Consider the following 115,343-nt stretch of genomic DNA (forward strand, 5'->3'; position numbering starts at 1 on the left):
AACGCGTTCAACATGAACTGCATCGGGCACATCAACCATGGTCTGTGGACACATCCACGGGACACTTCAACCCAATACAAGACGATCGAATACTGGACCGAACTGGCGCAACTGCTGGAGCGTGGACTGTTCGATGGCCTGTTCATCGCTGACATCGTCGGCGTGTACGACGTCTACCAAAACTCGGTGGACGTACCGCTCAAAGAGTCGATCCAACTTCCGGTCAATGACCCGCTGCTGCTGGTCTCGGCCATGGCCGCGGTCACCAAAAACCTTGGCTTCGGTCTCACTGCCAACCTGACTTACGAACCGCCGTATCTGTTCGCCCGACGCCTGTCCACGCTCGATCACCTGAGCCGTGGCCGGGTCGGCTGGAACATCGTCACCGGCTACCTCGACAGCGCCGCCAAAGCCATGGGTTTGAGCGAACAGGTGGAACACGACCGTCGTTACGACCAGGCCGACGAATACCTGCAAGTGCTCTACAAACTCTGGGAAGGCAGTTGGGAAAACGGCGCGGTGCTTAACGATCCGCAGCAGCGGATCTACGCGCAACCGGAGAAGGTGCACAAGGTCGAGCACAAGGGCGAGTTCTATCAGGTCGAGGGTTATCACCTCTGCGAGCCGTCGCCGCAGCGCACACCCGTGCTGTTCCAGGCCGGCAGTTCTGATCGCGGTTTGCTGTTCGCCGGGCGACATGCCGAGTGCGTGTTCATCAGCGGCCAGAACAAACCGTCGACCAAGGTTCAAGTGGACAAGGTGCGCGCCAGTGCCGTCGAGGCCGGGCGCAATCCTGAGGACATCAAGGTGTTCATGGGGCTGAACGTGATTGTCGGCGCCACCGAAGCGCTGGCCTGGGCCAAGCACGCCGAGTACTTGAGCTACGCCAGTGCCGAGGCCGGCGTGGCGCACTTCTCGGCGTCCACCGGGATCGATTTCTCCGAATACGAAATCGACGAACCGATCCAGTACGTGAAGAGCAACGCGATCCAGTCCGCTACCAAAAACCTGCAAAACAACGACTGGACCCGCCGCAAATTACTCGAGCAACACGCGCTGGGTGGCCGCTACATCACCGTGGTGGGTTCGCCTGAGCAAGTCGCCGATGAGCTGGAGTCTTGGATCGCCGAGACCGGGCTGGATGGCTTCAACCTGACGCGAATTGTCACGCCGGAAAGCTATGTGGATTTCATCGACTTGGTGATTCCGGAGTTGCAACGGCGCGGGTCGTACAAGACCGCTTACGACAGCGGCAGCCTGCGAGAAAAACTGTTTCACGGCGAGGCGCATTTGCCTGAGCAACACACTGGCGCGGCCTACCGGCGCTAAAAGCTTCGCGAGCAGGCTCGCACCCACAGGGATTGTGCGACCACTAAAGATCCACTGTGGGAGCGAGCCTGCTCGCGAAGAGGCCCGACCAAACACCACACATTTAATGCACTGACTGGAATAACCATCATGACCAAGAAACTCTTAACTCACCCAGTCAAAGCACTGGCCCTGGCCCTCGGCCTTTTCAGCTCCATCACCTTCGCCGCCGACGCGCCGCTGAAGGTCGGCACCACCGCCGCTTTCGCCATTCCCTTGGAAGCCGCCGTCGAAGAAGCCAAGAAACAAGGCCTGCAAGTCGACCTGGTGGAGTTCAGCGACTGGATCGCGCCCAACGTCAGCCTCGCCGCCGGCGACATTGACGTGAACTACTTCCAGCACGTTCCGTTCCTGGAAAACGCCAAGGCCGCCGCCGGTTTTGACCTGGTGCCGTTCGCGCCGGGAATTATCAACAACGTCGGTCTCTACTCTAAGAAATACAAAAGCTTCGACGAGCTGCCGGAAGGCGCCAGCGTGGCGATCGCCAATGACCCGATCAACAGCGGTCGTGGTTTGCAACTGCTGGCCAAGGCTGGCCTGATCACCCTCAAACCGGGCGTCGGCTACAAAGCCACCGAAGAAGACATCGTCGCCAACCCGAAAAAAATCAAAATCCTGCAGGTCGAAGCCGTGCAACTGGTACGCGCCTATGACGACGCCGATCTAGTTCAGGGTTACCCAGCCTACATTCGCTTGTCGAAGACCTTCGATGCCGGCTCCGCCCTGCTGTTCGACGGCCTCGATCACAAGGAATACGTGATCCAGTTCGTGATCCAGCCGAAAAGCAAAACCGATCCACGCCTGATCAAATTCGTCGACATCTACCAGCATTCGCCGGCCGTTCGTGCCGCGCTGGATAAAGCCCACGGCAAGCTCTACCAAGCCGGTTGGGAAAGCTGAATATGACGGCAGCCACCCAACTGCGACTGGAGATTCCAGAGCCCCACAAAGTCGAACAGACCGAACTGCATCCAACGCTCAACCGCGCTCACGTACGCTTCATCGGTCTGGGCAAAACCTACAACGGCCAGCAAGGTCCGGTTGCCGCGCTGCACGGCATCGACCTGGCGATCCAGCGCGGTGAAGTGTTCGGCATCATCGGCCGCAGCGGCGCCGGCAAGTCGTCGCTGATTCGCACCATCAACCGCCTGGAACAACCGAGCACGGGCCGCGTGCTGATCGATCAGGTCGACATCGGCGAGTTCGATGAAGACCGCCTGGTGGCGCTGCGGCGGCGCATCGGCATGATCTTCCAGCACTTCAACCTGATGTCGGCCAAAACGGTTTGGCAGAACGTCGAGTTGCCGCTGAAAGTCGCCGGTGTGCCAAAGGAAAAACGCGAGCAGAAAGTCCGCGAACTGCTGGAACTGGTGGGCCTGCAAGAGAAACACAAGGCCTACCCGGCACAGCTTTCCGGCGGGCAGAAACAGCGCGTCGGCATCGCTCGGGCACTGGTGCATGACCCGGCGATTCTGCTGTGCGACGAAGCCACTTCGGCGCTGGACCCGGAAACCACGCAATCGATCCTCGGCCTGCTGCGCGAGATCAATCAGCGCCTGGGCCTGACCATCGTGCTGATCACTCACGAGATGGCGGTGATTCGCGATATCTGTGATCGAGTCGTCGTGCTGGAACACGGACGAATCGTCGAGCAAGGCCCGGTCTGGGAAGTCTTTGGCAATCCGCAGCACGAGGTCAGCAAAACCTTGCTGGCGCCGTTGCAACATGGTTTGCCGGAGGAACTGCAAAGCCGCTTGCAGGCACATCCACAGTCCTCGGACGCCGCTGTTGTGCTGCGTTTGCAGTTCACCGGCAGCGCCAGCGACGAGCCAGACTTGGCCGCGTTGTTCAGTGCCCTCGGCGGTCGCGTGCGCTTGCTGCAAGGTGGCGTGGAACGGATTCAGGGCCACGCCCTCGGGCAATTGCTGCTGGCGGTGACCGGTTCGTCCCTCGGCGCAGAGGAATTGCGTCAACGCGCCGGCAACTGGGCGCAACAGGTGGAGGTGCTGGGTTATGTGGTTTGATCGCTTGCTGCAAGGCTTCATCGACACCTTCCTGATGGTCGGCGTGTCGTCATTGATCGCGCTGCTGGCGGGCATTCCGCTGGCGGTGATTCTGGTCACCAGCTCCAAAGGCGGGATCTATGAAGCACCGGCGCTGAACCGCGCGTTGGGCGCATTCGTGAACCTGTTCCGCTCGATTCCGTTTCTGATTTTGATGGTGGCGCTGATTCCGTTTACCCGGCTGATCGTCGGCACCACGTACGGCGTTTGGGCGGCCGTGGTGCCGCTGACCATTGCCGCCACGCCGTTCTTTGCGCGCATCGCCGAAGTCAGTTTGCGGGAGGTCGATCACGGGCTGATCGAAGCGGCGCAGGCGATGGGTTGCCGGCGCTGGCATATCGTTTGGCATGTGTTGTTGCCTGAGGCGTTGCCGGGGATTGTCGGCGGTTTCACCATCACCCTGGTGACCATGATCAACTCATCGGCCATGGCGGGGGCGATTGGTGCCGGCGGGTTGGGAGATATCGCTTATCGGTACGGGTATCAGCGGTTTGATAGCCAGATCATGTTGACGGTGATTGTGTTGCTGGTGGTGTTGGTGGCGGTGATTCAGTTGGGCGGGGATCGGTTGGCCCGGGGTCTCAATAAGCGTTGAGCCTGGCTGAAGTTATTGGTTGTCAGTGATACCGCTTTCGTCGGAACGCCGCCCGGAGCCGGCTCGCTCCCACATTGATCGCGTCGTACACAAATCTTGTGTTCACTGCCGGTCCAGTGTGGGAGCGAGCCTGCTCGCGATGGCTGCGAAGCAGCCTTCTGTCCCATGGCGTATATTCGGCAAATCCCAATTGCCTGCGCAGCCGACCATGAAACAGACTCCCACCGACCTTGAGCAGATCACCTCCACCACCCTGGGGCATTACAACTCGGTGGCTGAAAGTTTTCGCGAAGGGACTCGCGATCATGATGTCAGCCAGAACATTGCTGCGCTGCTGCGGCATGTTCAGGGGGAGGCACCGTTCGACATTCTCGATTTTGGCTGCGGGCCGGGTCGTGATTTGCAAACCTTCACGCGCATGGGCCACACCGCTGTCGGGCTTGATGGCTCGGAGAAGTTTGCGCAGATGGCGCGCGAAGACAGTGGTTGCGAGGTCTGGCAGCAAGATTTTCTGAAGCTGGATTTGCCGGCTGAGCGCTTTGACGGGATCTTCGCCAATGCGGTGTTGTTTCATATTCCGCGTCAGGAATTGCCTCGGGTGTTGAAGGAGTTGCGCGGGGCCCTGAAGCCGGGTGGTGTGTTGTTCAGTTCCAATCCGCGTGGCGAGAATCAGGAGGGGTGGAATGGGCCGCGTTATGGGGCATACCACGATCTTGAGTCGTGGCAGCAATTGCTGACGGCGGCGGGGTTTGTGGAGTTGGAGCATTACTACCGGCCGGCGGGGCTGCCGCGAGAGCAGCAGCCTTGGTTGGCGAGTGTTTGGCGCAAGCTTGCATAGTCTGACAGGACGCCTTCGCGAGCAGGCTCGCTCCCACAGGGAACCGCGTCCGCCTAGACAACTCGGTCAACTGTGGGAGCGAGCTTGCTCCGGGCGGCGTTCCGACGATGAGCGCGCAGCGCTCGCTATTGCGCCTCTTTCTTCGGTTCGCGGATTTTGTACCAGGCCACATAAAGCGCCGGCAAAAACAGCAATGTCAGCAACGTCGCAATAATAATCCCGCCAATCATCGCGTAGGCCATCGGCCCCCAGAACACTTCCCGGGCGATCGGGATCATCCCCAGGCTCGCTGCCGCTGCCGTCAACAGAATCGGCCGGCGACGATGCTCCGTGGCTTGCACCACGGCATCCCACGGCGCATGACCGTCCTTCTCCAGGGCGTCGATCTGCGTCACCAGAATCACCGAGTTGCGGATGATGATGCCGATCAGCGCCAGAATCCCCAGAATCGCCACAAAGCCCATGGGCGTGCCCGTCGGGATCAGCGCTATCACCACGCCAATCAGCCCGAGCGGCGCGACGCTGGCCACCAGGAACAGCTTCTGCACGCTGTGCAACTGGATCATCAGGAAGGTCGCCATCAAAAACAGCATCAACGGCACAACCTTGGCAATTGGCCCCTGGGCCTTGCCGCTTTCCTCCACTGTGCCGCCGGTGGCGACCTTGTAGCCCACCGGCAAACTGGCGGCGAATTTATCGATGTCGGGTTGAAGTTGTTTCACCAGGTCGGTCGGCTGAATCTCATCGCGCACCGCCGCCTTGATGGTGATGGTCGGTTTGCGGTCGCGGCGCCAGACCAGCGGTTGCTCAAGTTCATAACGCACGGAAGCGAACGCCAGCAGCGGAATCGACGTGCCGCCCGGCGTGACGATCTGCAAATTCTGCAGGGTTTCCGGGGTGCCGCGTTCGGCGTCTTCCGCACGCCCCACCACGTCGATCAGGTAGATGTCGTCATCGACCTGAGTCACTGGCACACCGACCACGATGCTGTTCATCAGGTTGGCCACGTCTTCCGACGACAGCCCCAATTGCCGCGCCTTGTCCTGTGCGATGTCGATGCGCAGGACTTTGCCCGGTTCGTTCCAGTCGTAAATGATCTCACCGATGTGCGAGTTTTTATCCAGTTCGGTGGCCAGGGCAATGGCGTGCTTGCGCACCTGATCGATGTCCTTGCCGCTGACCCGGTACTGAATCGGCCGACCCACCGGCGGGCCCATTTCCAGCGCCTGGACGTAGCTGCCGATACCGACAAAATCTTTGCGTAGCCGCTCGCGCAAGCGCTGGCTAAGCGCGTTACGCGATTCCAGCCCTTTACTGACGATGACCAATTGCGCGTAGTACGGGTTCTGCAATTGCTGGTCGAGCGGCAGGTAGAAACGGATCGCACCTTCGCCGATGTAAGTGCTCCAACGCACGATGTCCGGGTCGCCCTTGAGCGTCGCCTCGAGCTTGTCTACCGCCTTGCGGGTTTCGGCGATCGAGGCGTTTTGCGGCAGGTTCAGGTCGACGAGGATTTCCGGGCGGTCCGAGGACGGGAAGAACTGGTTCTGCACGAACTGCATGGAAAACACCGACGCCACAAACAGCGCAACGGTGATGCCGATCGCCCACCAGCGATTGCGCATGGCCCAAAGCAAGCCGTAATTGAACGTCCGACCGATGCGCCCCGGTTCTGCGTCGTGAGGTTTCACGTTGGCGCTGAGGATGTGCACGCCGATCACCGGGGCGAACAGCACTGCGACAATCCACGACACGATCATGGCCACCGCGATCACCGCGAACAGCGTGAAGGTGTACTCGCCGGCCGAGCTCGCGTTCAGGCCGATGGGCACGAAACCGGCCACCGTCACCAACGTACCGGTGAGCATCGGGAACGCGGTCGATGTGTAGGCGAACGTGGCCGCTTGCTCCTTGGTCTCGCCCATTTCCAGGCGCGTGACCATCATCTCGACGGTGATCATCGCGTCGTCCACCAGCAGCCCGAGCGCAATGATCAACGCACCGAGGGAAATCCGCTGCATGGTGATGCCACTGTATTCCATGAAGACGAAGACCATCGCCAGCACCAGCGGGATCGAGCACGCCACCACCAGCCCGGCGCGCACGCCGAGGCTGATGAAGCTAACGATCAGCACGATTACCACCGCTTCAAACAACGCGCTGGTGAAGCCGCCGACGGCTTTTTCCACCACTTCGGCCTGGTCGGAAACGTTGTGCACACCGACGCCCACCGGCAGGTCGGCGGTCAGGTCATTCATGCGCTGGTGCAGCGCCTTGCCGAACGCCTGAATGTTGCCGCCCTTCTTCATCGCAATGGCGAGGCCGATGGCTGGATGGCCGTTAAAGCGGAATTCCGGCGTCGCCGGGTCAACGTAGCCACGGCTGATTTCGGCGACGTCGGCCAAGCGGTAGAAGCGATCGTTGAGTCGCAGGTTGACGTTTTCCAGGTCTTTCTCCGAGGCAAACTGCCCCGTCGTGCGCACGGAAATCCGCTCGGGACCGGCCTCGATTACACCGGCCGGGGTCACCGCGTTTTGCGATTGCAGGCTCTGCACCACCTGACGCTGATCGATGCCCAGCGCCGCCAGTTTGCGAGTGGAGAAGTTCAGGTAGAGGACTTCATCCTGCTCGCCGACCATCTCGACCTTGCCCAGCCCCGGCACTTCGCGGATCTCGGCGCGGACCTGCTCGACGTAATCGCGCAATTGGCGCATCGACAAACCGTCGGCGGTAAAGGCGTACACCGAACCAAACACATCACCGAATTCATCGTTGAACCCCGGCCCTTGCAGGCCTTGTGGGAAGTCGCCGCGAATGTCGTTGATCTTCTTGCGCACCTGATACCAGATTTCCGGGATGTCCTTGGCGCTGGTGGTATCACGCAAGTTAACGAAAACCGTCGACTCGCCGGGGCGGGTGTAGCTTTTCACATAGTCGAGCGAGTCGAGCTCTTCGAGTTTTTTCTCGATCCGGTCAGTGACCTGCTTAAGGGTTTCTTCCTGGGTCGCGCCCGGCCAGCGGGTCTGGATCACCATGGTTTTGATGGTGAACGACGGGTCTTCCTCGCGGCCGAGGTTCATGTACGAGAACACGCCCATCAGCAGCGCGACGAACATCAAATACCAGACAAACGACTGATGTTTGAGGGCCCATTCGGATAAGTTGAAACTCCCTTTCATTGCGGGCTGTCCTCATCGATTTTTACTTTTTGCCCCGGTTTCAGGCTATTCACGCCGGCACTGACCACTCGCTCGCCGGACTTCACACCGTTGGCCAGGACCATCGTTGAATCAGTGCGGCTGATCAGGCTGACGTCTCGCGGGGAAACGGTTTGGGTCTGCGGGTCGATGACCCAGATCCGCGGTTTTCCATCGACCTCCTGGAGCGCGGTCAGGGGCAGTTCGATACGCGGTTTGATCGCAGAGCTGAGGGTCACGCTGATCGCCGTGCCCAGGCGAAACCCCGGTGGCGTGTCGGTCAGTGTCAGGCGGGCGCGACGGGTACGGGTCGCGCTTTGCGCCTGAGGTTCGATTTCGCGAACGATGGCAGTGGTGGTGATGCTTGGGTCGAGCTGGACGGCAACCTGAAACACCACGTCTTCCGGTAACTGGTCGACCAGGGTGTCCGGTAGATCGATCACGGCTTCCTTGATGTCCGGCTGCGCCAGGGTCACCACTTGCTGGCCGGCAGAGACGACTTGCCCGGCTTCGGCGCTCCACGCGGTGACGATGGCTTTGTGGTCGGCGCGCAGTTCGACGTAGTTGAGCTGGTCCTTGGCCTGATCGACCGCAGCCTTCGCTTGATCGAGGGAGGCCTGGGTGGTTTTGAGGTCGGTCTGTGCGATGTCGAGTTGCGCCTGGGCGCCCACGCCGCGATCGAATAACTCTTGCTGACGCCGGGCGTTGGCCTGGGCGTTGATGAGTTGCGCCTGGACGCTGGCCAGATTGCCCTGAGCAGAACGCAACTGGTTCTGCTGATCGGTGGGGTCGAGCGTGGCGAGCAGCGCGCCCTTATCGACTTCGGCACCGACATCGACGTTACGGCTGGCGATACGCCCCGGCACCCGGAACCCGACATTGCTTTCGTAACGGGCCTGGATGCTGCCGGCGAAGCGGCCCAGGCTTTCTTCGTCCAGCGCCTGGACCTTGATCGATAGCACCGGACGCACCGGCTCCGGCGGCGGTTCTTTTTTCGAGCAGGCCACCAGCATCACACCGGCGCACACCAGTAACAGACGCTTCATGGCTGGGCTCCCTCGGCTAAATCCTTATAGGTGTTTTCGGCGATCTCCACCTTCACGCCAGGGTGCAGCAACTGGCCGCCGGCGATGACGACTTTTTCGCCACCCTTCAGGCCTGCGCTGATGATCACTTTGCCAGTCAGGTAGCGGCCGACCGTGACGGTGTGTAGCTGCGCCTTGCCCTCGCCGTCCACCAGCCACACGGCCGGGTCGCTGAGATTTTTGGTCAGTGCCGACCAGGGCAGTTCGACCGCTGATTTGCCCGGCGTCTTCGCCGTGGCACTCACCACCGAGCCGAGCTGCATGCCTTCCGGTAGTCCGTTGAGAGTGACTTTGACCTGCACCGTGCCGGTCTGCGCGGAGACGGCCGGGGTGATTTCCCGAACACTGCCGGTGGTTTTGATCGCGGGGTTGTCGAGCAGGCTTACGACCACCGTTTTGCCTTCTGGCGGCTCTGTCAGCAGCGATTCGTAGACGTTGAACACCGCGTCGCGCTCGCCGTCCCGGGCCAGGCTGAAAATCGGCACGGTGGCCTGCACCACCTGGCCAACCTCGGCCTGACGCGCGGTAATCACCCCCGGCGCGTCGGCGACCAACGCGGTGTAGCTCAGTTGTTCACGGGCGTTGGCCAGTTGCGCCTGGGCCGCCGTCAGGGCGCTTTGGCTGCTGCGCAAGGCGGCTTGGGCGGAATCGAACTCGCTCTGGCTGGTGTAGCCCTTGGGCAGGAGTTTTTGCTGGCGAACGAAAGCGGCGGCGGTCTGTTTGACTCGGGCCTGTTCGGCAACAACCTGCGCCTGAGCCGAGTCGACGCTGGTTTGCAGGTCCTTGGGATCGAGTTTTGCCAGAACCTGTTTGGCCGAAACCCGATCACCGACATCGACTGCACGCTGAATGATCTTGCCGGCAACGCGGAACGACAGGTCGGTCTGGACCCGTGCCTGAACATCACCGGTCAGGGTCACCGTCGCCGCGTAATCCGCCGATTTGACCTCTTGCACGAACACCCGAGGGCGGTCCTTCTCGACCGGTTTTTTATCGCCACAGGCGCTCAGCAGGACAAGGAGGCTCAGGCCAACCACTGTTTTCAATCCGGGACCTACCATGCAGACTCCTTTGCGTTGTACGTTCGTGCCAATGGCGATACGACTGTGAGCTTAGAACAGGGTTCCAAGGGTGCGCCTCACGGTTTGAAATAAAGCCTGGCGCACGATGACGTCGACAATAAGGCAGAATCGCGCACCACGCAGCAGGAAGCTTCCCATGCTCAAAACCCTCGCGGTGGCCAATTACCGCTCGATCAATAAATTGGTGATTCCACTGGGCAGGTTGAACCTGATCACCGGCCCCAACGGCAGCGGCAAATCCAACCTCTACCGCGCGCTGCGCCTGCTGGCGGAAACCGCTCAGGGCGGCGTGGTCAATGCGTTGGCCCGCGAGGGTGGGCTGGATTCGACCTTCTGGGCCGGGCCGGAAAACATCAGCCGACGCATGCGTAATGGCGAAGTCCCGATCGAGGCGACCGTTCGACACGGCGCAGTACGCCTGCGTCTGGGGTTTGCCGGGGAAGATTTCAGCTATTCGATTGCCTTGGGCCTGCCGGCACCGACGCGCTCGTACTTTGCCCTGGACCCGGAAATCAAAAAAGAATGCATCTGGTCCGGGCCGTTCTACCGCTCTGCCAGCCTGCTGGTGGACCGCGAAGGCCCGATGATCCGCGCTCGCGAAGGTCGCAGCTGGGAAGTACTGACCCAGCACACGCCGAATTTCGACAGCCTGTTCGATCAGGTCGGCAGCTTGCGTACCTCACCGGAAGTCCTGCAACTGCGCGAGTTCATCCGCCGTTGGCGCTTCTACGATCACTTTCGCAGCGACGCCGATGCGCCGGTTCGCCAACCTCAATTGGGCACCCGTACGCCGGTATTGCATCACGACGGCCGCGACCTCGCCGCTGCGTTGCAAACCATCCGCGAAATCGGCGATCCGGAGGCTTTGCAGACCGCGATCAGCGACGCGTTCCCCGGGGCGCGCTTGAATATCGAGCAGTTGCAGGGCGGACGGTTTGCCATCGAGTTTTATCAGGAAGGGTTGTTGCGGCCGTTATCAGCGGCCGAGCTGTCGGACGGGACGTTGCGGTATTTGTTGCTGGTGGCGGCGCTGTTGACGCCTCGGTCACCGACGTTGATGGTGCTGAACGAGCCGGAAACCAGTTTGCACCCGGACCTGTTGCCCGCGTTGGCGCGGTTGATTATCCGGGCGTCAGAGCAGTGTCAGGTGTGGGTGGTTTCTCATGCGCGGCGGTTGATCTCGGCGTTGCAGGAGGATCCGGAGTGCAATTGCATTGTGCTGGAGAAGACATTGGGCCAGACCGGGATTGTCGGGCAGCGGATGCTGGATGAGCCGGCGTGGTATTGGCCGGATTGAGCGGCGCCTGATAGGCCACTTTCGCGAGCAAGCCCGCTCCCACAGTTGACCGAGTTGTCTCGGCGGACACGATCTAATGTGGGAGCGGGCTTGCTCGCGAAGGCGATCGAAAGATCACAACATCGGTCAGGTCATCACCCCTGCCACTTCCCACCCTCGACAATCACGCTCTCAGGCTTGGTGTCATCGCTCAGCTCTTTACGCACATATTGGTCATACAGTTTGAGCAAAAACTTCTCTTCACCCAGCTTCGCCAACTCGGCATTCACCCAATCACGCAGCTCGATATTGCCCTTCTTCACCGCCGACGCAATCGGCGCTTCAGCGCCCAACGTCTGGGTCAGCACGCGATAGCCAGGGTTCTGCTTCGCCCAGCTGAACAGCACCAGATTGTCCTGCGCATACGCATCGCCGCGCCCATTGGCCAACGCTTGCAGAGATTCAGAGTTTTTCTCGAACTTGAGCAGTTTCCAGTCCGGATGATTCTTGGTCAGCCAGATATCGGCCGTAGTGCCGGTGGTGACGATGGTGGTGCGAGTCGCCAGGTCATCAAGGTTTTTCACCGAACTGGCCTGCGGCACCAACGCCTGCACCGCCACCTTAAGATTCGGATTGGTGAATTCCACCGCTTCCTTGCGCTCGGGGGTAACGGTCATGTTGGCCAGGATCAAATCGACCTTGTCACTTTGCAGGAACGGAATCCGGCTCGCCGGTTCTACCGCGACGAACTCGACCTTGTTCTCATCGCCCAGCAGATCTTTGGCGAATTGACGGCCGATGTCGGTATCGAATCCGACGTAACGCCCGGCTTCATTGACGAAACCAAACGGCGGTTTATCGGTGAAGACACCGACGATCAACTTGTCCCGGGCTTTGATTTTTTCCAGATAGCTGTCACTGGTGGCCGCCGGTTTGGCGGGTTCTTCGGTTTTGTTGCAACCGGCCAGCAACGCGAGGCCGAGCAGCGGGAGTAGCAGCAGAGAAGACTTGGCAGTTTTCATAGCAGTTCCAGTTCCTTTGTTTGAGTCGTTTTGGGTAGTGCGGCGACGTAGGAGAACTTCTCCAGGAACTGCTGCGCTCGTGCGGTTTGCGGGTTCGTAAAGAAAATCTCGGGAGGGTTTTGCTCAAGGATTCGCCCGGCATCCATGAACACAATGCGGTCAGCCACGGCACGGGCGAAGGCCATTTCATGGGTGACGATCAATAGGGTCATGCCCTCGCGGGCCAGGCCCTGGATGACTTCCAGCACTTCCTTGACCATTTCCGGGTCGAGGGCGGCGGTGACTTCATCGAACAACATGACGTTCGGGTTCATGCACAGCGAACGGACGATGGCGATGCGTTGCTGCTGGCCACCGGAGAGCTGACGCGGGAAGGCATCGCGCTTGTCCGAAAGGCCCACGCGCTCAAGCAACGCTTCAGCCTGGGCACGGGCCTCGCGACGGTCGCGCTTTTGCACTTTGACCGGGCCGAGCAGCAGGTTGTCGAGCACGCTCATGTGCGGGAACAGGTGATAACTCTGGAACACCATGCCGATCTGCTGCCGTACTTCGCGCCAGTCTGTGGCCTTGTCCAGCAACTCACGACCGGCAAAATTCAAGCTACCGCTGTGGGCGATTTCAAGACCGTTCAGGCAACGCAGCAAGGTGCTTTTACCGCAGCCGCTGGGGCCGAGGATGACGATCACTTCGCCTGACTTCACTTGCAGGTCGATCTCTTTGAGCACCTGCTGCTCACCGAAAAACTTGTTGAAACCCTTGAACTCGATCAATGCGCTCATGCTTGCGTCCAGCGCCGCTCCAGCACGCGCGAGGCGGCCGAGAGCGGGTAGCAGATGAAAAAGAAAAACAGGAACAGTGCGCCGTAGATCAGCACCGATTCGTAGGTGCGTTCGATGATCTGCTGGCCGACCTTGATCACGTCGACCACGCCAATCAGCACCGCCAACGAGCTGGTCTTGATGATCCGCGTGTAGACGTTGATGGTCGGCGGCGTCATGCGTTTCAGCGCCTGGGGCAACAGCACGTAGCCGTAGAGTTGCGGGCCGTTCAGGCCGATCGACAACCCTGCCTCACGCTGACCACGCGGCAACGAGTGCAACGCACCGCGCACCACTTCGCCGACTTCGCTGGCGCCCCACAACGACAACACCAGCACTGCGCACCAGAAACTCGGAATGCTCAGGCCGAAGAAAATCGGCAGACCGAAGAACAGCAAATACAGCCAGACCAACACTGGGATGGCCCGGAACAGTTCCAGATAAACGCGCAGGATTGCGTTCAGCCATTTCGAATTCAGCGTGCGCAAAACGCCATAGAGCACGCCGCCAACGGTGCTGATGGCGATGCTCAGGAAAGAGATCGACAAGGTTTGCGCAGCGCCCTTGCCCAGTGGCGGCAACGACACCCACAGCAATTCAAGACCCGAACTGGCCATGCTGGAGCCTCCTTTCCAGGCGGCTGAGCAATAGCGACAGCGGTAGAAACAACAGCACGCAAATCAGCGTCAGCACGGCGAGCATTTCGTAGGTTTTGTAGTAGAGCGCGATGTAGCTTTTGGTGGTGTAGAGAATCTCCGGCACCGCCACCGCCGAGACCACGGTGGTTTCCTTGAGCAGGAAAATGAAATTGGCGAACAGCGACGGCAGGCTGAGGATGCCGGCTTGCGGCAGGATCACGTAGCGCAGCAATTGCCCGTGGGACAGGCCAATGGAGCGGCCGGACTCGAGCTGCGCCTGTGGCACCGCGTCGACGCCGGCACGCAGCACTTCGGTGAGGTAGGCGCCGCCGAGGAAGGTCATGGTGATGATCGCCGCCGCAAAGCCCGAGACCTTGATACCTAAAGCCGGCAAGGCGAAGTAGACGAAGAACAGTTGAATCAACAGCGGGGTGTTGCGCGCCAGTTCCACATACAGCCCGACCAGGCGCTGCAAGTAAGCCGTGCGGAACACCAGAATCGTCGCGTTGATCAGCGCCACCAGCAACGACGTGCCAATGGCGATAAAGCCGACCTGCAGCGTCACGCCCACGGCGTTAAGAAACGCCGGCAAGGTGCTGAGGATAAATGCGTAATCGAAGTTCATTGAACATCCTGGACGCCGCAGGGTGAGCGACGGTGGTGCAGTCCATGGGCGGTGGATAACTACCCGGCAGGCACCGACTTTAAAGGTATAAAAAGAAGAATTTAAATACCGTTAAAGCATATTGATATCACGCAAAAAACTATCCTCCGCATTTGCTGTGGCGGCGGAAGACGACTATTTTTCTTTGCGCTGTAGGAAGGATCTTTTTTTCAGAATCCCCCTCCAAGGATGCACAGCTTTTGGCCAGACTCCCCGGCCGAACCATCACAAGGAAGAGAAAAATGGCTGACGCAAAAGTGCCACAGCGGCTGGATCCGCAGGACATCGTGAAGTTGTTGATGGCGTTGCGCAGGGCGTTGAAGGCCGGGGTGGCCTGAACCTTTAAGCTTGGCGCAATAAAAAAACGCCGACGCTATACCAGCCGTCGGCGTTTGAAACCTTGAAGGGGTTTACCTCGCGAATCAGAACGCCGGCAATACCGCGCCGCTGTACTTCTTCTCGATGAATGCTTTCACTTCAGGACTGGTCAAGGCCTTGGCCAGTTTCTGGATGGCAACGCTGTCCTTGTTGTCCGGACGAGCCACCAGGAAGTTCACGTAAGGCGAATCTGCACCTTCGATCACCAGCGCGTCTTTAGCCGGGTTCAGACCTGCTTCCAGCGCGTAGTTGGTGTTGATCATGTCCAGGTCGACCTGGTCCAGAACACGCGGCAGCATGGCCGATTCCAATTCCTTGAACTTGAAGTTGTGCGGGTTCTTGGCGATGTCTTTAGGGGTGGCCAGAGCGTTTTTCGGGTCCTTCAACTCGATCAGGCCAGCCTTCTGCAGCAGGATCAGGGCGCGGCCGCTGTTGCTGCCTTCGTTGGGGATAGCGATGGTTGCGCCGTCTTTCAGCTCAGCCAGGGTTTTGACTTTCTTCGAGTAGCCGCCGAAGGGTTCGACGTGCACGCCGATCACGGTCACCAGGTGGGTGCCTTTGCCTTCGTTGAAGCTCTTCAGGTACGGCAGGGTCTGGAAGTAGTTGGCGTCCAGACGCTTCTGATCGACCTGTACGTTCGGCTGAACGTAGTCGGTGAAGACTTTGATTTCCAGGTCCACGCCTTCTTTGGCGAGGGTGGGTTTGATCAGTTCCAGAATCTCGGCGTGTGGAACCGGGGTCGCCGCAACTACCAGTTTCTCGCCAGCCTGGGCCAGGCCCGCGGTCAGGGCAGCCGCCAATGCGGTGAACAACAGAACCTTTTTCATGCAGTGTCCTTATCGAAAATCGCGGTCGTGATCGACGACGGCTTGTTTAGTACGAGTGCCAGTGAAGTGCTATCGCTGGCGTGACGCGGACAATACCGGGATTTTTTATTCCCGAACAATATCTTTTATTCACTTTCATATTCCATTTTGTTCATACAGATCGCTACAGCGTCTGCGTCAGGCTTTCGAGCAAATGCTTGAGTGCAGATCGCTCGGCAGCCGTGCCGTTTTTAATCAGCTGAGCAGCTTGTTTCTCGATCTGCACCAATGACGGCGGCGCCTCGGGCAGATTCAAATGCTCGGGCAAAATCTCATCGCCGGTGCTGACCAGCAACGCAAAGTGAATGACGTTCTCCAGCTCTCGGGTATTGCCCGGCCAACTGTGTTGCTCTAACAAATGCTGCGCGGCTTCGCTGATCAGCGGCACCGGCAGGTCCAGACGCTGGCTATAGATGCCGAGGAAATATTCGGACAGCGACAGAATATCGCCCACCCGTTCACGCAAGGCCGGCAGTTCAAGCTGGCCCTCGCTGAGGTAGTGGTAAAGCCGCTCATGGAATTTTCCGGCGGCCACCGCTTGGGCCAGGTCGATGCTGGTCGCGGCAACCAAACGCACGTCCACAGGGCTCGGTTGTTGAGCGCCGACCCGTGTGACTTCGTGGTTTTCCAGCGCCGCGAGCAATTTGATCTGAATCGGTAGCGGCAGGTCGCCGATCTCATCCAGGTAGAGCGTCCCGCCGTTGGCAGAACCGAACCAACCCGCACGACTGCTGGCCGAACCGCTGTAACTACCAGCGGCATAACCGAACAATTCAGCATCAGCGTAGGTCGGACTGATCGCGCCGCAATTGACCGAGACGAACAACCCACCGCGATCACTCGCACGATGGATGTGCCGCGCGAGCAACTCCTTGCCGCTGCCGGTTTCGCCACGGATCAACACCGAGATCGAGCGCGGTGCCAATAGCTCCAGCTCCTGGCGTAACTGACGTGAACGCGGATCGACAAACACCAGCGCCTTGGCGCGAATGCTCAGGGGACTTTTTTCTGCATCGGGGAAGGTCAGCAGCGGCTGACCGAAGGCTTCAAAACTCATGGCAGACTCCCGCCCTAAACCGCCGGGAGACGGGGGGCGTGTTTTAAAAAACAAAAGCAAAAAAGAAAAGGTTAAGCACGTCGCAGAGCGTGGTGTTCCATTCGGTTTTGCAGCCGATAGAGATACGCAAACCCCTGCTCCCAGCGTTGGTGACCGGACTTCACGTTGATGTGCCCGGCACCCGACAAAATCCCCGCCTCGGCGCCCCAGTGACGTGCCAGTTCCAATGCACGCGGTGTGCTGACGGCGCTGTCGTTGTCGGAGCTGACAACCTGACTCGGGAACGGCAGCAGGTTTGTCGGAATCGGTGCGAAATTGCGCAGGGCCGGTGCGCAGGCCGGACGCTCGACGTCCGCGGGGGCGACCAGCAAGGCGCCGCGAACCTGACGCAAAAACTGCACGGGCGCCGTGGCCGCCCAATGCGCGACAGTGATGCAACCCAGGCTATGGGCGATCAGGATCACCGGCGTGCTGTCAGCGGCAATCGCCTCAGCCAGTGCCGCGACCCAGTCTTCACGACGCGGCGTCAGCCAGTCGGCCTGCTCCACCCGCGCGCTGTTCGGCAGGCTGTTCTGCCAATGGCTTTGCCAATGATCTTCTGGCGATCCTTGCCAGCCCGGCACAATCAGGTAGCGAATTGATTCGTTGCGCATGGGGGGAGCTCTCCTGCTGCGTGTCTTTTCCAGAGCAAGTATAGGGAGGAGAGTTATATTCGTTAAGGAATAAGAAGCTATTTATTAAGATCTATAAAGCATATACGGCAGTTTTGAATAGACAAAAAAAGGGGCCGCACCCTGCCAAGGAGACGGCCCCGGAAACTCAAAATCTGTTAGCGCGATCAACATCACTGGATGCGATGATTGGCTGAAATGGTTATCTAATAAAGGAATATTTAATTAATTTGTTAGATTAAAAAAACATATGCCAATCACACCACAGTGACCGCTGAGCACCACTGCTCGCGTCATAACGTAGCGACCTTTTGGGTCAGATTGATGACGAGCGCCTTTGCCGTTTTGAGTTTCCGGGCACATCGATCAAGCCTGAGCGGCACGAACCTCCTGCGCCTCTGCTGTTTCCGTGCGCACAAACCGGTTCGCCCGCCCAAACGTCCCGAAATCATTGAACCGCACGCCCATCTCGCGCATCACTTTATGCGCCACCGGCACGGTCATCTGACGGATGTAAAACGGTTCCTTCACCACAAAATGATGAATCCCGTGAGTGCTACCGAAGTTGAAGCAGAACGCCTGCAACGGCCACATCCACCAAGGGTTCAGCACCTGGGTCTGCTGGATCACATTGCCCGGCTCCACGTCACCGTAGTAATGCATGTTCGAGCTGACGAAATGCAGGCAAAAGGTACGCAACACGTTCGGGCCGATGATCACCACGGCAGCGATGTCGATGACTTGCATCGCCGACAGCGTGGTCGCGGACCATTCAATCGACGTTCCCATCAGATAGGCGATGCCATTGGCCGCGTGGAAGCCCAGGAACATGTACCAGGCGCCCCAATGCACCAGCGCCAGCGGCGCGTAAACCTTCAGCGCGCGCTTGATGATGCTGATCTTGTGAGCCCAGGTCTTGGCCCGCAGCATACGAATGAACGCTGACATCACGTTGTCGCCGACCATCAACAGTCGCGCAAATCCCCAGGGTTCGCCGTTGGTGATGGCGCGCTCTTCCATGTCGGATTCTGTGCCGGAGACCTTGTGGTGATTGAGGTGCAGATGCCGACGAATCCACGGATTGATCGTGCTCGGCCGGGCCAGCCACACCAGTCCCATCATCAGGTTGTGCGGTACGCGCTGTTTGCGAAAGTACATGCTATGAATCAGGTCGTGTTCCAGCTCGTGAGTCAGCGAGGCAAAAAATGCGTCGAGCAACAGGCATGCCCACCACGCCATGTGCCCGGTCATGTAGAGCGTCGCCGAGCCAATCATGCCGACCAGCGCGAAGGCCAGAATGCTCGCGCCCAGGGCGTCCTGATGGTTGAGAATCGGGTAGCGCTGACGCAGTTCGACCCCCTTGGCCAGCACCACTTGGCGAATATGTGCTGATCGCTGAGTTGCATTCAGTCGCTGGGGACTTGCAGAAGTACCGTGCATGCTTCCATCCTCTGGTTATTGATGTTCGCATCCTGCCTTGTGAACCCTCGCAACGCGGTAGCCGTGAACGCCAACCTGTTGACCGGAAGCGCCAATCAGCATGACTGAACCGACCTCCCTCGCCAGCTGGACCCGCGCCCTGCGCAAGCAACTCGATGCCCTGGGCCTCGACAGCACCGCCCTGTGCCAACAGGCGGGGCTCGACCCGCAACTGATGGACGACCCGAACGCCCGTTACCCGTTGTCCGGCACCACGCGCCTGTGGGAAATCGCGGTGCAAGTCAGCGGCGATCCTGCGATTGGTTTGCGGGTATCGCGCTTCGTCAGCCCCACCACGTTTCACGCGCTCGGTTATGCGCTGGTGGCCAGCGGCAGTCTGCGAGAAGTGTTCGAGCGCATCGTGCGTTATCACCAGGTGGTCAGTGATGCCCTGGACCTGGAACTGACCCGCACCGAGGACCGCTACCGCTTCCGCCTGAAGATCCCGCCAGGCAATCCGGCCCCGGCCTTCGAAGCCATCGACGCCTTCACAGCGATTTACGTACGCACCTGCCGCAATCGCCTGGGCCGCGATTACGCCCCGCTGGCGGTTTACCTGCGCCGCCCGGAGCCGGCGGACCCGCATCAATGGCACAAAGTCTTCCGCTCACCGGTGTACTTCGCCGCCGATGAAGACCGACTGGAATTCGCCGTCGTGGACTTCGACAGCCACCTGGACGACGCCAACCCGGAACTGGCCGAACACAACGAAGCCGTGCTCAAACGCACCCTCGCACAACTCAAGCCCCTGACCTGGGAACGCAAGGTTCGCGACGCCATTGAGGAGCAATTGCCGGAAGGTGAGCCCAGCGCCGAACACATCGCCCAGGCCCTGCACCTGAGTTTGCGCAGCCTGCAACGGCATCTGGCGGACGAGGGTTGCCGGTTCGATACGCTGCTCAACGAGAGTCGCGAGAACCTGGCGCTGCTGCATTTACGCGATCCGCAATGCTCATTGAGCGAGATCAGCTACCTGCTGGGATTTGCGGATACGAGCAGCTTCAGCCGCGCATTCAAGCGCTGGACCGGGATGACACCAGGGCAATTTCGAGATGGGTTGCGGTAATCAGCTTTTGACCAAGCTGCGTACTACACCTGATTCCCACTGCTCGATCATCGCTTCGCCAACCATGGCAAAGTCGCCATTTTCCCTGATGTAATCAACCATTTCCGCCTTCGCGACATCCATTCCATGAGCGACTTGCTGCAGCAGTTCATTGCACCGTCCCTCCGTCAGGTTGCAAGCCGACCGACCAAAACGCATCAGCATTTTGTATTTGGGCCACGCCTTTGATCCGCCTAACAGCAACGCCATGCTGTCTGCCTTGATGTAGACCGAAGTCGTGACGATGTCATAGGCCGGAGCCAGTCTGATTTGCGCATCAGCCCCGCAATGTTCGTACAGCACACCGAAGTTCTTGAGGTGAGCATCGCCATTCTTCAGAGCGGATGACAACGCCACGATTTTGAAAAAAGACTCAAGGGCTTCGTTGAGCAATGGCGGGGAGACAAACTCCTTGATCTGCCTCGCGGCACCTTCGTACGAACCATCGTATTTGGCCTTCGAAGGCCAGGCATTGAGCACGCAGAAATCCTCAAAGCCCAGATAACCTCTTTCATTCAGATCGAAACGTTCGACGACCAGAAATTTACCGTGATCGCTCAGTTCGAAAACCGGCACTTCAAGACCCGAATGCAGCGCAGCCCTCATGCAGAAGTATTCGTTGGCAGCGAGTTCCGGGTATTCCTCTGGCCGAAACGATTTGACCAGGTGCGTTGCCCCTCGATGGGTCAATCGGTCGACAGTTGTCGCGCTGTCACGGATAAGCACCTTCGGCTGCACACCGGAAACGCCCGAATATTGGCCATAGGTGTGCAGCAGATCTTCGAACAAACCTTGCGCACCGTCATGAACCAACAGTTCTGCGAGACTGGTTTCAGGTAGCCGGTCACTCGCCTCTTGCGCGTTTGCAATCCCCACTCGCCCAAGCTGGTGCGGGCCGACGATCGCCAGCATCGCGAAGTCGTCAAACCCTCGAATCGCTTTGCTGAAGCGACGAGTCAATTCATCGCGCAGAGCGCCTTCCGGCAGATTCATTTCAAAAACTGGCGGTACACCTAGCTCCCACGTGTAGCTCTCGAGACGAGCGGGCATGGTCAACGAGATGGCGTTTTCTTCCAGCGCGTCTTCGGCGTAGGCAAACACTGAATCAATGCGAGACTGACCGCGGCCGAGGGTTCCGACCGTCGTGCCGGAAACATTGATGTGCAGCCGGTCCTTTTCCTGCTGCTCACCCATGGAAGTTCACCTTTTTGAGGGTGTCCAGTGTTGGACGCGTCGACCGCCGCGGCACGGCCGTCAGTTCGTACCCGAAGCCATTGAGGATCGCTTCAACCTTGCGCAGGCCAATTTCGGAAATGGTGTTGTTCTCGATACCCGAAATCGTGGAACGGCTCATGCCGTACTGCTTTGCCAGGTCTTGTTGAGACATCTTTCGCTCTTTGCGCAGCAACCTGATCAGTTCGCCGAGGTTTTCCATCCCACCCACCTGCATCATATACAGTGCATATTTACTGAAGTAATCGATTTGCATTGTATTTAATGCATAACAAAGTCGAAGTCTAGCTCATTGATTGATCGGACCCGGTCTCAGCGCCCACGATCCCGTCGCAACAACTTGCGCACCCGCTTCACCAGTTCACTCACGGCAAACGGCTTGAGCAGGTAATCATCCTCATGCAACTCCAGATCGCGCAGTCGATCCTCGATGCCGTCCTTGGTGGTCAGGAACAGCACCGGCGTATCACCGAGCTTGCGGATCTGCTGCAGCAACTGCCAGCCATTGAGCCCAGGAAGCATTACGTCGAGGATGATCAGCTCGTATTCGCCAGACTCGATGAAACGACGGCCGTCCATACCGTTGACCGCCACATCGACTGAGTAACTTGCCTCGTTCAGACCTTTAGCCAGGAGTTTGGCGGTCTCAGGTTCGTCTTCCACTAACAGCACACGCATGGCACACCTCGATTGTCGTCATCACAGGCTAGGCGCCTTCGCGTCCAAAGCCCACCACTAACGCCGGGTTTTAGATAATCGCCAACATCCGCAATCGTTGCGCATCCAGAATCTCGATCTCGCCGTACTTGAGATTCACAATCCCCTGCCCCTGCAAGTCCTTGAGAATCTGGTTGGTGGTCTGGCGTGACAGCGAAAGCATCGACGCCAATTGTTCCTGTGGCAGCTGCAATACACTGCGTGGCGGGTCGATTTCGCCGTAACCCTCGGCGATCATCAGCAGACGATGAGCCAGTCGAGCGGCGGCAGGCATGAGGCTCAGCTGTTCGAGATTGATGAAGGTCAGGCGCAGTTTCTGGCTCATCAGCAACGCCAGTTGCCGCCAGTACGCCGGTTGTTCATCAAGCAACGTCAGCAGCACAACTTGCGGAATGTGCAACAGGGTGCAATGACCCAGACCGAATGCATCATGGGTGCGCGGCTGGCCATCGAACAGGCAGATTTCGCCGAACCAGTGCGGCGACTCCACCAGGCTCAACAGCGCCTCCTTGCCTTGCTCGCTCACCGCGCCGATGCGCACCGAACCTTCGAGCACCGCGTACAACCCGCACGGTGGATCGCCGCGCTTGAACAGCCGCTGACCCGGCGACAACCGCCGCACCTTGGCGGCGGCCAGCAGACTATCCTGTAATGAAACAGGTAAATGGCTGAACCACTGCCCTTTATCCAGCCGCGAACGCCAAACCTGCATGTCCATGAAAACTCCTGGAGATTGTCGCCTGCCTGACAGAGCGAAATGTGGACCCGGGGCATGATCCATCCCCCAACAGGAGGAACAACAATGAAAAGCCTCGTCGACCATCTCAGTCAATACGCCGCCTACCACCGTGACCCGCGCAATATTGCCAGCCACTTTATCGGTATTCCGCTGATCGTTGTCGCCGTTGCGGTGCTGCTGTCACGGCCCGAGTGGTCGCTGGCCGGGGTTGGGGTGTCACCGGTCGTGCTATTGGCGCTGGCTTCGGCGTGGTTTTATCTGCGATTGGAGTTACGGCTGGGCGTGCTGATGACGGTGTTGTTGGGGCTATGTGTTTGGCTGGGTCATGTGCTCGCGCAGCAAAGCACGCTGGTCTGGCTGGCGAGCGGCATCGGGATGTTTGTGGTGGGTTGGGCGATTCAATTTGTCGGTCATCACTACGAAGGACGCAAACCGGCGTTTGTCGATGATGTGACGGGGTTGATTGTCGGGCCGTTGTTTGTGGTGGTTGAGTTGGCGTTTTTGTTGGGGTTGCGGCATGACCTGAAAGAGCAGATCGAGGCGCGGGTGGGAGGCGTGCGGGTCAATCCGAAAAAAGCGGCGGCTTAGGCCGCTTTAAAAGATCGCAGCCTCGTTTCACTCGACAGCTCCTACATTGCAATGCGATCCCCTGTAGGAGCTGTCGAGTGAAACGAGGCTGCGATCTTTTGATCTTAGATGTTGGCGAGCTTCTGCCAGACCTTCGGCTTGAAGAACAGCGTCTCGCCCTTCGCCAACCCGATCAGGCTGTCGTGATCCTTCACCACTTCAGCTTCGATCAATTCGCTCTGGCCTTCGACCTTCAGCGTCACCCGTGTCGTCGCGCCCAACGGACGAATATCCCGCACCTCGGCCGCGTGGTGATCTTCCAGTTCATGGCGCGACAGCGATACTTCGTGCGGACGGAACAGCACATGGTTGTCTTCACCCAGATGCAGCCGGTTCGAGTCACCCAGGAAGTGATAAACGAAATCGCTGGCCGGGTTTTCGTAGACGTCGCCCGGTGAGCCGATCTGCTCGATCACGCCCTTGTTCATCACCACGATGCGGTCGGCGACTTCCATCGCTTCTTCCTGGTCGTGAGTCACGAACACCGAGGTCAGGTTAATGTCTTCGTGCAGCCGCGCCAACCAGCGACGCAGTTCTTTACGGACCTTGGCGTCGAGGGCGCCGAAGGGTTCGTCGAGCAGCAGGACTTTCGGTTCAACCGCCAAGGCACGAGCCAAGGCAATACGTTGACGCTGACCGCCGGAGAGTTGTTCCGGGTAGCGATCCGACAGCCAATCCAGTTGCACCATGTTCAGCAACTCGTGGACTTTCACCGCGATCTGGCTTTCGCTCGGGCGCTGGTTTTTCGGCTTCATGCGCAGGCCGAATGCGACGTTGTCGAACACGGTCATGTGCCGGAACAGCGCGTAGTGCTGGAACACGAAACCGACGTTGCGATCACGCACATCGTGACCGGAGACGTCTTCACCGTGGAACACGATGTTGCCCTTATCCGGGGTTTCCAGACCGGCGATGATCCGCAGCAGGGTGGTCTTGCCGCAGCCAGACGGGCCGAGCAGCGCCACGAGTTCGCCGCTTTGAATGTCCAGGCTGATGTTGTCCAGCGCCTTGAACGCGTGAAAATTCTTGCTGACGTTACGCACTTCGATCGACATGACTTATTCCTCCGCGGCGCTGGCGCGCAGGCGGTTAATACGGTTTTCGCTCCACTGCTTGAGCAGCAGGATGAAGAGCGCCAGGATCAGCAACAGGCTCGCCACGGCGAACGCGGCCACGTGGTTGTATTCGTTGTAGAGGATCTCGACGTGCAGCGGCAGAGTGTTGGTCACCCCGCGAATGTGCCCGGAAACCACCGACACCGCACCGAACTCACCCATGGCCCGCGCCGTACACAGCACCACGCCGTAGATCAGGCCCCATTTGATGTTGGGAACGGTGACGTGCCAGAACATCTGCCAGCCATTGGCCCCGAGCAGACGCGCGGCCTCTTCTTCCTGTGTGCCTTGTTCCTGCATCAACGGGATCAGCTCGCGCGCCACGAACGGCACGGTGACGAAAATCGTCGCCAGCACGATGCCCGGCAAGGCGAAGACGATCTGGATGTCGTGGTCCTGCAACCACGGCCCGAACAGACCCTGGGCGCCGAACATCAGCACGTAGACCAGACCGGCGATCACTGGCGACACCGAAAACGGCAAGTCGATCAGGGTCACCAGCATGCTCTTGCCGCGGAACGAGTATTTACTCACGCACCACGCGGCGCTGACGCCGAACACCAGGTTCAGCGGCACCGAAATCAGCACGGCGATCACCGTGAGTTTCAGGGCCGACAAAGCGTCGGGTTCGAAGATCGCGGTGAAGAACGCGCCGAGGCCATTTTTCAGCCCCTGGGACACTACGATGAACAGGGGCAGCAACAGAAACAGCGCAAAAACCAACCAGCCAAGGCTGATCAGGATTCGTCGCGAAGTGGCACTGCCACGGCGGGCGGCGTTGGCCGAGGAAGCGGCGCTAATAGACGATTGGGACATTTTCGCGCCTCCTTATGGGGTTTCGATGCGCCGCTGCAGCAAGTTGATCAGCAGCAACAGGACGAAGGAAACCACCAGCATCAGTACACCAATGGACGTGGCGCCGGTGTAATCGTATTGGTCGAGTTTGACCATGATCAGCAGCGGCAGGATCTCGGTTTTCATCGGCATGTTGCCGGCTATGAAAATCACCGAACCGTACTCGCCGACCCCGCGGGCAAAGGCCAACGCGAAACCGGTCAACCACGCCGGCAACAACGCAGGCACCAGAATGTAGCGGAAAACCTGTAGCGGTTTCGCACCCAGGCACGCCGCCGCTTCTTCCACTTCACGCGGGATATCAGCCAATACTGGCTGTACGGTACGTACTACGAATGGAAGTGTCACAAAAGTGAGGGCAAGGGTGATGCCGAGGGGGGTATACGCGATCTTGAAACCCAGGTCCGCTGCAAACTGACCCACCAAACCGGTGGGGGTGTACAACGCAGTCAGTGCGATACCGGCCACCGCAGTGGGCAACGCGAAGGGCAAGTCGATCATCGCGTCGATGACTTTGCGTCCCGGGAAGGTATAGCGCACCAGCACCCAGGCCAGCAGCGTGCCGATGATGCCGTTGATGATCGCGGCATAGAGCGCGGTGCCGAAGCTGAGCTTCAACGCCGCCAGCACCCGTGGCGCCGAGATAATCGCCCAGAACTGGTCCCAGGTGAGTTGAGCGGCATGCACGAACATCGCCGCCAGTGGAATGAGCACAATCAGGCTGAGGTACACCAAGGTGTAGCCCAGCGTCAGCCCGAAGCCGGGTATGACGGGGGAGATACGACGCGACATAAAAGTCCTTGGTTGAGAACGCGCAAAGCCCCGAACGTAAATCCGGGGCTCGTTTATGGCTTATTTCAGGTTATTGCGCCTGATAAATCTGGTCGAACACGCCACCGTCGTTGAAGAATTTCGGTTGAGCGGTTTTCCAGCCGCCGAAGTCCTTGTCGATGGTCACCAGGTCCAGTGTCGGGAACTGTTTGGCGTACTTGGCGGCAACATCCTTGTCACGTGGACGATAGAAGTTCTTTGCCGCGATTTCCTGGCCGGCCGGGCTGTACAGGTGCTTGAGGTACGCGTCGGCGATCTCGGTGTTGCCCTTTTTCTCGGCGTTCTTGTCGACCACGGCTACCGGCGGTTCGGCGAGGATCGACAGCGAAGGCACGACAATGTCGAACTTGTCAGCGCCGCCGTCTTCTTTCAGGGCCAGGAAGGCTTCGTTTTCCCAGGCCAGCAACACGTCGCCCTGACCGTTGTTGACGAAGGTAATGGTCGAACCGCGAGCGCCGGTGTCCAGCACAGGAACGTGCTTGAACAGGGTTTGCACGTATTCCTTGGCTTTCGCTTCGTTACCGCCATTGGCTTTCAGGCCATAGGCCCACGCCGCGAGGAAGTTCCAGCGAGCGCCGCCGGAGGTTTTCGGGTTCGGGGTGATGACTTCCACGCCGTTCTTGGTCAGGTCGCCCCAGTCCTTGATCCCTTTAGGGTTGCCCTTGCGCACCAGGAACACGATGGTCGAAGTGTAAGGCGTGCTCGCATCCGGCAGACGCTTCTGCCAATCCGCCGGCAGGGTCTTGCCGAGTTTGGCGATTTCGTCGATGTCACCGGCCAGGGCCAAGGTCACCACGTCGGCACGCAGACCGTCGATCACCGCCCGCCCCTGCTTGCCTGAACCACCGTGGGACTGCTGGATTTTCACGCTGTCGCCGGCGTGGTCTTTCTGCCAGAACTTGACGAATTCAGCGTTGTAGTCCTGATACAGCTCGCGAGTCGGGTCGTACGACACGTTGAGCAGTTCGTAATCCTTGGCAACCGCGGAACCAGCAAAAAGGGCACTGGCCAGGGCGGCCAAAGCGAAATGACGAATCGACGACATGGTGAAAGCTCCTGGAATTCTGATTGTGTTGGCTTTTTCTTATGGTGTGCTGGTATCGGGTTGCCGGTTTTTAACTCGGTTTGTTGCTTGGGTTCTGCAACCGGAATTTCTCTTTGCGTTCGATCTGGACCACCTGGGCGTTGTGCACGGTGATTTCCACTGCGCCAAAACGCAGATCGCGCAAGGCGCTCTGGATCTCACGCAAAATGGTTGCTTCGTCCTGGCCGTCAACGCTACGTAGGGATGCGCTCATGGTGCTGCTCCTTCAACTAGAGGTTGCCTGGCAGTGGCGAGACTGCTTGCGGCGTGAGACCAATAGTAGATAAGCGCGGATATTCTTAAAAAGACTATTTAAGAATTTTAATATAACCAAAAGATCGATCAGCGCTGGAGAATCTGTGGAGTCCGGTCCCAATCCACCTGCCCGGCCGGCACCGGTCGTCCAAACCAGTAGCCCTGCCCCAGATCGCAGCCGTGTTCGAGCAGGAAACCCGCCTGCTCGACCTGCTCGATCCCCTCGGCATGAACCTGCATTCCCATGCTCTGGGCCAGCGCAATGATCACCCGCACAATCGCCGCGTCATCCTCATCCCACGGCAACCCCGCAACGAAGCCCTGATCGATCTTGAGTTTCTGTACCGGCATCCGCTTGAGGCGCAGCAACGACGAATAGCCTGTACCAAAGTCATCGATGGCCAGCCGAACTCCTAATTCACGCAATCTGTGCATCTGCTCCAGCGCGACTTCCGGGTCATCCATCACTGCGCTCTCGGTGACTTCCAGCTCCAGACAGGCAGGATCCAGCCCGGTTTCGTGCAGCACCTTCGCCACCTGCCCAAACAGCTCACGGCGGGCGAACAGTCGAGAAGAAACATTCACCGCGACAAACGACAACACCACCCCGGCCTGCTGCCACTGGCACATCTGCTCACACGCCTGGCGCATCACCCAGGCATCAATTTCGGCGATCAGACCGGTGCGTTCGGCAATGGGAATGAATTCTGCCGGCGACACCAACCCTCGCTGCGGATGCTCCCAGCGCACCAATGCCTCGACGCCGATCAAGCGGCTGGTCTTGAGGTCGTGAACCGGCTGGTAATAAACCCGCAACTCCTGCTGCTCCAGCGCACGGCGCAATTCGAATGCAGTCTCGACCCGTTGCTGGGCATGGGCAGTCAATTCTTCGGTATAGAGGGCGTAGCCGTTGCGGCCGGCCCCCTTGGCCTTGAACAGCGCCGAGTCGGAGTTGCGCAACAACTGCTCGGCGCTCAAGGCGTCGCCGGGGAACAGGCTGATGCCGACGCTGATATTGATGAACAACTGATGCCCGTCGATCTGGAACGGCTCTTTGAGGCCATCGATGATCCGCTGAGCCAGCGCCGCCGCATGCACCATTTGCGGACAGCTTTCAGCCAGCACGGCGAACTCGTCACCGCCAAGGCGCGCCAGGGTGAATCCCGGGCCGACCATCGCTTTCAAACGCTCGGCCACGCCCTTGAGCAACTGGTCCCCAATGCTATGCCCGAGGCTGTCGTTGATCATCTTGAAGTGATCAAGATCGATCATCAGTAATGCGCAGCCGCGCTTGTGGATCTGCGCCGAAGTCAGGGCCTGCTCGGTGCGGTCGGTGAACAACAAGCGGTTGGGCAGATCGGTCAGCGGATCGTAGTGAGCCAGGTGCGTCAGTTCATGTTCGGAGTTCTTGATTGCGCTTATGTCGGAAAACACTGCCACGTAATGGCTGCGCCGCCCCCTCTCGTCATCAATGACGCGGATGGTCTGCCATTGTGGGTAGATCTCACCGCTTTTGCGGCGGTTCCAGATTTCCCCGCTCCACTCGCCGGTGCTGTTGAGTGCCGCGAACATCGCCTGGTAGAACGCCGGCGGGTGATGGCCGGACTTGAACAGACTGGGGCGCTGGCCGAGCACCTCCTCGCTCTGATAGCCGGTAATTGCCATGAAGGCCCGGTTTACATGGACGATCAACCCTTTGTTGTCGGTGACCAGCACCCCTTCACGCGTGCAATCGAACACCGCGGCCGCCTGACGCAAACGCTCGTGGTCTTCAGTGCGCTCACGCAATTTGGCGCCGATCCCCAGGCAACGGAACAATCGTGCCCGGGCGAGAAAAATCAAACCGGCGCTTAACACCACCCAGGCATAACCGTTGATCAGTTGCCATCGCATTAGCTCAGCGGAGCTATCGAAGAAACTGTTCAATAAATAGCCGCTGAACAGCAGCCAACTTACAGAAACCAGAAGGTAAAGCAGCGCTGCACGCAAAGCATCGCGATAGGTGGCAGACATTCGGCTGTCCATGTCCCTTCAAAAAGGATGGAATTATAGTTTAAAGAAACATCCAGCCACTCTTATCTGAAAGGGCGACTGGTTTTATCTGTGGGCTAAGTGATAATGCAACGGCTGTTTTTTTCTTTATCGAGGGCCCTATAGCCTATGTGGTACGAAGGTTTTCTCGGCTTGTCGCCCTGGTCACTGGTGGCAGTCACCCTGCTGATGACCCACGTGACGATCATCGGCGTCACGGTCTATCTGCATCGTTATTCAGCCCATCGCTCGCTTGAGCTCAATGCAGGCCTGAAACATTTCTTCCGCTTCTGGCTGTGGCTGACCACAGCACAGAACACCCGTGAGTGGACCGCTATCCACCGCAAGCACCACGCCAAATGCGAAACCGTCGATGATCCGCACAGCCCGGTCATCAAGGGCTTGTCCACGGTTCTGCGCAAAGGCGCCGAGCTGTACCGTGCCGAGGCGGAAAACCCCGAGACCCTGCGCATCTACGGCAAGAACTGCCCCGAAGACTGGATCGAACGCAACCTGTACAGCCGTTTCCCGCTGCTGGGCGTGGCGATCATGGGCGTTATCGACCTGCTGTTGTTCGGCACCATCGGCATCACCATCTGGGCGATCCAGATGATGTGGATCCCGGTCTGGGCCGCCGGCGTGGTCAATGGCCTGGGCCATGCCATCGGCTACCGCAACTTCGAATGCCGCGATGCGGCCACCAATCTGGTGCCCTGGGGCATCCTGATCGGCGGCGAAGAACTGCATAACAACCATCACACCTACCCTAATTCGGCAAAACTGTCGGTGAAGAAGTGGGAATTCGATCTCGGCTGGGCCTGGATCCAGGTCTTCAGCTTCCTGCGTCTGGCCAAGGTTCAGCGGGTCGCGCCCATCGCCCATCGGGTCGAAGGCAAAGGCAACCTGGACATGGACACCGCCATGGCGATCCTCAACAACCGCTTCCAGATCATGGCCCAGTACCGCAAATTGGTGATCGCGCCGCTGGTCAAACAAGAGCTGGAAAAGGTCGATCACTCGGTCCGTCACCAGTTCCACCGCGCCAAGCGCCTGCTCTCGCGGGAAACCAGCCTGCTGGATGACAAACACCACATTCGCATCCAGACCATGCTCGAGCACAGTCAGGCGCTGAAGGTAATTTACGAGAAACGCCTGGCCTTGCAGCAGATCTGGGTCAAGACCAGCTCAAATGGTCACGACATGCTGGCCGCCATCAAGGATTGGGTACACGAAGCCGAAGCCAGCGGAATTCAATCCCTGCGCGACTTCGCCGACCAGTTGAAAACCTACTCCCTGCGCCCCGCCGCTGTCTGACACCGTTGATCGGTGCGCCCCGTTCGTGGGCGCACCCTTCGGAACTAAGCTCCAAATCCCCTATCTCAAAGACACTTCGCCATCCAGGCGGGCTCTGGTATTGGCCGCTTTCGAACCTCGAGCGGCACACGCCCTTTGAGATTTTGTGTCGATGGTCAATAAAAGCCTACAAGACTCATCCCTCCCGCAGTGGCCCGAGGCCGCGCAAACCCTGCTGGCGCTGATGCATGCACAAGGCGAAGTGGCGCGCCTGAGCGAACGCGAACAACTGTTCAGCGCTCTGCTGGTGAGCGTCAACGCGGTGCTTTGGGCCTTCGACTGGGAATCCCGTCGGGTGCTCTATGTCAGCCCCGCGTATGAACGGATTTTCGGCCGCTCCGCAGGCTTGTTGCTGTCCGACTACAACCAATGGCGCGACAGTATTTACCCCGATGATCTGGACTACGCCGAACGCAGCCTGGCCGAAGTACTGGTCAAAGGCGCCGATGAAGACCGCGAATACCGAATCATTGCCGCCGACGGCCAGGTCCGCTGGCTCAGTGACAAGTGCTTCATCAACCGTCAGGCCGAGCCGGGGCAACCGGTGATCATCGTCGGCATTGCCGAAGACATTACTGACAAGAAGCAGATGGAAACCGAGCTGCAACGCTTGGCCACCACCGACGTGCTGACCCAGAGCAGCAACCGCCGACACTTCTTCGACTGCGCCCACCGTGAATTCGAACAGGCACGGCACCAAGGCACGCCGCTGGCCTTCCTGCTGCTGGACATCGATGACTTCAAAGTCATCAACGATTCCTACGGCCATCAGGAAGGCGACAACGTGCTGCAACGACTCGCCGAGAGCGGCCGCGCGACGTTGCGTCGAGGTGATGTGTTCGGGCGAGTTGGCGGTGAGGAATTCGCAGCGGTGTTTCCCGGCTGTGCGCCAGACATGGCCATGCAAGTGGCCGAGCGCCTGCAACGGGAGATTCAGCGCTTAAGTTTCAGCCATGGCGACCAGACGTTCGGCATCACCGTCAGCCAGGGCCTGACCAGCCTCACCGCCGAGGACGAAAGCGTCGACAGCCTGTTTGCCCGCGCGGATGCGGCGATGTACCAAGCCAAACACCAGGGCAAGAACCGCATCGTCTCATCCTGAGCCCGAACTCAGGCACAACACAAATCCAATGTGGGAGCGGGCTTGCTCGCGAAGGCGGACTAACAGCCAACATGATGTTGAATGTGCCGGCCCCTTCGCGAGCAAGCCCGCTCCCACATTGAATGGCGGTGATTTTATTTCTTGCGCAGGCGCATCAATTCCGGCAACCCGATCTTGAGCAACCGCGCCGTCCGGCTCTTTGCCAGGTCCTCAATGCCCTCATGCTCGGTCAGTCGCGCCAGTTGCGCAGCCATGTTCATCACCAGCGCTTCGCGGGAGTAAACCCCGCCACCGAACTGGTAGACCGCCGCAATCAGCTCTCGCAGCTCCAGCGGCAGGCGCCAACGGGTGCGAAGCGCCGAACCATAAGCCGCGCCGAATTCGGCCAGCGCCTCGCCGACCTCCTCCCATTCATCCAGCTCACCACCGGCCTGCTTCCATTCCTGCAAACACCGCAACAGCGCAAGGTCGCCGAGGCGATGCAGCATGCCGGCGCAATAACAACGCTCCTGATCCAGATCCAGCAAGCGCGCCAGGGTCCGGCCATACTCGGCGGTGCGCAGCGACAGCTCCCAATAGCGTTCGGCATAGTCGGCCAGAAACGGATCGCTGAGTCGGGCACTGCGCTTGAGGGCCAGCCCCAGAATCAGGTTCATGCTTTGTCCGGTGCCGAGGCGGTGCAGCGCCTGGGACAGGGTTTGTACGGCGGCGCCATGGTGCTGGGCCGCGCTGTTGGCGGCGGCGATCAGCACAGCGGTGATTTGCGGATCGGTACGGATCTCGTCATGCAGCAGTGTCAGGTCGAGGCCATTGGGATTGAGGCTGCGCTTGACCGCCAACTGCACGTCAGTCATCAGCGGCGCACCGTCGGCCAGCTCACGTCGACGCTCCAGGTAAACCGCCAACGTCATGCCTGGCGACAGCGAAGGCGTTTCGCAAGACAGCTCTTCACCGGCGTTCAGCAGCAACTCCTGCAGGCGGTGGGTCAGGCTTTCCATGTTCAGGGGTTTGGTCAGGTACGCCGCAGGCGCCAGGGGCAAGACTTCGCGCACACTGGCACTGTCGTTGCGGCTGCTCATCAGAATGAACGGCAGGGGTGGATTGCGCTTGCGTTGGCGAACATTGCGCAAGACATTCAAACCATCGACGCCGGGCAGCTCCCAGTCGACGATCACCAGGTCGTAAGGATTTTCCGCCAACAGGTGCAGCGCTTCCTGACCATCGGCACACAGATCCAGCCGTGCGTCGCAGCGCACATTCAACAACACCTGCTTGAGCAGGTCGCGGGACCAGGGGTCGGCCTCGGCAATCAGCACACGCGGCGCAGCGGGTAACACCACAGCAGTCATTTACACACTCCAAAGTAGTGCTTGCACCTTAGTCAATGCTGGCCATTCGATACAGCGCATTTGCCATCGATGGGTTCCAGGGACACAAAAAAACCCGCCGAAGCGGGTTTTTTTGTCGATCAGTTCACAAATCGATCAGAGCTTGGAGATCACAGCTCGGAGAAGCACTCTTCGATGATCGCCAGACCTTTGTCCAGTTGCTCGTCCGGCGAAGTCAGCGGTACCAGGACGCGCAGAACGTTGCCGTATGTGCCGCAGGACAGCAGGATCAGACCCTTGTCGCGAGCCTTGGCCACAACGGCGGCTACCGCTGGAGCGTTCGGCTTGTGGCTGTCGCCATCAACGAACAGCTCGACCGCGATCATCGCACCCAGGGCACGGACTTCGCCGATCACCGGGTACTTGGCCTGAATGGCTTTCAAGCCAGTCACCAGACGCTCGCCGACAGCTTTGCAGCGGTCCAGCAGGTGCTCTTCTTCGAACACTTCCATCACGGCCAGGGCCGCGGCGCAAGCAATCGGGCTACCGGCGTAAGTACCGCCCAGGCCGCCTGGAGCAATGGCGTCCATGTATTCGGCCTTGCCGCAAACACCGGCCAACGGGAAGCCGCCAGCGATGGATTTGGCGAAGGTGGTCAGGTCGGCAGCAACGCCCATCTGTTCCATGGCGAAGAAGGTGCCGGTACGACCAGCGCCAGTTTGTACTTCGTCAGCGATCAGCAGGATGCCGTGCTGGTCACACAGAGCACGCAGGCGCTTCATGAACTCTTTAGGTGCAACGTAGAAACCACCTTCGCCCTGAACCGGCTCGATGATGATTGCCGCGATATCACGCGGTTCGGCGTCGTTCTTGAAGATGCGCTCGATGCTGGCGATCGAATCGTCGATGCTCACACCGTGCAGTTCGTTCGGGTACAGCGCGCGGAAGATGCCGCCTGGCATCAGGCCCATGCCGGCCGAGTAAGGCACGACTTTACCGGTCAGGCCCAGGGTCATCATGGTGCGACCGTGGTAAGCGCCGGTGAACGCGATCACGCCGGCACGGCCAGTGGCGGCACGGGCGATCTTGATGGCGTTTTCCACGGCTTCGGAGCCGGTGGTCACCAGCAGGGTTTTCTTGGCGAAATCACCCGGCACCTTGGCGTTGATTTTTTCGCACACTTCTACGTACGGTTCGTAAGCCAGTACCTGGAAGCACGTGTGGGTCAGCTTGTTCAGCTGCTCGGTCACGGCGGCGATGATTTTCGGGTGCACGTGGCCGGTGTTCAGCACGGCGATACCGCCGGCGAAGTCGATGAACTCGCGACCTTCAACGTCGGTTACGGTGGCGTTCTTCGCGGACTCGGCGAAGATTGGGTGAATCTGGCCAACACCGCGTGGTACAGCGGCTTCGCGGCGTTTCATCAGGGATGCGTTAGTCTTGCTCATAAAGTCCTCATTCACCGCTCATCGGGCGGCGTGGTTCAAGGAAAATGCGGCGGGGAGGCAACTACGGCAGCATGCGATGATCGACTGCCACAGCTTTCCCGGCCACAGAGAAAATTCCGTTTGTTGCACGCAAAGGGACAGCGCTCTCGTGCCCTTTGCGTTTGAAGCAATGCCTTGCCGGGCTTATCCCTTCGAGCTTAGATGCCCAGGCAGAGGTATTTGATTTCCAGGTAATCTTCGATGCCGTACTTGGAGCCTTCACGGCCCAGACCCGACGCCTTGATGCCGCCGAACGGCGCGACTTCGTTGGAGATCAACCCGGTGTTGACGCCGACCATGCCGTATTCCAGGGCTTCAGCCACACGGAACACACGACCCAGGTCGCGAGCATAGAAGTACGAAGCCAGACCGAACTCGGTGTCGTTGGACATCGCGATCACTTCGGCTTCGTCTTTGAAGCGGAACAGCGGAGCCAATGGACCGAAGGTTTCTTCCTTGGCCACGGCAGCGTTCTTCGGCACGTTGGTCAGGATGGTCGGCTCGAAGAAGTTGCCTTCCATGACCTTGCCACCCGCCAGAACGGTTGCGCCTTTGCTGATCGCGTCAGCAATGTGCTCTTGAACCTTGGCCACGGCTTTTTCGTCGATCAGCGGGCCAGTGGTGGTGCCTTCTTCCAGACCGTTACCGATCTTGAGTTTGGCCACGGCCACTTTCAGCTTCTCGGCGAACGCGTCGTAGACCGAATCCTGAATGTACAGACGGTTGGCGCAGACGCAGGTCTGGCCGTTGTTGCGGTATTTGGAAATGATCGCGCCTTCGACGGCCTTATCCAGGTCCGCGTCGTCGAACACAATGAACGGCGCGTTGCCGCCCAATTCCAGGGACACTTTCTTGATGTCCTTGGCGCATTCAGCCATCAGCTGACGACCGATTTCGGTCGAGCCAGTGAAGGACAGTTTGCGCACGATCGGGTTGCTGGTCAGCTCGCTGCCGATGTCGCCGGCGCTGCCGGACACCACGCTGAACACACCGGCTGGAATGCCGGCACGCTGGGCCAGTTCAGCCAAAGCGAATGCGGAAAACGGAGTTTGCGAAGCAGGCTTGAGCACCATGGTGCAACCGGCGGCCAGGGCCGGGCCGGCTTTACGGGTGATCATCGCGGCCGGGAAGTTCCACGGAGTGATCGCAGCGGTCACGCCGATTGGCTGCTTGATCACGATCAGGCGCTTGTCTGGCTGGTGGCCCGGAATCACGTCACCGTAGACGCGCTTGGCTTCTTCGGCGAACCACTCGATAAAGGAAGCGGCGTAAACGATTTCGCCCTTGGCTTCGGCCAATGGCTTGCCTTGTTCGAGGGTCATCAGGCGAGCCAGGTCGTCCTGGTTCTCGATGATCAGTTCGAACCAGCGACGCAGCTTGTTCGCACGGTCCTTGGCGGTCAGTGCACGCCAGGCCGGCAGCGCTTTGTCAGCGGCTTCGATTGCACGGCGGGTTTCGGCAGCGCCCATTTTCGGCACGGTGCCCAGAATTTCGCCCGTTGCCGGGTTGTTGACCTTGATCGTCTGACCATTGTCCGCATCAACCCAAGCGCCATCGATAAAGGCTTGCTGGCGGAACAACTGGGTGTCTTTAAGCTGCATGTCGGCTTTCCTTAACAGCACCGCGGCAAGCGCGGAGCGAATTATGATTGTAGAAAGGCGCCTTATAGGCTGCCGTCAGGGAAATCATTCACCGGGCTGAAGCACATAAATAGCGCACTGATTGAAACTCGTGCGGTTCAGCACCCAGACAAGAGCGTTTGAAATCTCAAACGAATCCTAGGATCAAAGGGGGTAAAGGACAATAGCCTGTTCGAAAAAAAGAACGAAAACGCCGCATTTGCCTAATTTTTCTGATCAACGTAGCAATAGCAGGTTACGCTTTGGAAAAACGCAGGCGATTCAGCAGCATGGACGCCCGCAGTGCATATGAGTATCATGGCGCCCGCATTGCACCAGTAGCTCAGCTGGATAGAGTACTGCCCTCCGAAGGCAGTGGTCGTGGGTTCGAATCCCGCCTGGTGCACCATACGTAGAAACGAGAAAGCCTCAGACCGCAGGGTCTGGGGCTTTTTTGTGGGCGTCATGAAATGAATAGAGCAGTTTTGTCTGAAACAAAAACTGACGACACCCAAGTTACCGAAGGTGGTGGATTTGTGGCTCGAGTGTTCAACTGTGTCAACGGCGTGGACCCTGTTCCAACCATCTCAATGACAAACCGGGGCTGATTGTGGAGCACCCAGATGATTGATCAAAAAGACAACGACCTTCCTTCTGCACCACAAGGCGAACTGCTGCTATTTCAAAGCGCTGATGGTCAGGTCCGCCTTGAATGTCGCTTCGGAGCCGATACGCTTTGGCTTTCCCAAGCGATGATCTGCGAGTTGTATGGTAAGGCCAAAGCCACCATCAGCGAGCACATCAGCCACATCCTCGCGGAGGGCGAGTTAGTGGAAGATTCAGTTGTTCGGTATTACCGAACAACTGCCGCTGACAACAAACCTTACAACGTCAAATACTTCAGCCTTCCGCTGATTCTCGCAGTGGGTTACCGAGTCCGCTCTAAACGCGGTACCCAGTTCCGTCAGTGGGCTACGCAGACTCTGCAGGAGTACCTGATCAAGGGTTTCGTGATGGATGACGAAAGGTTGAGAAATCCTCCTGTAGGACATTCACTGGTACCCGATTATTTCGACGAAATGTTGGAACGCATTCGCGATATTCGGGCCAGCGAGCGGCGGGTGTATTTAAGGGTAAGGGATATCTTCGCGATGGCTGCGGACTATGCGCCATCAAACAAAGAGACCACCGCGTTCTTCCAGATCATTCAAAATAAGCTTCATTTCGCCAGCACCGGACTGACGGCAGCCGAGATGATTGCTCATCGCGTTGACGCTACCAAGCTGAATTTGGGTTTGACGGGGTTCAAAGGGGATGAGGTGCGCAAAAGCGATGTCACAATCGCCAAGAATTACCTTAATCAAGAAGAAATCAGTGCGCTAAATCGCATCGTCACCATGTGGCTGGATTTCGCAGAAGATCAGGCATTGATGCGCAAGCAGGTTTTCCTACGGGACTGGCAGGAGAAGCTGGACCAATTTCTGGAATTCAACAGTCGTGAAGTTCTGCAAGGTGCGGGAAAGATCAGTAAACAGGAAGCTGAAGAAAAAGCGCGGGCGGAATATGAACGCTATGCCGAGCAGCGCCGGAGTCTGAAAGAAACGGAGGGTGAAGGTTTGGGTATTGAGGCACTACGCAGCATTTCACAAATAAATCGCCACTAAGATGTGGAAAACTCGACTTGATCTGACAGTCACAACAGGAAACCCGGTAACTGTCAGACCGGGCCGCCTGAGCGCACACAAAAAACCGCCGAAGCGGTTTTTTCATTCAGTCGTCCAATCAAACTCGTCGTAATCATCATCGTCTTCTTCATCCTCGATCAACTCATCATCAAGAACGTCTTCCTCAAACGCTTCCTCTGCCTGCTTCGCCAGCAGAAACTCCTTACGACTCTCAGTAACAGCCCGCCGTAATTCCTGACCCTTCACCGGGCAGTTGAGCATTTGGGCGATGCGGTCGATTTTTTTCGCCATGGCTACCTCCAACGCATCGGCTATAGGCCGATAGTGCGCGCTTTCGGGCGTCGATGCCAAATGACTGACTGCCCTGCCTCTCAGTTTTTCTGCAAATCCTTGAGTCTGGCCGTGAGATTTTCCTTGGGAAAGCGTTTGTGCAATGTCGCCATCAGGTCAGCGGCCGCTTGAGCCTGACCAGCCTTTTGCAGGCGGATCACTTCCCTTAATTGATCGTCGATAAACTTTGCTGGAGCTATCGCCGAGCGTTTGCTGACCTTCGCTTCGTCAGCCATTTCAGCGCTGATCGATTCGCTCTGCGCGGGGGCGGAAAAATCGGCCATTGGCGCCGCAGGCGCGGGGGCGGACATTGCGCCGGCCGGGGCAGCCAGCGAGCGAGCAACCGAAGGTGATACCTCGGCGGCTTCTTTTTTGGCAACCGGTGCAGACACTTTGGGGGCCGGGGCAAAGTCGTAACTCGGCAGCTGCTCCTCCGTGCGTTGCACCAGTGCAAGCATCAGGGCCACGCCGACGAGGCTGGCAAATGCAACCTGCCAACGGGGTTTCTGGCAGGCCTGGACCCAGCGTTTCCACAGACCTGGCTTCTGCACAGGGGCTTCACGGTGTGCGGCAGCCAGGAGGAACGCGTCGAGATGAGCCGGTGGTTCGCTAGTCGCGTGTTCACGATAGTGCTTCAACACTTCGTCTTCTGGCGTAGGACGGGCGTCAGTCATGTCAGTACCTCCTCGGCCAGCAGCCGACGCAGTTTTTGCTGGGCGTAGCGCAAGCGGCTTTTGACGGTTTCCAGCGGTGTTTCGGTGAGGGTGGCGATCTGTGGCAGGTCGAGATCGCCATGGGCGCGCAGCAGGAACACTTCGCGCTGGTCCGCGGGCAGGTTTTGCAGGGCCGCTTCGAGGCGCTGGTTGTCGCGGCTCAGGCTCAGCAGTTGTTCGGGATCGGCTGCGTCATCGCTCAGCGCGTGGATCTGTTCGTCATAGCTGTCATGCAAGGGGTTGTGGATTCCGTGTTTGCGCCAGTGATCGATCAGGCGGTTGCGGGCAATCTGATAAAGCCAGGTACGAAAATTCGCCCGGCCTTGTGGCTGACTGGTGCTGCGGATCAGGCTCAGCCAGGTGTCCTGGTAAACCTCTTCGGCCAGCTCGGACTTGCCGCTCAGGCCGAGCAGGAATCGGTAGAGCCCTTGGCGGTGACGGGCGTACAGAATCTCGAACGCCGGCCCGTCGCCTGCGCGATAACGGGCCAGCAGCGATTCGTCGCTCGATTCAGGAGCAGACATTTCAGTTGTAGCCTCCTTTAAGCGGCTCACTGTTCGAGGCGGTCGTGGTTCGCAGACTTTGCGCCAACTCCACCAATTGCACGAACTCTGCCCGCAGACCAAATCGATCCTCGCCCCGCGCACCGCGAGCCAAAGCCTCGGTGTCCTTCATGCTGAAATCATCGGTATAACGCCCGTCCTTGAGCTGCTGGGAAAACGCCGCGACGGCCGCCGCAAATCGCAGGTCTTCACTGGCTGGCGCAGCACTGTCAGTGATCGGCCGCTCGATCAAGCGACTGTTCCCACCTTCGGGCAACTGATATCGCACGCGCAGCATGGCCATTTCCCCAGATTTCCCGGAAGCAACTGCCCCGGAGTTGCCATACCGCAGCGGCTCCAACCAGCCCTTCTCGCCCTTGGGCACAATTTCGTACAACGCCGTCACCGTATGTCCTGCGCCGATTTCACCGGCGTCGACCTTGTCGTTGCTGAAGTCTTCACGTTTCAACGCGCGATTCTCATACCCCAACAGCCGATATTCGCTGACCTGCGCCGGGTTGAACTCCACTTGCAGCTTCACGTTTTTCGCCACGACCGCGAGGGTCGAGCCGAGCTGATCCACCAGCACCTTGCGCGCCTCGCGCAAGTTGTCGATGTAGGCGTAGTTACCGTCGCCGGCATCGGCCAACTGTTCCATCAGGTGTTCATTGTAGTTATCCACACCAAACCCCAACGTGGTCAGGGAAACGCCGGTCTTGCGTTTATCCACAGCCATTTGCTTGAGGCTGTCGAAGTCGCTGATGCCGACGTTGAAGTCACCGTCGGTGGCCAGCAGGATGCGGTTGATGCCCTTGGGAATAAACGCCTGCTGCGCCATCTGATAGGCCAGTTCGATACCTGACGCCCCAGCGGTTGAACCGCCGGCGGTCAGTTGATCGATGGCGGTACGAATCTTCGCTTTGTCGCGTCCGGAGGTCGGCTCCAGCACCACACGCGAATCACCGGCATAAACGACCAATGAAACCCGGTCCTGCTCGCGCAATTGATCGACCAGCAATTTCAGGGTGCTTTTGACCAGCGGCAAACCCTCGCGTCGGTCCATCGAGCCGGACACGTCCACCAAAAACACCAGGTTCGCCGGGGCCAGCTCCGCCACCGCGCGGTCCGAGGCCTTGATGCCGATGCGCAGCAATCGGGTATGCGGGTTCCACGGCGACGGCGCCAGCTCTGTGGTTACGCCGAAGGGCGAGCCATCGGTAGGCAATGCGTAATCGTAGGGAAAGTAATTGACCATTTCCTCCAGTCGCACCGCACCTTCCGGTGGCAGGCGCCCTTGATTGAGCAAGCGGCGGACGTTGGCGTAAGCACCGGTGTCGACGTCGGCGCTGAAGGTCGAGACGGGCGCTTCGGCCACGCTGTGAATCGGGTTATCCGCCAGCGCTTGATACTGCTCCCGCTGCTCATCCCGATATCCCTGCGGATACGCTTCGCCCGCTGGCATCGGTGCATAGCTTGCAGTCGGTGCAGGGTGAACGCTGCGCTTGGCCATCGAAGTGTCTGCCATGACAGCCTCGCTGCGCACCACGACTTCAGCCGGCAGCGCACCTTGAACCGGTGGCGCAACCGAGGCGGAATCAGACTTGGATGAAACGCCGCAACCGGCAATGGCCAGCAGCAACCCGGCGGCGAAACCCTGGGCGGCCGGGCGGAGGAAATGCAGAGGGAGGGACATGGGGGCTGACCTCAGGAGGAAATTGATCCATTCATCCTCTGAGACGGACAGCCCGACAGGTTCGGGTTAAACCGCAGTGAAAAGAATCTTCAGCGGTGATAACGCCGCACTACGCTGCTGTTTCTCAGCACATGGTCTTTGATCTTTTCCAGTAGCTGTGCGCGGGTAAGGCCAGCAGGCAAGGCGTCCGGTGCCAGGTCCAGGGCATAAATCTGGATGATGTAGTGGTGCGCGCTATCGCCGACCGGAGGGCAAGGGCCGACATAAGTCGTGGTGCCTTTGACGTTCGTGCCTCCGACGCCTTCAAGGGCGGATTTGGCGCCGACACCGGCCGGGATCTGGTGGGTGGTCGGTTTGATGCCGTAATGCACCCAGTGATCGACGCCCTGGCCTTTCGCACCATCGGGGTCATGCATGACGATTGCGTAACTGAGGGTACCCGCCGGACCGGCGTTCCAGTTCAAGGCCGGTGACTGGTTGTGCCCACCACAATTGGGCGCATCGCTGGCGGCGACCGAGGTAAACAGTCGATCGTCGGTGACACCTGGGATGTTCAGGGTGAAACGCTCCTGGGCCTGCGCCGGAAATTGCACGCAAAGGGCGACTGCAACGGCCGCCAGCCAAGGGTTCAGAGAGGTCAATCGGGTCATACCGGAGCACCTTGTGCGGGTGGGGCCGTCGTCGGCGTGCAAACTATAGCCGGACCGTTCATTCCGTGGCAGTGGGAATTGGCTGAACCTCCATATAAGCGCCAAACTCTTAAGTGAAACGCTTGCCTGGAGAGTGATCATGGCACTGCACCGTGTCGCCCGTTTCGCCGATGTGTCCGAAAACCGGGGCCTTGAGGTTCAGATCGCAGACACGAAAATTGTCCTGCTGCGGGTGGGCGATCAACTACGCGCCTTTCAGGGCGAATGCCCCCATGCCGGAGCGCCGCTGGCCGACGGCGCTCTGTGCCACGGACGTTTGATCTGCCCGTGGCACAAGGCTGCGTATCGGATCGAGGACGGTGCGCTGTGCGAACCGCCGGCCCTGGACAGCCTCAAGCGCTATCCGCTGGAAGTGCGCGATGGCGAGGTCTGGGTCGACGATCAGCCGATGCCCGACGCTCACACCCCACCGGCGGACGACGAGCGAACCTTTGTGATCATCGGTGCCGGTGCAGCAGGCACGGCGTGCGCGGCGGCGTTGCGCGAAAAGGGCTTCGGTGGCCGGGTGCTGTTGATCGACCGTGAAACCGACGCCGGTTACGACCGCACGGTATTAAGCAAATTCGTGATTGCCGGGGAGATGCCGCCGGAAGAAGTCCCGCCGCTGCGTGATGAAAATTTTTACCGCGAACAGCGCATTGAGCGAATAAACGCTGAAGTGACGAGCCTGGACGCCGCGAACAAGACGTTGCGCCTGGCTGATGGTCAATCGCTGAGCTACGACGCTGCCCTGCTCGCCACCGGCGGCACACCCAATCCGCTGACGCTGCCTGGCGCCGACCTGCCGCAGGTGTTCGTGTTGCGTTCGAAGGATCAGGCGCAGGGGATTCTGGGCTCGGCAAAACCAGGCCAACGAGCGGTGATCATCGGCGACAGTTTTATTGCCATGGAATCCGCGTCCTCCCTGCGTCAATACGGCCTGGACGTCACCGTGCTGGCCCGTCACGCCGTGCCTTTTGCCAAACAGTTTGGCGATGCCGTCGGCAAATCGATTCGTGCCCTGCACGAGGCCAACGGCGTGGTGTTTCATACGGATGGCAACGCAACGCACATCGAAGGAAGCGCCAAGGTCGAAGCGGTGCGCCTGGACAACGGTCAACGTTTACCGGCGGATCTGGTGTTGGTCGGCATTGGCGTCAGCCCGGCAACTGGCGCATTTACCGGCCTTCCCCTGGAAAAGGACCAGTCGCTGAAGGTCGATGGCGGGATGCGCGTGACCGATGGGCTTTGGGCCGCCGGCGATATCGCGACCTTCCCGCTCAACGGCCAGCCCCAACGGATCGAACATTGGCGCCTGGCGCAGCAACAGGCACGGATCGCGGCGATGAACATGCTCGGCGGCGACGAGCATTACCTCGACGTCCCCTATTTCTGGACTTGGCACTTCGGTAAAAACTACGACTACCTTGGACACGCCGCGACCTGGGATGAGGTCGAGTTCAAAGGCGACCCTGACCATCCACCCTTTATCGGCCTGTTCGGCAAGGATGGATTGGTGGTCGCCGCGGTGGCATGCGATGAAGAACGTGCAATAGCGCTACTCGCCGAACGGATGAAACAGCCGTTGCCGGTGGATGAGGCGTGGCGGCTGATTCGGGATCTGAATTAACGGGATGAGGGAGTCCTTCGGCCTCCAGCGGGAGCAAGCTCCCTCGCCACAAGCCAGACAACAAAACGCCCGGCGTCTGCGTTGCGCAGAGGCCGGGCGTCGGTCTGTAAGCCCTGGTTTTACTCGACGGCGACATTACCGCCGAGTTTGCTCATGACAAACCCGACAAACTCTTCGACGGTCATCTTCTGGCCGTTGAATTCCACCTGATTATTGGCGTAGTGCAGTTTGGCGACGATGTTGTTGTCTTCCAGTTTTGCCAACTGCGTGCCGACTGCCATGCTGCCAAACATGTCGGCGGTGGCGGTGGCCTGATCGGCGATGAGCTTGGCGTCGGTCTGACCGTCGATTTGCGACTGCACGCTCAGCAGGTCAACGAGCATTGGCTTGGACACTTTCACGTTGACGTCCAGCAGCGCGATCAGTTGTTGGGTCAACTGGTCTGGCGGCAGGTCCATGGATTGAGGTTTGGTCAGGTCGAGCACCAGGTTGGCGCGGCTTTCGCCATTGGCGGTGTTGAACGACAGATTCTCCAGCGCGACCTGCGGGCCGGCGGCCAGCAGTTTCTCCAGGCCGGTTTTGACCTGCGCCTCTTCGGCCGGAGTCAGGATCAATTCTGGCGCCGGTTGACCCGCAGCCACGGCCTCAGCGGCGGCCCTCTCGTACGGTTGCAGTTTGGTCTGGTAAATCTGCATCAACGACATTGTTGCCGGGATGTCGAGGTTCTTCAGGCTCATGGCCATCTGCGCAGAGCCGACCGTCTTGCCGTTCAGGCTCACCTCACCCACCTTGTAATCGGCACGCCCCGAAGCGCTGGTGCCGGATTCCTCGGTCTGGTTCTTCATTTCAAATTTCTTGAAACCCAAGACCGACTGCTTGGCGCCGAAGGTGGTCTTGCTGTCGGTCAGCTCGACGGTGTTCTCGCCGGTGTAGTAGCCGTAGGTACTTTTTGTCAGGTTGCTGGCCAGGGTCAGGCCGTTCAGTTCGACCTTCACCGGCGTCTGGTCTTCAGCGACCGTGCTCAGGGTCAGGCTGTCCATGTAACCGTCGGCCTTGACCTTCTGCGCTTGAGCGCTGGCGGCGACATCGAGGTTCAGCCCGGAGAATTTCAGGTTGGACTTGTCGTCAAGCGCCACGTCCAGCGGCAGCAATTGCAGGGTGCCGTTGGTGGCATTGTCGTAACCGATGTTGACCACGCCCGTGAGTGGCGATTTGTCCTTGGCAGCGACGAACCATTTTTCGGTGGTCGGGGTTCTTTCCAGTTCGTAGTGACTGGTGGCCAGGACCGGCAGCCACTTCAGCGACACCAGGCGCGAAAACGGCAGCGGACCGTGCTCGACGCGATCGACGAACAGCAGTTCGACCGGGGCCTCGCCGAACATCTCACCTTCGCCCTTGAGGCGGTAGTGCGCGGTGCTGCTGAACACATGGCGCTCCAGCGATACCAGTTCCAGCGACGCCGTGCCGTTGGAACCGACCAGCGCGGCTTGCAGCTCTTTGTTGGCGTCGGCGATCGAGGTGTTCAGCACGCCTTCGAGTTTGGTGCCGGTGTACCAGGCACCGCCGGCGCTGATTGCACCGATGGCAACGACGATTCCAAGAAGCACGCCTGCTGATTTATTCATGAATGACCCGATCAATGTCCGTTGTTTGAAGTGTGGTCGTCTTCCCTGAACCCATGACGGGTTGCGGTCACGACTGCGTTAAAAGTGCGATGGAGATTAGCATCAGGCGCACCGGGCGACCCAATGATTAAAGGTTAAAGAGTGTCTATGGAATGCCGCTGCTTGTGGACAACTGGCAAGGGGTGAGAGTTTCAGCGCTCATTAGATCGCCTTCGCGAGCAGGCTCGCTCCCACAGGGTGTTGTGATCGACACATAACCCATGTGGGAGCGAGCCTGCTCGCGAAGGCGTCAGTACAGGCAACATCAACTCAGGAATACTGAACCTCGATCTCATCAAGCTGATGATCAAAGCTCTTGAGCCGTGCGGTCCATGTATAGACCAGCACTTCGAAGTCGCGATTGATCACCGCCGTGCCGCTTGGGGATTCCGAGCGCGGGTCGCAGAAGTCCAGTTGATAACGTTCGCGGGCCATGGCGGTGGCGACATCGGAAAGTTCCCTGGCGTTATTGAGCCAGTGCCAGCCTTCCTCGGACACTTGCTTGTCCAGCGCCTGGCATTGTTTTTTCAGGGTTTCGAGGCTTTTTTCCAGCGGTGTGCCGGTGAGTTCGCCCATGACTTCCTGGAACGTACGCCCCGGTTGCCAATAACTGCCCCAGAAATACCGATCGAACACCGTTTCGACACGACGCAGCGCGACCTTGGTGTCCCAGATCAGCACCAGGGTCTTGCCTTGTTCGAGTTGCCTTTTTTTGATGCGCGCGCCCTGGACTGAAGCCCAGGCCACCACCACGATTGCCATCACGGCAATCAGTGCCGTGGCGCTGTCGAGGAACACCAGTGCCTTGTCGATCTGGTGGGCCAGCATGATGCCGTAGAAATAAGTGGCCGATAGCAACACCAATGCCGCAATAGCGCACCAGAAGCCGGGAGCATAAGGGTTTTTCATTATTGGAATCCCCATGACCAACGCGAGCCTTGATTGATGAGTTCGACGCGCGACCTCATCAAATCAAAGCATAGCAACGGCCTCAGGGTTTGCCGGAGTTCGTGCCTTGCGTTCGTCCGCTTTCCCAGCCGCCACCCAAGGCCAGGAACAAATCGATCTGGCTGATGGCAACCTGCGTGCTGGCGGAAGCCAGTTGCGCCCGCACGTCGGTGTAGGTGCGGGTCGCTTGCAAGTCCGCCAGGAACGACGCGCGGCCGGCCTGGAAGAAGCGGTGAGTCTGATCTGCCGCCAGTTGCGCCGATTGTTCGGCGTCGGCCAGCGCGTCGCGCCGCTGCAGCAACGCGGAGTACTGGGCCAGGCCGGTCTGGGTCTCGCGGATGGCGTTGAGCACCACGCCATCGAAATGCGCCAGCGCGCCTTGGGTCGTTGCTTCAGCCTCGCGGATTCGCGCCCGGGAGCCGTTGGACGGCACGGTCCAGGTCAGTAACGGCCCGAAGCCCCAGCGATTGGTCGCCGGTTTGCCGAGGTTTTCCAGGATACCGACGGTACCGACGGTCGCGCCGATGCTGATGTCCGGGTACAACTCGCCGGTGGCGATGCCGATGCCGGCGGTCGACGCCGCCAATCGACGCTCGGCCTGTCGCACATCGGGACGGCGTTTGAGCAAGGTGGCGCCGTCACCGACCGGCAACAATTGCGCAATCTTTGGCAGCTCCGCGCAGCGGTCGGTGCCGGATGGCAGTTGATCCAGTGGTTTGGCCAGCAGCATCGACAACCGGAACAACCCGGCCTGCCGCGCCGCCTCATAACGCGGCATGTCGGCGCGCAAGGATTTGAATTGGGTTTGCGAGCGGGTCACCTGGGTCTCATCACCGCGCCCGGCGTCACGCAGACGCTGGATCAGCGTGGTGCTCTGGGCTTGCAGGTCGAGGGAATGCTGGGCGATTTCCTGCTCTTCGTTGGCTGCGCAGATTTGGGTGTAGGCCCGGACCACATCGGCTACCAAGGTGATTCTTGCGGTATCGGCTGCGGCTTGAGTCGCATCGGCATTAGCCTTGGCCGCCTCGATGCCGCGCTGCAACGTGCCAAACAGGTCGAACTGATACGAGGTGGTAATGCCAATGTCGCCGACGTTGGCCACCGGCACTTTCTCCGGCAGCAGGAATGCTTCGCCGGACTCCTGCAAACGCTGGGCGCCCATCTTCACCCCGCCGCTCCAGCCACCGGCCGCTTGAGCTTCATCGACCTGTGCGCGGGCTCGGGAAAGGTTCGCCGCCGTCACGCGTAAATCAGTGTTGGAGGCCATGGCCTGCTGGACCAATTGATCGAGGCGCGGATCCTGATACAAGCGCCACCAATCGCTGGGCACCGGTGCCGAGACGACATTTTTGCCGTTCACCGCCAAGTCGCCCTGCAAGTCTTCACGGTGCACGGCGGCCTCGTCCGGCACGTGATAATCCGGCCCGACCACCTGGCAGGCCGACAGCAACAGGCCTAACCCGGCGATAGCCAAACCCGAGGCCCTGCTCATTTCGCGGGCTCCTGGGTTTGATCGTCAATGATCGACACCGTGGCAGTACGCCCGGCAATCATGCGGAAATCCGCCGGCACGTCGTCGAAGGCGATCCGCACCGGAATCCGCTGGGCCAGCCGCACCCAACTGAACGCCGGGTTGACGTTGGGCAGCAGGTTGCTGCCGCTGCTGCGGTCGCGGTCTTCAATGCCGGCGACGATGCTTTCCACGTGCCCGCGCAGGCGAGCGCGGTCGCCGATCACCCGAATATCGACGCTCTGGCCGACATGAATGCCGTCCAGTTTGGTTTCTTCAAAATAACCGTCGATGTGAAATGAATTGCTGTCCACCACCGACAACACCGGACGCCCGGCGGTAACGAATTCCTGATTGCGCGGTGCACGGTCGTTGACGTAGCCATCCACCGGGCTGCGGATGGTCGAGCGGTCGAGGTTGAGCTGGGCGCTGTCCACCGCCACCTGAGCTTCCATCAGCGCCACCTCGGCGCGGGCCACCCGGGACTGGCTCTCTTCCAGTTGCTCGCCCGGCACCAGATTGCCGAGGCCACGGTTACGCTTGGCTTCGCGTTGCGCCTGCGCCAGGGTTTCCTGACGGTCGGCGACCGTTGCCTTGGCCTGACGCAGGGCCAGTTTGAAACGGTCCTGATCAATGCTGAACAACACCTGGCCACGTTTGACTAATTGGTTGTCACGCACGTCGACCCGCTGGATCAGCCCGGACACGTCCGGCGCGATCTGCACGATGTCGGCGCGAATGTGGCCGTCCCGGGTCCAGGGCGCGAACATGTAATACATCACCATGCGCCAGACCACGACAACGGCGAAGGTCACGATCAGCAGGGTCAGCACCACGCGACCGATGGTCAAAAAAGGTTTTTTCATGTCATCAGGTATCGACTGAGTGAGTCCACGGCGCCGAGCAGCACAGCGTAGAGAGCCACGTTAAACAATGCCCGGTGCCAGACCAGACGGTAAAAGTGCAGACGCGTCAGCAACCCGTGCACCAGCAGGAACAACACGTACGTAATGCCCATCAGCACCAGCAGCGTGGGCAGGAACACCCCGCTGATATCCAGATCACCGATCATAAAGGCGCTCCATCGATGCCATGGGGAAGCGGTTCTTCGAGCTCGCCGGTGCCGACGAATTCCACCCCTGGCAGCAGCGACAGACGTAGGCCGCTCAGGGCGTGCAGCAAATGCAGACGCGCACCTTCATCGCATTCCGTGTTGAGGGCACGGCGGGTGCGATCCAGGGTCATCAACAACGGACTCGGTGCCGGCAAACGTTCGCCAGCCTTGAGGCAGGCCTTGAAATACTCGCCAACCTCGGCCACCACCTGATGCAGCAGCATTTGCGGTACGCCGAGTACTCGCGGTGTATAGGCGAGCAAATCCAGCAGGTTCAGCGCCACGCGCACTTCCCGCAGGGCGATGCCCGTGTCCTGGCCGGCCATGGCCAGGCGGGGCAAATGCTGCATCAGACGATCGAGCATCTGCACACCCAAATGCCGGTGTTCAGACAACGTGGCCGGCTCGGTCAGGCTGACAATGTCGCGCCAGCTGAAACGGGTCAGGCGCTTGGCCGCCAGTTCGGAACCGAACGGCCGGGCGATCAGGGTCCAGACGAAGGCGAACAACAAACCCACGGGGCCGGCGAGGTTGGAGTTGGCGAAACTGAGGAAATCTGCGTCGTAGGCGCCCTGAATGCTGATGAAGGATGAGGTGTTGACCAGGGTCAGCAGCATGCCCAGATAGAACTGTGGCTTGACCGTCAGGGTGCCGATGCAAATAAACGGCACGGCAAACGCCAGCACCAGCATCGGGAAGTCATGCAGGTTGGGCAGGACCAGAAACAGATAAAGACTGGCGAACAATACCGACATCGCCGTCCAGAAAAAGAATCGGTAGATCTGCGGCGCCGGGTCGTCCATCGAGGCGAAAAAGCTGCACGCCACCGCCGCCAGAATCACCGCGGCGCCACCGTCGGTCCAGCCGAGCAGAATCCACAGCACCGAAGCAACAATGATGGCGGTGACGGTGGACGCCGCCGAATAGAGCATCAGCCCACGGTCGAGAAACGGCGACAGCCGACCCAGCCGCCAGTGCCGATAGACCGCGCGCCAGCTGTCCTGGCTTTCGCACTGGATGGCGTACTGCAGGCTGCGGCAGTCCTGCCACACATCGATCCACTCGCCAAGGCGATACAGGGCGTTGGAGAAAAGCAACTGCTTGCGATCATCCAACGCTTCGGCGGACGGTTGCAGGGCTTCGAGTTGGTCTTTCAGCGTCTGCCAGCGGGTGAGGTCGGCGTCTTTGTGGCCGAGCCATTCGGTGGTCGCGGCCAGCAGCGGCGCGAACTTATCCACAAGCTCGGGCGTGCGCCGCTCAAGGGCATAGAGCGCGTCGTCGAGGGCGTCGATCACTGGCAGCAGGTGAATCATGCGGCCGCGCAGTTCCTTGGTGTTGCGCACCGTTTGCGGCCGTGCGCCTTCGTGTGGGAGCTGGCCGATCATCAATTCCAGCGTGTTAAAGGTCGCGACCATCGAGGAGCGCAACGCGCTGACTTCGTCCGGCTGCACGTTGCGGCTGAGGAAATGCAGGCTGTAAGTCGAGGCATCGGCAAACCATTTGTTCACCGAATCATTGAACACCGGCGCCAGCCGCCGGGGCCAGAACATGGCGCCAACCACCGCCGCTACGGCGATGCCGAGGAAGATCTCTTCCGTCCGCGCTTCGGCCACGTCCCACACCCCCAACGGGTTATCCACCACCGGCAGAGCGATCAGCGGCAAGGTGTAACCGGCGAGCATCAGGGCGTAACTGTTGGCCGTGCGCAGGTGCAGCGACAGAAACAACAGAATCCCGGTCCACAGCGCGATGACCACCACCAGCACATAGGGGCTCTGGACAAACATCGGCACGAAAAAAACCGCGGCGGCGGCACCGAGAAGGGTGCCGACTGCGCGGTACAGCGCCTTGGAACTGGTAGGGCCGACAAACGGACTGGAAACGATGTAGACCGTGGCCATCGCCCAATACGGCCGGGGCATTTGCATGAGCATGGCGATGTACAACGCGATCATCGATGCCGCGAACGTTCGCACACCGTAGAACCAGTCCCGCGCCGGGGGCATGCCGGTAAAAAATCCGCTCAAGGGTTGATCACCGGCAGATGATTGGCCGATTCAAAAGCCCTCAGTACCCGCAACGCTGCTTCCAGATCACGCTGATCGATCCCTTCGAGCACTTCATGGCGCAAACGCACCAGCTCGATTTCGACGGCTTGCACCAACTCACGACCCGTCTCGGTCAGGCTCAGGCATTTGGCGCGACGGTCATGGGCGTCTTCGGTACGGCAGACATAACCGGCATGACACAACTGATCCAGCAGACGCACCAGGGACGGACTCTCCATCCCGGCCGCCTGCGCCACCGTCACCTGCCGCACACCCTCGCCCAAACGCCCGATCATCAACAACGGAACGGCGCAGGCTTCGGAGATTCCATAGTTGACCAGCGTGGTCTGACAGATCTTCCGCCAATGCCTGGCGGCCACCACCATGGAGCTGCTGATGTTCATCTGGAGAGCGTCGAGGTTCTTCGGCACGAGGGGAAACACACACTGTTAGTTTGCTAACTATCAATATGGCATTTGAGGGGAAAGCTGGTCAAGTTTTGAAACAATTCTCAGGCGGACGGACAGCTTTCCGACCCTCATCAGGACGCCAGATTGAAATCGCCCAGACGCACCAGCATCGCTTCATAAAGATCTGCCGAAACCAGATAGGCCTTGATCTTATTGTTTTCCAGCACCGCAATAGGCCCAGCTTGCGCCTCGCGTACCGTAGTTCCTGCGTTTTTCGCGAGCTCAGAGATGCTGATGACTCTTTCTGCCAAAACACGTTGCATGACTCGGTCTCATAGTCGGACTCAACGCCATGAAAGCTACTTCAGCTCAGGTAATACCTTTCAGAAAAGCTGTGACAAGGTTTTGCGCTCAGAGTTTTTACACCCCTCGCCCCTTCCTCAACAGCACATCCAGCTGATCCACCACCTCCGCCCAATCGGCGTCATCCAGAATATCGTCACGCAGGAAATCCGCCTGGCTCTTGGACCAGAAGAACGCATCCGCCAGGTGCAGTTCGGGTTTGAGCGGTGAATGGGTGGCGATGAATTTATCGATGCTTTCGGCGTCATCAGGCAGGCCGAGTTGTTTGAACAGGTTGGGGAGGCTGTGGGTTGGGGATTCCATATCGGGCTCCTTTGTAATGGCAAATAATTGGGTGACTGCTGCGCAGTCAATCGCGAGCAGGCTCGCTCCCACATGGAATCGCGCTCAACTGTGGGAGCGAGCCTGCTCGCGATGGCGATGTAACTGACGCCGAAAAACTACTGACTCAACTCGCACACTTCCGCATGCGGCACCATTTTCAGGAATTCCGGCACGCTCATGTGCACCAGGTTGTTGTGGTTACCAGCCTCCAGGTAGATGTCTTTTTGCCGGGTCAGCAGCGGATCGATGACCATGTCCAGGCCATAGGATTCGCCCAACGCAGGCACCGCGCCGCGTTCGCAATCCTGGAACAGATGCGCCAGGGTGCTTTCCCGGGTGATCTGCCATTCGCCGCTGCCACGTACTTTGCTCAGGTCCAGGTGACGACTCGCCGGCAGCACAGCCATCAGAAAATGACCGTGGTGGTCGTCGAGGATCACCGATTTGGCCACCCGTTCCGCAGGAATGCCCGCGACCCGCGCCGTTTCAAGGCTGCTGGCCGAGTGCGGATGGGTGACGATGTCAAATTCGCAGTGAGCCTTATTGAGGCTGTCCTGCACAGTTCTTGCCATACGCATGATGCACCTCGGAGTCCGCAACAAACTTTCGCGGACGATGGTTAAACCTTTTCTCTCCACTAAAAGTCTAGGCCCGCTGGCGCAATCGCGCGGGAAATCTGCCCGCCGGAATAACGTCAACAACTGATCAAAATTCGTACAATTCAGAGCTCAGCTAGACTGTATGTAACGCGGATCACCTGAATCGGCACGGTGCTCTCAGGTTCTTCGCGAGCAAGCTCGCTCCTACAGGGAGGGTCACGTGAACACTCGTTGTTGTGCAGTTGCGCTGCTGTTGGCCTTGAGCGGATCGGTCTTCGCAGCAGACACCGTCGTCCTGCTGGTGCCCAACCCCATCGGGATCTGGCTGATCACGTTCGGCATCGCGTTTCTGATCGCCGAGGCGGCCCTGCCCAATTACGGCGTGATCGGTCTGGGCGGCATTGTGATGTTCGTGATCGGTGCGGTGATTCTGAGCAACACCGAGGTGCCGGTTCCGTTGATGATCGGCCTGGGACTGATCAGTGCCCTGTTGCTGATTTTCCTGCTGATCCACGCTTTGAAAACCCGACCGCGCGAAAACGTCAGTGGCGATGCAGGACTGGTGGGCAGCGTGACCCCGGTGATGTCGCTGGCCGGCAATGCCTACAACGGTTGGGTGCACCTGCAAGGAGAAAAGTGGCAAGTGCTCAGCGCCACGCCGCTGCAACCCGGGCAAAGGGTCCGGGTGGTGGCACGCAAGGGATTATTGCTGGAAGTGGCCGCGGCTGACGCGGCGCCGGGTGGAGAATAAACATGGGCCTGCAACTGGGTTTTGCCGCGCTGCTGTTACTGGTGATTGCATTGGCGGGGTCGACCTTTCGCATCCTGCGCGAATACGAGCGCGGGGTGGTGTTCCAGCTCGGGCGCTTCTGGCAGGTCAAAGGCCCTGGCCTGATCCTGCTGATTCCGGTGGTGCAGCAAATGGTTCGCGTCGACTTGCGTACCGTGGTCCTCGACGTGCCGCCGCAAGATGTGATCACCCGCGACAACGTCTCGGTCAAGGTCAACGCGGTGCTGTATTTCCGCGTCCTCGATCCGCAGAAAGCGATTATTCAGGTTGAAGACTTTCTCATGGCCACCAGCCAATTGGCTCAGACCACGTTGCGGGCAGTGCTCGGTAAACATGAACTGGATGAATTGCTGGCCGAGCGTGAACGGTTGAACATCGACATCCAGCAAGTGCTCGACGCCCAGACCGATGCGTGGGGCATCAAGGTCGCCAACGTCGAGATCAAGCACGTGGACCTCAACGAATCGATGATCCGCGCCATCGCCAAACAGGCTGAAGCCGAACGGGAACGCCGGGCCAAGGTGATTCACGCCGAAGGCGAATTGCAGGCTTCGGAGAAACTCATGCAGGCCGCAGAGATGCTGGGTCGCCAGCCTGGGGCGATGCAGCTGCGGTATATGCAGACGTTGAGTTCGATTGCCGGGGACAAGAGTTCGACGATTGTCTTTCCGCTGCCGATCGAGTTGCTCAAGGGGATGGCGGATTTGTCGTCCAAATCCTGACCTTCTGCGCAAACACCAACGTCCGGTAACCGCGTCGGAGATTTCCTTCAAGTTGTAGTGGTGTTGGTGAACTTGTTCCGGTCCGAAGCCAGGTCTAGTCTGGCTTTGTCACTGAATAAACGGTGACACGGACGTGCAAGTCCGACGAAACTGTTTAGGCCGCAATTGCCATGGCTCATTGTTTTATGGCGGCTGCGCGCAGGAGATCCTCGGATCTGCTGGGTGTCCTAAACAGTCCCGGTCTTGCACACCTGCGCACGGCCGCCACCCAATTCGCGTGCAAACGAACGGTGGCGGTTCCAACTTACTGTTTAGGGAATTTTATATGTTCAAGGTATCTCCAAATCCGCCAGACAACCCTGGCACCCCGTCCGAAGAATCCCTCGAAGACGAAAAACTCAAAGAAGCCGCCGACCGCGCCTTCGCCCACTACTTCCCCCCGGCCGCCGAAAAACCGCCCAAGCACCGCAAAGGCAACCTCTTCACCGTCGCCCCCGAGGTCAACACCGAAACCCTTCTGGCCAACGCCTCCGAAGACCTGCTGTCCATCAGCGCCATCGCTGCCAATCTGGCGGACGATGTGGACGGGACACGGCGCTCGGTAGCCCTGGCGCTCAGCCGCATGGCCGATGGCGTGCAGTTGCTTGTAGAGCGAGCGATGGATCATTGGGAGGAGTCGGAGATCATGCAGGCTCGGGTCAAGGTTTAGCCGGGTAGTTTTTGTGGTGAATTGACCGCCGCCTTCGCGAGCAAGCCCGCTCCCACATTGGATTTCAGTCGTACACATATCTTGTGTTCACCGAAGATCAACTGTGGGAGCGGGCTTGCTCGCGAAAGCGCCAGTGCCGTCGATACATGCCTCGGCAACTAGCGCGTCATAAGGCGCTCGCGCCCAACGCTCTACCCGCTCACGCAACAGCACCGAGGCCTCGCGGCGCTTGTCATCGCTGTCCCCGACAAACTCTTCTGAAGGCTGTTTGGCATGCTGCCCCACCGCCGCAAACACTTGCTCACGCTGCACGTCATCCAATCCAAAAAAATCAGCCAACCGCCCGGCCATAGCCCCGGGCAATTCACTGTAATTCACCGTCAACCCGCCAAACGCCCGGCATTGCGCCAACCCTGCTTGCAGCAACCGCCCCAACCGCCTCGCGATGAAGTCCTCTCGACCTGCAAACGGCAACTCATCATACAGCACACTCGCTCCGATCATCCCCGGCACCATGTGCATGCCTGGGCGGCGTAGATGTGAAACGGCAATTTCCAGCGGATCGCGATAAAGAAACAGCCACGGCGTGTCGGGAAAACACTCACGCAGCAACAGCAGTTCACCGATGTTCCAGGCATCGAGCTTGATCACCAAACGTTGCTCTGAACCGAGCCGACGCTGGCCATACGCGGACAATAACCCTTCGATCGCGACACGCCGTTCGGCCGGCGGTAAACCACTACGCAGCAAGGCGTCCAACGGTGGTGGTTCGCTGACAACGATGTGGCTGTCGAGTCGGGCGAGCATTTGACTGATCAAGGTCGAGCCGCAGCGCGAAGCGTGGAAGATGAACGCGCTCGGCGCCAAACCGGGGCGGGTCGTCTGCCAGTCGCCGAGGGCAGACAGCGGTGTTTGCCGGCGAAACGCCTGATTGAACGGCAATCTCAGCGCGTCTTCCACGGCATCACGAAAAAACGGCTGATGCAGCGGCGTGTCACCGAACCAGCACCAATCGACCTGCCACTCGCCGGCCTGCTGCCAGACCCGGATCGGCAACCAACCTTCCAGATTCAGGCGCTCCATTGTTCATTCCATTGGCGTCGGCCGTTACGCATCGCCGCACGCAGTTCTTCGCGGGAGAACATCAAGCCTCGCTCAACCGCCAGTTCCAGAGTGCGGGTGATAAAAACCTCGGTGTCCGGCAAGCCCTGCAACGCCTTCGAAAGCTGCGAATCGCTGGCCACCCAACGCTGAAACTGCAGCAAAGCCCCCTCACCGACATCTGACGAAGGCGTGGTCGGTAAACCCTCGACAATCGCCTGCTCCAGCCAGGGACCGGGACGGCAATCGAGGACCAGATGAATCCGTGTGCGGGTGTCGCGATTGTCCACGCGATGGGGTCGCGACAGGTCGAGAAACCAGCATTCACCGACAGCCATCGGCATGCGCTGACCATCGAGCAGGAAGTCCACTTGAGGCGGGCTGAGCAGCGGAATGTGCAGACGTAAATCGGCGTCCGGCTCGCCCAGGTCATAGTCGCGATGTTCATGAATCTGCCCGCCCGGACCGAGCCGCAACAGGCGCGCAGACACGATTTCCAATGGCAGATCCCGCAAGCCTTGCTGCCACCTGACATCCCGCAGCCAAGGCACACGCAACAGCGGTTCACCGCGACCCGGCGCCAGTTCGGACAACGCATCCGCCGCAGAAATCAGCGCCACACCACTCCAGTCGCCGGTGTAGTAAGCACTGTTGAAATGACCGCGCCACTCGTCCTCGCCAATCGCCGTCAGTGCCTGCAACAGCAACGGCAGATCCACCGTCACCGGCAAGCGAGAAAACGCCGCTCGGCTCATCGTTTCGGCAACACCGCGCACTCGCCGAGCCAGGTCAGCAAGTGATCGAGACAGGCCTCAACCGATTGCACCCCGGTATCGAGTACCAAGGAGGCGGACGGCGGCGGTTCATACGGTGCAGACACGCCTGTAAATCCCGGCAAATCGCCCCGTCGTGCACGGGCGTAATGACCTTTCGGATCGCGCCGTTCGCAGACGGCCAGGGAGGCGTTGCACCAGACTTCGCGGTAATCCTCACCCAGTCGCCGGGCGAATACCTCACGCAGCTCCATCAGCGGCGCGATCATCGCGAGGATGACGATCTGCCCGCTCTCCACCAGCAGCGCCGCCACTTCGCTGGCGCGACGGATGTTCTCCAGACGATCGCTGTCGGCAAAGCCGAGATCACGATTGAGCCCGACCCGCAGCCCGTCGCCATCGAGCACGATGCTCTGCACGCCGTGCTCGAACAGCTCGGCATGCAGCGCCTGAGCCAGGGTCGATTTGCCCGCCGCGGGCAAACCGGTCAGCAAAATCGCCGTGCCGCGATGGCCGTTGCGCGCCTCCCGTTGTGCGCGGCTGATGCTCGCCGTCGGCGCCAGCAGGTTATTGGACCGGGGCATGGGCCACCGGCATCGTGATGTTCCCGGCCGCCCACGCCGCTTCGCGGTTGGCCAACGCGGTGGCAATGGATTGCACTTCGGTGGATTGCACCTGATCCGGCAGCGGATCGAGCCCCGCACTGGCAAAGATCTGGCCGTAAGCGTTACGCAGATCGGCGTACGACAGGTCGCGACGCAAATCGGCCTGCAAGGTGTTCAGTTCGCCCTGGATCAAGTCCAGTTCACCCAGACTGGCCGCCTGATAACGGTTGCGCAGCTGGCCAACGATCTGTCCGTCGATGTCCGACAGTTGCTGATTGGTCTTGAACTGCCGCAGCGCCTCGCGGTAGTTGGCGTTGGCCACATAAAGCTGCGCCAACACCGCGATCGACATGGCCTGGCGGCGCGCCGCGGCGACTTCTTCACCGGCCTTGGCGACGTTGATCGCCGCCGGTGCGGAAATCACGTTGAACAGGTTCCACGTCACTTTCACGCCGTAGTCGGCCCAGCCCTGCTCCACCAGGAACGAGTTGCTGTCGTAATGCCCGCCGGCCGAGAATTCCAGACCCGGCAGCAGCCGCAACATGGCTTTGCGGGTTTCGGCCGCGCTGATGCGGCTTTGGTAATCCTGTTCGCGCAGCTCGGGACGACTGGTCAGGGCTTCCTGCTCCAGGCTGGCGAGGTCGACTTTCAATTCCGGAATGACATAGTCGTCCTGGGTCGCCAGGGTCAGATCGGTGCCCAGCGGCAGATTGATCAGGGTCGCCAGTTCGGTTTTCGCCAGCGACAGCGCACGACGCTGTTCTTCCAGTTGGCGCGTGGCTTCGATCAGCGAGCGTTGATAACCCAGCGCCTGAATCGGATCGCCGATTCGCTGCTGGCTCATGCTTTGGCTGTTGCCGCGCGCGGTGTCGACCCGGGCCATGAGGCTGTCGATCTGCTTGAGCAAACGCTCGGCGGCCATGGCCCGCCAATAGGCCGAGCGCACGTCCTGAACGATGGTGTTGATCACCTTGCGCCGGCGCTCCTGAACGATCAGCCGCTGGTCGCCCTGTTGCTTGGCGCTGATGTAGCTGACGCCAAAATCGAGCACGTTCCAGACCATGGTCAGGTCGGCGACTTCACGGTCGCGGTCCTGAGAGGTCGATGGCTCCAACGACTGGGTTCCGGTCCGTACGCTCTGGCTGCTGGAGGCGTTGACGTTGTTGCGGCCGACGTACCCGGCGTCCAGCGCCATGCGCGGCAACATGTCGAAACTGGCGAGGTCGAGTTGGCGCTTGGCCAGGGCCTCTTCCATGATTTTCAGTCGGCCTTCGAGGTTGTACTTCACCGCGCGGGCCATGGCTTGATGCAGGGTCAGCGGACCACTGAGGGGCTCCTGATCCTTGTACATGTTTTGCAGGTCGCTCCTGGCGCGCTGTTGGCTGACGCTGCGTTCTATCGGTTCACTGGTGACTGCACATCCGCTGATCGCAAGCGCCAGCAGGCTGGCGCCGAACAACTTCTGACTTTTCTTCATCCTTGACTGCCCCTGGGTGACGCACAGATTTAAGTATTATTTTCAGGCCTGCATTTCGCTGATGCCGACCTGTCGTAAAGCCGCGGCCAGGCTGTCGACCTGCCGTTGCTCGGTGTCTTTTAGCTGTTGCAATTGCTGGACGAGACTCGGCGCGCCAAACACGCCGCGCAGCCCCTGTGAAACATCCCCGGCCTTGATCGAATGACTGCCGAATGAACCCAGCGAATCTCGTTCGCTGCCGGAGTCCTGATTGAACAGGCTCGACAACGTACTGGTGCTGAACACCCCGCCATCGCCACCGCCAAAGCCGAGGAAGCCGTTGCCCGAGCCATCGCCACCGTTCTCACTGCTGCTGAACACCTGGGCGATGAAGCTGGGCGCCAGCGCGCCGTGGTTCATGAAGATGTCGCCCAGCGGCCGGATGCCGTTGCCGATCACGCGGCTTTCGAACAACGGGGTAAAGGTCAGCGGCGAGCCGAGATCGCCGGTGGGTGGGGCAAAGATGTTCGGTTGCAGTGGCACGTTGGGCTGATCGGAAACGGTCACCGGTGGCTGGATTTGCGTCAGCTGGTCGGGCGTTACAACCACGCCCGGCACGGTGTCAATGGTGTAGTTGTTGGACACCGCCACACCGGTGCCGGTATTGCCCGAAAGGTCGCTGACGTTGCTGGTGTCCAGCGCGATGAAATTGCTCGGGTCGGTGATGCTCGCGGTCGGCGTGAAGGTTGCCGTCCAGGTCTTGCCGCCGTCACTGCTGACCAGGTTGGTCAGATCGCCGTTGGTCACGCTGAGGTCCGACAGATCGAAATCGCTCACCGCTTCGCTAAACGTGAAGGTCACGAGCGTGGTCTGGCCGATGCTCAGGTTTGGGTTGGCGACGACGATTGTGGCGGTCGGCCGGGTGGCATCGAGCGCGTAGTTGTTGGAGATCGCGATCCCGGCACCGACGTTGCCCGCCGCATCAGCCACGTTGCCGGTGTCGAGCAGGATCAGGTTGGTGGTGTCGTTGATGTTGGCGGTCGGGGTCAGCGTGGCGGTCCAGGTCTTGCCGCCATCGCTGCTGAGCAGGTTGGACAAGGTGCCATTGGCGACGCTGAGGTCCGACAGGTCGAAACCTGAAACCGTCTCGGTGAAGGTGATGGTGACCGTGGTCGTCTCGCCGATGCCCAAGCGGTTATCCGCCACCACGATGGTCGCCGTCGGCCGCGCCGTGTCGATGGCGTAGTTGTTGGAGTCAGTCACGCCCACGCCGCTGTTGCCTGAGGCGTTGGTTACACCGCTGTTGTCCAGGCTGATCAGGTTGCTGGTATCGGTCACATTGATGGTGGGCGTGAAGGTGGCGGTCCAGGTAACGCCGCCATCGCTGGACGACACGTTGCTCAGCGTGCCGTTGGCAATAGTCAGGTCCGCGTTGGTGAAACCGCTGACCGCTTCGCTGAAGGTGATAGTCACCCCTGAGGTTTCACCGGCCTTGAGGGCGTTGTCGGCGATCACGATAGTTGCGGTCGGCACCTGGGTCTCCACCACATAGTTGGCGGAGTTGGTCGTGCCCGAGCCCGCGTTGCCGGCCAGGTCCGAGACGCCGGTGTTGTTCAGGGTGATGAGATTGGTGGCGTCGGTCACGCCGATGGTCGGCGTGAACGTCCCGGTCCAGGTGATACCGCCGTCGCTGCTGCTGACATTGCTCAACGTACCATTGGCGACGCTCAAATCGCTGTTGTCGAAACCGCTGACCGCTTCGCTGAAGGTGATGGTCACCAGCGCGGTTTCCCCCGGTTTCAGGGTTGTATCGCTCAGCACGATGGTGGCGGTCGGGCGCTGGCTGTCGATGGCGTAATTGTTGGAATCCGTCGTGCCGCTGCCGGTGTTGCCAGCCCCATCGATCACTCCGGTGTTGTCCAGGGTAATCAGGTTGGTCGAATCGGTGACGCTCGCCGTCGGGGTCAGGGTTGCGGTCCAGGTGATGTTATCGCTGGTACTCAGATTGCTCAGGGTACCGTTGCTCACCGTCAGGTCGGCTGTAGTAAAACCGGTAACCGCCTCGGAGAACGTGATGGTCACCACCGATGTTTGGCCCACCGCCAGCGCTGCATCAGCGACCACGATAGTGGCCGTCGGACGCACGGTGTCGATGGCGTAGTTGTTGGAATCGGTGGTGCCGCTACCGGCGTTGCCCGAGCCGTTTTGCACGCCGGTGTTATCCAGGGTGATCAGGTTGGTCGCGTCGGTAGTGCTGGCCGTCGGCGTGAACGTCGCTGTCCAGGTAATGCCGCCATCACCGCTGCTCACCGAGGTCAACGTGCCATTGGCGATGGTCAGGTCGGCATTGGAGAAACCGCTGACGGCTTCGCTGAAGGTGATGGTCACCAGTGACGTTTCACCGATTTTCAATGCATTGTCGGCGACCACGATGGTGGCCGTCGGCAGCACCGTATCGATGGTGTAGTTACCAGAGTTAGTCGTGCCGCTGCCGGTGTTGCCGGCCACATCGGTCACACCGGTATTGTTGAGGGTTATGACGTTGCTCGAGTCATTCACGCCAACGGTTGGCGTGAAGGTCGCGGTCCAGGTGATGCCGCCGTCGCTGCTGCTCACCGCGGTCAACGTGCCGTTGGCGATGCTCAGATCGGCGTTGGTGAAACCGCTCACTGCTTCGGAGAAGGTAATGGTCACCAGCGAGGTTTCGCCGGCACTCAGGGTCGGGTCTGCCAGGACGATGGTCGCCGTAGGGCGCACGGTGTCGATGGCGTAGTTGTTCGAATCGGTAGTGCCGCTGCCAGCGTTACCCGCCAGATCGGCCACGCCGGTGTTGTCCAGGGTGATCAGGTTGGTCGTGTCGTTGATGCTGGCGCTCGGAGTAAAGGTCGCCGTCCAGGTAATGCCGCCGTCGCCGCTGCTCACCGCGGTCAAGGTGCCGTTGGCGATGGTCAGGTCGGCGTTGGTGAAACCGCTGACCGCTTCACTGAAGGTGATAGTTACCAGGGAGGTTTCGCCGATTCTCAGCGCCGTATCCGCCACCACGACCGTGGCCGTCGGGCGCACGGTGTCGATGGCGTAGTTGTTGGAATCGGTGGTGCCGCTGCCGGCGTTGCCCGAGGCGTTTTGCACGCCGCTGTTGTCCAGGCTGATCAGGTTGGTCGCGTCGGTAGTGCTGGTCGTCGGCGTGAACGTCGCTGTCCAGGTAATGCCGCCATCGCTGCTGCTCACCGCCGTCAATGTGCCGTTGGCAATCGTCAGGTCGGCGTTGCTGAAACCGCTCACGGCTTCAGAGAAGGTAATGGTCACCAGCGATGTTTCACCGATTTTCAATGCATTGTCGGCCACCACGATGGTGGCCGTCGGCAGCACGGTATCGACGGTGTAGTTGCCGGAGTTGGTGGTGCCGCTGCCGGTGTTGCCGGCCACATCGGCCACACCGGTATTGTTGAGGGTGATGACGTTGCTCGAGTCACTCACGCCGACCGTTGGCGTGAAGGTCGCCGTCCAGGTGATGCCACCGTCGCTGCTGCTCACCGCGGTCAACGTGCCGTTGGCGATGCTCAAATCGGCGTTGGTGAAACCGCTCACGGCTTCGCTGAAGGTAATGGTCACCAGCGACGTTTCGCCGGCACTCAGGGTCGGGTCTGCCAGGACAATCGTGGCGGTCGGGCGCACGGTGTCGATGGCGTAGTTGTTGGAATCGGTGGTGCCACTGCCGGCGTTACCCGACAGGTCGCTGACCCCGGTGTTGTCCAGAGTGATCAGGTTGGTCGTGTCGTTGATGCTGGCGCTCGGGGTAAAGGTCGCCGTCCAGGTAATGCCGCCGTCGCCGCTGCTCACCGCCGTCAATGTGCCGTTGGTAATGGTCAGGTCGGCGTTGGTGAAACCGCTGACCGCTTCACTGAAAGTGATCGTCACCAGCGAGGTTTCACCGATTCTCAGCGCCGTATCCGCCACCACGACCGTGGCCGTCGGGCGCACGGTGTCGATGGCGTAGTTGTTGGAACTGGTCGTGCCACTGCCGACGTTGCCGGTGGCGGTAGCCTGTACGCCGGTGTTGTCCAATGTGATCAGGTTGGTCGTGTCGGTGAGACTGGAGGTCGGGGTGAAGGTGGCGGTCCAGGTGATGCCGCCGTCGCTGCTGCTCACCGCGGTCAACGTGCCGTTGGCAATCGTCAGGTCGGCGTTGGTGAAACCGCTCACCGCCTGGTTGAAGGTGATGGTCACCAGTGACGTTTCACCGATTTTCAGGGCGCTGTCAGCCACCACGATCGTCGCGGTCGGTGGGGCGGTGTCGATGGCGTAGTTGCCCGAAGAACTGATCCCGCTGCCGGTATTACCCGCGAGATCGGCCACGCCGGTGTTGGCCAGGCTGATGACGTTGGTCGCGCTGATGATGCCTGCTGTCGGAGTAAACGTTGCGGTCCAGGTGATGCCGCCGTCACTGCTGCTCACCGCCGTCAACGTGCCATTGGCGATGCTCAGGTCGGCGTTGGTAAAACCACTCACCGCCTCGGAGAAGGTGATGGTCACCAGCGAAGTTTCGCCTGCTGTCAGCGCCGTATCGGCCAGGACGATCGTGGCGGTCGGGCGCAGCGTGTCGATCGCGTAGTTGTTGGAGTCGGTGGTGCCGCTGCCGGCGTTGCCCGCCAGATCGCTGACCCCGGTGTTGTCCAGGGTGATCAGGTTGGTGGTGTCGTTGATGCTGGCGGAAGGCGTGAAGGTGGCCGTCCAGGTAATGCCGCCGTCGCTGCTGCTCACCGCCGTCAATGTGCCGTTGGCGATGGTCAAGTCGGCGTTGGTGAAACCGCTCACCGCTTCACTGAAAGTGATCGTCACCAGAGAGGTTTCGCCGATTCTCAGCGCCGTGTCCGCGACCACGATGGTGGCCGTCGGGCGCACGGTGTCGATGGCGTAGTTGTTGGAGTCGGTAGTGCCGCTGCCGGCATTGCCCGACAGATCGGCCACGCCGGTATTGTCCAGGGTGATCAGGTTGGTCGTGTCGTTGATGCTCGCGGTCGGGGTGAAGGTTGCCGTCCAGGTGATGCCGCCGTCGCTGCTGCTCACCGCCGTCAACGTGCCGTTGGCGATGGTCAGGTCGGCGTTGGTAAAACCACTCACCGCCTCGGAGAAGGTGATGGTCACCAGTGAGGTTTCGCCGATTCTCAGCGCCGTGTCCGCCACCACGATGGTCGCGGTCGGACGGAGTGTATCGATGATGTAGTTGTTGGAATCCGTAGTGCCGCTGCCTGCGTTGCCCGCCAGATCGCTGACACCGGTGTTGTTCAGGGTGATCAGGTTGGTCGTGTCGTTGATGCTCGCGTTCGGGGTGAACGTGGTGGTCCAGGTGATGCCGCCGTCGCTGCTGCTCACGGCGGTCAAAGTGCCGTTGGCGATGGTCAGGTCAGCGTTGGTGAAACCGCTCACCGCCTCAGAGAAGGTGATCGTCACCAGAGATGTTTCGCCAATTTTGAGCGCCGTGTCCGTTACCACGATGGTCGCGGTCGGCCGTACGGTATCGATGGCGTAGTTGTTCGAATCGGTGGTGCCGCTGCCGGCGTTGCCCGCCAGATCGCTGACCCCGGTGTTGTCCAGGGTGATCAGGTTGGTCGCGTCAGTGATGCTGGCGGTCGGGGTGAAGGTCCCCGTCCAGGTGACGCCGCCGTCGCCGCTGCTCACCGCCGTCAAGGTGCCGTTGGCAATCGTCAGGTCCGCGTTGGTGAGCCCGGTGACTGCTTCGTTGAAGGTGATGGTCACCAGCGACGTTTCGCCGACCCTGAGGGCCGTGTCGGCAAACACGATGCTGGCGGTCGGGCGTACGGTGTCGACGATGTAGTTATTGGAGTTGGTGGTACCGACGCCGGCAGTGCCCAGACCGTTGATCACCCCGGTGTTGTCCAGGGTAATGACGTTGGTCGTATCGGAAAGACTGGCGGTCGGCGTGAACGTTGCCGTCCAGGTGATGCCGCCATCGCCGCTGCTCACCGAGGTCAACGTGCCGTTGGCGATGGTTAGATCCGCATTGGTGAGACCGGTCACGGCTTCGTTGAAGGTGATCGTCACCAAGGACGTTTCGCCGATGCTCAGGGTGGTGTCGGCGACCACAATGGTCGCGGTCGGCGGCGGCGAATACGCGGTGTTGAGTACACCACCGTCGTTGTAGATTGTCGCGACGGAGGTTGGCGAGATGCCGGTTGTTCCCCCGCCCAGCGCAGCGCCACCGGCACCACTGGCCGCGGCATTACCGGCCAGGGCCGCGAAGTTGGCGGCCGTGATCAGCAGTGTGCCTTTGTTCCAGATCGCACCGACGCCCCTGCCGCCCACGCCGCCATTGGTGGCGTTGCTGCCATAGCCACCACCGCCACCGCCGCCACCACCGGCGCCAATGTTATTGGTAATGGATGATGTGCCGACGATGGTCATGGTGCCGGTGGTGGCGTTGTAGATCCCGCCTACCGCGTTGCCGCCAGCGCCACCGACCTTGTCCCAACCGGCACCGCCGCCGCCACCGCCAATGGAAATCGTGCCATTGGTGGCCGTCGAACCGTTACCGCCGTTGCTGTAATAGGAAACGCCCACCCCGCCCGCACCGCCAGTGGTGGTACCACCGCGACCACCCATGTGGGTCGCGTCATAACCGCCGCCGTAACCGCCGACACCGCCGCTGCCCGCCTGGCCGCCCAACGTGCCGGTGCCCGGCCCTGCCGAACCGCCATGCCCGCCGCCCTGGCCGCCCAAACCGCCGCCACCACCACCGCCACCGCCGTAAAAAGGGCCAGTGACACCGCCACCACCACCGCCACCGGAAGCGCCGTTGGAGGTCACGCTAACGTTGTTCAGGGTCAGTATCCCTGCGTTGAAAATCCCCCCGGCCATCGCGCCCGAGGCACCGTAGCCACCGTTACCGCCCGTGCCCGACACCAGGCCCCGGGTGATCACCAGGCCATCGAGCGTCACGATTTTGCCCGCCGCTACTTCAATCACTCGGGTCCGGTACTGACCATCGAGAATCACGTCAGCCGCGCCATCGTTATTCAAGTCGCCATCAACGGTGATGTTCTTGTTGATCAGCAGTTCGGACGTCAGCTGCACCGTCATGCTGGCGTTGAAGGTGACGAGATCGCCGTTCTGCGCCGAGGCGATGGCGGCACGTAATGAGCCGACGCCCGTGTTGGCGTTGTTGGTGGCGGTCCAGGTGGCCAGACCCCACTGATACTCGCTCATGGCCTGAGTCGACAGCACGTTGGCGCTTTCGATGTTGCCGGTGGCAATTTCCAGATCCCAGTCGCCACCGATCCCGGTGCGATTACTGGAAGCAGCCACATCGCGGCCGGTCAGCTGCGCCAGCGAGTCGACAAAACTCAAGCCACGCTCACCTTCGGCGGTGTAGCAGCCGTAGATCAGAATGTCGCCGCCGACGTTCATGTCCTTGCCGATTTCCGCCAGCACGGCGCTGCGGGCCGCGACGTTGTCGGCGGACAAATAACTGTTGCCCAACCACAGATCGCCCGCGTTGCCGTGGGCAATGATCTGTACAGAACTGGTGCCCTGATGGGTGTCCAGATAGTCGGCAATCTGTTGCAAGCCGTCCTTGGTCGCATCCAGCTGAACCACTTGGGTGCCAGGCGCCACGCCCTTGAGCAGGCTATCGGCATCCTTGACCCGGGAATCGACGAACACCACGCTCTGGCCCGGCACCGCAGCGGGTGCCGGTGCTGGTGTGGCATCGGCCTGGCCGTGTGTGTCCTTGCTGGCGACCGGTTGGTCCGCCGTCGGCGTCTTGGCGGCATCAGCCGTGCTGTGGCTGTCCGCCTGAGCGGTATCGGCCACCGTGGCCGCCACCGCGCCGTCGAACAGCATTCGCGGCTCCAGGGACATGATCATGGGAGAGGCCAGCGCCCGTGCGCCTTCGGTAACTCGCGACTTGCCGTTGCTCCACCACATGCTGCTCACCCGGACTCGAACTTGCTTGATGCATCAATGAAAACGCCGCGATCAACTGATCGCGGCGTCGGCCTTCATACGAATGACATTGGCGGCGCTGGCTGAGCCATCGAGCCAAAAGGACAATTCTGCGTATTGTTTGAACAAGTCCGGCGGCAGGATCGTGCGCCGCGATTGCAGCTCGACCTTGCGTTTGACTTTGTGCAGACCGGAGACGCCGAGGGCTTGATCGAACTCCGGCGCGTCGTAGGCGAGGTTGTTGAAGTCATGCTCGAACCACGGCTCGCCAATGAAGTCGTAGACCAGCCGCATGACCCGATCAGGTGCCTGGGTCAGCAAGTCGTAATCGACAATCAGCAACGAATCGGCGTGTTCGCCGTAATAGGCTTCCTTGAGCGCTGCCCAGGCAAACCCCACCAGACGATTGCGCTGCGCCAGGGTTTCGCAACGGCTGTAGACCGTGTTGCGCTCGACCGCGTCGCCGAACAGCTTGGTGTTTTCAAAGGGGTTGGCGCGATACAAACGCTCGATGCTGTCCATGACCCAGGCGACATTGCGCACGCAGGCAATGACCTTGGCTTGAGGGAACAGATCGCTGATGGCCGGCAGGCGCGAACTCCATAACCGATTGGTGTCGAACACCACCGGTTTGTCGGCCTTGTCGGCGTAGAAGGAATCGAACAGACCGCGTAGCAAACGGCGGCGCAGATCGGTATCGATCACCGCACCGAACTCGCTGCCGGCGCTGCACTGTTCCAGAACACCGGAAAACAGGGCGCCAACGGGGCTGGTCATGCCGGCATGAAAGCGCGGGTTCTGCAAAAGGATCGCAGAAAGCAGGGTCGAGCCTGAGCGCGGCAAGCCGGAAATAAAATGGAACTGTGGCAATCCCTTCACCCTAGTCATAAATCCTTTATGTATGACCGAGCCTAGACCATGAATGGCGTTACGGGTAATGGTGTTTTGATATCAAATCGAAACTAAATCGTCTGAAAACCGCGATTTTTGTTACAGGCTCAATGCAACACGAACAAACGCGCGTTGGCGCCTCCCGCCTGCGTTTGGCCAACGCTCTGCCAGCCTGCGGGCAACGGCGCGAATTCGTTCGGCAAATCGATGGTGCCGATCAACCACACCCGGCCGGTGCCTTTGGGCAAATTACCGAGGCTGTCGAGGTAAATATCCTGCGTCACCAGCGTGCCGAAGCCATAGGCATTCGGCCGGCTCGAAGCGCCATTGGCCAACGGCGGGGTGTACAGCAGCGGTTGGGCGTCGGTGCGGTTGTAATAGACGTAACTGAGGTACCAGAGCATGTCGCTGGTGACGATCCGGTCACCGGCAACGAAGTGCTGGTTCACGTAGTCGACCATGACGTTGATTTGATCGTTGGTATCGACCGCGGCGTTGTTGTTCAGGCCCACCAGTTCGACGCCGACAAACAACACCAGCACCGTCACGGCCAGCACCCGGAAGACGGCGTACAGGCGATCAATGGCCAATGCGGCAATCATCGGTAAGCCGAGGGCATACGCGGTGAGGTAACGCTCGATGAACACCGGCGAGATAAACGACACCGAAAACACCAGCAACAACGGCAAAACGGTGTAGATCACCAGCAACGCACTGCCACGAATGACACTGCGATCCCGCGCCAGCGCCACCCACACCAAGGCCAGCGACGCCAAGGGCAACGTGATGAAAATCCATGTGGGCAGGTTCTCGCCATCGTCCTGGATCAGGAACGACCAGATCATCGAAGGTAACGAGGCGAAGGTGACCGGTGTCTCCCACCCGACATCGCCATTGGCTTTGAGTTGATCCATGTGTTGAATCAGATCGATCAGGTTGGGCACCCACGGCAAGTACACCAACACGATCGCCATGTTCGCCACCCACCAGCCGGGCTGCTGGATATGCCGCAAGCGATAGCCAGGCTGTACACGGATCAGCCCCAGGTACAGCCAGTGACACAGCACGCACAGGGCCGTGAAGTAATGGGTGTAGAACGCCGCGCTCATCAGTAATGCGTAAATCACCAGATAGCGTTGACGTGCGGGGTGTTTGATCCAGTAAACCAGGGCAACCGTGGCACCGATCAACCACAGCCCCAGCAACGAATACATGCGCACTTCCTGGCTGTAACGCACGGCGGTAGGCAGCAGCGCCAACAAGACGCCGGCCAATAACGCGGCGCGGCGAGTGGCGAGCAAGTCCACCAGCCAGACGCCAAGCGCCACGGTGGCAATCCCTGGTAGCGCACTCAAGATTCGAATCGAAAAAATGCCATCGCCAAACAGTTCGATCCAGCCATGCAGCAGCATGAAATACAGCGGCGGATGCACATCATGGGCGGCATGCGTCCAGATCTCGGCCAGCGAATACTGGCTCATCAGCAGACTGGAACCTTCATCGCCCCATATAGCCGCCGCTGTCAGGTCATAAAAACGTGCCAGCGCGGCCAATGCCAGAATCGGCAGCAGCCAATGCTCGCGCACCCATCGAAGCAAGCGTTGAACACTCGCCCAGGCGCCGGGTGCCGCGTGGGGGCCTTGGGTGCCGTCAAGCGGCGTTTCTCTGTGCGCCTCCATTGCCTCCCCTCGGGACTGCCGGTGAAAAATCTTGATGCTTGCCATCACTGTAGGACAGCCACAGCGCCGTCGTCGATGCTGGCTTTACGACCAACGACATTCGACGGCCATGCGGATCAACTACGCTCTGGCGTGGCGTGGCCCAGCCACGGAGATGAATGGAGTCGGCTGATCACAACGGTGTGCCCGGATGCCCGGGCCACCCTTGTCGCGCGCCAGACAACTAACCTGAGGGATGAGGACTTATGGAAGTATTTATCGGCACTATCCAACCTTTCGCCTTTAACTACGCGCCCAACGGCTGGGCCTTGTGCAACGGCCAGACGCTGGCCGTGCAGCAATATAACGCGCTGTTCGCCCTGCTGGGCGTCAACTTCGGAGGGAATGGCACCACCAACTTCATGCTGCCCAACCTGCAAGGCCGGATGCCGGTGTGCATGGGCAACGGGCTAAATCTGACCCCGCGCGTCATCGGTGAATTCTCCGGGACCGAGAACGTCACCGCCACCATCACCAACCTGCCCAATCACACCCACGCCTTGTCCGGGCTCACGGCCACCACCACCCTGCAACTGGCCAGCCCGGCGAGCAACCCGGTCACCAACCCGACCGCGACCAACTCGTACATCGGTGCCTCGGGCGGCGGTCCGGGTTCGGCGAGCATCTACTCCGATGCGCAAGGCGCTGCGGCCGTACCACTCAAAGGCGTGGCCACAACGGTCACAGGGGAAATCTCGTCCGCCGGTAATGGCCTGCCCATGGAAACGATGAACCCCTTCCTGGTGCTCAACTTCAGCATCGCCCTGAACGGGTTGTTCCCTTCGCGCAACTGAGGACGCGCCGGGGGATTCAACTCCCCCGGCCACTTTCGATTCTTGGAGTGACACCATGCTGCAACAGGTTCAAAGCCAACACTTTCAGGCGCTGCTGGGCAAGACGGGGACGCTGCGACTGCCGGATGGAAGTGAATTGCCGATTCATATCGACAACCTTGAGGAAACACCCCGATCGCGGATGCCCAACAACGAGCGCATGCCGTTCAGCGTCGAGCTCAACAGCCTGCGACCCACAGAGTTTGTCGATGGGTTATGTGCGCTGGAATTGCCGGAACTGGGTCAGGTGGAAAACATCTTTGTCTCCCGGGTGCCGGCCATGGGACGGGACCCGGGCGTGGGTTATTTTTACATCGCCTTCAACTGAACGCACGCAATCCCAATGTGGGAGCGGGCTTGCTCGCGAATGCGGTGGGTCAGTCGACATCAATGTTGAATGTTAAGCCGCCTTCGCGAGCAAGCCCGCTCCCACAGGGGGGTAGTGGTGTTTTCAAGCTATTGGATACCACACCAACCGCTCCGCCGCCGGGTTGCGCTCTTCGACTTGAAACCCCAGCGCCAGGTAATGCTGGCGCGCATGGGGATTGTTAGCCCAGACCACCGTCGCTACCGGGCAACGAACCTGTTGCGCGGCTTTCTGCACACCTTGCAGTACCTTGCGACCATAACCCTGCCCGCGAGCCTGGGGAATGAACGCCAGGTACAGCACACGAATTTCATTCGGACCAAAATCAGTGGTCAGCGCACCGATGGCCGTGTCGAGCTTCTCGATCACGTAGTGCATGGCGTTGGGGAAACGTTCTCCCAGACCTTGCTCCTGCACTCGAAACTGCTGGGCCACCACCTGCTCAACCACCTCTTGCTCACCATCAATCCACTGCAAATCCGGCCGCGCGGCCTGATAAAGACTTTGCAAAAAAGCCCCATCGCTGGCCCGTGAAGGCCGAACCACCAAGCCATCGGCCGCCACTGAATCGGTATTTGCCATCGCAGCTCTCCTTAAAAACCGCTTTCCCTTACGCCCAGCGCCGCCAGACGCCGCCAAGCGACACCCAGCAACGACTCGCCGCGCCCCTGCAACACCACAATGCCGCGCAAGGGTTGCACCGGGGTCGGTACGTCCTCGAGGACGCTCAACCGCGCCCCATATTGAGCCTGTACCGGCTCCGCCCTTTGATGCTGATCCCGGCGCACGGCAATCGGTCCATGGTGATCGGAGGTCAACGCTTCCTGATCGACAAATTCCGCGCCGTTGGTGTCGATTTCGCTCAGTTGCACGGCGATCGCCGGGTGCATCGGATCATCGGCGATGAAGCGTCCGCTGGCGCCCGTGGCGACACGCCAGAGCTCGACTTCAGCCAGATAACCGCGCAACCGCGCGCCGTCTTCGACTACCCGCGCCAGGGGATCTTTAGTTGATAACCAGCGACCGACCGTCAACTGCGGCAACAGATCGCGCACCTTGCCGGAATGGGGCGCTCGCAGCAGCAGGCGCTCACGCTGGGCGGCCAGGCCTCGGTATTCGGCGACCGCTTCGGCCAGGCGCTGCTCGACGATACCGGCGTCGGCGGCGGTTTCACTGCGACTGGCCTGACGGCGCATCTGCAACTGCTGGATCTGGATTTCGCGACGGACGATGGCCTGACGCGAATCCAGGTCCGGGGATTCCAGTTCGATCAATACCTGGCCCTGGGCAACCACTTCACCATCGTGAACATTCACCGTTTTGACCCGCGCCGCGACTGGCGCGTGCAAGGCACTGGCGCGGCCAGCCTCCAGCATCGTCGGCAACTCAACGGCGCTGCGCCACGGCACGACCAGCATCAGCAACAGCCCAAGCAAGGCCAGACCACTGAGCAGCACCCGAGGCGCATGAGCCTGTTCGCGGCGAGTCCACCATTGCCGCCACTCACTCATGATCGGCAGGAAGATGAACCACACCAGCTCCACCAGCATCAGGAAAATCCCCAACACCTTGAAGAACAGGTGGTAGACCGCCAGCGCAATCCCGAAAAACAACGCCGCGCGCCACAGCCACGAGCCGTAACCCCAGATCAGCAAACGCCGTTGCATCTTCGGCGACCAGGGCTCCGGCGCCGGCGCACCGTAACCGAATAAAAACTCACGCAAGCGCCAGCGACAAAGGTCAAACGCTCGCCCCTGAAGGTTGTCGACCTGCCAATAGTCGCTGAGTAAAAAATAGCCATCGAAACGCATGAACGGGTTGAGGTTGATCACCAATGTGGTCATCCAGGTGGCGCTGGCGAGCATGAAGGCCGCCGTGCGTCCGGGACCGTCCGGCAGCAGCGACCAGGCGAGCAGCGCGATGCTCGCCAAAAGCAATTCCGCCAGTACGCCGCCGGCGCCAATCAGCAGCCGCCCGCGGCGATCATTGACCCGCCAGGCATCGCTGACATCGGTGTAAAACATCGGCAGCAACACCATGAACGCCACGCCCATGCTCTGCACTCGACAACCGGCGCGCTTGGCCATGAAGGCGTGACCGAACTCGTGACAAAGCTTGGCGAAGAACAGCGCCACGCCGAACGCCAGCGCGCCGCCGAGGCTGAACAGATGCGGAAAAGTCGCGATGAAGCGCTGCCAGTCCCGTGACACCAGAAACACGCCGAGCCCCAGGGTTATCGGCAATCCATAGCGCAACGCGCGCGGGCCGAAGCGCTCCAGCCATGGCCAGGCGCGATTGAGAAAAGCGTCCGGGCGCCACAGCGGAATGCGAAAAAACAGGTATTGGTGCAGCAAGATCTGCCACAGCGACTGCCGTTGAGCGGCCGCTTTGAGGCTGTAACTGGCGCGCTGTTGCGGATCGAGGGCGGTGATCAAATCGTGGCTGCGCAAAAAGCCCAGCAATTGTTCAAGCTCCGCGCCATCCAGCGGCAAACCTGGCTCACGGTTGGCTGCACGCAGCACTTGCTCGGGATCCCCCAAGGACCAGTGGCGCAGCAGGCGCATCGCCGCCACACCGAGTTTGAAATAGCGACCGCGCACCGGATCGGCCAAGGTCCAGCGCGGCGAGCCATCGAGCGCCGGTGATGCAGGCGTCAGCTGCAAGTCTGCGCGCAGATTCGGCAGGCTCATCTAAAGCCCCACGCTCTGGCGCAAACCGGCCAGGGGTTTACGTAACAGGTACAGCGCCAGCGGCGCACGGTCACCGAAGACTTTCGCCGTCCCTCGCAGCCCGATACGCGGTGGTGTTTGCTGGAAACTGGCGTCGAGCCGATACGCCAACTGTCCGCCGGCCGTGGGTTGTGCTTCATAAGCCGCGCGCTCGAGCTGGGCCAGATGCCGTTGCAATGGATCGCTGTCGAGAAACAGCGCGACCTGCGCACCCGGCTCCAGCGCAATCGCATCGCCCACCGCCAGTTCGATGCGCAACTCAGCCTGGGTCGGGTCGGCGATTTCCATCAGCCGCTCGCCGGTCTGCACCGGTTTACCGGTCCAGCGTTCCGCGTCGGCGAACACCGCAATACCACCCCGCTCGGCGCGCACTTCGCTGCGCTTGAGCAGTTCGCGGGCGTAATCGCGTTCAGCACGTTTTTGCTCGACTCGCGCGGCCAGCAGATCGATTTTCGAGCTGGATTCGGCGTCGGCAAACGAGCGTTGGGAGTTGGCCTTCAGCTCAGCTTCAGCAACGCCCAAGGCGCGCTCGGCCACATCGGCCTGAGCCCGAAGCGTGGTGCTTTCGAAGCGCAACAACAGGTCGCCGGCTTTCACCGTCTGATTGGGTTTGACCAGGAACTCGGCAATCACCCCGTCCAGCGGCGCCGCAACGACACGGCCGCCCAGCGGAACGACTTCGGCCGGTGCCAACACCGATTGGCGCACCGGAATGAGCAACCCGAGCAACACCACCGCGACCAGCGCCACCTGACGCTTTCGCGTCCAGCGCAGCCGCCACGGTTTGCGCGGTTGCAGCGCCAGCCAGGCATGGCTGTAGGTGTCACCCAATTGCGACAGCAACACTTGCTCGGAAGGATTCCACGGCAGATCCCGCGCCAGCCACAGACCGCCAAACACCTCACCTTGGTGATCGATCAGTGGCAGCCAGAACACCTGAGCCGCGGAAAGACTTTGCCAGTCCGCCTGAATCGACTCGCTGAGAACATTCGCCGGAATCACCCGCGCCTGTTTCAACACCTCGAGCTTGAACAACTGCGCCACTGCCTGCTCGACAAACGCCACGAACGGCGCATTCGGCTCCACCGCACTGACACCCGTTACGGCCTGCACTTTGCCGGCAATCACCAGCGCCGCATGGCGAAAGCCGAACAGCGCCTGACCGTCATTGACCAGGCTGTAGGCCAATTGCGAAGGCGTGCGAGCGGCGCGGGTAAGGCGTTCGAGATCCAGAAACCTTGCGAACACCTGTTCAGCGCCGCCCGTGACCGGGGCGTTCACTTGAACTCCGCGAAACGCGCCGTGCCACTCATGCCGGCCAGCAAACCGTTGGCGTTGGGAAGCGTCGCCACCAGCAGCAAGGTCTGACTGCCTTCGTCAATCCGCGCGCCGAGGCGTTTGACCGTGGCATCCAGTGGCTGACCGGTTTCATCGGGAACAAAGCTGAAGGTCTGACCAGGCTTGAGCCGGGCCATCCAGCGCGACGGCACCAGCAGATGAATTTCCAGGGTGCGGTTGTCGACCACGTCCAGTAACGGCGTACCAGCAGCGACGCTTTCATAACGCTTGACCTTGCGCTCGACGACCTGGCCATCGAACGGCGCCAGCACGCTACAGCGTTTGACCTGAACCTGATAAACCTGGGACTGCGCCTGAGTCTCGCTGACCTTGGCCTCGGCCCGCGCGACTTCGAAACGCCCGACCGAATTCAACGCCGCCAGTTGCTTGTTGTGGGACAGTTCTTCCCCGGCGCCACGGCTGGCAGCCTGGGCCGCATTGAGCTGGGCCTGATAAGCCGAACAATCGAAACGCGCCAGAGTGTCGCCCTTCTTGAACGACTCGCCCTCACTGAACGGCAACTCGACAATACGCCCGGACAACTCACTCGCCAGCACCGCCTGATCCCGGGCCCGCAGCACGCCACGAGCCTCACTGCTGGCATTTGCGCTGCCGCTGCTGTCCAGCAGCGGATCATCGGGCGCAGGCGTTTGCGCCTGTACAACACACGTTACAAAGGTCAATCCAATAACCCACACACGAACACGCCGCATAACCGTTACTCCCTTACGGATGAGCGGAGTCTATGACAGCGTGGGTGGGCGTCAAGCGGATGGCCGTCATTGGATGGAAATGTCCGGTTTCAAAAAGGATATTTTTTCAGTGTGGTGGGTTGATCGCAGTCTCATTGAGTCAGTGGTATTAAATCTCACACAAATTTGGGAATCTTCACTCGATTAAAAATGAAGGGTAATAGTGGACATTCACATCTCTACACACTCCCGTTCATTGCCACTATTACGTCGTAATAATTGTTAATAGTTGAAGCCAGAAGCGCCTTGACCATCGACCAGGCGAATGCACAAGACTGGCTCGCCGGCGCTGAAAAACATTCAGCCGAGTAGAGCCTCGATCAGTCAACAGTTGACGCATATGGCGAACGCCATTTAGGATCTGGCCACTACTCAACCCCGTACGCAGAGATTCAGTTCTCTGGCAGTTGGGGTGAAAAAACCGGCTTCGGCCGGTTTTTTCGTTTCTGAGGATTGGATTTGTGCGCACTGCGTTCTTTGTTGACGGTTACAACGTGTTCTACGGGTTGCTGGCTGGCACGCCTTACAAATGGCTGAATCTGCCGCTGTTGCTGACGCATATTGCCCATATTGAAAACCCTCATAGCGCTCTCGCCTCAGTCGACTATTTCACGTCCTCGGTCAAACCTGAGCTTGCTACTCGCGGCAAAATTTCAAAAGAGGCTCAAGACACGTACGTCCGCGCTCTGAAGGCCAACAACGTCACTGTTCATTACGGCCGCCACCAACTTGAGCGCGCAAACGCTCCGCGTTTTATCGACAAAAAAATAGGTGCCTCGCGCCAAGATATAGTCGCGATATGGAAACTCGAAGAGAAAGAAACTGACGTCCATATCGCAATAAGCATGTATCGCACTGCAGCCAAGCAGGCCGATACCCATATTGCTGAACGCATACAACAGTTCGTTCTGGTATCCGGGGATACTGATTTGACTCCCGCGTTGAGAGCTATCCGAGAAGACTTCCCTCAAATCACGGTGGGCGTCGTTCTTCCATGCCGGACTGGATTCAAACGCTCTCCACCCGGTTCGCTAATAGAATATTCCCACTGGATGCGCCGAGTCGTCTCCTCAGAAGAGTTGCTGGCGCACCAGTTTCCAACTCGAGTGCCGACTCATAAGGCTCCCGCCATCAAACCGGATTATTGGTAACAACATCTGCCAACGGATACACCGACTCCCATCCCCCACCCAGCGCCTTATACAAACCAACCATCGCCAACGAAACCCCGGTCGAACTCTCCACGAACTGCTCCTGAGTCGCCAGCAACGCGCCTTGCACCGTCAGCACGTTAACGAAATCCACCACCCCTTCCACGTATTGCTGTTGCGCGGTGCGTAGCGCGATCTGGTTTTGGCGGACGGCTTCGGCAAGGCTGTCGCGGCGCAGTTGGCTGGTGTTGTAGGCGGTCAGTTGATCATCGATTTCATGCCAGGCGCGCAGCACGGTTTGCTGGTAGGCGATGGCGGCTTCCTGTTGTTGGGCTTCGCGCAAGTGCAGCGCGCCGCGCAAGCGTCCACCGTCAAACAGTGGCAGGCTGAATTGCGGGCCGATACCGAACGAGCGTGAGCCCCAGGAGCCGAAATCGCTGAGCTGCATGGCTTGCGATCCGATGTTGCCCGACAGGGTGATCCGCGGATAGAAATCGCCCTTGGCCACGCCAATGCTTGCAGTCGCGGCATGCAGGCGGGCTTCGGCCTGGCGGATGTCCGGGCGGCGTTCGGCCAGTTGCGACGGCAGGCCGATAGCGACTTGACGCGGGGTTTGCGGCACCGGGGCGTCTGTGGATAACTCGGCGGACAGCGCTTGCGGCGGCTCGCCCATCAGCAGGCTCAAGGCGTTGATCAGTTGCGACTGGCGCTGCTCCAGCGCAGGCAGACGCGACTCGATAGCCGCTACCTGGGCGGCGGCTTCGGCGACGTCCAGGTCGGTGGCGACACCGTCGGCCAGGCGCAGCTGCGAGAGTTTCAGGCTGTGACGGGCGACGTCGAGGTTCTCCTCGGTGACGGCTCGCGTACTTTGCACACCGCGCAGCTGAATGTAGTCCTGGGCGGTTTCGGCGAGCACCGACAGCAGCACCCCGCGTCGGTCGTTTTCCGCGACTTCCAGGGTGGCATCGGCGGCTTCGGTTTCACGGCGCACACGGCCCCAGAAATCCAGTTCCCAAGACGCGGAGAAGCCTGCGTCCCACAGGTTGTACGCCGAGTCACCGTTGTGTCCCGACGGATCGTTCAGGCCTTCGCCGCTGTTGCGTTTTCGCCCGTAACTGCCAGTGGCGGCGGTATTCGGGTATCGGTCGGCGGTGATCACCTGACGCACAGCGCGGCTTTGCTGCAAACGGCTGCTGGCGAGTTTCAGGTCGAGGTTGTCGGTCAAGGCACGTTGAGTCAGGGCCGAGAGTTTCGGGTCGTGGAACACCTCCCACCAGCGTTCGTCCATGGTCTCGGCGATGGCTTGGCTGGCGGCGGACCTGGATGGCTTCGACCACTCGGCGATTTGCGGTGCCTGAGGCTTTTGAAAGTCCGGGCCGACGGTGCAGGCTGAAAGGCTCATGATCAGCAAGGCGCAAAAGGTCAGTTGAGGCTGACGGCCTCTTCGCGAGCAAGCCCGCTCCCACAGGGGACCGCGTTTCAATGTGGGAGCGGGCTTGCTCGCGAAGACGTCAGCCCTATCAATGAAAATCTTCATCGTTGAGCAACCTCATGCTCGCTCGCACTGGCAGTATCAATACTCGCCTCAACCGACATCCCCACGCGCAACCGCTCGGCCAATGCCTGACCCGGATCAAGCACGATTTTCACCGGAATCCGCTGCACCACCTTGGTGAAGTTCCCGGTGGCGTTGTCCGGCTTGACCGAAGCGAACGTCACACCCGTGGCCGGTGCAATGCTCTCGACGCGACCGCTCAGGACCTCGCCGCCGAGGCTGTCGACACGCACTTGCACGTCCTGCCCCGGTTGCACGTCGGTCAGTTGGGTCTCCTGAAAATTGGCGACCACATAGGCCTGCGCAAGCGGCACCACCGCAAGGATTTTGCTCCCCGGCGTGACATAGGCGCCGACCCGAACGGCGCGCTCGCCGACCATACCGTCCTGAGGTGCAACGATGCGGGTGTAGGACAGCTCGTAGCTGGCCATTTCCAGCGCCGCTTGCGCCCGTTTTAGCCCGCCTTCAGCCGCGTCACGCTGAGCGGTGAGGATTTCCACCTGCTTGCGCTCCGCCGCCAGCATCGCCGTCACGTTAGCCAGCCGCGCGGTGGCCTGATCGATGCGGGTCCGCGCTTGTTGAGCGTTCTGCACCGTGCCAGCGCCCACCCCGGCGAGATGGTTGTAGCGATTCAGTTCATGCTCGGCGAAGGCCATTTCGGCCTTGGCCGACACGACCGTGGCCTGGGCCTGAGCGATCACCGAAGCCTGACGCTCAAGGGTCGCACGGGCATTTTGCAGTTGCGCCCTGGCCACCAGGGTTTCAGCGTCTGCCGCTTGGGCGGCGGCACGCAGATCGCGGTCATCAATCAACGCCAGCAACTGCCCGGCCTTGACCTGCTGGTTGTCCTCCACCAGCACTTCCTTGATGAACCCGGCCACGCGCGGCACCACCAGCGTGAAGTCCGCCGACACAAAGGCGTCATTGGTGTTCCGCTGCGTGCGCTTGCCGAACACGCCGGGCGCCAGCAAATAAACCAGCACCCCGAGCGCCACCACCACGGCGACGCCAACGGCCACTTTTTGCTTTGATTGAGTCGTCATAAAAACCTTCTGTTTCAGTGAAGCATTCAAGTCGGCGCGCGCGGCGGATAGATCCGCGTCGGCAGCCAGAAAATCAGCAGGATCAACGCCAGTGCGACGCCGGCCATGCACAAATAAAGGTCCGATGCCGTCAGCACCACGGCCTGCTCATGCAGCCGGTGGGCAAGGCCCGCGCTGTCGTTGTCGACCAGGGGTGAGTTGCCGAGGTTGTCCACCAGCATCACCGAGTGGAAATGCAGCCTTGAGGTGGTCAACGCCTCCAGTACGCCGGTGGCGATCACCGCCGCCAGGCCTTTTACGGTGTTGAACCAGGCCGAAGCGAAGGGCCCTTCCATCGGGCTGATGCTGCCGGTGGAGAGCATCAACAACGGCAACACCGCCATCGGCTGACCGAAGATTTGCAGCAGTTGCAGCACGTAGAAGTCGTCGCGAATCCACACCGACGTCAGCTGCGACCCACCGATGCAGGACAGCGTCAGCATGCTCAGGCCGATCCCCAGCACCCAGCGGCAATCGACCCAACGCAGGTTGCACAACGCCGCCACCAACGGCAGCGCGATCAACTGCGGTAACGCGGCCAGCAACATGATCGGCGCGGTCTGAACCGGGCGATAACCCTGTACCTGCGCCAGGTAGCTGGACGGAATAATGATCACCGCCAGCAACACCACCAGCACCCCGGCCAGGGTCAGCAAAGCGAACGACAGGTTGCGGATGCCGAGCATCTGCATCTTGAAAAACGGCATCGGCTGCGACCATTCATTGATCAGGAACAACACCAGCAACAGCACCCCACCCCCGAGTAATCCGCAGATCAGGCTCGACTCGAACCAGTCCAGCCGATTGCCTTGCAAAATGCCGATCACCAGCATGCAGATCGCCGGAAACCCCAGCAGCAAGCCGCGCCAGTTAAATTGTTTGAAGCGCTCCAGGCGCAACGGGTCCTGGGGCAAGCCATACGCCACCGCGACCATGGCGATCAGGCACGGCGCGATGATTTGCCAGAAGGTCCACTGCCATCCGACGTGTTCGGTCCACAACCCGGCCAGTGGCGTGCCGAGGCCTGGGCCGAACGTCGCGGTCAGGGCATAACCGGCCAGACCATAAAGCTTCACGTTGGCCGGTAAAAAACGCAGCGCGACGGTCATCAGCATCGGCGGCAACGCACCGCCCGCCAAGCCTTGCAAGGTGCGCATGACCAGCAGGCTTTCGTAGTTTGGAGCGAACGGGCACAACACGCCCAACAGCGTGAATGCACTGATGGCGCAGAGGGTGAACCGTCGCAGCGAAAACGTCACCGAGCACCACGGCGCAAAAGCCATGGCCGCCACCGAGGTCGCGGTGTAACTGGCGACCAGCCAGGTGCCTTCGTCGTAGCCGATGGCCAATGCGCCGCGGATGTCGGCGAGTGCAACCTTGGTCACCATCTCGTTCAGGCCCGACACCAGCACCGCCAACAACACGCCCACCAAACCGATGATGATCCGCGGACCAAAGACCGGTGGCGTGACGGCGGCCGGGCTGGCCGCGGCGAGAGGTGCCGTGACCGTGAGGGAAGTCATGACTGCAAGCTCCGGGGTTTGAATACCGAAGCATTTTAAGAAGCGCGGGACCTTACGAAAATTGACTTATTGGCAGCTTATAAGTGCGCTGGACGCAGCAATACAAAACCCCTGTGGGAGCGGGCTTGCTCGCGAAGGGGTCATCACATTCAACATCAATGGTGACTGATAAACCGCTTTCGCGAGCAAGCCCGCTCCCACAGGGATTTGGGGATCAACTTGAGGAGGGTTGTGCGGCCAGCCACGTTTCGTCGCAACAGGTTTTGAGGGTTTCACGCAGCCAGCGATGGGCCGGATCCTTGTCGAAACGTGGGTGCCAGGATTGGGTCAGCATAAGGGTCGGCAGCGGAATCGGCAGCGTGAAGGAACGCAGCTTCAGACCCAGGCGCTGAACGCTCAGCAATGCCTCCTTGGGCACCGGCAGAATCAAATCGGAATCAGGCAAGGCAAACATCGCCGCATGGAAACTCGGTGCAATCACCGCCACCCGCCGCTCCAGCCCCAACGCATTGAGCGCGGTATCGATCGGGCCACGGGCGATGCCGCGGCGGGACATGCTGATATGGGAAAACCCGGCGAAACGTTCGGCCGTGATCTCTTCGTCGAACAGCGGATGGTCTTCGCGAACCAGGCCGACGAAATGAGTTGAGAACAGATTCTGAATCTTCACTTCCGGGGTCAACGGCCGGGTATTGCTGATGCTCAGGTCGATCCGCCCTTCGCGCAGCGCTTCGTCATCGCCATCGCCTTCCGGCACGAAGCGCAGTTCGCAGTGCGGTGCCTGACGATCGAGGGTGTCAAACAGCTTTCCGCCGTAAACGCCGACGAAAAAGTCATTGGCGCGAATGCTGAACCGACGGCGCAACGTGCCCAGCTCCACCGCATCGGCCGAGCGAAACAACAGCGCGGCCTGCTCCACCACGTCACGCACCTGCTCGCGCAACGCCAGCGCCTTGGGTGTCGGCACCAAACCGCGACCGGCGCGCACCAGAATCGGATCGCCCAGGGCTTCGCGAATGCGCGTCAGCGTCCGGCTCATCGCCGCCGGGCTGAGGTTCATGCGCCGCGCGGCGCCCACCACACTGCCCTCGTCGAGCAAGGCGTCGAGGGCGACCAACAAGTTCATGTCCGGGAGTTGCATGTTGAGCACTCGTGTCTGATCTGGATTGATGCAGACGCAATGCTAGCAACATCCTTTGGTTGGGTGTTGACAGGTCTGGCCCCTTCGCGAGCAAGCCCGCTCCCACATTAGACCTTCAACGAACACAGCATTTGTGTACGACTCAAATCCAATGTGGGAGCGGGCTTGCTCGCGAAGGGGCCGGATCTGCCACCACAGAATTTAGCGCTGCATCCCCCAACGCTTCACCGTGACTCGCTCCAACGTGCTGAACACCAGGTTTTCCACCAGCAAGCCGATCAGGATCACCACCGCCAACCCGGCAAACACCTTGTCGGTGTACAGCTCGTTGCGGTTCTGGAAGATGTACCAGCCCAAGCCACCCTTGCCACTGGTGGCGCCGAACACCAATTCCGCGGCGATCAGCGTGCGCCAGGCGAAGGCCCAGCCGATTTTCAGCCCGGCGAGAATCGATGGCAGCGCTGCCGGAATCAGGATGAACAGCACGAAGCGCATGCCTTTGAGGCCGTAATTGCGCCCGGCCATGCGCAAGGTTTCCGAGACACCGAGGAACCCGGCATAGGTGTTCAAGGCCAGCGCCCAGAGCACCGAATGCACCAACACGAAAATCAGACTGTTCTGCCCCAGACCGAACCACAGCAGCGCCAACGGCAACAGCGCGATCGCCGGCAGCGGGTTGAACATCGAGGTCAACGTACTCAACAGGTCGCGGCCAAACTGCGTCGACACCGCCAGCGTGGTCAGGGCAAACGCCAGAACGATGCCGATCAGGTAACCCTTGAGCAACACCACCAGCGAAATCCACACCTTGCCCAGCAACTCACCACTGAGCAAACCGTCGTACAGCGCGCTGCCGGTTTGCAGAAAACTCGGCAGCAGCAGGTCGTTGTTCTGAACGCGGGCAACCACTTCCCACAGGACCGCGAGCAAAATCAGGATCAGACTCTTGCGTAACCAGCCTTGTTGCCAGAGGCGCTGACCGAGCGGTAATTCACGCTCCAGCGGCACACTCGTCAGCGGTTGCAACACCGTTTCAAATTCTTCACGCGGGGATGATAAAAGGCTCATCGGGCACTCCTCTCAATGGCTCAATAAGCGATGCGGATGTCGGAGAAATCCAGCTCCCGCTCGGTTTGCGGGGACTGACCTTCATCGAACAACAGCCGATGAATCCTCCGCGCCGACTCCTGAAAGGCCACGCCGCCGAGGCTGTGCAAGTCGTATTGATGGCTGTGGACTTCCGCCCGCACTCGCCCCGGATGCGGCGACAGCAGCAGGATGCGATTGCCCACCACCAGCGCTTCTTCGATGGAGTGAGTAACGAACAGCAGCGTGAAGCGCACTTCTTCCCAGAGCAGCAGCAATTCTTCCTGCATCTTGCGGCGGGTCAACGCATCGAGGGCGGCGAAGGGTTCGTCCATCAAGAGGATTTTCGGCTGCATGGCCAACGCACGAGCAATCGCCACCCGCGCTTTCATGCCGCCGGACAAGGTATGCGGGTAGGCATCGGCAAACGCCGCCAGACCAACCTTGTCCAGGTAGTGCAGCGCTCGTTCCTCGGCCTCTTTGCGCTTGAGGGTTTTCGAAGCAAGCAGCGGAAACATCACGTTCTGTTTGACGGTTTTCCACGGCGGCAGTTGATCGAATTCCTGGAACACCACGATCCGGTCCGGCCCCGGGGCATGAACGGTTTGCCCCTGAAGACGAATCTCGCCTTCACACGGCTGGATAAACCCGGCGACCGCCTTGAGCAACGTTGACTTGCCGCAACCGGACGGACCGAGCAGCACAAAGCGGTCCGCCGGATCGATTTCAAAACTGACCTGATGGGTCGCTCGAACCACCCGCTGAGGCGTGCGGTATTCGAGGCTGACGTTGTCGACCGACAGCAGCGCTTGGGCTGCCGCGATCGGTTTGCTGACCGTGTGGCCTTGCAAAGGGGCGTTCATCTCGATCAGCTCCCTTGCAGCGGTTTGGCGTCCTGGAAGAAGTAGTCCTTCCACGAATCCGGTTTGTTTTTGATCGCGCCGACGCGGTAGAGGAACTCGGCCAGCGGGTAAGTATTTTTCGGCGTGACGCTGAATTCGAACTGCGGGTTATCGATGATTTTCAGCAGCGCAGCGCGGTCGATTTTGGCCTTGGTGACGCGAATGTATGTGTCCGCCGCCGCGCCTTTATCGTTCTGGGCAAACTCGGCCGCCTCAGTCAGCGCCTGAACGAACGCCTTATAGGTTTTCGGGTTCTCGTCGCGGAATTTCTCGGTGGCGAACAGCACCGTCGGCGAGTTCGGGCCGAGCACGTCATTGGAATTCAGCACAACGTGGACGTTAGGGTTGGCCAGCTCTTGATCCTGGAACGGCGGGTTGGAAAAGTGCCCGGTCAACTCGGTGCCGCCGGCAATCAGCGCTGCGGTGGCGTCGGGGTGCGGAACGGCGATGGTGTACTTGTCGAGGCGATTGAATTCCTTGTCACCCCACTGCTTGGCGGCCGCGTATTGCAGGATGCGTGACTGCACCGAAACGCCGACCGCCGGCACTGCGATGCGGTCCTTCTCGCTGAAGTCAGCGATGGTTTTGACCTTGGGATTGTTGCTCACCAGGTAGTACGGGAAGTTGCCGAGGGAGGCGACCGCTTTGACGTTCTGCTTGCCGTGAGTACGGTCCCAAATCGTCAGCAGCGGGCCGACGCCCGCACCGGCAATATCAATGGAACCGGAGAGCAACGCATCGTTGACCGCCGCACCACCGGAGAGCTGGGTCCAGTCGACCTTGATGTCGATGCCTTCCTGCTTGCCGTACTTCTCGATCAGGTTTTGATCGCGCACCACATTGAGCAACAGATAAACGATGCCGAACTGCTCGGCGATGCGGATCTCACCTTCAGCGTGGGCCACGGTCGGCGCCACCAGGCTGCCGGCGATCAGGCTGAAACCCAGGCCGATGGCCGCAGCCAGCGGTGCAAATGGAAGACGTTTGGACATGAGAGTTTCTCCGACAAATCAGAAAGGCGCGTCGCCCTGGATGGTGGTGCGATACAACTTGCGGCGCAGGTAGCTTGGGCATCCAGCGGCGAGATGAATCAGCGAACGGTTGTCCCAGAACACCAGGTCGTGGGCCTGCCATTGATGGCGGTAGATGTTTTGCGGCAGCACGCTGTGGGCGTAGAGCTCGTCGAGCAGTTGCTTGCTTTCGTCTTCCGGCAAACCAACGATGCGCGTGGTGAAACCCTCGCTGACGAACAACGCCTTACGGCCGTTTTCCGGGTGGGTACGAACAATCGGGTGGACCACTTCAGCGACCTGAGCCAGTTGCTCTGGCGTCAGCGTCGGGCGCCAATTGCCTTCGAATTTGGTCTCGCTGTAACGCGCCGTGTAGGAGTGCGCCGCCGAGCGCCCTTCGACGGCTTTACGCAACGCTTCGGGCAGGTTGTCCCAGGCTTTGTGCATATCGGCGAACAACGTGTCGCCGCCTTCGGACGGCAGCTCCTGGGCGTGCAGCATCGAGCCCAGGCTTGGCAGTTCTTTATAGGAAAGGTCGGAATGCCAGAACTTGCCGGCGTCGCCGAGGCCGATGGACTGGCCGTTTTCGATGATGTTGGAAACGATGAGAATTTCCGGATGCCCGGCCAGCAGGAATTGCTTGAGCACATGGATCTGCAACACGCCGAAACGGCGGCTGAAAGCGATCTGCTGCTCGGGGGTAATGCGCTGGTCGCGAAACACCACGACGTGATGATCCAGGTGCGCGCGGTGGATGCGGGCGAAGTCCTGATCATTGATCGGGCGGGACAGGTCGAGGCCGATGATTTCGGCACCGACGGCGCCACTGAACGGGCGGATGTCGAAGGTTTGCGGCGCGATATTCGCGGCGCTTGGGGAAGCCGTTGCTGCAGACATAAATCACTCCCACGCACGGCACGCTCAAGGGCGCGCGCGTCGATCAAGAAACTCACGGAGGTCCCGTGTTGGTTCGTGTCGTGCGGCGCGCCGATTGGTCGGCAGGTACGCAGGAGAATGACTTTATAGATATAAGAAGTGAAATTTAAATACCGTTAGCGAATAACGATATGGCTTTTGAGGTGTGTTGCCTTTTGGGCCTCTTCGCGAGCAAGCCCGCTCCCACATTGGATGTGTGTTGATCACAGAACCAATGTGGGAGCGGGCTTGCTCGCGAAGGGGCCATTAGCCCCAGCCGAGAACTATCGCTCGTGCAGCGCTTCAGCGCGGGCGCGAATAATCGGCTTGAGCAGGTAGCTGAGAATGGTCTTCTTGCCCGTGATGATGTCCACCGAAGCCACCATCCCCGGGATGATCAGCAACGGCTTTTCATCCGTCCCCAAGTGACTGCGGTCAGTGCGCAGCTTGATGATGTAGTAAGTGGTTTTCTTGTCTTCATCGGTAATGGTGTCAGCACCGATCTGCTCAAGCTTGGCCTTCAGCCCACCATAAATGGTGTAGTCATACGCCGTGAACTTCACCGTTGCCTCTTGCCCCGGATGCAGGAAGGCGATGTCTTGCGGGCGAACTTTCGCCTCAACCAGCAAGGTGTCGTCCAGCGGCACGATTTCCACCAGGTCGCTGCCCGGCTGGATTACGCCGCCAATGGTGTTCACCAGCAGCTTGTTGACGATACCGCGCACCGGCGATGTCACCAGCGTCCGGCTGACCCGGTCTTCCAGCGCTTTGCCGGTAGCCTGGGCCTTGTTCAGATCAGTGCGCGCTTCATTGAGTTGAGTCAGCGCTTCGCTGCGGAATTTGCCGCGAGTCTCGTCGATCTTGCGCTGCACTTCCTTGATCGCCGATTGGGCGCGAGGAATGGCCAGGGTGGTCGCATCCAGTTGCCCGCGGGTTTCAACCTCGGCGCGCTTGAGTCGCAGCACTTCAACCGGCGATACCGCGCCCTGGGCTACCAACGGCTCGGACATGTTGATTTCCTGGCGTTGCAGCGCGAGACCGCTACGGTACTGCGACTGCTTGGAAGTGAACTCGCGCAGCTCTTGCTGACGCTGGATCAACTGTTCCTCCAAACCGCCAATTTCATCGTGCAACTGCTGTCGACGGCTGATGTACAGCGACTCTTCGCTGGCCGCCTGACCGGGAACAGCCTTGAGCACGTCAGCCGGGAAGTTCAGCGGACGGTCATCGACTTCCGCGCTCAAGCGTTCGACTCGCAGCAGCATCGACAGCCGATCGGCCTCGGTTTCGCCGACGTTGGAGGCGAATCGCGTGTCGTCCAGGCGAATCAGCGGCGCGCCGGCCTCAACAATCTGCCCTTCGGTCACGTACAACTCGGAGACGATGCCGCCCTCAAGGTTCTGGATTTTCTGGATCTTGGACGACGGAATGGCTTTGCCGTCGCCCTTGGTGACTTCGTCGATCACGGCGAAGTTGGCCCAGAGCATCAGGAACACGAAGAAGCCGATGATCGCCCAGATGGTCAGCCGCACCACGCGTGGGGCGTCTTCGATCAGCGCTTTGTTGACCTCGGGAAGTGGCTGGCCATGCAGCGAATCGGTGCCTTTGAAATAACGGCCGATCGAATTCTTGAAACCCGACTTAAGCAACACTGATCTGCCCCTTCTTCAACGCTTCCATCACCGCAGCTTTCGGGCCGTCGGCGAGAATCTGCCCGCGGTCGATGACGATCAGACGATCCACCAGCGACAACAGCGAAGCCCGGTGCGTTACCAGCACCACGGTTTTGTTTTCAACCACCGCCGCGAGGCGTTGCTTGAGGCGTTCTTCACCGGTGTTGTCCATGGCGCTGGTCGGTTCGTCGAGCAGCAAGATCGGCGGGTTGAGCAACAACGCACGGGCCAGGGCAACGTTCTGGCGCTGACCGCCAGACAGATTCTGCCCACGCTCGCCGACTTGCAGCTCATAACCTTGCGGGTGCAGGCGGGCGAATTCGTGGACGCCGGCCAGTTCGGCCGCTTGCAGCACCATTTCGTCTTCGACATAGCGCGCACCCGACACCAGGTTGTCGCGCAGGGTGCCGGCGAGCAGCTGGATGTCCTGCGCCACGTAACCAATGTTGTGGCGCAATTCGCTGACGTCGATCTGACGGATATCGACGCCATCCACCAACAGCGCGCCGTCGTCCGGCTGGTAGAGGCCTACGAGCAGTTTGGCCAGGGAGCTTTTCCCCGAGCCGCTGCGCCCGATGATGCCGATCTTCTCGCCAGGCTTGATGATCAGGTTGATGTTCTTCAGCGCCGCGTTCTGTTGGTTCGGGTAGGTGAAGTTCATCTGCCGGCATTCGATGGCGCCTTGCAGCACCTTGCGGCTCAGAGGGCGTTCCTCGAAGTTGCGCTCTTGCGGCAGCTCCATCATCTGATCGACCGAGGTCATGGTTACCCGCGCTTGCTGGTAACGGGTCAGCAGGCCTGACAGCGAGGCCAGCGGGCTGAGCGCGCGACCGCTGAGCATGTAGCAGGCAATCAAACCGCCCATGCTCAGGTGACCGTCGATGATCTGGTACACCCCGAAGACGATCATGATCACCCCGGCCAGTTGCTGGATCAGCAAGGTGATGTTCATCGCCAGACCGGAGAGCATTTTCACCCGCAGCTCGAGGCGGCTGAGGGTGCCGATGGTCTGCTCCCACTGATATTGGCGTTCGCTTTCGGCGTTGTTGACCTTCACCGCATCGAGGCCGGCGAGGGTTTCGATCAGGCTCGACTGACGCTCGGCGCCCAGCGCCATGGTTCGCTCCATGGTCGCCACCAGCGGCTTCTGCAAGGCATAGCCGATGAGCAAGGCAATCGGGAACGCCAGCACCGGAATCCACACCAGATGCCCGCCGAGAATCGCGATGACCATGAAGATCAGCAGCGTAAACGGCAGGTCGATCAGACTGGTGAGAGTCAGCGAGGCGAGGAAGTCGCGCAGGCTCTGAAACTCATGGATGTTCTGGGCGAAGCTGCCGACCCGTGCGGGGCGGTACTTCATGGCCATGCCGACGATGCGCTCGAACAACGTGGCCGAGATGATCAGGTCGGTTTTCTTCCCGGCCAGGTCCAGGCAGAGGCTGCGCAGGCTCTTGAGGATCAGGTCGAACAGGTACGCCCCGGTGATGCCAATGGCCAACACCCACAAGGTCGATTCGGCCTGGTTCGGCACGACGCGGTCGTAGACGTTCATCACGAACAGCGGCGCGGCCATGGCGATGATGTTGATCAGGAAACTGGCGGCGATGGCGTCGGCATATAGCCAGCGCGAACGCTTGAGGGTGTCGCGGAACCACGAGCGCGCGCGCGGGATCAGCGTGCCGTGATTGACGTCGAATTTGTGCTGGGGTTGAGCAAAGAACACTTTGCCGATGTAGTCATCGGCCAGCAGTTCGCGGCTGACGACACTTTCGCCACCGTCGCTTTCGCTAAGCAACAGCCGCGCCTGATCGTCACCGATCCAACCGAGCAGGACGGCACTGCGACCATCCTTGAGCAGCAACAGCGCCGGCATGGCAATCGCCGGGATCTGTTCCAGTTTGCGTACCAGCACCCGCCCTTGCAGGCCGGCGCGAGCGGCCGCGCGGGGCAGCAGTTCAACACTCAGGCGCTGCTTGGGCAACGGCAGGCCGGTGGTCAACATCGCGGCGCTGGCCGGTTTCTGATGCAGGGTGCAAAGAGCCAGCAAGCCGTCCAGTAATGGATCGTCGTGCAGCGCGCGTGGATCATGAATGAGTTGAACTCGACTGACTTCTGATTCCACGCTCGGCACTCTTGGCTAACAATTGAACAATGAAGGTTCTGCTCAATTCATACCAGGCAATTGAACCTTAGGCTTCACGTCGTTTTGCACGACGGATGCCAACGGTGCGACCACTCCCTGGCTCTTGAGCAACTCGCCCATGGTCGCCTTGATTCGGTACTGAGTAAATAACTGAATGTTCTTGATCTCCGCCAGGCGACGAGAAGCCGAGAACAGCTCGTTTTCACTGTCGAGCAGGTCGAGCAAAGTACGCTCGCCGAGACTGAACTGCTTCTGATAGGCAGTGCGCACGCGGGTGCTGTGATCGACATATTGCTGGGCGATCGGCACTTGGGCATTGGCGTTGTTCAAGGCATTCCAGGCCAGGCCCAGCTCTTCGTTCAACACGCGCAAGGCGTTGTTGCGAATATCCAGTGCCTGGTTGGACTGGTAGGACTTGGATTCCAGATCAGCCTTGTTGCTGCCACCGGCATACAGATTGAAACGCATGCGCAACATGGCCTGCCATTCATTGCTGTGACCGTTCTGGCCATCGAGATCGTTGTCGGCGGTGCGACCCAATTCGGCATCGAAGCGCGGATAGAAGGTCGATTTGGCGGCTTCGTACTGTTTCTCCGCAGCGGCGATGTCGGATTCGGCGGAACGCAGGATCGGGCTGTTTTCCAGCATCTGCGTCCGGGCTTCATTCAGGTTGGCCGGCAACAGCGCCATGAAATCGGAAGGACGCTCCAGCTGATCGGGCATCTGGCCGACGGCGCTGAGGAAGTTGGTCTCGGCGTCAGCCAGGTTGGTCTGCTCGGTGATCAGGTTGTTGCGGGCCTGGGCCATGCGCGCTTCGGCCTGATCGAGGTCGGCGCCGCTGCCGACGCCGCGCTGGGTGCGCAGTTTGATCTGGTCGAAAATCCGTTCGTGGCTCTTCAGGTTCTCGGTTGCCAGGCGTACGAATTCGCGGCGGGTCAACACGTCGAGATACACCTGCGCAACGGTGAGCGCGGTGCGTTCGGACGTGCCCAGCAAGGAATAGGCGCGGGAATTAACAGTGGCTTGTTGACGCCCCACTTCACTCGACGTCGCAAAACCGTCAAATACCATTTGCGACAACCGCACGCTCGATTCGCTGCGATTCAGGGTTTCCCAGTGATTGTTGTTGCCGGCGGCACGCGTGGTGACGTTGTCAGTGCCTTCGCGACCATAACCGCCCAGCAGATCGACCCGTGGGAGGTATCCACCTTTTGCTGCCTTTAACTGATAATCCGCGGCCAATCGACTATTAACGCCTGCCTGGATTTCCGGATGGACATCCAGTGCCTGTTGCATGGCCTCCGGAAGGGACTGCGCCTGAACAAAACTGGCGGCAAGGGCGAAGGGTAAAGCCGTGAGCAGGTGCAAACGCATTGTTGGAGTTTCCCGGAATTGCTTGTCTTGAATCACTGCAGAACGTGCCGCTGCATCGGATGATGACAACCGGAATGACCGTGTGTCGGAAAGTTGGATGTTTGAACTGCGTCACACTCGCGGGGCAGGTCGGCACCGAAATATCAATGTGACATTACGGAGGCGAGTGTTTAGGATGACAGGCCGAAGGTCAATAGTTTGGCATAAAGTTTATAGCGAAAAATTATAGCCAGTTTATTGACGAATAACCGCGTCAAAGTTGTGCCTCTAATACCTTGAAAGTACGTCCAGACTGTTTGGCAAACACGCCGCCAGGTCCATGGAAGTCAATTGAATGCGACACCCGGAGAGTCTTCAATGAGCAGTGTTGTGGCCATCGTCAAAAGCATTGTCGGTCAGGTTTTCGCTGTGTCCCCAGAGGGCGTGCGCCGCGTACTCGTTGAAGGCGATCGGTTGTTTGTAGGTGATCAGGTAGACACTGGCGCAGCAGGCGCCGTCACGCTCGAACTGGCTGACGGCCGGACCCTGGACCTGGGCCGCGACACTCAGTGGAGCGGTAGCGATCCGGACTCCAGCACTGACCTTGCACAAGCCACTGCACAAGCCGCGCCATCGGTTGAAGAGCTGCAGCAAGCCATCGCTGCCGGCGCCGACCCGACCACCGATCTTGAAGCCACCGCGGCCGGCCCTACCGTTATGAGCGGAGGCGGCTCTACCGGTGGCGGTCACAGCTTCGTGGCTCTGGAGGCAACCGCTGGCCGGGTGGACCCGACCATTGGTTTCCCGACTGCGGGCATCGGCACTGCCGCGTTGGCTGCACAGAACACCATCGGCGGCCAGACGGCCGGTACCAGCGCCAACGTGCAGCGTGAATCGACCCTGAACTTGAGCGCCACGCCGACCATCACCGAGGCCGGCGGCGTACTGGTTTACACCGCCACGTTGACCCAGGCTCCGCTGACCGACCTGACCATCACCCTGTCCAATGGCTCGGTGATTGTGATCCAGGCTGGCCAGTTGACCGGCACCGTCAACGTTCCGCTTGCGCCGAACGATTCTGTTTATAACGACCCGACCCAAATCAACGTGACCGTCACCGGCACCACGGGTGGCAGCGGCATCATCGTTACCCCGCCGACGACCCCGGCCGTGACCCAGGTCACCGACACCGTCGATACCACCACGGTCACCTTGACCGCTGGCGCCAACGTTACCGAAGGCGGCCAGATCACCTACACCGCGACATTGACCAACCCGGCGCAGACGCCGGTCACCATCACGCTGTCCAACGGCTCGATCATCACTATCGACGCTGGCAAGACCACCGGCTCCGTGAACGTCGACACCCTGGCCAACGACGTTTATCAGAACGGCAGCACCGTTAGCACCACGATCACTGGAGCCACCGGCGGCAACTTCGAGAGCCTGGTGCCGAGCACCACGCCAGCGGTCACCACCATTACCGACTCGGCCGACAACACCAGCCTGAGCCTCACCGCCACCGGTACCGTCGTCGAAGGAGGTCAGATCACCTACTCCGCGACCCTGACCAACCCGGCCGGTACGCCGATGACCGTGACCTTGAGCAACGGCTCGGTCATCACCATCGAAGCGGGCAAGACCACCGGCAGCGTGACCGTCGACACCGCAGCCAATGATGTCTACAACAATGGCAGCACCGTCAGTACCACCATCACCGGGACCACTGGCGGTAATTTCGAGCAGCTGATTCCAAGCACCGTGCCGGCGCTGACCACCGTAACCGATTCGAAAGACAACACCGGCCTGAGCCTGTCGGCGTCCACCGAAGTGGCAGAGGGCGGTCAGATCACCTACACCGCGACCCTGACCAACCCGGCCGGTACGCCGGTGACCGTCACCCTGAGCAACGGCGCAGTGATCACCATCGCCGCCAACGCTACCAGCGGTTCCGTCACCGTCGATGCGCCGAAAGACGACGCCTACATCGACGCCGGCAAGGTCAGCGCCACGATCAGCACCGCCACCGGCGGTAACTTCGAAAACCTGGTCCCGAGCACGGTTCCGGCAGTGACCGAGGTGACTGACACGATCAACACCTCGACGGTCAGCCTGACGGCCAACGGCTCTGTGACCGAAGGCGGGATCGTGGTTTACACCGCGTCAGTGTCTGCTGAAGTCACTGGATCGCCGGTCGTCGTGACCCTGTCCAACGGCCAGACCATCACCATTCCGGTCGGTTCGAGCAGTGCCAGCGTGAACTTCACCGCGCCGAACGATGCCCTGGCCGGCGGCTCCCTGAGCGTCAAGATTGATGACGCCAAGGGCGGCAACTTCGAAAAGCTGGAAGTCGACAGCAAGCCGGCGGACACCTCGATTACCGATACGGTTGACACCACGACGGTTAGCCTGACGGCTACCGGTTCGGTCGCTGAAGGTGGTTCGATCGTCTACACCGCGAACCTGACCCACGCGGCCGGCACGCCCGTGACCGTCACCCTGAGCAACGGCGCAGTCATCACCATCGCCGCCAACGCCACCAGCGGTTCTGTCACCGTCGATGCGCCGAAAGACGATGCTTACATCGACGCCGGCAAAGTCAGCGCCACGATCAGCACCGCTACCGGCGGCAACTTCGAAAACCTGGTGACCAGCCCGGCGGCGGCAGTCACTGAGGTGACTGACACGATCAACACGTCGACGGTCAGCCTGACGACCGCCAACGGCACTGTCGCCGAAGGCGGCACCGTGGTTTACACCGCGTCGGTCGGCGCGCCGGTCACCGGTTCGCCGGTGGTGGTGACCTTGTCCAACGGTCAGACCATCACCATTGGCATTGGCCAAAGCAGCGGCACGGTCAATGCCGTGGTCTCCAATGATGTGCTCAGCGGCCACGCGCCGGTGACCAATTCGATCACCAAGGTCAGCGGCGGCAACTACGAAAACCTGATCGCCGATAAAACCCCGGTCAGCACCAGCGTGACCGACACCGTCGACACCACCACCCTGTCGCTGAGCGCCACTGGCAACGTCAAAGAAGGTGGCCAGATCACCTACACCGCCACCCTGACCCATGCGGCCGGCAGCCCAGTGACCGTGACGTTGAGCAACGGCGCGACCATCACCATCGATGCCGGTAAAACCACCGGCACCGTGAAAGTCGATGCGCCGAAAGACGACGTCTACAAGGACGCCGGCAAACTGGAAGTCACCATCAAGGACGCTGCTGGCGGCAACTTTGAAAACCTGGTCACCAGCCCGACCCCGGCCGTGACCAACGTCGCCGACACAGTCAACACGACGCACCTGACCCTCAGCGCTGAAAAATCGGTACTCGAAGGTTCGCACATCACCTACACCGCGACCCTCACCAACGCCGCGCAAACGCCGGTGACCGTCAAGCTGAGCAACGGCGAGACCATCACCATCGACGCCGGCAAAACCACCGGTTCGGTGACCATCGCGGCGCCAAGCGACGACGTCTACAAAGATGCCGGCAAGCTCGCTGTGACGATGACGGATGCCAGCGGCGGCAACTTTGAAAAACTCGACATCAGCAAAGCTTCAGTGACCACCACCGTCACCGACACCGTCGACACCTCGACCGTCACCCTGACCGCCAGCAGCAGCAGCGTGGCCGAAGGCGGCACCGTGGTTTACACCGCGTCGGTCGGCGCGCCGGTCACCGGTTCGCCGGTGGTGGTGACCTTGTCCAACGGTCAGACCATCACCATTGGCATTGGCCAAAGCANGGTTTACACCGCGTCGGTCGGCGCGCCGGTCACCGGTTCGCCGGTGGTGGTGACCTTGTCCAACGGTCAGACCATCACCATTGGCATTGGCCAAAGCACCGGCACGGTCAATGCCGTGGTCTCCAACGATGTGCTCAGCGGCCACGCGCCGTTGACCAACTCGATCACCAAAGTCAGCGGGGGCAACTACGAAAACCTGGTCGCCGATAAAACCCCGGTCAGCACCAGCGTGACCGACACCGTCGACACCACCACCCTGTCACTGAGCGCCACCGGCAACGTCAAAGAAGGCGGCCAGATCACCTACACCGCCACCCTGACCCATGCGGCCGGCAGCCCGGTGACCGTGACGTTGAGCAACGGCGCGACCATCACCATCGATGCCGGTAAAACCACCGGCACCGTGAAAGTCGATGCACCGAAAGACGACGTCTACAAGGACGCCGGCAAACTGGAAGTCACCATCAAGGACGCCGCTGGCGGCAACTTTNACCGTGAAAGTCGATGCACCGAAAGACGACGTCTACAAGGACGCCGGCAAACTGGAAGTCACCATCAAGGACGCCGCTGGCGGCAACTTTGAAAACCTGGTCACCAGCCCGACCCCGGCCGTGACCAACGTGGCGGACACCACCAACACCACACACCTGACCCTCAGCGCTGAAAAGTCGGTACTCGAAGGTTCGCACATCACCTACACCGCGACCCTCACCAACGCCGCGCAAACGCCAGTGACCGTCAAGCTGAGTAACGGCGAGACCATCACTATCGAAGCCGGCAAAACCACCGGTTCGGTCACCATCGCGGCGCCAAGCGATGACGTCTACAAAGATGCTGGCAAGCTCGCTGTGACGATGACGGATGCCAGTGGCGGCAACTTTGAAAAACTCGACATCAGCAAAGCGTCAGTGACCACCACCGTCACCGACACCGTCGACACCTCGACCGTCACCCTGACCGCCAGCAGCAGCAGCGTGGCCGAGGGCGGCACCGTGGTTTACACCGCCTCGGTCGGCGCACCGGTCACCGGTTCGCCGGTGGTGGTGACCTTGTCCAACGGTCAGACCATCACCATTGGCATTGGCCAAAGCAGCGGCACGGTCAATGCTGTGGTCTCCAACGATGTGCTCAGCGGCCACGCGCCGGTGACCAATTCGATCACCAAAGTCAGCGGCGGCAACTACGAAAACCTGGTCGCCGATAAAACCCCGGTCAGCACCAGCGTGACCGACACCGTCGACACCACCACCCTGTCACTGAGCGCCACTGGCAACGTCAAAGAAGGTGGCCAGATCACCTACACCGCCACCTTGACCCATGCGGCCGGCACCCCGGTGACCGTGACGTTGAGCAACGGCGCGACCATCACCATCGATGCCGGCAAAACCACCGGCACCGTGAAAGTCGATGCACCGAAAGACGACGTCTACAAGGACGCCGGCAAACTGGAAGTCACCATCAAGGACGCCGCTGGCGGCAACTTTNACCGTGAAAGTCGATGCACCGAAAGACGACGTCTACAAGGACGCCGGCAAACTGGAAGTCACCATCAAGGACGCCGCTGGCGGCAACTTTGAAAACCTGGTCACCAGCCCGACCCCGGCCGTGACCAACGTGGCAGACACCAACAACACCACACACCTGACCCTCAGCGCTGAAAAGTCGGTGCTCGAAGGCTCGCACATCACCTACACCGCGACCCTCACCAACGCCGCGCAAACGCCAGTGACCATCAAGCTGAGTAACGGCGAGACCATCACCATCGACGCCGGCAAAACCAGCGGATCGGTGACCATCGCGGCGCCAAGCGATGACGTCCACAAGGATGCCGGCAAGCTCACCGTAACGATGACGGATGCTACCGGCGGCAACTTCGAAAATCTCGACATCAGCAAAGCCTCAGTGACCACCACCGTCAAAGACACGGTCGACTCCACGTCCCTGTCGCTGTCGGCCAGCCACACCGTCAGCGAAGGTGGCCAGATCACCTACACCGCGACCCTGAGCAACCCGACAGACACGGCGATGACCGTGAAGTTGAGCAACGGCGCCGTGATCAACATCGCGGCCGGCGCCACCACCGGCTCGGTCAACTTCGCTGCACCGGCCAACACCCCGTACATCGACGGCGGCAAAGTCCAGGCTACGATTGCCAGCCAGAGCGGCGGCAACTTCGAAAAAGTCGTCACCGACCATTCGCCGGCGGTTACCACCGTCACCGATTCGGCAGACACCACCGGCCTGAGCCTGAGCGCCACCGGTTCGGTCGCCGAGGGCGGTTCGATCGTCTACACCGCGACCCTGACCCACGCCGCCGGCTCCGCCATGACCGTGACGTTGAACAACGGCGCGGTGATCCACATTGCCAAGGATGCCACCACAGGTTCGGTGAACTTCGCCGCACCGAAGGATGACGTCTACAAAGACGCCGGCAAAGTCGAAGCCAGCATCACCAAGACTGCCGGCGGCAACTTCGAGAACCTGGTGACCGACAAGACGCCAGCGGTTACCGACGTGACCGACACCCTCAATACCTCGACAGTCAGTCTGACGGCCAACAGCACTGTGGCTGAAGGCGGCACCGTGGTGTACACCGCTTCGGTCAATGCGCCAGTGACCGGTTCGCCGGTTGTCGTGACCTTGTCCAACGGCCAGAGCATTACCATTCCGGTCGGCGCCAGCAGCGCCAGCGTGAAATACACCGCACCGAACGACGCACTGGCTGGCGGCGGTTCGCTGAGCGTGAAAATCGACGGCACCACCGGTGGCAACTACGAAAACCTGGTGGCGAATCAAACCCCGGCAGTCACGTCGGTAACCGACGTCAAAGACACCACCACCCTGAGCCTGAGCGCTACGGATTCGGTCGCTGAAGGCGGTTCGATTGTCTACACCGCAACGCTGACTCACGCGGCCGGCACGCCAGTAACCGTGAACCTGTCGAACGGCGCCGTGATCACCATCGAGGCCAACGCTACCAGCGGCTCCGTCACCGTCAAGGCACCTGCCGATGACGTCTACAAAGATGCCGGCAAAGTTGAAGCGACCATCAAGGACGCCACCGGCGGCAACTTCGAAAACCTGGTGACCAGCCCGGCGGCGGCAGTCACTGAGGTGACTGACACGATCAACACGTCGACGGTCAGCCTGACGACCGCCAACGGCACTGTCGCCGAAGGCGGCACCGTGGTTTACACCGCGTCGGTCGGCGCGCCGGTCACCGGTTCGCCAGCCTGACGACCGCCAACGGCACTGTCGCCGAAGGCGGCACCGTGGTTTACACCGCGTCCGTGTCGGCTGAAGTCACTGGTTCGCCGGTGGTCGTGACCCTTTCCAACGGTCAAACCATCACCATTCCGGTTGGCGCCAGCAGCGCCAGCGTGAACTTCACTGTGCCGAACGATGCCCTGGCCGGTGGCGGCTCGCTGAGCGTCAAGATCGACGACGCCAAGGGCGGCAATTACGAGAAGCTGGAAGTTAACGGCAAGCCGGCGGACACCTCGATTACCGATACGGTGGACACCACGACGGTTAGCCTCAGCGCGACTGGGTCAGTGGCTGAAGGCGGCTCGATCGTCTACACCGCGAACCTGACCCACGCTGCCGGCACTCCAGTGACCGTGAACCTGTCGAACGGCGCCGTGATCACCATAGCGGCCAACGCGACCAGCGGTTCCGTAACCGTCAAGGCACCTGCCGATGACGTCTACAAAGATGCCGGCAAAGTTGAAGCGACCATCAAGGACGCCAGCGGCGGCAACTTCGAAAACCTGGTGACCAGCCCCGCAGCTGCGGTCACCGAGGTGACTGACACGATCAACACGTCGACGGTCAGCCTGACGACCGCCAACGGCACTGTGGCCGAAGGCGGCACCGTGGTTTACACCGCGTCCGTGTCTGCTGAAGTTACTGGCTCGCCCGTGGTTGTGACCCTTTCCAACGGTCAAACCATCACCATTCCGGTCGGTTCGAGCAGCGCCAGCGTAAACTTCACCGCGCCGAACGATGCCCTGGCCGGTGGCGGCTCGCTGAGCGTCAAGATCGACGACGCCAAGGGCGGCAATTACGAGAAGCTGGAAGTTAACGGTAAGCCGGCGGACACCTCGATTACCGATACGGTGGACACCACGACTGTTAGCCTGACGGCTACCGATTCAGTCGCTGAAGGCGGCTCCATCGTTTACACCGCGAACCTGACCCACGCGGCTGGCACGCCGGTCACTGTCACCCTGAGCAACGGCGCAGTGATCACCATCGCCGCCAACGCCACCAGCGGTTCCGTGACCGTCAAGGCACCTGCCGATGACGTCTATAAAGATGCGGGAAAAGTCGAAGCGACCATCAAAGGCGCCAGCGGCGGCAACTTCGAAAACCTGGTCACCAGCCCGGCAGCGGCGGTCACGGAAGTGACTGACACCCTCAATACGTCAACGGTCAGCCTGAAGGCAACGCCCACCGCAGCCGAAGGCGGCAACGTGGTGTACACCGCTTCCGTGACCTCGAAGGTCACCGGCAAGGACGTGGTCGTCACCCTGTCCAACGGTGAAAAAATCACCATCCCAGTCGGTGAAAGCACGGCCTCGATCACCGTCAAAGCTCCGAATGACGCATTGGTCGGCCACGAGCCGCTGACCAACGCGATCAAGGATGTAACCGGCGGCAATTACGAGAATCTGGTCGCCGACAAGACCCCGACCTCGACCGCCATCAGCGACACCCTGGACACCACCAAAGTGACCATGACCGCCAGCGGTCAGGTGCTTGAAGGCGGCAACATCACCTACACCGCCAACCTGACGAATGCCGCTGGCAGCGACATGACGGTCAAGTTGAGCAACGGCGAAAGCATCGTGATCAAGGCCGGCGACAAATCCGGCTCCATTACCGTTTCTGCCCCGGCCGATGACGTCTACAAGGACGGCAGCAAAATCACCGTCCGCATCGACAGCACCAGCGGCGGCGACTTCGAGAAGCTCGACGTCAACAAAGCCGTGCACATCACCACCGTCAAAGATACGATCGACACCACCACGCTCAAACTCAGCGCAGACGTGGGCACCGTCGGCGAAGGTGGTCAGATCAACTACACCGCGACCCTGAACCACCCAGCGGACACGGCGATGACCGTGACCCTGAGCAACGGTCTGGTGATCAACATCAAGGCCGGCGAGTCCAGCGGCTCTGCGTCTTTCACCGTACCGAACAACGTCTACACCGGCGCAGCGGACATCCTTGCCTCGATCAAGGAAACCACCGGCGGCAACTTCGAACAACTGGACACCGATCGCTCGGCCATCGTCACCAAAGTCACCGACACCGCTGACACCACCAACCTGACATTGAGCGCTAGCGGCTCGGTGCAGGAAGGTGGCCAGATCGTCTACACCGCGACCCTGTCCCAGGCCGCCGGCAGCAACATGACCGTGAAGCTGAGCAACGGCGCGACTATCACCATCCTCAAGGATGCGGTGTCCGGCCATGTCAGCGTGGCCGCACCGAAAGACGACGTCTACAAAGACGCGGGCAAAGTTGAAGCGACCATCAAGGAAGCCAGCGGTGGCAACTTCGAGAACCTGGTGACCAGCCCGACGGCGGCAGTCACGGAAGTGACTGACACTATCAACACCTCGACGGTCAGCCTGACGACCGCCAACGGCACTGTCGCCGAAGGTGGTACCGTGGTTTACACCGCGTCCGTGTCGGCTGAAGTCACTGGTTCGCCGGTGGTCGTGACCCTGTCCAACGGCCAGACCATCACCATTCCGGTCGGTTCGAGCAGTGCCAGCGTGAACTTCACCGCGCCAAACGATGCCCTCGTGGGCGGCGGCTCCTTGAGCGTCAAAATCGACGATGCCAAGGGTGGTAATTACGAGAAGCTGGAAGTTAACGGCAAGCCGGCGAACACCTCGATTACCGATACGGCTGACACCACGACGGTTAGCCTGACCGCTACAGATTCGGTGGCTGAAGGCGGCTCCATCGTTTACACCGCGAACCTGACCCATGCGGCCGGCACTCCGGTCACTGTCACCCTGAGCAACGGCGCAGTCATCACCATCGCCGCCAACGCTACCAGCGGTTCCGTCACCGTCGCCGCGCCGAAAGACGATGCCTACATCGACGCCGGCAAAGTCAGCGCCACGATCAGCACCGCTACCGGCGGCAACTTCGAGAACCTGGTCACCAGCCCGGCGGCGGCAGTCACTGAGGTGACTGACACGATCAACACGTCGACGGTCAGCCTGACGACCGCCAACGGCACTGTCGCCGAAGGCGGCACNCACCAGCCCGGCGGCGGCAGTCACTGAGGTGACTGACACGATCAACACGTCGACGGTCAGCCTGACGACCGCCAACGGCACTGTCGCCGAAGGCGGCACCGTGGTTTACACCGCGTCCGTGTCGGCTGAAGTCACTGGTTCGCCGGTGGTCGTGACCTTGTCCAACGGCCAGACCATTACAATTCCGGTCGGTTCGAGCAGCGCCAGCGTGAACTTCACCGCGCCAAACGATGCCTTGGCTGGCGGCGGCTCCCTGAGCGTCAAGATTGATGATGCGAAGGGCGGTAACTTCGAAAAACTGGTCGTCGACAGCAAACCGGCGGACACCGCTGTCAGCGATACCGTGGACACCACCAAGGTGACCATGACCGCCAGCGACTACGTGGTCGAGGGCGGCACGATCACTTACACCGTCAACCTCAGCAATGCCGCCGGCACTGATATGACGGTCAAGCTAAGCAACGGCGAGAGCGTCGTGATCAAGGCCGGCGACAAGTCAGGCTCCATTACCGTTCCTGCACCGGCCGATGACGCCTATAAGGACGGCAGCAAGATCACCGTTGGCATCGCCAGCACCGACGGCGGCAACTTCGAGAAGCTCGACGTCAGCAAGACCACCCACACCACCACCGTCAATGACACCACCGACACCACCACGCTGAAGCTCAGTGCCGATGTGAGCACCGTCAGCGAAGGTGGCCAGATCGTCTACACCGCGACACTGAACCACCCGGCCGACACGGCGATGACCGTGACCCTGAACAACGGCCTGGTGATCAACATCAAGGCCGGCGAGTCCAGCGGTTCGGCGCCGTACACCGTGCCAAATGATGTCTACACCGGCGCATCGCCCGTCAGGGCAGCGATCGCGGACAGCACTGGCGGCAACTTCGAACAACTCGACACCGACCGCTCCGCCGTCGTCACCAAAGTAACCGACACCGCCGACACCACCAGCCTGACCCTCAGCGCCAGCGGTTCGGTGCAGGAAGGCGGGCAAATCGTCTACACCGCGACCTTGTCCCATGCCGCCGGCAGCGACATGACCGTGAAACTGAGCAACGGCGCGATCATCACCATCCTCAAGGATGCTGTGTCCGGCCACGTCAGCGTGGACGCACCGAAAGACGACGTGTACCTGGACGCCGGCAAAGTCACCGCCAGCATCGATGAGTTCAGCGGCGGCAAATTCGAAAGCCTGGTGCCGGACAAGTCGCTGGTGTCCACGGACATCACTGACACGATCAACGACGTGGTCGCCAAACTGACGGTGGATAACGCCAGCGTCACCGAAGGCGGCAAAGTCACCTACACCGTGACCCTGACCAACGCCGATGACCTGCCGGTCAATAACCATGGCGACCTGTCCTTTACGTTGACTGACGGCACCGTGGTCAAGGTCGCGGCCAACCAAACCAGCGGCAGCACCGTGGTGACCACCCAGGACAACCACTACGTCAACCAGCCGGTGACGGTGGTTAATCAACTGACGGGCGTCTCGGGCACCAACACCTTCGAAAACCTGGTACTGAGCGCCGACAAGACCAGCGTCACCATCACCGACAACGACCACGCGCCTGTGTCTGCCGGCGGTGCTGTCGCCGGTCTCGAAGATTCGACCATCACCTTGAGCTGGAACGACTTCAAGGTCACCGACCTCGATAACGACAGCCCTCTGGGTATCACCATTACCCAGGTATCGGGCGGTGGCATCCTGCTGTTCAACGGCGCGCAGGTCACCTTGGGCCAGACCATCAGCCAGGCGGATATCGCGCTGGGCAAACTGACCTTTGTGCCCGCCGCCAATGAATCAGGCGCCGATGGTTTCGGCGGAACCGGCGTAGGTAACAAAGCGTCGGATTACGCACAGATTCAGTTCAAGCCTATCGACGGCTTCAATCAGGGCACTGAAGCGACCCTGAAAGTCGACATCACCCCGGTGGCGGATGCGCCAACGCTGAATGTCGCCGGTAACAACGTAACCTCGACGGGCCTGATCAAAGAGGTCTGGACCGGTCTGTCGGGCCTGGGCACCGATGGCAATGGCGCAGCGACGAACACGCTGAAAAGTGTCATCGATGGCGCGGGCACGCCGAACTCCAGCAGCACCGTCAGCAACGTGCAATCCGAGGGCGATGTGGCCCAAGGCACCGCGTCGAAAACCTCCGGGCTGATCTATCTCGAAGCCGGCAAGACGTACACCTTCAGCGGCACTGGCGATGACAGCTTGCTGGTGACCATTGGCGGCAAGAACGTCGCAGCCACTACGTGGGGCGCCGGGGCCAACCTGAACGGTTCGTTCACACCGTCTGCCAGTGGCTACTACACGCTGGACATCTACCACCATAACCAGAACGGCCCGGGAAACTACGACGTCAACCTGTCCGTCAACGGCAGTCCGGCGGTCGACCTGAGCAGTGCTGGCGTGCCGATCTACACCGGCGTTGCCGACCTTACCCATGCAGGCGTGACGGTTTCCGATCTGCACGGCAGTAACGGTGAAGGCTATTACGAAGGCTACAAACTCAACGAAGGCGCGCAAGGTACCAGCGTTCACCTGTCCGTCATCAACACCGCACTGACCGACACCGACGGCTCCGAAATCCTGAGCGTGAAGATCAGCGGCATCCCAGCCGGATCGGTCCTCACCGATGGCGCCGGCCACACTTTCACCGCGACCGCGACGTCCGGCGAAGCCAACGTCACCGGCTGGAGCCTCGGCACCCTGACCGTGACCCCGCCGGCGAACTACAACGGCCAGTTCAACCTGACCGTCACATCGACGTCCACCGAGACCCTCGGCGGTTCGGCGCCAAGTACCGCGACGATCCCGGTCACGGTTTACCCGACGGCCCCCGTCAGCGAAGTGGTCGCAACCCTCACGGTGGATAAAACCTCCGTGGCCGAAGGTGGCCAGATCACTTACACCGTGACCCTGTCCAACAAGGACGGGATCGCCATCAGCAGCCACGACGAGCTGACCTTCAAGCTGTCCGACGGCACACTCGTCAAAGTACCGGCCAACGCGGCGTCGGGCTCGTTCAGCATTAACGCCCCGGACGACATCCTGATGGGCGGTCAACCGGCCATCGTCAACAAACTCGAAAGCGTCAGCGGTGCTGACAACTTCCAACAACTGACCCTGGCTCAGAATTCGACACAAACCGCCGTGACGGACGAATCAGGTTCGGGTACCTCAATCGACAACCAGGGCGACAAAGTCGGCATCACCATCGTCGGCAACGGCGCGGTACTGGAAAACCAGGCGCCGAGCTTCACCATCAAGCTCGACAAGGCCCAGGCTGTTGCCCTGACCGTGAAGTTGAGCGACGGTCAGACGGTGACCTTCGCCGCAGGCGAAACGGAAAAGGTCCACACCCTGGCGCCGCAAGGCGAGGACGTCTACAAAGACGGCGGCACCGCGACGCTGGGCATCAGCGGCGCAACCTCCGGTGGCACTGCGCTGGAAAATCTGGTGGTGGGTAACCCGGCGTCGGTGGTCATCACCGACACCCTCAGCGAAGTCGTCGCCAAGCTGACCGTGGACAAAACCACCGTCGCCGAAGGCGGCTCGGTCACCTACACCGTGACCCTGACCAACAAAGACGGGATCGCCATCGGCAACCACTGACCGTGGACAAAACCACCGTCGCCGAAGGCGGCTCGGTCACCTACACCGTGACCCTGACCAACAAAGACGGGATCGCCATCGGCAACCACGATGCGCTGACCTTCAAGCTGACCGACGGCACAATCGTTACCGTGCCGGCCAACAGCACCAGCGGTTCCGCGACCGTGGTCACCAAGGATGACGTGTACACCGGCGGGCAAACTTCGCTGGTCAACAAGCTGGAATCGGTAACCGGCAGCGACAACTTCGAAAAACTGACCCTGAACGACGCAAAACTCACCACGACCGTCACCGACGAACCTTCGGGCCAGGGCGACAAGGTGACCGTGAGCATCGACGGCAAGGGCGGAGTCGCTGAAAACGTTGGCGCAGCCTTCACCGTCAAAATTGATCGGGCGCTAAGTGACAACCTCGACGTGACCCTGAGCAATGGCGGCAAGGTCACCATCGTGGCCGGTCAGACCCAGGCGATCTACACCGCTCCGATTCAAGGCGAAGACGTCTTCAAAGACGGCGGGCCTCTGAACCTGAAAGTCACCGATGCGACCGTCACCGGCAAGACCTTCGAAAACCTCGTGCTCAGCGATACCGCAGGCACCGTGCAAATCAGCGACACCCTCAGCGAAGTCGTCGCCAAGCTGACCGTGGACAAAACCACCGTCGCCGAAGGCGGCTCGGTCACCTACACCGTGACCCTGACCAACAAAGACTGACCGTGGACAAAACCACCGTCGCCGAAGGCGGCTCGGTCACCTACACCGTGACCCTGACCAACAAAGACGGGATCGCCATCGGCAACCACGATGCGCTGACCTTCAAGCTGACCGACGGCACAATCGTCACCGTACCGGCCAACAGCACCAGCGGCTCCGCGACCGTGGTCACCAAGGATGACGTGTACACCGGCGGGCAAACCTCGCTGGTCAACAAACTGGAATCGGTGACCGGCAGCGACAACTTCGAAAAACTGACCCTGAACGACGCAAAACTCACCACGACCGTCACCGACGAGCCTTCGGGCCAGGGTGAGCAAACCACCCTTGGCATCAGCGGCGCTACGTCGGTGAACGAAGGCCAGGCTGCGCATTACACGCTGACCCTGAGCAATACCGCTCAGACCGAAGTGACGGTCACCCTGAAATACACCGGCACCGCGACCAATGGCGTGGATTACACCGGTGTGGTGACCGTCAAGATTCCAGCCAACAGCAACAGTGTCGGTTTCGACATCAATACTATTCATGACAAGTTGGTCGAAGGTACCGAGAACTTCAAGATCGCCATTGATTCGGTCAGCGGCGGTAATTTCGAGAGCCTGGTGATCGACTCGGCCCATAACGATGTCAGCACCAACATCGTCGACAACGACCACGCGCCGGTGTCCGTTGGCGGAGCTGTCGCCGGTCTCGAAGATTCGACCATCACCCTGACCTGGGACAACTTCAAGGTCACCGACGTCGATAACGACAGCCCGCTCAGCATCACCATCACTCAGGTATCGGCCGGCGGCACCCTGCTGTTCAACGGTATGCAGGTCTCCTTGGGCCAGACCATCAGCCAGGCGGATATCGCGCTGGGCAAACTGACCTTTGTGCCGGCCACCAACGCATCGGGCGCCAACGGATATGGCGGCACCGGCGTGGGTAACCAGGCGGCGGACTACGCGCAGATCAAGTTCAAGCCTACCGACGGCTTCAACCAGGGCACCGAAGCGACCTTGAAAGTCGACATCACCCCGGTGGCGGATGCACCAACGCTGAACGTCGCCAGCAACAACGTAACCTCGACGGGCTTGATCAAAGAGGTCTGGACCGGCTTGTCGGGCCTCGGCACCGATGGCAGCGGCGCAAACACCGGCACCCTGAAAAGTGTCATTGACGGCGCGGGCAAACCAAACTCCAGCGGCACGGTGACCAACGTGCAGTCTGACGGCAGCGTCGCGGCTGGCACGGCATCGAAAACCTCCGGGCTGATCTACCTCGAAGCCGGCAAGACTTACACTTTCAGCGGCACCGGCGATGACAGCCTGTTGGTGACCATCGGCGGTAAAAACGTGGCGGCCACGACGTGGGGCGCGGGCGGCAGTCTGAACGGTTCGTTCACCCCGACCACCAGCGGTTACTACACCCTGGACATCTACCACCACAACCAGAGCGGCCCGGGTAACTATGACGTCAACCTGTCGGTCAACGGCAGCGCCGCGGTCGACCTGAGCAGCGCCGGCGTGCCGCTGTACACCGGCGTGGCGGATCTCGCCGCTTCCGGCGTGACGGTGTCCGATTTGCACGGCACCAGCGGCGAAGGCTACTACGAAGGCTACAAACTCAATGAAGCCGCGGAAGGGACCAGCGTTCATCTGTCCGCGATCAAGACGGCCCTGACTGATATCGACGGCTCCGAAAGCCTGAGCGTGAAAATCAGCGGGATTCCGGCGGGCTCGATACTGACCGATGGCGCCGGCCACACCTTCACCGCCAGCGCGACCTCCGGCGAAGCCAACGTCACGGGCTGGAACCTCGGCTCCCTGACCGTCACTCCGCCACCGTACTACAACGGCCAGTTCAACCTGACCGTGACCTCGACCTCCACCGAATCGCTCGGCGGTTCGGCGCAAAGCACCGCGACGATCCCGGTGACGGTTTACCCGACGGTCTACAACGCTGTCACCGCCACAGCGGCCAACGACACCATCACCGGCACTGACGGCAACGACATCATGGTCGCCGATATCGGCGGGCTGACCGTGGTGCCGGGCACCAACTACAACATTGCGTTCATGGTCGACAGCTCGGGCAGTATGAGCGCGTCGTCGATCAACTCAGCCAAGGACTCGCTGACCTCGGTGTTCAACACCCTCAAGCAGAGCATGGGCGGCAATTCGGGGACGGTGAATATCTTCCTGGCGGACTTCGACAACCAGGTCAACAAGTCGGTGTCGGTGAACCTGAACGACCCGAATGCCCTGACCTTGCTCAAATCGGTACTGGATTCGATGGCTTCCGGCGGCGGTACCAACTACGAGGACGTGTTCAAAACCACGGCCAACTGGTTCCAGAGCGCCGATGCCGTTGCCAACACCGGGGCGAAGAACCTGACCTACTTCATCACCGACGGCCAGCCGACGTACTACCAGAACGGCGAGCAGACCAACCCGACGCTGTACGGCGATGTGAAGCTTGATGATGTAGTGAAAGCCAGCAACTACAAGCCGGGCGACCAGTTCACTGTGAACATCGACAGTACACACATTCTGAATATCAATAGTTCGGGAACCGTGACACTGAAAACCTACGGTGATTCGTGGTGGGGCGGCAGCGGCTGGAGTTCCAGCACCCTGGGCACGGTTCATGCTCAAGGCGATGGCACGTACGAGTTGTCCAGCCTGGCGGGCAGCGGTAACAGCACCAGCTGGACCACCACCGACAACTCCACCGACAGCTTCGCGCTGCTGGGCAAGGTGTCGACAGTAGAAGCCATCGGCTTGAACAAGGACGTCACCCTTGCCGATCTGAAGCCGTACGACTCGGATAAAACGCCGCAGACCAACATCGACCCGAAAGACTTGGCCAACTCGATCATCGGCCATACCGAAGCGACGATGCCAGGTGCAGACACGGTCAATGGCGGCGACGGCAACGACATCCTGTTCGGCGACCTGGTGAGCTTCAACGGCGTTGCAGGCGAGGGTTATCAGGCCATGCAGGCGTTCGTTGCCCAGCAAACCGGCGTGGACGTCAGCAAAGTCAGCACCAGCAACGTGCACCAGTTCATCACCGAGCACTACACCGCGTTCGATGTGTCCGGGGCACATGACGGTAATGACTCGCTGCTGGGCGGTGCCGGCAATGACATTCTCTTCGGCCAGGGTGGCAACGACCTGCTCGACGCCGGCAAGGGCAATGACATCCTGCTCGGTGGCAGCGGTAACGATTCGCTGATGGGCGGTCAGGGCAACGATATTCTGATCGGCGGCTCAGGTGCCGACACCTTCGTCTGGAAGGCTGGTGACACCGGCAGCGACGTGATCAAGGACTTCAAGGCCAGCGAGGGCGACCGCATCGACCTGCGCGATCTGCTGCAGGGTGAAACCGGCAGCACCATCGACAACTTCCTGAAGATCACCACCGTGGATGGCGTTTCGTCCCTGCAAGTCAGCTCCGCCGGCAAGTTCAACGGCGCCGGAGCCGACGCTGCAGCAGCAGCACCGGATGTGACGATCAAACTGGAAGGCAACAACTGGTCCACCGCCAACATTCACTCGTTGATTGCCGGCAGTGACCCGACCATAAAAATCGATCACAACAACACCTGATCCAACGAAAAACGGCCGCCCTTATGGGGCGGCCGTCACGTTTGCGCCCAACACCCCGGTGACGATTTCGTCGCCGCACCGCATACTCGCGTCCAGTTGGCCTATGCTGCTGACAGCATGACGCTGGTCCATTTCCGAGGGATGTTCAATGTTCTACGTGCAACGCGATGCGCAAGGTCAGTTAGTGCGCGTGGAAGCCGCGGCCTACGCCGAGGCCACGGAAACACTGCCGGCCGACCACCATGAAATCCAGGCCTGGTATGCCAATGAAGTAGTGGAAACCAGCCTCAAACAGCTCAAGCAGAGCGACCTGGAAATGATCCGGGTACTCGACGACTTGATCCAGGTGCTGACCAGCAAAGGCGTGATCCGCGTCACCGACCTGCCGCCGGCCGCACAAGCCAAGCTGATGGACCGGACCCAGGCCCGTGAAGCGTTGGGCGGGTTGAGTCAATTGATCGATGATGATGAGACGGGATTGATCTAACGCCCACACACAGATCGTTCCCACGCTCTGCGTGGGAACGATCATGTGCGCTAAACCTTGACCGGATCCGGCGCCAGCTCTGGCGATTCAAGGTGATCCAGCACCCGCTCCACCATTAAATGAACCCCGTCAGCCATTCGGCTAAGCGCCAGCGCGACGCACCGGCGTGTACCTTCGACGTCGTCGGCCAGATCGGCGGCGATGGCGCTGATGGAGAGCAGGTCTTCAGAGGCGTTGGCGAGAAGGGTTTCGGAGCCGATGTCGGGCGAGACGGTGAAGAGGTAGCCTTTGCGGGGCTCCGGAGGATTTGGCGTTACTTTGAACATGTTGTATCTCCATCTGTGTATTGGGAGCTACTACCGTTCGCTTGCACGCGAATAGGGTGGCAGCTGTGCGCGAGTGTGCAAGACCGGGCAGACGGACCCCGGCAGATAATTCTCGAAAGAAAGATCTCCCGCGCACAGCCGCCATAAAAGAGGCACTGCGAGCATGAATCTGCTCGCCAAGTAACCAATGGCGTTGCGCGTCGTCTTTTACCCGGACTTGCACGTCCGTGTCACCGATTATTCGGTGACAAAGCCAGACTAGACCTGCGCTTTGGCCGGAACAAGTTCACCAACACCGCTACAACTTGAAGGAAATCTCCTAGGACCTGCCCCCGCCGATCGTTCCCACGCGCAGCAAAGGAATGCCTCAAGGGACGCTCCGCGTTCCGGCCTCGCCGCCGACGTTGCGCCTGGCACCGATGTGACGCAGAGCGTCACGGGCTGCATTCCCACGCAGAGCGTGGGAACGATCAGTATCACCGACGACGCATTACTGCCAAGGCTTCGGCTCACCAAACAACTGCCCCTGAATCCCATACAACCCCATCTCACGAATAACCATCAACTCTCCTTCCGTCTCGACCCGCTCGGCAATCAACGGCAAGTCGATGCTGTGCGCCGCCCGCTGAATCGCCTCGATGAACAGGCGCTTGTCGCTCTCCTGATCAATCGCCCGGATGTAACTGCCGTCAATCTTCAGATACGCCAACCCAAGCCGCGCCAGGTTGCCGATCATGCTGAAGCGCCCGCCAAAGCGTTGCAGGCTCAGGGAGAACCCGAGTTCGTGCAGACGTCGCGTCAGCTCTTCCAGCATGGCTTGCTCCGGCAACTGCTCCTCGCCGATTTCCAGGGTCAATCGCTCCCCGAGATCCGAATGCTGACGCAGGATGTCGAAGACTTTATTCAACGCCTGCGGATCGGCCAGCGTCGCTGAAGACAGGTTCAGCGCCAGCGACTCTTTATGCTCGGCCATCTGCTCAAGTACCAGCTCCAACATCAGCCGATCAAGCCGCGCGGTCCAGCCAAAGCGCTCGAGCCACGGCAGGAAGCGCCCGGCGGGAATGGTCTGGCCCTCGTCGTCGATCAAACGCGACAGCACCTTGTAATGCAGCACCAACTGCGTGTCCTGGGCAGCCACCACCGGCTGGAAATACAGCTCGAAACGCTGCTGGCTCAACGCCTGTTCCAGTAAGTTGTGCCAGGCATGATGGTCGTCGCCGACGCTGGCCGACGCGCTGTGATCCAGGCAGACCCAGCTCGAATCGCCCTGGCCTTCTGCCTGAGCCAACGCCTGATCGCCCAGCCCGAGCACCGCTTGCGGGGAGTCGCCATACACAAACGGTGCCAGCCCGATCGAGGCCACCGAGGCCACGTCGGTGGCGCCCGTCGCGTGCAGGCTCGCCAAGGCACTGTCGAGGTTCTGCGCCAGTTGCAGCGCTTCTTCGCGCACCAGCCCCGGCGCCAGCACGGCGAATTCACCGCCGCGAATCCGCGTCACGAGGTTCAGGGTTTCCGGGTATTTGGCGCACTCTCGGGACAGTTGCTCGCCAACCGCTTTCAACAACTGGTCAGTGCGTTGACCGCCCAACCGCTGGTTCAACCCGGCCAGGTCCCTGACCCGTAATAGCAGCAGATAGCCGGAACTCGCCTGCTCCGGATTGCTCACTCGGGCGTTCAATTGCATTTCGAAATAACGACGGTTGGCCAGCCCCGTCAGGTTGTCCTGATAGGACTCGGCCCGCAGTTTTTCACTGCGCTCGGCCTGTTCCTGGAACAGCGCTTTAAGCTTCTCGACCATCTGGTTCATGGCCTGCACGACACGCCGCAGTTCAGGTGTGCGCGGCAGTTGCGGCAGGCTGAGGAATTCGCGGCGAGCGATGGCGTGGGATTGCTTGACCATGTAATCCAGCGGCTTCAGTTGCCGGCGCAACAACAGCGCACCCAGCACCGCGCTCACCGCACCGCAGATCAGCAACCAGCCAAGACTGCCCAGCGCGCTCTGCCAGAGTTTGGCCAACGCGAACATCGGATGGCTGACCACCTCGACCCGCGCCGCCTGCTCCCAGCCACGGCTGACGAGGGCATCACCGCCGGCCGCTTCCAACCCGATCATTTTGACGAACCAGTCCGGCACGTTGTTGACCGCTGGAATGCCGCTGCGCTCGACGATGGTCTGATCGCTCTTGAGGTCGACCACGCGGATGCTCGCGTAATAACCGCTGTCGAAGATCGAACTGACCAGCAACTCGACCATCGCCGGGTCGTCGATGTTCGGTGTCAGGGACAGCGCCAATGCCGTCGCGGCATCCTGGGCGTGGGAGCGCAACTGGTTGACGTATTGGGTGCGCGAGCTTTCCAGGCTGACCACGAAGCTACCGGTGAAGGCGATCACCAGGAACAGACAGATAGCGATCAACAGCTGTTTGAACAAGGACATCTGAGCGCGTGCTCCTAGTTAGTCGTCTCGACCGGGAAACCTTCGGCCTGCATTTTCTTCAACACATCCTGCCAACGAGACAGGCGTTTGGTGTCACCGACTTTCTTGTTGCCCTTGGCGCCCGGCAACCACAACCCTTCGGCATTAAAAGAGTAGACCGGCAGCAAATCGGTTCGCTGGCTGGCCGGTTTGATCGTATCGATCAGGCTGTCGAGTACCAACGGCATGGCTTCGGGGCTTGAGTAGTAGGTCAACACCATGTGCGCCCGATTCAGGCGCAAGGCCTTGACGTAGGTGATGCGCAGCTTGTCACTGGCGACGCCGAGATGACGCAGGCTGAAATACTTGGCGATCGCGTAATCTTCGCAATCGCCGGCGCCCTTCCACAGGGCCTCGATGGGTGTTTCCCAATAATCGACCTCGTGCCACAGGTCGATGTCTTCCTCGTAACGCATCTGCTTGTTGAAGAACTGGTTGACCACTTTAAGCTGTTCGAGCTCGCCAACTTGCTTTTGCGTGGCCAATAAGTGCTGCCAGGCATCAATGCGTGGCTGCCCTTCGCCCAATGGCCCGTACAATGCCTGCGCGCGACGGCTGATCAGCGAAAAATCCCAATCGGCATGCAGCCCGCCCAGCATAACGCCGGCCAGCAGCAACGCGCAGCACAGCCAGCGCAAAGTCCGAGGGATCGCGAAACGTACCGCCAATGCGAGGCATCCAGGTCAGGCAGGTGGAAAGCGGTCGATGGTGCAGGTTAGCCCGATAAAAGACAATGGCACGGTGAGATCACTGCTGGCGCGCTAAACTTTGTATGGCAGGTGTCATTAAAAACATCGCGGCCACGTCAGGGCGATCTTTTGTCCGTTTGACAACCTGTCAGGCAGTCACTAGTGTCCCCTTGGATCCAAATTCATTTCAGTCAAACAGGGTGCGTAGTTGTGACACAGAAGCCCAATCCTCTGAACAGCATCAAGGTCAACGGGCCGATTCCCGCTCACCTGGCACGCTCGGTGATCGAAGAAACCCTGCGTTCGGCCATTCTCGACGGTCGCATACCTTGCGGCACCGCCCTGCGTCAGCAAGATTTGGCCGATCTTTTCGGTGTCAGCCGCATGCCGGTGCGCGAAGCTTTGCGCCAGCTCGAAGCTCAGGCACTGCTCAACGTCATCGCCCATAAAGGCGCCGTGGTCGCACCGCTGGTTCAGGGCGATGCCGTGGAAACCTATGCGCTGCGGATCCTGCTGGAATCCGAAGCGTTGCGCCTGTCGATCCCGTTACTGGTCAATGAGGATCTCGAACAGGCTGCCCGCTACATCGACGAACTGGAAACGCAAAACAACTACACCGAAATCGGCCGGCTCAATCGACTTTTCCACATGGCGCTGTACTGCAAGGCGCCGAACCAACGGCTATTGAGGCTGGTGGAAGACGGACTGAACGAAGAGGAGCGCTTCCTGCGCTTCAACCTGGAAGCCATGGGCCTTGGCAAGCTGTCCCAAGAAGACCACCGGGCGCTGTTGCTGGCCGTCGAAGACCGGGACATCGAGCGCGCGGTGAAGTTGCTCGAACATCACCTCAACCGGGGCGTCGAGGTCATCACACGCTACCTCAACAGCCCCGAAGCGCTGAACAAGAAAACCTCCAAGTAAACCTCGCCGACAAGCCTGAGCGAGCAGATCGAACTGCTCGTTCTCGCTTGCCGCGCTGTGCTGCGCCCCTCTCCAAAGCCCTGCCCTCGATTTCCCCCTCTCAAGACCAACAATGACTCCGAGTCGATGACGCGCCGGTGATAGCGGCTGTCGTGATTTACGCTCACTCTTGGGCTGCCAATAAATAATGAACGGGCGACGCACCGCACGAGCGGAGCAGTCCCCGCACCAAGAACCTACGGAAGGAGTCTTGCCACGGGAAAGGAAGAACCGGCGTTGATCCCAGCCAACTTCCGCCCCCTCAATTCACCTCAACGATTCAGTTAGAAAGTTACTTCGAGTGAGGCATTCACTCTTCATTTTAATTCTGACTTATATAAGCCGGAAGGAGTAACTACATCCAAATAAAACTCAATTGAAAAGTTTTATTGGAACTTATCGTGCGCCAGAAAGTTAAACTTTCAAATAATATAAAAATAACTTGCCCGACACTTTATTCATGTATTAGTTTTTCTCCGCCGCCTTGAATACTGGCGCCAGGCCGTCTCTTAACGACGTATTTCAACTTACCCATATCAATTCGGTTGAGGCCTCCGCTCGCCAGCAGAAAGCTTTAACTAACGATCGCTTATTCATTAAAACCCAACGGTATATCCAATTCACTTATAGGCTCGCCCATGAAATCGACTAAAGACCGCCTCAACCAGAAGAAAGCAGAACTTAGCGCTCACCCGATCTTTTCTGAAATCAACTCACTGTCGGTATTGCAACGCTTCATGGAAACCCATGTGTTTGCGGTATGGGATTTCATGTCACTGACCAAGCGTCTGCAACAGGAGCTCACCTGCGTGCAACTGCCCTGGTTGCCACCGCGAGATCCGCAGGCGGCGCGTTTGATCAACGAGATCGTGCTGGGTGAAGAGTCCGATGATCGTCCGGCTCACGGTCACTACAGCCATTTCGAGTTGTACCTGGATGCGATGCGCGAAGTTGGCGCCAGCACGGCGGTGGTCGAACGCTTCGTCGCGCTGCAAAAAGAAGGCGTGAGTTACGACGTGGCACTGCAAAGCGTGGACGTCGATCCGGCGGCAGCGCAGTTCGTGCGCAACACGTTGCACACCGCGCTGCATGCGCCGGGGCACAGCGTTGCGGCGGCATTTCTGCATGGTCGCGAGAGCGTCATCCCGCAGATGTTCCAGCGAATTCTTGATGACTGGGGCATCGGCATCGAACAGGCGCCGACCTTCCGTTACTACCTCGAACGGCACATCGAAGTCGACTCCGAAGACCACGGCCCCGCCGCTGAAAAACTCCTCGCCCGGCTGGTCAATGGCGACCCGCAGCG

The 115,343-nt window shown here is 60.2% G+C and carries 92 protein-coding genes, 1 tRNA gene and 2 pseudogenes (2 of these 95 running past the window's edge); 31 read left to right on the forward strand and 64 right to left on the reverse strand.

Features of this window, described 5'->3' with window-relative positions; translation table 11 throughout:
* The 5 genes from ASC74_RS27230 to ASC74_RS27250 all read left to right on the forward strand — a co-directional run.
* Window positions 1–1,329, forward strand: the 3' portion of a protein-coding gene (locus ASC74_RS27230; RefSeq protein ID WP_056745637.1) for an LLM class flavin-dependent oxidoreductase. 30 nt of this gene lie to the left of the window's left edge; the window shows 1,329 of its 1,359 coding nt (coding positions 31–1,359); its start codon lies off the left edge, out of view; it ends in the stop codon at window positions 1,327–1,329.
* A gap of 129 nt (window positions 1,330–1,458) precedes the next feature.
* On the forward strand, window positions 1,459–2,268 hold the full coding sequence (locus ASC74_RS27235) for a MetQ/NlpA family ABC transporter substrate-binding protein (RefSeq protein ID WP_056745639.1): 810 nt from the start codon (window positions 1,459–1,461) through the stop codon (window positions 2,266–2,268).
* A gap of 2 nt (window positions 2,269–2,270) precedes the next feature.
* Window positions 2,271–3,392: a methionine ABC transporter ATP-binding protein gene (locus tag ASC74_RS27240; RefSeq protein WP_056745641.1), complete on the forward strand. Its 1,122-nt coding sequence runs from the start codon at window positions 2,271–2,273 to the stop codon at window positions 3,390–3,392.
* On the forward strand, window positions 3,382–4,026 hold the full coding sequence (locus tag ASC74_RS27245; RefSeq protein WP_030128490.1) for a methionine ABC transporter permease: 645 nt from the start codon (window positions 3,382–3,384) through the stop codon (window positions 4,024–4,026). Before ASC74_RS27240 ends, ASC74_RS27245 begins: the two co-directional genes overlap by 11 nt.
* A gap of 208 nt (window positions 4,027–4,234) precedes the next feature.
* Entirely contained in the window at window positions 4,235–4,864 is a 630-nt protein-coding gene (locus ASC74_RS27250) for a class I SAM-dependent methyltransferase (RefSeq protein ID WP_056745797.1), read from the forward strand.
* A 125-nt stretch (window positions 4,865–4,989) separates the two neighbouring features.
* On the opposite strand, the gene ASC74_RS27255 is transcribed toward ASC74_RS27250, so the two are convergent.
* Genes ASC74_RS27255 through ASC74_RS27265 form a run of 3 tightly spaced genes read right to left on the reverse strand, consistent with a single transcriptional unit; the run spans window position 4,990 to window position 10,207 of the window.
* A complete protein-coding gene (locus ASC74_RS27255; RefSeq protein WP_056745643.1) occupies window positions 4,990–8,043 on the reverse strand; it encodes an efflux RND transporter permease subunit in 3,054 nt (1,017 codons plus the stop codon).
* Entirely contained in the window at window positions 8,040–9,107 is a 1,068-nt protein-coding gene (locus ASC74_RS27260) for an efflux RND transporter periplasmic adaptor subunit (RefSeq protein ID WP_056745645.1), read from the reverse strand. Before ASC74_RS27260 ends, ASC74_RS27255 begins: the two co-directional genes overlap by 4 nt.
* Complete coding sequence (locus ASC74_RS27265) at window positions 9,104–10,207, reverse strand: efflux RND transporter periplasmic adaptor subunit (protein ID WP_056745647.1); 1,104 nt, start codon at window positions 10,205–10,207, stop codon at window positions 9,104–9,106. The genes ASC74_RS27260 and ASC74_RS27265 overlap by 4 nt, the downstream gene beginning before the upstream one ends.
* Window positions 10,208–10,364: 157 nt before the next feature.
* Between ASC74_RS27265 and ASC74_RS27270 the strand changes: the two genes are divergently transcribed.
* On the forward strand, window positions 10,365–11,525 hold the full coding sequence (locus tag ASC74_RS27270; RefSeq protein ID WP_056745649.1) for an AAA family ATPase: 1,161 nt from the start codon (window positions 10,365–10,367) through the stop codon (window positions 11,523–11,525).
* 134 nt (window positions 11,526–11,659) lie between these two features.
* Here the strand turns inward: ASC74_RS27270 and ASC74_RS27275 are convergent, their stop codons facing one another.
* From ASC74_RS27275 to ASC74_RS27310, 8 genes are all read right to left on the reverse strand, one after another.
* On the reverse strand, window positions 11,660–12,526 hold the full coding sequence (locus ASC74_RS27275) for a transporter substrate-binding domain-containing protein (RefSeq protein WP_056745651.1): 867 nt from the start codon (window positions 12,524–12,526) through the stop codon (window positions 11,660–11,662).
* A complete protein-coding gene (locus tag ASC74_RS27280; protein WP_056745654.1) occupies window positions 12,523–13,305 on the reverse strand; it encodes an amino acid ABC transporter ATP-binding protein in 783 nt (260 codons plus the stop codon). The genes ASC74_RS27275 and ASC74_RS27280 overlap by 4 nt, the downstream gene beginning before the upstream one ends.
* Window positions 13,302–13,961 carry an amino acid ABC transporter permease gene (locus ASC74_RS27285; protein WP_056745655.1) on the reverse strand — a complete coding sequence of 220 codons (660 nt, stop codon included), beginning with the start codon at window positions 13,959–13,961 and terminating at the stop codon, window positions 13,302–13,304. Before ASC74_RS27285 ends, ASC74_RS27280 begins: the two co-directional genes overlap by 4 nt.
* On the reverse strand, window positions 13,942–14,607 hold the full coding sequence (locus ASC74_RS27290) for an amino acid ABC transporter permease (protein ID WP_056745657.1): 666 nt from the start codon (window positions 14,605–14,607) through the stop codon (window positions 13,942–13,944). The genes ASC74_RS27285 and ASC74_RS27290 overlap by 20 nt, the downstream gene beginning before the upstream one ends.
* 461 nt (window positions 14,608–15,068) lie before the next feature.
* Window positions 15,069–15,851: a MetQ/NlpA family ABC transporter substrate-binding protein gene (locus ASC74_RS27295; protein WP_033058537.1), complete on the reverse strand. Its 783-nt coding sequence runs from the start codon at window positions 15,849–15,851 to the stop codon at window positions 15,069–15,071.
* A gap of 163 nt (window positions 15,852–16,014) precedes the next feature.
* The gene (locus ASC74_RS27300) at window positions 16,015–16,947 is read right to left on the reverse strand and encodes a sigma 54-interacting transcriptional regulator (RefSeq protein WP_056745659.1); all 933 of its coding nucleotides are present in this window, start codon (window positions 16,945–16,947) and stop codon (window positions 16,015–16,017) included.
* Window positions 16,948–17,018: 71 nt separating this feature from the next.
* Entirely contained in the window at window positions 17,019–17,600 is a 582-nt protein-coding gene (locus ASC74_RS27305) for an alpha/beta hydrolase (protein WP_056745661.1), read from the reverse strand.
* 384 nt (window positions 17,601–17,984) lie between these two features.
* Window positions 17,985–19,058 carry a fatty acid desaturase gene (locus ASC74_RS27310; RefSeq protein WP_056745663.1) on the reverse strand — a complete coding sequence of 358 codons (1,074 nt, stop codon included), beginning with the start codon at window positions 19,056–19,058 and terminating at the stop codon, window positions 17,985–17,987.
* A gap of 100 nt (window positions 19,059–19,158) precedes the next feature.
* Between ASC74_RS27310 and ASC74_RS27315 the strand changes: the two genes are divergently transcribed.
* Complete coding sequence (locus ASC74_RS27315; protein ID WP_056745665.1) at window positions 19,159–20,163, forward strand: AraC family transcriptional regulator; 1,005 nt, start codon at window positions 19,159–19,161, stop codon at window positions 20,161–20,163.
* On the opposite strand, the gene ASC74_RS27320 is transcribed toward ASC74_RS27315, so the two are convergent.
* The 4 genes from ASC74_RS27320 to ASC74_RS27335 all read right to left on the reverse strand — a co-directional run bounded on the left by ASC74_RS27320 (window position 20,164) and on the right by ASC74_RS27335 (window position 22,870).
* Complete coding sequence (locus tag ASC74_RS27320) at window positions 20,164–21,396, reverse strand: type II toxin-antitoxin system HipA family toxin (RefSeq protein WP_056745667.1); 1,233 nt, start codon at window positions 21,394–21,396, stop codon at window positions 20,164–20,166.
* Complete coding sequence (locus tag ASC74_RS27325) at window positions 21,389–21,637, reverse strand: helix-turn-helix domain-containing protein (RefSeq protein WP_056745799.1); 249 nt, start codon at window positions 21,635–21,637, stop codon at window positions 21,389–21,391. The genes ASC74_RS27320 and ASC74_RS27325 overlap by 8 nt, the downstream gene beginning before the upstream one ends.
* 110 nt (window positions 21,638–21,747) lie before the next feature.
* Window positions 21,748–22,113 (reverse strand): response regulator, encoded by a 366-nt coding sequence (locus ASC74_RS27330; protein WP_008148221.1) that lies wholly within the window; start codon window positions 22,111–22,113, stop codon window positions 21,748–21,750.
* 70 nt (window positions 22,114–22,183) lie between these two features.
* Window positions 22,184–22,870, reverse strand: coding sequence for a Crp/Fnr family transcriptional regulator (locus ASC74_RS27335; RefSeq protein ID WP_056745668.1), 687 nt, complete (start codon window positions 22,868–22,870; stop codon window positions 22,184–22,186).
* An 84-nt stretch (window positions 22,871–22,954) separates the two neighbouring features.
* Between ASC74_RS27335 and ASC74_RS27340 the strand changes: the two genes are divergently transcribed.
* On the forward strand, window positions 22,955–23,479 hold the full coding sequence (locus tag ASC74_RS27340; protein ID WP_056745670.1) for an Mpo1 family 2-hydroxy fatty acid dioxygenase: 525 nt from the start codon (window positions 22,955–22,957) through the stop codon (window positions 23,477–23,479).
* A 104-nt stretch (window positions 23,480–23,583) separates the two neighbouring features.
* Here the strand turns inward: ASC74_RS27340 and ASC74_RS27345 are convergent, their stop codons facing one another.
* From ASC74_RS27345 to dibA, 6 genes are all read right to left on the reverse strand, one after another.
* Window positions 23,584–24,573 (reverse strand): sulfate/molybdate ABC transporter ATP-binding protein, encoded by a 990-nt coding sequence (locus tag ASC74_RS27345; protein WP_046047288.1) that lies wholly within the window; start codon window positions 24,571–24,573, stop codon window positions 23,584–23,586.
* 3 nt (window positions 24,574–24,576) lie between these two features.
* Window positions 24,577–25,449 carry a sulfate ABC transporter permease subunit CysW gene (gene cysW, locus ASC74_RS27350; RefSeq protein ID WP_046047287.1) on the reverse strand — a complete coding sequence of 291 codons (873 nt, stop codon included), beginning with the start codon at window positions 25,447–25,449 and terminating at the stop codon, window positions 24,577–24,579.
* Window positions 25,450–25,461: 12 nt separating this feature from the next.
* Window positions 25,462–26,280, reverse strand: coding sequence for a sulfate ABC transporter permease subunit CysT (gene cysT, locus ASC74_RS27355; RefSeq protein WP_046047286.1), 819 nt, complete (start codon window positions 26,278–26,280; stop codon window positions 25,462–25,464).
* A gap of 70 nt (window positions 26,281–26,350) precedes the next feature.
* The gene (locus tag ASC74_RS27360) at window positions 26,351–27,364 is read right to left on the reverse strand and encodes a sulfate ABC transporter substrate-binding protein (RefSeq protein ID WP_056745672.1); all 1,014 of its coding nucleotides are present in this window, start codon (window positions 27,362–27,364) and stop codon (window positions 26,351–26,353) included.
* Between the two features lie 70 nt (window positions 27,365–27,434).
* Window positions 27,435–27,617, reverse strand: coding sequence for a sulfur starvation response protein OscA (gene oscA / locus ASC74_RS27365; protein WP_007945260.1), 183 nt, complete (start codon window positions 27,615–27,617; stop codon window positions 27,435–27,437).
* A 128-nt stretch (window positions 27,618–27,745) separates the two neighbouring features.
* Window positions 27,746–29,671 carry a phosphodiesterase DibA gene (gene dibA / locus ASC74_RS27370; protein WP_056745674.1) on the reverse strand — a complete coding sequence of 642 codons (1,926 nt, stop codon included), beginning with the start codon at window positions 29,669–29,671 and terminating at the stop codon, window positions 27,746–27,748.
* A 147-nt stretch (window positions 29,672–29,818) separates the two neighbouring features.
* Between dibA and desA the strand changes: the two genes are divergently transcribed.
* Together desA and ASC74_RS27380 are read left to right on the forward strand one after the other, a co-directional pair.
* Window positions 29,819–31,003, forward strand: a complete 1,185-nt coding sequence (gene desA / locus ASC74_RS27375) for a delta-9 fatty acid desaturase DesA (protein WP_056745676.1) — start codon at window positions 29,819–29,821, stop codon at window positions 31,001–31,003.
* A 151-nt stretch (window positions 31,004–31,154) separates the two neighbouring features.
* A complete protein-coding gene (locus ASC74_RS27380; RefSeq protein WP_056745678.1) occupies window positions 31,155–32,144 on the forward strand; it encodes a GGDEF domain-containing protein in 990 nt (329 codons plus the stop codon).
* 134 nt (window positions 32,145–32,278) lie between these two features.
* On the opposite strand, the gene ASC74_RS27385 is transcribed toward ASC74_RS27380, so the two are convergent.
* The 3 genes from ASC74_RS27385 to gabD all read right to left on the reverse strand — a co-directional run bounded on the left by ASC74_RS27385 (window position 32,279) and on the right by gabD (window position 36,560).
* Window positions 32,279–33,493, reverse strand: a complete 1,215-nt coding sequence (locus ASC74_RS27385) for a response regulator (protein WP_056745680.1) — start codon at window positions 33,491–33,493, stop codon at window positions 32,279–32,281.
* Between the two features lie 149 nt (window positions 33,494–33,642).
* Window positions 33,643–34,920: a 4-aminobutyrate--2-oxoglutarate transaminase gene (gene gabT, locus ASC74_RS27390; protein ID WP_056745682.1), complete on the reverse strand. Its 1,278-nt coding sequence runs from the start codon at window positions 34,918–34,920 to the stop codon at window positions 33,643–33,645.
* A gap of 197 nt (window positions 34,921–35,117) precedes the next feature.
* Window positions 35,118–36,560, reverse strand: a complete 1,443-nt coding sequence (gabD, locus tag ASC74_RS27395) for an NADP-dependent succinate-semialdehyde dehydrogenase (RefSeq protein WP_008148203.1) — start codon at window positions 36,558–36,560, stop codon at window positions 35,118–35,120.
* Window positions 36,561–36,910: 350 nt separating this feature from the next.
* On the opposite strand from gabD, the gene ASC74_RS27400 reads away from it, so the two are divergent.
* Both ASC74_RS27400 and ASC74_RS27405 read left to right on the forward strand, forming a co-directional pair.
* A tRNA-Arg gene (locus ASC74_RS27400) sits at window positions 36,911–36,987 on the forward strand.
* 214 nt (window positions 36,988–37,201) lie between these two features.
* Window positions 37,202–38,242: a virulence RhuM family protein gene (locus ASC74_RS27405; protein WP_056745684.1), complete on the forward strand. Its 1,041-nt coding sequence runs from the start codon at window positions 37,202–37,204 to the stop codon at window positions 38,240–38,242.
* A 102-nt stretch (window positions 38,243–38,344) separates the two neighbouring features.
* Here ASC74_RS27405 and ASC74_RS27410 read toward each other — a convergent pair whose 3' ends face one another.
* From ASC74_RS27410 to ASC74_RS27430, 5 genes are all read right to left on the reverse strand, one after another.
* The gene (locus tag ASC74_RS27410; RefSeq protein WP_236713357.1) at window positions 38,345–38,614 is read right to left on the reverse strand and encodes a hypothetical protein; all 270 of its coding nucleotides are present in this window, start codon (window positions 38,612–38,614) and stop codon (window positions 38,345–38,347) included.
* Between the two features lie 20 nt (window positions 38,615–38,634).
* Complete coding sequence (locus ASC74_RS27415; protein ID WP_056745688.1) at window positions 38,635–39,267, reverse strand: hypothetical protein; 633 nt, start codon at window positions 39,265–39,267, stop codon at window positions 38,635–38,637.
* Complete coding sequence (locus ASC74_RS27420) at window positions 39,264–39,830, reverse strand: RNA polymerase sigma factor (RefSeq protein WP_056745690.1); 567 nt, start codon at window positions 39,828–39,830, stop codon at window positions 39,264–39,266. Before ASC74_RS27420 ends, ASC74_RS27415 begins: the two co-directional genes overlap by 4 nt.
* A 1-nt stretch (window position 39,831) precedes the next feature.
* Window positions 39,832–41,541: a vWA domain-containing protein gene (locus ASC74_RS27425; RefSeq protein WP_056745692.1), complete on the reverse strand. Its 1,710-nt coding sequence runs from the start codon at window positions 41,539–41,541 to the stop codon at window positions 39,832–39,834.
* A gap of 89 nt (window positions 41,542–41,630) precedes the next feature.
* Complete coding sequence (locus tag ASC74_RS27430) at window positions 41,631–42,191, reverse strand: YbhB/YbcL family Raf kinase inhibitor-like protein (protein WP_056745694.1); 561 nt, start codon at window positions 42,189–42,191, stop codon at window positions 41,631–41,633.
* Window positions 42,192–42,330: 139 nt separating this feature from the next.
* On the opposite strand from ASC74_RS27430, the gene ASC74_RS27435 reads away from it, so the two are divergent.
* Entirely contained in the window at window positions 42,331–43,860 is a 1,530-nt protein-coding gene (locus ASC74_RS27435; protein ID WP_056745695.1) for an apoptosis inducing factor family protein, read from the forward strand.
* A 119-nt stretch (window positions 43,861–43,979) separates the two neighbouring features.
* Here the strand turns inward: ASC74_RS27435 and ASC74_RS27440 are convergent, their stop codons facing one another.
* From ASC74_RS27440 to ASC74_RS27485, 10 genes are all read right to left on the reverse strand, one after another.
* Window positions 43,980–45,485: a YdgA family protein gene (locus tag ASC74_RS27440; RefSeq protein ID WP_056745697.1), complete on the reverse strand. Its 1,506-nt coding sequence runs from the start codon at window positions 45,483–45,485 to the stop codon at window positions 43,980–43,982.
* A gap of 309 nt (window positions 45,486–45,794) precedes the next feature.
* Window positions 45,795–46,433 carry a hypothetical protein gene (locus ASC74_RS27445; protein ID WP_056745699.1) on the reverse strand — a complete coding sequence of 213 codons (639 nt, stop codon included), beginning with the start codon at window positions 46,431–46,433 and terminating at the stop codon, window positions 45,795–45,797.
* A gap of 82 nt (window positions 46,434–46,515) precedes the next feature.
* Complete coding sequence (locus ASC74_RS27450) at window positions 46,516–47,964, reverse strand: efflux transporter outer membrane subunit (RefSeq protein WP_056745701.1); 1,449 nt, start codon at window positions 47,962–47,964, stop codon at window positions 46,516–46,518.
* The gene (locus ASC74_RS27455) at window positions 47,961–48,848 is read right to left on the reverse strand and encodes an efflux RND transporter periplasmic adaptor subunit (RefSeq protein WP_056745704.1); all 888 of its coding nucleotides are present in this window, start codon (window positions 48,846–48,848) and stop codon (window positions 47,961–47,963) included. The genes ASC74_RS27450 and ASC74_RS27455 overlap by 4 nt, the downstream gene beginning before the upstream one ends.
* Entirely contained in the window at window positions 48,845–49,054 is a 210-nt protein-coding gene (locus tag ASC74_RS27460; protein ID WP_033058629.1) for a DUF1656 domain-containing protein, read from the reverse strand. Before ASC74_RS27460 ends, ASC74_RS27455 begins: the two co-directional genes overlap by 4 nt.
* The gene (locus ASC74_RS27465; RefSeq protein WP_056745706.1) at window positions 49,051–51,123 is read right to left on the reverse strand and encodes an FUSC family protein; all 2,073 of its coding nucleotides are present in this window, start codon (window positions 51,121–51,123) and stop codon (window positions 49,051–49,053) included. Before ASC74_RS27465 ends, ASC74_RS27460 begins: the two co-directional genes overlap by 4 nt.
* Window positions 51,120–51,548 (reverse strand): MarR family winged helix-turn-helix transcriptional regulator, encoded by a 429-nt coding sequence (locus ASC74_RS27470; protein ID WP_056745708.1) that lies wholly within the window; start codon window positions 51,546–51,548, stop codon window positions 51,120–51,122. Before ASC74_RS27470 ends, ASC74_RS27465 begins: the two co-directional genes overlap by 4 nt.
* A gap of 137 nt (window positions 51,549–51,685) precedes the next feature.
* Window positions 51,686–51,877 (reverse strand): type II toxin-antitoxin system Phd/YefM family antitoxin, encoded by a 192-nt coding sequence (locus ASC74_RS27475; RefSeq protein ID WP_056745709.1) that lies wholly within the window; start codon window positions 51,875–51,877, stop codon window positions 51,686–51,688.
* Window positions 51,878–51,974: 97 nt separating this feature from the next.
* Window positions 51,975–52,220, reverse strand: coding sequence for a DUF2789 domain-containing protein (locus tag ASC74_RS27480; protein ID WP_046047265.1), 246 nt, complete (start codon window positions 52,218–52,220; stop codon window positions 51,975–51,977).
* 137 nt (window positions 52,221–52,357) lie between these two features.
* Complete coding sequence (locus ASC74_RS27485) at window positions 52,358–52,819, reverse strand: aminoacyl-tRNA deacylase (protein ID WP_046047264.1); 462 nt, start codon at window positions 52,817–52,819, stop codon at window positions 52,358–52,360.
* Window positions 52,820–53,060: 241 nt separating this feature from the next.
* Here ASC74_RS27485 and ASC74_RS27490 point away from each other — a divergent pair, with 241 nt between their 5' ends.
* The 3 genes from ASC74_RS27490 to ASC74_RS27500 all read left to right on the forward strand — a co-directional run bounded on the left by ASC74_RS27490 (window position 53,061) and on the right by ASC74_RS27500 (window position 55,061).
* Window positions 53,061–53,591, forward strand: a complete 531-nt coding sequence (locus ASC74_RS27490) for an NfeD family protein (protein WP_008148135.1) — start codon at window positions 53,061–53,063, stop codon at window positions 53,589–53,591.
* A gap of 2 nt (window positions 53,592–53,593) precedes the next feature.
* The gene (locus tag ASC74_RS27495; RefSeq protein ID WP_008148132.1) at window positions 53,594–54,352 is read left to right on the forward strand and encodes a slipin family protein; all 759 of its coding nucleotides are present in this window, start codon (window positions 53,594–53,596) and stop codon (window positions 54,350–54,352) included.
* A 325-nt stretch (window positions 54,353–54,677) separates the two neighbouring features.
* Entirely contained in the window at window positions 54,678–55,061 is a 384-nt protein-coding gene (locus ASC74_RS27500; protein WP_056745711.1) for a DUF6124 family protein, read from the forward strand.
* An 87-nt stretch (window positions 55,062–55,148) separates the two neighbouring features.
* On the opposite strand, the gene ASC74_RS27505 is transcribed toward ASC74_RS27500, so the two are convergent.
* The 7 genes from ASC74_RS27505 to ASC74_RS27535 all read right to left on the reverse strand — a co-directional run bounded on the left by ASC74_RS27505 (window position 55,149) and on the right by ASC74_RS27535 (window position 69,528).
* Window positions 55,149–56,144, reverse strand: coding sequence for an aspartyl beta-hydroxylase (locus ASC74_RS27505; protein WP_056745713.1), 996 nt, complete (start codon window positions 56,142–56,144; stop codon window positions 55,149–55,151).
* Window positions 56,132–56,917 (reverse strand): aspartyl/asparaginyl beta-hydroxylase domain-containing protein, encoded by a 786-nt coding sequence (locus ASC74_RS27510; protein WP_056745801.1) that lies wholly within the window; start codon window positions 56,915–56,917, stop codon window positions 56,132–56,134. Before ASC74_RS27510 ends, ASC74_RS27505 begins: the two co-directional genes overlap by 13 nt.
* Entirely contained in the window at window positions 56,914–57,519 is a 606-nt protein-coding gene (gene cysC, locus ASC74_RS27515) for an adenylyl-sulfate kinase (RefSeq protein WP_056745715.1), read from the reverse strand. The genes ASC74_RS27510 and cysC overlap by 4 nt, the downstream gene beginning before the upstream one ends.
* Complete coding sequence (locus ASC74_RS27520; RefSeq protein ID WP_046047259.1) at window positions 57,503–59,017, reverse strand: TolC family protein; 1,515 nt, start codon at window positions 59,015–59,017, stop codon at window positions 57,503–57,505. The genes cysC and ASC74_RS27520 overlap by 17 nt, the downstream gene beginning before the upstream one ends.
* Window positions 59,018–59,059: 42 nt before the next feature.
* On the reverse strand, window positions 59,060–66,940 hold the full coding sequence (locus ASC74_RS27525) for an Ig-like domain-containing protein (protein ID WP_236713358.1): 7,881 nt from the start codon (window positions 66,938–66,940) through the stop codon (window positions 59,060–59,062).
* 51 nt (window positions 66,941–66,991) lie between these two features.
* Window positions 66,992–67,846 carry a sulfotransferase family protein gene (locus ASC74_RS27530; RefSeq protein WP_177338886.1) on the reverse strand — a complete coding sequence of 285 codons (855 nt, stop codon included), beginning with the start codon at window positions 67,844–67,846 and terminating at the stop codon, window positions 66,992–66,994.
* 110 nt (window positions 67,847–67,956) lie between these two features.
* Window positions 67,957–69,528, reverse strand: coding sequence for a glycosyltransferase family 39 protein (locus ASC74_RS27535; protein WP_056745722.1), 1,572 nt, complete (start codon window positions 69,526–69,528; stop codon window positions 67,957–67,959).
* Between the two features lie 245 nt (window positions 69,529–69,773).
* On the opposite strand from ASC74_RS27535, the gene ASC74_RS27540 reads away from it, so the two are divergent.
* Entirely contained in the window at window positions 69,774–70,361 is a 588-nt protein-coding gene (locus tag ASC74_RS27540) for a phage tail protein (protein WP_056745724.1), read from the forward strand.
* A gap of 55 nt (window positions 70,362–70,416) precedes the next feature.
* Window positions 70,417–70,728: a DUF6916 family protein gene (locus ASC74_RS27545; RefSeq protein WP_056745726.1), complete on the forward strand. Its 312-nt coding sequence runs from the start codon at window positions 70,417–70,419 to the stop codon at window positions 70,726–70,728.
* Between the two features lie 123 nt (window positions 70,729–70,851).
* Here ASC74_RS27545 and ASC74_RS27550 read toward each other — a convergent pair whose 3' ends face one another.
* From ASC74_RS27550 to ASC74_RS27565, 4 genes are read right to left on the reverse strand one after another with little or no spacing between them, the layout of a single operon-like run.
* On the reverse strand, window positions 70,852–71,349 hold the full coding sequence (locus ASC74_RS27550) for a GNAT family N-acetyltransferase (RefSeq protein ID WP_056745728.1): 498 nt from the start codon (window positions 71,347–71,349) through the stop codon (window positions 70,852–70,854).
* Window positions 71,350–71,360: 11 nt separating this feature from the next.
* Entirely contained in the window at window positions 71,361–73,457 is a 2,097-nt protein-coding gene (locus tag ASC74_RS27555) for an efflux RND transporter periplasmic adaptor subunit (protein ID WP_056745729.1), read from the reverse strand.
* Window positions 73,458–74,777, reverse strand: a complete 1,320-nt coding sequence (locus ASC74_RS27560) for an efflux RND transporter periplasmic adaptor subunit (protein ID WP_056745731.1) — start codon at window positions 74,775–74,777, stop codon at window positions 73,458–73,460.
* Window positions 74,774–75,547: an efflux RND transporter periplasmic adaptor subunit gene (locus ASC74_RS27565; RefSeq protein WP_056745733.1), complete on the reverse strand. Its 774-nt coding sequence runs from the start codon at window positions 75,545–75,547 to the stop codon at window positions 74,774–74,776. Before ASC74_RS27565 ends, ASC74_RS27560 begins: the two co-directional genes overlap by 4 nt.
* A gap of 500 nt (window positions 75,548–76,047) precedes the next feature.
* Between ASC74_RS27565 and ASC74_RS27570 the strand changes: the two genes are divergently transcribed.
* Window positions 76,048–76,737, forward strand: coding sequence for an NYN domain-containing protein (locus ASC74_RS27570; RefSeq protein ID WP_056745735.1), 690 nt, complete (start codon window positions 76,048–76,050; stop codon window positions 76,735–76,737).
* On the opposite strand, the gene ASC74_RS27575 is transcribed toward ASC74_RS27570, so the two are convergent.
* The 11 genes from ASC74_RS27575 to ASC74_RS27625 all read right to left on the reverse strand — a co-directional run bounded on the left by ASC74_RS27575 (window position 76,718) and on the right by ASC74_RS27625 (window position 91,144).
* The gene (locus tag ASC74_RS27575) at window positions 76,718–78,274 is read right to left on the reverse strand and encodes an efflux transporter outer membrane subunit (RefSeq protein WP_056745737.1); all 1,557 of its coding nucleotides are present in this window, start codon (window positions 78,272–78,274) and stop codon (window positions 76,718–76,720) included. The two genes, ASC74_RS27570 and ASC74_RS27575, sit on opposite strands and share 20 nt — an antisense overlap.
* Window positions 78,271–79,335, reverse strand: coding sequence for an HlyD family secretion protein (locus tag ASC74_RS27580; RefSeq protein WP_056745739.1), 1,065 nt, complete (start codon window positions 79,333–79,335; stop codon window positions 78,271–78,273). Before ASC74_RS27580 ends, ASC74_RS27575 begins: the two co-directional genes overlap by 4 nt.
* Before the next feature lie 26 nt (window positions 79,336–79,361).
* Window positions 79,362–80,897 carry an MFS transporter gene (locus ASC74_RS27585; RefSeq protein ID WP_056745741.1) on the reverse strand — a complete coding sequence of 512 codons (1,536 nt, stop codon included), beginning with the start codon at window positions 80,895–80,897 and terminating at the stop codon, window positions 79,362–79,364.
* Between the two features lie 214 nt (window positions 80,898–81,111).
* Entirely contained in the window at window positions 81,112–82,038 is a 927-nt protein-coding gene (locus ASC74_RS27590) for a LysR family transcriptional regulator (protein WP_056745744.1), read from the reverse strand.
* Between the two features lie 201 nt (window positions 82,039–82,239).
* Window positions 82,240–83,106 carry an ABC transporter permease gene (locus ASC74_RS27595; RefSeq protein ID WP_033058673.1) on the reverse strand — a complete coding sequence of 289 codons (867 nt, stop codon included), beginning with the start codon at window positions 83,104–83,106 and terminating at the stop codon, window positions 82,240–82,242.
* Between the two features lie 20 nt (window positions 83,107–83,126).
* On the reverse strand, window positions 83,127–83,987 hold the full coding sequence (locus ASC74_RS27600) for an ABC transporter ATP-binding protein (RefSeq protein WP_056745746.1): 861 nt from the start codon (window positions 83,985–83,987) through the stop codon (window positions 83,127–83,129).
* Window positions 83,988–83,992: 5 nt separating this feature from the next.
* Entirely contained in the window at window positions 83,993–85,018 is a 1,026-nt protein-coding gene (locus ASC74_RS27605) for an ABC transporter substrate-binding protein (RefSeq protein ID WP_056745748.1), read from the reverse strand.
* A gap of 18 nt (window positions 85,019–85,036) precedes the next feature.
* The gene (locus ASC74_RS27610; protein WP_056745751.1) at window positions 85,037–85,933 is read right to left on the reverse strand and encodes a TauD/TfdA dioxygenase family protein; all 897 of its coding nucleotides are present in this window, start codon (window positions 85,931–85,933) and stop codon (window positions 85,037–85,039) included.
* A gap of 302 nt (window positions 85,934–86,235) precedes the next feature.
* A complete protein-coding gene (locus ASC74_RS27615) occupies window positions 86,236–87,603 on the reverse strand; it encodes an HlyD family type I secretion periplasmic adaptor subunit (protein ID WP_056745753.1) in 1,368 nt (455 codons plus the stop codon).
* Window positions 87,593–89,749: a type I secretion system permease/ATPase gene (locus tag ASC74_RS27620; protein ID WP_056745755.1), complete on the reverse strand. Its 2,157-nt coding sequence runs from the start codon at window positions 89,747–89,749 to the stop codon at window positions 87,593–87,595. Before ASC74_RS27620 ends, ASC74_RS27615 begins: the two co-directional genes overlap by 11 nt.
* 42 nt (window positions 89,750–89,791) lie before the next feature.
* Window positions 89,792–91,144 (reverse strand): TolC family outer membrane protein, encoded by a 1,353-nt coding sequence (locus ASC74_RS27625; protein ID WP_056745758.1) that lies wholly within the window; start codon window positions 91,142–91,144, stop codon window positions 89,792–89,794.
* Between the two features lie 357 nt (window positions 91,145–91,501).
* On the opposite strand from ASC74_RS27625, the gene ASC74_RS32310 reads away from it, so the two are divergent.
* The 10 genes and pseudogenes from ASC74_RS32310 to ASC74_RS27665 all read left to right on the forward strand — a co-directional run.
* On the forward strand, window positions 91,502–94,874 hold a 3,373-nt coding region (locus ASC74_RS32310; protein ID WP_236713359.1), incomplete at its 3' end, for a retention module-containing protein.
* 50 nt (window positions 94,875–94,924) lie between these two features.
* A partial coding sequence (locus ASC74_RS32785) for an immunoglobulin-like domain-containing protein (protein ID WP_330219790.1) occupies window positions 94,925–95,365 on the forward strand: 441 nt, incomplete at its 3' end.
* A 4-nt stretch (window positions 95,366–95,369) separates the two neighbouring features.
* Window positions 95,370–96,359: immunoglobulin-like domain-containing protein (locus ASC74_RS32490; protein WP_330219791.1), on the forward strand; the 990-nt coding region annotated here is incomplete at its 3' end.
* Window positions 96,360–96,363: 4 nt separating this feature from the next.
* Window positions 96,364–98,112, forward strand: coding sequence for an immunoglobulin-like domain-containing protein (locus ASC74_RS32495; protein WP_056745764.1), 1,749 nt, complete (start codon window positions 96,364–96,366; stop codon window positions 98,110–98,112).
* A 53-nt stretch (window positions 98,113–98,165) separates the two neighbouring features.
* On the forward strand, window positions 98,166–101,155 hold a 2,990-nt coding region (locus ASC74_RS32500; RefSeq protein WP_330219792.1), incomplete at its 3' end, for an immunoglobulin-like domain-containing protein.
* 1 nt (window position 101,156) lies between these two features.
* Window positions 101,157–104,076 (forward strand): annotated as a pseudogene (locus ASC74_RS32505) (immunoglobulin-like domain-containing protein); the annotation flags it as partial.
* A gap of 15 nt (window positions 104,077–104,091) precedes the next feature.
* A pseudogene (locus ASC74_RS32790) lies at window positions 104,092–104,787 on the forward strand (immunoglobulin-like domain-containing protein); the annotation flags it as partial.
* A gap of 2 nt (window positions 104,788–104,789) precedes the next feature.
* Complete coding sequence (locus ASC74_RS31730) at window positions 104,790–105,500, forward strand: immunoglobulin-like domain-containing protein (protein ID WP_056745770.1); 711 nt, start codon at window positions 104,790–104,792, stop codon at window positions 105,498–105,500.
* Window positions 105,501–105,547: 47 nt separating this feature from the next.
* Window positions 105,548–109,099: a type I secretion C-terminal target domain-containing protein gene (locus tag ASC74_RS27660; protein ID WP_056745803.1), complete on the forward strand. Its 3,552-nt coding sequence runs from the start codon at window positions 105,548–105,550 to the stop codon at window positions 109,097–109,099.
* A gap of 148 nt (window positions 109,100–109,247) precedes the next feature.
* The gene (locus ASC74_RS27665; RefSeq protein WP_056745772.1) at window positions 109,248–109,586 is read left to right on the forward strand and encodes a hypothetical protein; all 339 of its coding nucleotides are present in this window, start codon (window positions 109,248–109,250) and stop codon (window positions 109,584–109,586) included.
* A 50-nt stretch (window positions 109,587–109,636) separates the two neighbouring features.
* Here the strand turns inward: ASC74_RS27665 and ASC74_RS27670 are convergent, their stop codons facing one another.
* The 3 genes from ASC74_RS27670 to lapG form a co-directional block, all read right to left on the reverse strand.
* Window positions 109,637–109,912, reverse strand: coding sequence for a DUF6124 family protein (locus tag ASC74_RS27670; protein WP_056745773.1), 276 nt, complete (start codon window positions 109,910–109,912; stop codon window positions 109,637–109,639).
* Window positions 109,913–110,402: 490 nt separating this feature from the next.
* Window positions 110,403–112,349 carry a cyclic di-GMP receptor LapD gene (gene lapD, locus ASC74_RS27675; RefSeq protein WP_056745775.1) on the reverse strand — a complete coding sequence of 649 codons (1,947 nt, stop codon included), beginning with the start codon at window positions 112,347–112,349 and terminating at the stop codon, window positions 110,403–110,405.
* Between the two features lie 14 nt (window positions 112,350–112,363).
* Window positions 112,364–113,056 carry a cysteine protease LapG gene (lapG, locus tag ASC74_RS27680; protein WP_056745777.1) on the reverse strand — a complete coding sequence of 231 codons (693 nt, stop codon included), beginning with the start codon at window positions 113,054–113,056 and terminating at the stop codon, window positions 112,364–112,366.
* 231 nt (window positions 113,057–113,287) lie between these two features.
* Between lapG and ASC74_RS27685 the strand changes: the two genes are divergently transcribed.
* Both ASC74_RS27685 and ASC74_RS27690 read left to right on the forward strand, forming a co-directional pair.
* Window positions 113,288–113,998, forward strand: coding sequence for a GntR family transcriptional regulator (locus ASC74_RS27685; protein ID WP_056745780.1), 711 nt, complete (start codon window positions 113,288–113,290; stop codon window positions 113,996–113,998).
* A gap of 677 nt (window positions 113,999–114,675) precedes the next feature.
* A protein-coding gene (locus ASC74_RS27690; protein WP_056745782.1) for a DUF3050 domain-containing protein crosses the window boundary here: on the forward strand, window positions 114,676–115,343 show its 5' portion. The gene runs 109 nt beyond the window's last position; 668 of the gene's 777 nt are visible here — the first part of the coding sequence; it begins with the start codon at window positions 114,676–114,678; its stop codon lies off the right edge, out of view.

The sequence above is a fragment of the Pseudomonas sp. Root329 genome (genome assembly GCF_001424925.1).
Lineage (GTDB): Bacteria > Pseudomonadota > Gammaproteobacteria > Pseudomonadales > Pseudomonadaceae > Aquipseudomonas > Aquipseudomonas arabinosi.

What these genes read in the sequence shown, in the direction of transcription:
- ASC74_RS27235 (WP_056745639.1), top strand. Translation starts at nt 1,459, where the DNA reads ATGACCAAGAAACTCTTAACTCACCCAGTCAAAGCACTGGCCCTGGCC.
- ASC74_RS27240 (WP_056745641.1), top strand. Translation starts at nt 2,271, where the DNA reads ATGACGGCAGCCACCCAACTGCGACTGGAGATTCCAGAGCCCCACAAA.
- ASC74_RS27245 (WP_030128490.1), top strand. Translation starts at nt 3,382, where the DNA reads ATGTGGTTTGATCGCTTGCTGCAAGGCTTCATCGACACCTTCCTGATG.
- ASC74_RS27250 (WP_056745797.1), top strand. Translation starts at nt 4,235, where the DNA reads ATGAAACAGACTCCCACCGACCTTGAGCAGATCACCTCCACCACCCTG.
- ASC74_RS27255 (WP_056745643.1), bottom strand. Translation starts at nt 8,043, where the DNA reads ATGAAAGGGAGTTTCAACTTATCCGAATGGGCCCTCAAACATCAGTCG.
- ASC74_RS27260 (WP_056745645.1), bottom strand. Translation starts at nt 9,107, where the DNA reads ATGAAGCGTCTGTTACTGGTGTGCGCCGGTGTGATGCTGGTGGCCTGC.
- ASC74_RS27265 (WP_056745647.1), bottom strand. Translation starts at nt 10,207, where the DNA reads ATGGTAGGTCCCGGATTGAAAACAGTGGTTGGCCTGAGCCTCCTTGTC.
- ASC74_RS27270 (WP_056745649.1), top strand. Translation starts at nt 10,365, where the DNA reads ATGCTCAAAACCCTCGCGGTGGCCAATTACCGCTCGATCAATAAATTG.
- ASC74_RS27275 (WP_056745651.1), bottom strand. Translation starts at nt 12,526, where the DNA reads ATGAAAACTGCCAAGTCTTCTCTGCTGCTACTCCCGCTGCTCGGCCTC.
- ASC74_RS27280 (WP_056745654.1), bottom strand. Translation starts at nt 13,305, where the DNA reads ATGAGCGCATTGATCGAGTTCAAGGGTTTCAACAAGTTTTTCGGTGAG.
- ASC74_RS27285 (WP_056745655.1), bottom strand. Translation starts at nt 13,961, where the DNA reads ATGGCCAGTTCGGGTCTTGAATTGCTGTGGGTGTCGTTGCCGCCACTG.
- ASC74_RS27290 (WP_056745657.1), bottom strand. Translation starts at nt 14,607, where the DNA reads ATGAACTTCGATTACGCATTTATCCTCAGCACCTTGCCGGCGTTTCTT.
- ASC74_RS27295 (WP_033058537.1), bottom strand. Translation starts at nt 15,851, where the DNA reads ATGAAAAAGGTTCTGTTGTTCACCGCATTGGCGGCTGCCCTGACCGCG.
- ASC74_RS27300 (WP_056745659.1), bottom strand. Translation starts at nt 16,947, where the DNA reads ATGAGTTTTGAAGCCTTCGGTCAGCCGCTGCTGACCTTCCCCGATGCA.
- ASC74_RS27305 (WP_056745661.1), bottom strand. Translation starts at nt 17,600, where the DNA reads ATGCGCAACGAATCAATTCGCTACCTGATTGTGCCGGGCTGGCAAGGA.
- ASC74_RS27310 (WP_056745663.1), bottom strand. Translation starts at nt 19,058, where the DNA reads ATGCACGGTACTTCTGCAAGTCCCCAGCGACTGAATGCAACTCAGCGA.
- ASC74_RS27315 (WP_056745665.1), top strand. Translation starts at nt 19,159, where the DNA reads ATGACTGAACCGACCTCCCTCGCCAGCTGGACCCGCGCCCTGCGCAAG.
- ASC74_RS27320 (WP_056745667.1), bottom strand. Translation starts at nt 21,396, where the DNA reads ATGGGTGAGCAGCAGGAAAAGGACCGGCTGCACATCAATGTTTCCGGC.
- ASC74_RS27325 (WP_056745799.1), bottom strand. Translation starts at nt 21,637, where the DNA reads ATGGAAAACCTCGGCGAACTGATCAGGTTGCTGCGCAAAGAGCGAAAG.
- ASC74_RS27330 (WP_008148221.1), bottom strand. Translation starts at nt 22,113, where the DNA reads ATGCGTGTGCTGTTAGTGGAAGACGAACCTGAGACCGCCAAACTCCTG.
- ASC74_RS27335 (WP_056745668.1), bottom strand. Translation starts at nt 22,870, where the DNA reads ATGGACATGCAGGTTTGGCGTTCGCGGCTGGATAAAGGGCAGTGGTTC.
- ASC74_RS27340 (WP_056745670.1), top strand. Translation starts at nt 22,955, where the DNA reads ATGAAAAGCCTCGTCGACCATCTCAGTCAATACGCCGCCTACCACCGT.
- ASC74_RS27345 (WP_046047288.1), bottom strand. Translation starts at nt 24,573, where the DNA reads ATGTCGATCGAAGTGCGTAACGTCAGCAAGAATTTTCACGCGTTCAAG.
- cysW (WP_046047287.1), bottom strand. Translation starts at nt 25,449, where the DNA reads ATGTCCCAATCGTCTATTAGCGCCGCTTCCTCGGCCAACGCCGCCCGC.
- cysT (WP_046047286.1), bottom strand. Translation starts at nt 26,280, where the DNA reads ATGTCGCGTCGTATCTCCCCCGTCATACCCGGCTTCGGGCTGACGCTG.
- ASC74_RS27360 (WP_056745672.1), bottom strand. Translation starts at nt 27,364, where the DNA reads ATGTCGTCGATTCGTCATTTCGCTTTGGCCGCCCTGGCCAGTGCCCTT.
- oscA (WP_007945260.1), bottom strand. Translation starts at nt 27,617, where the DNA reads ATGAGCGCATCCCTACGTAGCGTTGACGGCCAGGACGAAGCAACCATT.
- dibA (WP_056745674.1), bottom strand. Translation starts at nt 29,671, where the DNA reads ATGTCTGCCACCTATCGCGATGCTTTGCGTGCAGCGCTGCTTTACCTT.
- desA (WP_056745676.1), top strand. Translation starts at nt 29,819, where the DNA reads ATGTGGTACGAAGGTTTTCTCGGCTTGTCGCCCTGGTCACTGGTGGCA.
- ASC74_RS27380 (WP_056745678.1), top strand. Translation starts at nt 31,155, where the DNA reads ATGGTCAATAAAAGCCTACAAGACTCATCCCTCCCGCAGTGGCCCGAG.
- ASC74_RS27385 (WP_056745680.1), bottom strand. Translation starts at nt 33,493, where the DNA reads ATGACTGCTGTGGTGTTACCCGCTGCGCCGCGTGTGCTGATTGCCGAG.
- gabT (WP_056745682.1), bottom strand. Translation starts at nt 34,920, where the DNA reads ATGAGCAAGACTAACGCATCCCTGATGAAACGCCGCGAAGCCGCTGTA.
- gabD (WP_008148203.1), bottom strand. Translation starts at nt 36,560, where the DNA reads ATGCAGCTTAAAGACACCCAGTTGTTCCGCCAGCAAGCCTTTATCGAT.
- ASC74_RS27405 (WP_056745684.1), top strand. Translation starts at nt 37,202, where the DNA reads ATGATTGATCAAAAAGACAACGACCTTCCTTCTGCACCACAAGGCGAA.
- ASC74_RS27415 (WP_056745688.1), bottom strand. Translation starts at nt 39,267, where the DNA reads ATGACTGACGCCCGTCCTACGCCAGAAGACGAAGTGTTGAAGCACTAT.
- ASC74_RS27420 (WP_056745690.1), bottom strand. Translation starts at nt 39,830, where the DNA reads ATGTCTGCTCCTGAATCGAGCGACGAATCGCTGCTGGCCCGTTATCGC.
- ASC74_RS27425 (WP_056745692.1), bottom strand. Translation starts at nt 41,541, where the DNA reads ATGTCCCTCCCTCTGCATTTCCTCCGCCCGGCCGCCCAGGGTTTCGCC.
- ASC74_RS27430 (WP_056745694.1), bottom strand. Translation starts at nt 42,191, where the DNA reads ATGACCCGATTGACCTCTCTGAACCCTTGGCTGGCGGCCGTTGCAGTC.
- ASC74_RS27435 (WP_056745695.1), top strand. Translation starts at nt 42,331, where the DNA reads ATGGCACTGCACCGTGTCGCCCGTTTCGCCGATGTGTCCGAAAACCGG.
- ASC74_RS27440 (WP_056745697.1), bottom strand. Translation starts at nt 45,485, where the DNA reads ATGAATAAATCAGCAGGCGTGCTTCTTGGAATCGTCGTTGCCATCGGT.
- ASC74_RS27445 (WP_056745699.1), bottom strand. Translation starts at nt 46,433, where the DNA reads ATGAAAAACCCTTATGCTCCCGGCTTCTGGTGCGCTATTGCGGCATTG.
- ASC74_RS27450 (WP_056745701.1), bottom strand. Translation starts at nt 47,964, where the DNA reads ATGAGCAGGGCCTCGGGTTTGGCTATCGCCGGGTTAGGCCTGTTGCTG.
- ASC74_RS27455 (WP_056745704.1), bottom strand. Translation starts at nt 48,848, where the DNA reads ATGAAAAAACCTTTTTTGACCATCGGTCGCGTGGTGCTGACCCTGCTG.
- ASC74_RS27460 (WP_033058629.1), bottom strand. Translation starts at nt 49,054, where the DNA reads ATGATCGGTGATCTGGATATCAGCGGGGTGTTCCTGCCCACGCTGCTG.
- ASC74_RS27470 (WP_056745708.1), bottom strand. Translation starts at nt 51,548, where the DNA reads ATGAACATCAGCAGCTCCATGGTGGTGGCCGCCAGGCATTGGCGGAAG.
- ASC74_RS27475 (WP_056745709.1), bottom strand. Translation starts at nt 51,877, where the DNA reads ATGCAACGTGTTTTGGCAGAAAGAGTCATCAGCATCTCTGAGCTCGCG.
- ASC74_RS27480 (WP_046047265.1), bottom strand. Translation starts at nt 52,220, where the DNA reads ATGGAATCCCCAACCCACAGCCTCCCCAACCTGTTCAAACAACTCGGC.
- ASC74_RS27485 (WP_046047264.1), bottom strand. Translation starts at nt 52,819, where the DNA reads ATGCGTATGGCAAGAACTGTGCAGGACAGCCTCAATAAGGCTCACTGC.
- ASC74_RS27495 (WP_008148132.1), top strand. Translation starts at nt 53,594, where the DNA reads ATGGGCCTGCAACTGGGTTTTGCCGCGCTGCTGTTACTGGTGATTGCA.
- ASC74_RS27500 (WP_056745711.1), top strand. Translation starts at nt 54,678, where the DNA reads ATGTTCAAGGTATCTCCAAATCCGCCAGACAACCCTGGCACCCCGTCC.
- ASC74_RS27505 (WP_056745713.1), bottom strand. Translation starts at nt 56,144, where the DNA reads ATGGAGCGCCTGAATCTGGAAGGTTGGTTGCCGATCCGGGTCTGGCAG.
- ASC74_RS27510 (WP_056745801.1), bottom strand. Translation starts at nt 56,917, where the DNA reads ATGAGCCGAGCGGCGTTTTCTCGCTTGCCGGTGACGGTGGATCTGCCG.
- cysC (WP_056745715.1), bottom strand. Translation starts at nt 57,519, where the DNA reads ATGCCCCGGTCCAATAACCTGCTGGCGCCGACGGCGAGCATCAGCCGC.
- ASC74_RS27520 (WP_046047259.1), bottom strand. Translation starts at nt 59,017, where the DNA reads ATGAAGAAAAGTCAGAAGTTGTTCGGCGCCAGCCTGCTGGCGCTTGCG.
- ASC74_RS27525 (WP_236713358.1), bottom strand. Translation starts at nt 66,940, where the DNA reads ATGTGGTGGAGCAACGGCAAGTCGCGAGTTACCGAAGGCGCACGGGCG.
- ASC74_RS27530 (WP_177338886.1), bottom strand. Translation starts at nt 67,846, where the DNA reads ATGACTAGGGTGAAGGGATTGCCACAGTTCCATTTTATTTCCGGCTTG.
- ASC74_RS27535 (WP_056745722.1), bottom strand. Translation starts at nt 69,528, where the DNA reads ATGGAGGCGCACAGAGAAACGCCGCTTGACGGCACCCAAGGCCCCCAC.
- ASC74_RS27540 (WP_056745724.1), top strand. Translation starts at nt 69,774, where the DNA reads ATGGAAGTATTTATCGGCACTATCCAACCTTTCGCCTTTAACTACGCG.
- ASC74_RS27545 (WP_056745726.1), top strand. Translation starts at nt 70,417, where the DNA reads ATGCTGCAACAGGTTCAAAGCCAACACTTTCAGGCGCTGCTGGGCAAG.
- ASC74_RS27550 (WP_056745728.1), bottom strand. Translation starts at nt 71,349, where the DNA reads ATGGCAAATACCGATTCAGTGGCGGCCGATGGCTTGGTGGTTCGGCCT.
- ASC74_RS27555 (WP_056745729.1), bottom strand. Translation starts at nt 73,457, where the DNA reads ATGAGCCTGCCGAATCTGCGCGCAGACTTGCAGCTGACGCCTGCATCA.
- ASC74_RS27565 (WP_056745733.1), bottom strand. Translation starts at nt 75,547, where the DNA reads ATGCGGCGTGTTCGTGTGTGGGTTATTGGATTGACCTTTGTAACGTGT.
- ASC74_RS27575 (WP_056745737.1), bottom strand. Translation starts at nt 78,274, where the DNA reads ATGAAGATTTTCATTGATAGGGCTGACGTCTTCGCGAGCAAGCCCGCT.
- ASC74_RS27580 (WP_056745739.1), bottom strand. Translation starts at nt 79,335, where the DNA reads ATGACGACTCAATCAAAGCAAAAAGTGGCCGTTGGCGTCGCCGTGGTG.
- ASC74_RS27585 (WP_056745741.1), bottom strand. Translation starts at nt 80,897, where the DNA reads ATGACTTCCCTCACGGTCACGGCACCTCTCGCCGCGGCCAGCCCGGCC.
- ASC74_RS27590 (WP_056745744.1), bottom strand. Translation starts at nt 82,038, where the DNA reads ATGCAACTCCCGGACATGAACTTGTTGGTCGCCCTCGACGCCTTGCTC.
- ASC74_RS27595 (WP_033058673.1), bottom strand. Translation starts at nt 83,106, where the DNA reads ATGAGCCTTTTATCATCCCCGCGTGAAGAATTTGAAACGGTGTTGCAA.
- ASC74_RS27600 (WP_056745746.1), bottom strand. Translation starts at nt 83,987, where the DNA reads ATGAACGCCCCTTTGCAAGGCCACACGGTCAGCAAACCGATCGCGGCA.
- ASC74_RS27605 (WP_056745748.1), bottom strand. Translation starts at nt 85,018, where the DNA reads ATGTCCAAACGTCTTCCATTTGCACCGCTGGCTGCGGCCATCGGCCTG.
- ASC74_RS27610 (WP_056745751.1), bottom strand. Translation starts at nt 85,933, where the DNA reads ATGTCTGCAGCAACGGCTTCCCCAAGCGCCGCGAATATCGCGCCGCAA.
- ASC74_RS27625 (WP_056745758.1), bottom strand. Translation starts at nt 91,144, where the DNA reads ATGCGTTTGCACCTGCTCACGGCTTTACCCTTCGCCCTTGCCGCCAGT.
- ASC74_RS27665 (WP_056745772.1), top strand. Translation starts at nt 109,248, where the DNA reads ATGTTCTACGTGCAACGCGATGCGCAAGGTCAGTTAGTGCGCGTGGAA.
- ASC74_RS27670 (WP_056745773.1), bottom strand. Translation starts at nt 109,912, where the DNA reads ATGTTCAAAGTAACGCCAAATCCTCCGGAGCCCCGCAAAGGCTACCTC.
- lapD (WP_056745775.1), bottom strand. Translation starts at nt 112,349, where the DNA reads ATGTCCTTGTTCAAACAGCTGTTGATCGCTATCTGTCTGTTCCTGGTG.